General features: G+C 65.6%; 96 protein-coding genes (1 of these 96 running past the window's edge). 54 read left to right on the top strand and 42 right to left on the bottom strand.

Translation table 11 applies throughout. The features are described from left to right. Positions 1 to 168: 168 nt before the first annotated feature. Positions 169 to 3363 (bottom strand): DUF1553 domain-containing protein, encoded by a 3195-nt coding sequence (locus tag G5C50_RS18375; protein ID WP_240907201.1) that lies wholly within the window; start codon positions 3361 to 3363, stop codon positions 169 to 171. Positions 3364 to 3762: 399 nt separating this feature from the next. Between G5C50_RS18375 and G5C50_RS18380 the strand changes: the two genes are divergently transcribed. The 4 genes from G5C50_RS18380 to G5C50_RS18395 all read left to right on the top strand — a co-directional run bounded on the left by G5C50_RS18380 (position 3763) and on the right by G5C50_RS18395 (position 7258). After that, on the top strand, positions 3763 to 4278 hold the full coding sequence (locus G5C50_RS18380) for a hypothetical protein (protein WP_165071705.1): 516 nt from the start codon (positions 3763 to 3765) through the stop codon (positions 4276 to 4278). 80 nt (positions 4279 to 4358) lie between these two features. Beyond that, on the top strand, positions 4359 to 5525 hold the full coding sequence (locus G5C50_RS18385; protein WP_165071707.1) for an Mrp/NBP35 family ATP-binding protein: 1167 nt from the start codon (positions 4359 to 4361) through the stop codon (positions 5523 to 5525). A 37-nt stretch (positions 5526 to 5562) separates the two neighbouring features. Next, positions 5563 to 5940 (top strand): hypothetical protein, encoded by a 378-nt coding sequence (locus G5C50_RS18390; RefSeq protein WP_165071708.1) that lies wholly within the window; start codon positions 5563 to 5565, stop codon positions 5938 to 5940. 52 nt (positions 5941 to 5992) lie between these two features. Next, entirely contained in the window at positions 5993 to 7258 is a 1266-nt protein-coding gene (locus tag G5C50_RS18395) for a serine hydrolase domain-containing protein (RefSeq protein WP_165071710.1), read from the top strand. Positions 7259 to 7261: 3 nt separating this feature from the next. Here the strand turns inward: G5C50_RS18395 and G5C50_RS18400 are convergent, their stop codons facing one another. From G5C50_RS18400 to G5C50_RS18410, 3 genes are all read right to left on the bottom strand, one after another. Beyond that, entirely contained in the window at positions 7262 to 7879 is a 618-nt protein-coding gene (locus G5C50_RS18400) for a DNA-3-methyladenine glycosylase family protein (protein ID WP_165071711.1), read from the bottom strand. Between the two features lie 16 nt (positions 7880 to 7895). Further along, entirely contained in the window at positions 7896 to 8642 is a 747-nt protein-coding gene (locus G5C50_RS18405; protein WP_165071713.1) for a hypothetical protein, read from the bottom strand. 220 nt (positions 8643 to 8862) lie between these two features. After that, positions 8863 to 11994: a J domain-containing protein gene (locus tag G5C50_RS18410; protein WP_165071715.1), complete on the bottom strand. Its 3132-nt coding sequence runs from the start codon at positions 11992 to 11994 to the stop codon at positions 8863 to 8865. A 191-nt stretch (positions 11995 to 12185) separates the two neighbouring features. On the opposite strand from G5C50_RS18410, the gene G5C50_RS18415 reads away from it, so the two are divergent. Beyond that, positions 12186 to 12620, top strand: coding sequence for a RidA family protein (locus G5C50_RS18415; RefSeq protein WP_165071716.1), 435 nt, complete (start codon positions 12186 to 12188; stop codon positions 12618 to 12620). Between the two features lie 28 nt (positions 12621 to 12648). On the opposite strand, the gene G5C50_RS18420 is transcribed toward G5C50_RS18415, so the two are convergent. From G5C50_RS18420 to G5C50_RS18440, 5 genes are all read right to left on the bottom strand, one after another. Next, entirely contained in the window at positions 12649 to 13125 is a 477-nt protein-coding gene (locus G5C50_RS18420; RefSeq protein WP_165071718.1) for a c-type cytochrome, read from the bottom strand. Between the two features lie 108 nt (positions 13126 to 13233). Then, positions 13234 to 14457 carry a hypothetical protein gene (locus tag G5C50_RS18425; protein WP_165071720.1) on the bottom strand — a complete coding sequence of 408 codons (1224 nt, stop codon included), beginning with the start codon at positions 14455 to 14457 and terminating at the stop codon, positions 13234 to 13236. 78 nt (positions 14458 to 14535) lie between these two features. After that, positions 14536 to 15807 carry an MFS transporter gene (locus G5C50_RS18430; RefSeq protein ID WP_165071721.1) on the bottom strand — a complete coding sequence of 424 codons (1272 nt, stop codon included), beginning with the start codon at positions 15805 to 15807 and terminating at the stop codon, positions 14536 to 14538. Positions 15808 to 16129: 322 nt separating this feature from the next. Further along, positions 16130 to 17599: a DUF4832 domain-containing protein gene (locus G5C50_RS18435; protein ID WP_165071723.1), complete on the bottom strand. Its 1470-nt coding sequence runs from the start codon at positions 17597 to 17599 to the stop codon at positions 16130 to 16132. Between the two features lie 18 nt (positions 17600 to 17617). Next, positions 17618 to 18373 (bottom strand): DeoR/GlpR family DNA-binding transcription regulator, encoded by a 756-nt coding sequence (locus tag G5C50_RS18440; protein WP_165071725.1) that lies wholly within the window; start codon positions 18371 to 18373, stop codon positions 17618 to 17620. Between the two features lie 215 nt (positions 18374 to 18588). On the opposite strand from G5C50_RS18440, the gene G5C50_RS18445 reads away from it, so the two are divergent. The 3 genes from G5C50_RS18445 to G5C50_RS18455 are packed head-to-tail and all read left to right on the top strand — an operon-like array spanning position 18589 to position 22054. After that, on the top strand, positions 18589 to 19845 hold the full coding sequence (locus G5C50_RS18445; protein ID WP_165071727.1) for an MFS transporter: 1257 nt from the start codon (positions 18589 to 18591) through the stop codon (positions 19843 to 19845). Next, positions 19820 to 20659 (top strand): Cof-type HAD-IIB family hydrolase, encoded by an 840-nt coding sequence (locus G5C50_RS18450; RefSeq protein ID WP_165071728.1) that lies wholly within the window; start codon positions 19820 to 19822, stop codon positions 20657 to 20659. The genes G5C50_RS18445 and G5C50_RS18450 overlap by 26 nt, the downstream gene beginning before the upstream one ends. A gap of 42 nt (positions 20660 to 20701) precedes the next feature. Then, complete coding sequence (locus G5C50_RS18455) at positions 20702 to 22054, top strand: amidohydrolase family protein (protein ID WP_165071730.1); 1353 nt, start codon at positions 20702 to 20704, stop codon at positions 22052 to 22054. An 8-nt stretch (positions 22055 to 22062) separates the two neighbouring features. Here the strand turns inward: G5C50_RS18455 and hmpA are convergent, their stop codons facing one another. After that, complete coding sequence (gene hmpA / locus G5C50_RS18460; RefSeq protein ID WP_165071731.1) at positions 22063 to 23295, bottom strand: NO-inducible flavohemoprotein; 1233 nt, start codon at positions 23293 to 23295, stop codon at positions 22063 to 22065. A 121-nt stretch (positions 23296 to 23416) separates the two neighbouring features. Between hmpA and G5C50_RS18465 the strand changes: the two genes are divergently transcribed. Beyond that, positions 23417 to 23848 carry an RrF2 family transcriptional regulator gene (locus G5C50_RS18465; protein ID WP_165071732.1) on the top strand — a complete coding sequence of 144 codons (432 nt, stop codon included), beginning with the start codon at positions 23417 to 23419 and terminating at the stop codon, positions 23846 to 23848. On the opposite strand, the gene G5C50_RS18470 is transcribed toward G5C50_RS18465, so the two are convergent. Further along, positions 23832 to 24809 carry a glycosyltransferase family 2 protein gene (locus tag G5C50_RS18470; protein WP_165071734.1) on the bottom strand — a complete coding sequence of 326 codons (978 nt, stop codon included), beginning with the start codon at positions 24807 to 24809 and terminating at the stop codon, positions 23832 to 23834. The two genes, G5C50_RS18465 and G5C50_RS18470, sit on opposite strands and share 17 nt — an antisense overlap. Beyond that, positions 24806 to 25120 carry a gamma-butyrobetaine hydroxylase-like domain-containing protein gene (locus G5C50_RS18475; RefSeq protein ID WP_165071735.1) on the bottom strand — a complete coding sequence of 105 codons (315 nt, stop codon included), beginning with the start codon at positions 25118 to 25120 and terminating at the stop codon, positions 24806 to 24808. Before G5C50_RS18475 ends, G5C50_RS18470 begins: the two co-directional genes overlap by 4 nt. A gap of 34 nt (positions 25121 to 25154) precedes the next feature. Between G5C50_RS18475 and G5C50_RS18480 the strand changes: the two genes are divergently transcribed. After that, a complete protein-coding gene (locus tag G5C50_RS18480) occupies positions 25155 to 25448 on the top strand; it encodes a hypothetical protein (RefSeq protein WP_240907202.1) in 294 nt (97 codons plus the stop codon). A gap of 12 nt (positions 25449 to 25460) precedes the next feature. On the opposite strand, the gene G5C50_RS18485 is transcribed toward G5C50_RS18480, so the two are convergent. Beyond that, positions 25461 to 27785, bottom strand: a complete 2325-nt coding sequence (locus G5C50_RS18485) for a carboxypeptidase-like regulatory domain-containing protein (RefSeq protein ID WP_165071736.1) — start codon at positions 27783 to 27785, stop codon at positions 25461 to 25463. A 483-nt stretch (positions 27786 to 28268) separates the two neighbouring features. On the opposite strand from G5C50_RS18485, the gene G5C50_RS18490 reads away from it, so the two are divergent. Next, positions 28269 to 29240 (top strand): DUF72 domain-containing protein, encoded by a 972-nt coding sequence (locus G5C50_RS18490; protein WP_165071738.1) that lies wholly within the window; start codon positions 28269 to 28271, stop codon positions 29238 to 29240. A gap of 15 nt (positions 29241 to 29255) precedes the next feature. On the opposite strand, the gene G5C50_RS18495 is transcribed toward G5C50_RS18490, so the two are convergent. Both G5C50_RS18495 and G5C50_RS18500 read right to left on the bottom strand, forming a co-directional pair. Beyond that, positions 29256 to 30215 carry a DUF1559 family PulG-like putative transporter gene (locus tag G5C50_RS18495; protein WP_165071739.1) on the bottom strand — a complete coding sequence of 320 codons (960 nt, stop codon included), beginning with the start codon at positions 30213 to 30215 and terminating at the stop codon, positions 29256 to 29258. Positions 30216 to 30429: 214 nt separating this feature from the next. Further along, positions 30430 to 31542: a 3-isopropylmalate dehydrogenase gene (locus G5C50_RS18500; RefSeq protein ID WP_240907210.1), complete on the bottom strand. Its 1113-nt coding sequence runs from the start codon at positions 31540 to 31542 to the stop codon at positions 30430 to 30432. Between the two features lie 349 nt (positions 31543 to 31891). Between G5C50_RS18500 and G5C50_RS18505 the strand changes: the two genes are divergently transcribed. After that, entirely contained in the window at positions 31892 to 33253 is a 1362-nt protein-coding gene (locus G5C50_RS18505) for a serine/threonine-protein kinase (protein ID WP_165071740.1), read from the top strand. 96 nt (positions 33254 to 33349) lie between these two features. On the opposite strand, the gene G5C50_RS18510 is transcribed toward G5C50_RS18505, so the two are convergent. Then, the gene (locus G5C50_RS18510) at positions 33350 to 33664 is read right to left on the bottom strand and encodes a hypothetical protein (protein WP_165071741.1); all 315 of its coding nucleotides are present in this window, start codon (positions 33662 to 33664) and stop codon (positions 33350 to 33352) included. Between the two features lie 71 nt (positions 33665 to 33735). After that, positions 33736 to 36084 (bottom strand): YfhO family protein, encoded by a 2349-nt coding sequence (locus G5C50_RS18515; RefSeq protein WP_165071742.1) that lies wholly within the window; start codon positions 36082 to 36084, stop codon positions 33736 to 33738. 245 nt (positions 36085 to 36329) lie between these two features. Between G5C50_RS18515 and G5C50_RS18520 the strand changes: the two genes are divergently transcribed. Together G5C50_RS18520 and rpmB are read left to right on the top strand one after the other, a co-directional pair. After that, positions 36330 to 37016: a hypothetical protein gene (locus G5C50_RS18520; RefSeq protein ID WP_165071743.1), complete on the top strand. Its 687-nt coding sequence runs from the start codon at positions 36330 to 36332 to the stop codon at positions 37014 to 37016. Positions 37017 to 37306: 290 nt separating this feature from the next. After that, positions 37307 to 37627, top strand: a complete 321-nt coding sequence (rpmB, locus tag G5C50_RS18525) for a 50S ribosomal protein L28 (RefSeq protein ID WP_165071744.1) — start codon at positions 37307 to 37309, stop codon at positions 37625 to 37627. A 405-nt stretch (positions 37628 to 38032) separates the two neighbouring features. Here rpmB and rpmF read toward each other — a convergent pair whose 3' ends face one another. Beyond that, positions 38033 to 38218, bottom strand: a complete 186-nt coding sequence (rpmF, locus tag G5C50_RS18530; RefSeq protein WP_165071745.1) for a 50S ribosomal protein L32 — start codon at positions 38216 to 38218, stop codon at positions 38033 to 38035. A 470-nt stretch (positions 38219 to 38688) separates the two neighbouring features. Between rpmF and G5C50_RS18535 the strand changes: the two genes are divergently transcribed. Together G5C50_RS18535 and G5C50_RS33275 are read left to right on the top strand one after the other, a co-directional pair. Then, positions 38689 to 38973, top strand: coding sequence for a type II toxin-antitoxin system ParD family antitoxin (locus tag G5C50_RS18535; RefSeq protein ID WP_165071746.1), 285 nt, complete (start codon positions 38689 to 38691; stop codon positions 38971 to 38973). After that, positions 38955 to 39251, top strand: coding sequence for a type II toxin-antitoxin system RelE/ParE family toxin (locus G5C50_RS33275; protein WP_407673569.1), 297 nt, complete (start codon positions 38955 to 38957; stop codon positions 39249 to 39251). The genes G5C50_RS18535 and G5C50_RS33275 overlap by 19 nt, the downstream gene beginning before the upstream one ends. A 1199-nt stretch (positions 39252 to 40450) precedes the next feature. Here G5C50_RS33275 and G5C50_RS18545 read toward each other — a convergent pair. The 3 genes from G5C50_RS18545 to G5C50_RS18555 all read right to left on the bottom strand — a co-directional run bounded on the left by G5C50_RS18545 (position 40451) and on the right by G5C50_RS18555 (position 43804). Continuing rightward, the gene (locus G5C50_RS18545; protein ID WP_165071748.1) at positions 40451 to 41428 is read right to left on the bottom strand and encodes a sialidase family protein; all 978 of its coding nucleotides are present in this window, start codon (positions 41426 to 41428) and stop codon (positions 40451 to 40453) included. Positions 41429 to 41769: 341 nt separating this feature from the next. Further along, positions 41770 to 42780: a site-2 protease family protein gene (locus tag G5C50_RS18550; RefSeq protein ID WP_165071750.1), complete on the bottom strand. Its 1011-nt coding sequence runs from the start codon at positions 42778 to 42780 to the stop codon at positions 41770 to 41772. 46 nt (positions 42781 to 42826) lie between these two features. Then, positions 42827 to 43804, bottom strand: a complete 978-nt coding sequence (locus G5C50_RS18555) for an LIM domain-containing protein (protein ID WP_165071751.1) — start codon at positions 43802 to 43804, stop codon at positions 42827 to 42829. Between the two features lie 372 nt (positions 43805 to 44176). On the opposite strand from G5C50_RS18555, the gene G5C50_RS18560 reads away from it, so the two are divergent. Continuing rightward, positions 44177 to 44548: a hypothetical protein gene (locus tag G5C50_RS18560; RefSeq protein WP_165071752.1), complete on the top strand. Its 372-nt coding sequence runs from the start codon at positions 44177 to 44179 to the stop codon at positions 44546 to 44548. 152 nt (positions 44549 to 44700) lie between these two features. Here G5C50_RS18560 and G5C50_RS18565 read toward each other — a convergent pair whose 3' ends face one another. Both G5C50_RS18565 and G5C50_RS18570 read right to left on the bottom strand, forming a co-directional pair. Then, positions 44701 to 45423, bottom strand: a complete 723-nt coding sequence (locus tag G5C50_RS18565) for a hypothetical protein (RefSeq protein ID WP_165071753.1) — start codon at positions 45421 to 45423, stop codon at positions 44701 to 44703. A gap of 114 nt (positions 45424 to 45537) precedes the next feature. Then, on the bottom strand, positions 45538 to 46464 hold the full coding sequence (locus tag G5C50_RS18570; RefSeq protein ID WP_206107769.1) for an HAD-IIA family hydrolase: 927 nt from the start codon (positions 46462 to 46464) through the stop codon (positions 45538 to 45540). 174 nt (positions 46465 to 46638) lie between these two features. On the opposite strand from G5C50_RS18570, the gene G5C50_RS18575 reads away from it, so the two are divergent. Together G5C50_RS18575 and G5C50_RS18580 are read left to right on the top strand one after the other, a co-directional pair. Beyond that, positions 46639 to 47754: a GntR family transcriptional regulator gene (locus G5C50_RS18575; protein ID WP_165071754.1), complete on the top strand. Its 1116-nt coding sequence runs from the start codon at positions 46639 to 46641 to the stop codon at positions 47752 to 47754. A gap of 77 nt (positions 47755 to 47831) precedes the next feature. Next, the gene (locus tag G5C50_RS18580; RefSeq protein ID WP_165071755.1) at positions 47832 to 48599 is read left to right on the top strand and encodes a DUF4058 family protein; all 768 of its coding nucleotides are present in this window, start codon (positions 47832 to 47834) and stop codon (positions 48597 to 48599) included. A gap of 6 nt (positions 48600 to 48605) precedes the next feature. On the opposite strand, the gene G5C50_RS18585 is transcribed toward G5C50_RS18580, so the two are convergent. Continuing rightward, a complete protein-coding gene (locus G5C50_RS18585; protein WP_240907218.1) occupies positions 48606 to 50081 on the bottom strand; it encodes a diadenylate cyclase in 1476 nt (491 codons plus the stop codon). Positions 50082 to 50415: 334 nt separating this feature from the next. On the opposite strand from G5C50_RS18585, the gene G5C50_RS18590 reads away from it, so the two are divergent. The 18 genes from G5C50_RS18590 (at position 50416) to G5C50_RS18675 (ending at position 75176) form a co-directional block, all read left to right on the top strand. After that, positions 50416 to 51045: a protein-tyrosine phosphatase family protein gene (locus G5C50_RS18590; RefSeq protein ID WP_165071756.1), complete on the top strand. Its 630-nt coding sequence runs from the start codon at positions 50416 to 50418 to the stop codon at positions 51043 to 51045. Positions 51046 to 51229: 184 nt separating this feature from the next. Further along, on the top strand, positions 51230 to 51739 hold the full coding sequence (locus G5C50_RS18595; protein ID WP_165071757.1) for an N-acetyltransferase: 510 nt from the start codon (positions 51230 to 51232) through the stop codon (positions 51737 to 51739). Between the two features lie 124 nt (positions 51740 to 51863). After that, positions 51864 to 53531, top strand: coding sequence for an ArnT family glycosyltransferase (locus G5C50_RS18600; protein WP_240907220.1), 1668 nt, complete (start codon positions 51864 to 51866; stop codon positions 53529 to 53531). Beyond that, on the top strand, positions 53528 to 54466 hold the full coding sequence (gene miaA, locus G5C50_RS18605; RefSeq protein WP_165071758.1) for a tRNA (adenosine(37)-N6)-dimethylallyltransferase MiaA: 939 nt from the start codon (positions 53528 to 53530) through the stop codon (positions 54464 to 54466). The genes G5C50_RS18600 and miaA overlap by 4 nt, the downstream gene beginning before the upstream one ends. A 172-nt stretch (positions 54467 to 54638) precedes the next feature. Then, positions 54639 to 56519 (top strand): DUF11 domain-containing protein, encoded by a 1881-nt coding sequence (locus tag G5C50_RS18610; RefSeq protein WP_165071759.1) that lies wholly within the window; start codon positions 54639 to 54641, stop codon positions 56517 to 56519. 186 nt (positions 56520 to 56705) lie between these two features. Continuing rightward, a complete protein-coding gene (locus G5C50_RS18615; RefSeq protein ID WP_165071761.1) occupies positions 56706 to 58406 on the top strand; it encodes a tetratricopeptide repeat protein in 1701 nt (566 codons plus the stop codon). Continuing rightward, positions 58403 to 59302 (top strand): tRNA pseudouridine(55) synthase TruB, encoded by a 900-nt coding sequence (truB, locus tag G5C50_RS18620; protein ID WP_240907227.1) that lies wholly within the window; start codon positions 58403 to 58405, stop codon positions 59300 to 59302. Before G5C50_RS18615 ends, truB begins: the two co-directional genes overlap by 4 nt. A gap of 687 nt (positions 59303 to 59989) precedes the next feature. Continuing rightward, complete coding sequence (locus G5C50_RS18625; RefSeq protein WP_165071762.1) at positions 59990 to 61054, top strand: DUF1559 domain-containing protein; 1065 nt, start codon at positions 59990 to 59992, stop codon at positions 61052 to 61054. 51 nt (positions 61055 to 61105) lie between these two features. Next, entirely contained in the window at positions 61106 to 61318 is a 213-nt protein-coding gene (locus G5C50_RS18630; RefSeq protein WP_165071763.1) for a hypothetical protein, read from the top strand. A 125-nt stretch (positions 61319 to 61443) separates the two neighbouring features. Beyond that, on the top strand, positions 61444 to 62511 hold the full coding sequence (locus G5C50_RS18635; protein WP_165071764.1) for a DUF1559 family PulG-like putative transporter: 1068 nt from the start codon (positions 61444 to 61446) through the stop codon (positions 62509 to 62511). A 58-nt stretch (positions 62512 to 62569) separates the two neighbouring features. Next, entirely contained in the window at positions 62570 to 62788 is a 219-nt protein-coding gene (locus G5C50_RS18640) for a hypothetical protein (RefSeq protein ID WP_165071765.1), read from the top strand. Between the two features lie 684 nt (positions 62789 to 63472). Further along, the gene (locus G5C50_RS18645) at positions 63473 to 64504 is read left to right on the top strand and encodes a DUF1559 domain-containing protein (protein WP_165071946.1); all 1032 of its coding nucleotides are present in this window, start codon (positions 63473 to 63475) and stop codon (positions 64502 to 64504) included. Between the two features lie 90 nt (positions 64505 to 64594). Further along, complete coding sequence (locus tag G5C50_RS18650; protein ID WP_165071766.1) at positions 64595 to 64804, top strand: hypothetical protein; 210 nt, start codon at positions 64595 to 64597, stop codon at positions 64802 to 64804. A 297-nt stretch (positions 64805 to 65101) separates the two neighbouring features. Then, positions 65102 to 66409, top strand: coding sequence for a GTPase HflX (gene hflX, locus G5C50_RS18655; RefSeq protein ID WP_165071767.1), 1308 nt, complete (start codon positions 65102 to 65104; stop codon positions 66407 to 66409). Positions 66410 to 68009: 1600 nt separating this feature from the next. Continuing rightward, on the top strand, positions 68010 to 69557 hold the full coding sequence (locus G5C50_RS32970) for a tetratricopeptide repeat protein (protein WP_206107762.1): 1548 nt from the start codon (positions 68010 to 68012) through the stop codon (positions 69555 to 69557). A 185-nt stretch (positions 69558 to 69742) separates the two neighbouring features. Further along, positions 69743 to 72697: a beta-galactosidase GalB gene (gene galB / locus G5C50_RS18665; RefSeq protein WP_165071769.1), complete on the top strand. Its 2955-nt coding sequence runs from the start codon at positions 69743 to 69745 to the stop codon at positions 72695 to 72697. 179 nt (positions 72698 to 72876) lie between these two features. After that, on the top strand, positions 72877 to 73284 hold the full coding sequence (locus tag G5C50_RS18670; RefSeq protein ID WP_165071771.1) for an STAS domain-containing protein: 408 nt from the start codon (positions 72877 to 72879) through the stop codon (positions 73282 to 73284). A 137-nt stretch (positions 73285 to 73421) separates the two neighbouring features. Beyond that, the gene (locus G5C50_RS18675) at positions 73422 to 75176 is read left to right on the top strand and encodes a DUF2142 domain-containing protein (protein WP_165071773.1); all 1755 of its coding nucleotides are present in this window, start codon (positions 73422 to 73424) and stop codon (positions 75174 to 75176) included. On the opposite strand, the gene G5C50_RS18680 is transcribed toward G5C50_RS18675, so the two are convergent. From G5C50_RS18680 to G5C50_RS18695, 4 genes are read right to left on the bottom strand one after another with little or no spacing between them, the layout of a single operon-like run. After that, entirely contained in the window at positions 75134 to 76888 is a 1755-nt protein-coding gene (locus tag G5C50_RS18680; protein WP_165071775.1) for a glycosyltransferase family 39 protein, read from the bottom strand. The genes G5C50_RS18675 and G5C50_RS18680 overlap by 43 nt on opposite strands. A 12-nt stretch (positions 76889 to 76900) precedes the next feature. Next, complete coding sequence (locus G5C50_RS18685) at positions 76901 to 78511, bottom strand: glycosyltransferase family 39 protein (protein ID WP_165071777.1); 1611 nt, start codon at positions 78509 to 78511, stop codon at positions 76901 to 76903. A gap of 28 nt (positions 78512 to 78539) precedes the next feature. Further along, entirely contained in the window at positions 78540 to 80096 is a 1557-nt protein-coding gene (locus tag G5C50_RS18690; RefSeq protein ID WP_165071779.1) for an ArnT family glycosyltransferase, read from the bottom strand. 51 nt (positions 80097 to 80147) lie between these two features. Continuing rightward, the gene (locus tag G5C50_RS18695) at positions 80148 to 81212 is read right to left on the bottom strand and encodes a glycosyltransferase family 2 protein (protein ID WP_165071781.1); all 1065 of its coding nucleotides are present in this window, start codon (positions 81210 to 81212) and stop codon (positions 80148 to 80150) included. A gap of 226 nt (positions 81213 to 81438) precedes the next feature. Here G5C50_RS18695 and G5C50_RS18700 point away from each other — a divergent pair, with 226 nt between their 5' ends. Together G5C50_RS18700 and G5C50_RS18705 are read left to right on the top strand one after the other, a co-directional pair. Next, positions 81439 to 82554, top strand: a complete 1116-nt coding sequence (locus tag G5C50_RS18700; RefSeq protein WP_165071783.1) for an exopolysaccharide biosynthesis polyprenyl glycosylphosphotransferase — start codon at positions 81439 to 81441, stop codon at positions 82552 to 82554. After that, entirely contained in the window at positions 82515 to 83600 is a 1086-nt protein-coding gene (locus G5C50_RS18705) for a glycosyltransferase family 2 protein (protein ID WP_240907230.1), read from the top strand. The genes G5C50_RS18700 and G5C50_RS18705 overlap by 40 nt, the downstream gene beginning before the upstream one ends. Here the strand turns inward: G5C50_RS18705 and G5C50_RS18710 are convergent. Both G5C50_RS18710 and G5C50_RS18715 read right to left on the bottom strand, forming a co-directional pair. Further along, entirely contained in the window at positions 83566 to 84126 is a 561-nt protein-coding gene (locus G5C50_RS18710) for a Uma2 family endonuclease (protein ID WP_206107763.1), read from the bottom strand. The two genes, G5C50_RS18705 and G5C50_RS18710, sit on opposite strands and share 35 nt — an antisense overlap. 176 nt (positions 84127 to 84302) lie before the next feature. Further along, complete coding sequence (locus G5C50_RS18715; RefSeq protein ID WP_206107764.1) at positions 84303 to 85592, bottom strand: fatty acid desaturase family protein; 1290 nt, start codon at positions 85590 to 85592, stop codon at positions 84303 to 84305. Between the two features lie 751 nt (positions 85593 to 86343). On the opposite strand from G5C50_RS18715, the gene G5C50_RS18720 reads away from it, so the two are divergent. Beyond that, the gene (locus G5C50_RS18720; RefSeq protein WP_165071788.1) at positions 86344 to 86685 is read left to right on the top strand and encodes a hypothetical protein; all 342 of its coding nucleotides are present in this window, start codon (positions 86344 to 86346) and stop codon (positions 86683 to 86685) included. Positions 86686 to 86897: 212 nt separating this feature from the next. Here the strand turns inward: G5C50_RS18720 and G5C50_RS18725 are convergent, their stop codons facing one another. The 4 genes from G5C50_RS18725 to G5C50_RS18740 all read right to left on the bottom strand — a co-directional run bounded on the left by G5C50_RS18725 (position 86898) and on the right by G5C50_RS18740 (position 91480). Then, a complete protein-coding gene (locus tag G5C50_RS18725) occupies positions 86898 to 87959 on the bottom strand; it encodes a glycoside hydrolase family 43 protein (RefSeq protein WP_165071790.1) in 1062 nt (353 codons plus the stop codon). An 8-nt stretch (positions 87960 to 87967) separates the two neighbouring features. Further along, positions 87968 to 89875, bottom strand: a complete 1908-nt coding sequence (ilvD, locus tag G5C50_RS18730) for a dihydroxy-acid dehydratase (RefSeq protein WP_165071791.1) — start codon at positions 89873 to 89875, stop codon at positions 87968 to 87970. Positions 89876 to 89985: 110 nt separating this feature from the next. Beyond that, positions 89986 to 90906 (bottom strand): dioxygenase family protein, encoded by a 921-nt coding sequence (locus G5C50_RS18735; protein ID WP_165071792.1) that lies wholly within the window; start codon positions 90904 to 90906, stop codon positions 89986 to 89988. Positions 90907 to 91069: 163 nt separating this feature from the next. After that, entirely contained in the window at positions 91070 to 91480 is a 411-nt protein-coding gene (locus G5C50_RS18740; protein WP_165071794.1) for a hypothetical protein, read from the bottom strand. A 447-nt stretch (positions 91481 to 91927) separates the two neighbouring features. Here G5C50_RS18740 and G5C50_RS18745 point away from each other — a divergent pair, with 447 nt between their 5' ends. Further along, positions 91928 to 93679: a hypothetical protein gene (locus G5C50_RS18745; RefSeq protein ID WP_165071795.1), complete on the top strand. Its 1752-nt coding sequence runs from the start codon at positions 91928 to 91930 to the stop codon at positions 93677 to 93679. 29 nt (positions 93680 to 93708) lie between these two features. On the opposite strand, the gene purD is transcribed toward G5C50_RS18745, so the two are convergent. After that, positions 93709 to 95220, bottom strand: a complete 1512-nt coding sequence (purD, locus tag G5C50_RS18750; RefSeq protein ID WP_165071796.1) for a phosphoribosylamine--glycine ligase — start codon at positions 95218 to 95220, stop codon at positions 93709 to 93711. A gap of 330 nt (positions 95221 to 95550) precedes the next feature. On the opposite strand from purD, the gene G5C50_RS18755 reads away from it, so the two are divergent. From G5C50_RS18755 to G5C50_RS18765, 3 genes are read left to right on the top strand one after another with little or no spacing between them, the layout of a single operon-like run. After that, positions 95551 to 96567 (top strand): aspartate-semialdehyde dehydrogenase, encoded by a 1017-nt coding sequence (locus G5C50_RS18755; RefSeq protein WP_165071798.1) that lies wholly within the window; start codon positions 95551 to 95553, stop codon positions 96565 to 96567. Between the two features lie 16 nt (positions 96568 to 96583). Next, positions 96584 to 97351 carry a tRNA pseudouridine(38-40) synthase TruA gene (gene truA, locus G5C50_RS18760; protein ID WP_165071799.1) on the top strand — a complete coding sequence of 256 codons (768 nt, stop codon included), beginning with the start codon at positions 96584 to 96586 and terminating at the stop codon, positions 97349 to 97351. Then, on the top strand, positions 97348 to 98517 hold the full coding sequence (locus G5C50_RS18765; RefSeq protein ID WP_165071800.1) for a glycosyltransferase family 4 protein: 1170 nt from the start codon (positions 97348 to 97350) through the stop codon (positions 98515 to 98517). Before truA ends, G5C50_RS18765 begins: the two co-directional genes overlap by 4 nt. Here G5C50_RS18765 and G5C50_RS18770 read toward each other — a convergent pair. Then, complete coding sequence (locus tag G5C50_RS18770; protein WP_165071802.1) at positions 98473 to 100212, bottom strand: ArnT family glycosyltransferase; 1740 nt, start codon at positions 100210 to 100212, stop codon at positions 98473 to 98475. The two genes, G5C50_RS18765 and G5C50_RS18770, sit on opposite strands and share 45 nt — an antisense overlap. Before the next feature lie 206 nt (positions 100213 to 100418). Here G5C50_RS18770 and G5C50_RS18775 point away from each other — a divergent pair, with 206 nt between their 5' ends. Together G5C50_RS18775 and G5C50_RS18780 are read left to right on the top strand one after the other, a co-directional pair. Next, the gene (locus tag G5C50_RS18775) at positions 100419 to 101708 is read left to right on the top strand and encodes a hypothetical protein (protein WP_165071803.1); all 1290 of its coding nucleotides are present in this window, start codon (positions 100419 to 100421) and stop codon (positions 101706 to 101708) included. A 29-nt stretch (positions 101709 to 101737) separates the two neighbouring features. Beyond that, on the top strand, positions 101738 to 102244 hold the full coding sequence (locus tag G5C50_RS18780; protein WP_165071804.1) for a hypothetical protein: 507 nt from the start codon (positions 101738 to 101740) through the stop codon (positions 102242 to 102244). 9 nt (positions 102245 to 102253) lie between these two features. Here the strand turns inward: G5C50_RS18780 and G5C50_RS18785 are convergent, their stop codons facing one another. Both G5C50_RS18785 and G5C50_RS18790 read right to left on the bottom strand, forming a co-directional pair. Continuing rightward, positions 102254 to 103396 carry a VWA domain-containing protein gene (locus tag G5C50_RS18785; protein ID WP_165071806.1) on the bottom strand — a complete coding sequence of 381 codons (1143 nt, stop codon included), beginning with the start codon at positions 103394 to 103396 and terminating at the stop codon, positions 102254 to 102256. 39 nt (positions 103397 to 103435) lie between these two features. Next, on the bottom strand, positions 103436 to 104881 hold the full coding sequence (locus G5C50_RS18790; protein ID WP_165071807.1) for a sigma 54-interacting transcriptional regulator: 1446 nt from the start codon (positions 104879 to 104881) through the stop codon (positions 103436 to 103438). A gap of 220 nt (positions 104882 to 105101) precedes the next feature. Between G5C50_RS18790 and G5C50_RS18795 the strand changes: the two genes are divergently transcribed. Beyond that, entirely contained in the window at positions 105102 to 106082 is a 981-nt protein-coding gene (locus tag G5C50_RS18795; RefSeq protein WP_165071809.1) for a serine O-acetyltransferase, read from the top strand. Between the two features lie 17 nt (positions 106083 to 106099). Then, positions 106100 to 106672, top strand: a complete 573-nt coding sequence (locus G5C50_RS18800; protein ID WP_165071810.1) for a hypothetical protein — start codon at positions 106100 to 106102, stop codon at positions 106670 to 106672. Positions 106673 to 106685: 13 nt separating this feature from the next. Here G5C50_RS18800 and G5C50_RS18805 read toward each other — a convergent pair whose 3' ends face one another. From G5C50_RS18805 to G5C50_RS18820, 4 genes are all read right to left on the bottom strand, one after another. After that, the gene (locus G5C50_RS18805; protein WP_165071812.1) at positions 106686 to 107168 is read right to left on the bottom strand and encodes a hypothetical protein; all 483 of its coding nucleotides are present in this window, start codon (positions 107166 to 107168) and stop codon (positions 106686 to 106688) included. A gap of 123 nt (positions 107169 to 107291) precedes the next feature. Continuing rightward, a complete protein-coding gene (locus G5C50_RS18810) occupies positions 107292 to 108086 on the bottom strand; it encodes a class I SAM-dependent methyltransferase (protein WP_165071813.1) in 795 nt (264 codons plus the stop codon). Continuing rightward, entirely contained in the window at positions 108083 to 109540 is a 1458-nt protein-coding gene (locus tag G5C50_RS18815) for a glycoside hydrolase family 13 protein (protein ID WP_165071948.1), read from the bottom strand. Before G5C50_RS18815 ends, G5C50_RS18810 begins: the two co-directional genes overlap by 4 nt. Before the next feature lie 66 nt (positions 109541 to 109606). Continuing rightward, entirely contained in the window at positions 109607 to 111937 is a 2331-nt protein-coding gene (locus G5C50_RS18820) for a carboxylesterase family protein (RefSeq protein WP_165071815.1), read from the bottom strand. 283 nt (positions 111938 to 112220) lie between these two features. Between G5C50_RS18820 and G5C50_RS18825 the strand changes: the two genes are divergently transcribed. The 6 genes from G5C50_RS18825 to G5C50_RS18850 form a co-directional block, all read left to right on the top strand. Continuing rightward, positions 112221 to 112634, top strand: a complete 414-nt coding sequence (locus tag G5C50_RS18825) for a hypothetical protein (RefSeq protein WP_165071816.1) — start codon at positions 112221 to 112223, stop codon at positions 112632 to 112634. 1014 nt (positions 112635 to 113648) lie between these two features. Next, on the top strand, positions 113649 to 114143 hold the full coding sequence (locus G5C50_RS18830) for a hypothetical protein (RefSeq protein WP_165071818.1): 495 nt from the start codon (positions 113649 to 113651) through the stop codon (positions 114141 to 114143). Positions 114144 to 114321: 178 nt separating this feature from the next. Further along, entirely contained in the window at positions 114322 to 114585 is a 264-nt protein-coding gene (locus G5C50_RS18835) for a hypothetical protein (protein WP_165071819.1), read from the top strand. Position 114586: 1 nt separating this feature from the next. Beyond that, on the top strand, positions 114587 to 115012 hold the full coding sequence (locus G5C50_RS18840) for a hypothetical protein (protein WP_165071821.1): 426 nt from the start codon (positions 114587 to 114589) through the stop codon (positions 115010 to 115012). Next, positions 115009 to 115320, top strand: a complete 312-nt coding sequence (locus G5C50_RS18845; protein ID WP_165071822.1) for a hypothetical protein — start codon at positions 115009 to 115011, stop codon at positions 115318 to 115320. The genes G5C50_RS18840 and G5C50_RS18845 overlap by 4 nt, the downstream gene beginning before the upstream one ends. A 6-nt stretch (positions 115321 to 115326) precedes the next feature. After that, on the top strand, positions 115327 to 115343 hold the beginning of the coding sequence (locus G5C50_RS18850) for a hypothetical protein (RefSeq protein ID WP_165071824.1). The gene runs 1540 nt beyond the window's last position; only the first 17 of its 1557 coding nucleotides appear in the window; its start codon is at positions 115327 to 115329; the stop codon falls past the right edge of the window.

Raw genomic sequence — 115343 nt, forward strand, 5'->3', positions numbered from 1 at the left:
GTGGCCCGAAGGGCCGGATGAGGGGGCGGCCGGCATGGGATCCGTGTCCGATGCGTTGCTCGTCGGTCCACACCGATCGCCCCCTCATCTGACCGCTTCGCGGTCTGTCTTCCCCCGCGAGGGGGGAAGACCGTCGAACTGCAGTCCTTTCCTCGAGGACACAATGAGTCAATGCTTCGTCACGGTCTCATCGTAGTTGAGCAGCGCCTGGGCGACGACGGTCATCGCCGCGGCTTCGGCGGCGGGGATCGAGGCGTCGCGAGGGGCGTCGCCCACGGCCAGGAGCTTGTCGGCCTGGGCGCGGCCGGCGGCGAACTCGTCGTACTGCTCGCGGTACATGGCGTCGAGCAGGTCGGCTTCGGCTGGGGAGGCTCGGCGGCCGGTTAGAACGCGAAAGAGGAAGCCGACGCGATCGCGCGTCGTCTCGCCTCCCTCACGGAAGGCCCGTTCCGCCAGCGCCCGCGCGGCCTCGACGAACTGGGGGTCGTTCAGGAGGACGAGCGCCTGGAGGGGCGTCGCCGTGGGCTGCCGTTTAACGGCGCAGACCTCGCGGTTGGCGGCGTCGAACGTAAGCATGGCCGGCGGCGGCGACGTCCGCTTCCAGTAAGTGTAAAGACTGCGCCGATGGCTCCCCGCGCCGACGTCTCGGGTGTACTTCAGATTCGACTTCTCCTCCCAGAGCCCGTCCGGCTGGAAGGGTTTCACCGGCGGCCCGCCGATCGTTCCGACAAGTAGGCCGGACGCTGCGAGGGCGTTGTCGCGGGCCATCTCGGCGGTGAGGCGTTCGTGCGGACCCCGGGCGAGCAACATGTTGTCCGGGTCGCGCGCGTGCAACTCGGGCGAGGCGTCGGAGGACTGTTTATAGGTGGCGGATTCCACCATCAGCCGCCAGACGTGCTTCACATCCCAGCCGGAGTCGATCAACTCGCGGGCCAGCCAGTCGAGGAGTTCCGGATGCGACGGCGGCCGGCCTTGCGAGCCGAAATCCTCAGGCGTCGCCACCAGGCCGCGGCCGAAAAGCGACTGCCACCAGCGGTTCACCGTCACCCGAGCCGTGAGCGGGTTCTTCGGGTCAGTCGTCCAGCGGGCCAGGCCCAGGCGGTTTCGGGGCTCCCCGTTGGGGAACGGGAGGAGGCTGTGGGGCGTGTCGGCCGTAACGGGATCGCCCGGGGCGTCGTAGGCTCCGCGTCTCAGGACGAACGACTCCCGAGGCTGGGGCATCTCGCGCATGACCATGATCTCGGCGATCGCGTCGGCGATTCGCGCCTGTTTCATGCGAGCGTCGCGAACGGCCGCCAACTCGGCCTTGTTCTTGGCGTCGACGTCGGCGAAGAAGTAGTCGCGGAGGCTGTCTTGGTCGGCCTGGGAGAGCGTACTCGGATCGGCCGCGAGCAGATCGAGGAGCGTCCGGCCGTCGTGAATCTGGGCGGCCTCCACGGGGGCCAGGGCGCGGTCGAATACCTGGAGTTCGTCGACCTCGCCGTCCTTGAAGCCCCGGTCGCGGAACCGATGGCCGACGGCCAGGTCGTCGGCGCCGCCGCCGGTGATCGTCCTGGTCAGACCGTCTCGAACGACCTCAACCTCGGCCGGCCGGCCGTCGATGTACAACTTGAGGCCCGACGCCCGGCTCGACCCGTCGTAGGTCAGGACGACGTGGGTCCATTGGTTGATGGGCACCTGCTCGCGGGCGGCGATCCCGATCGCGTTGCCCGGCCAGAAGTGGACGAGGGACGCCGTCAATCGGCCGTCCTCGATGAGGACCTGATAGCCTCGGCTGCCCGCGTCGGTCCAGGCCATCGACCGTCGCAGGATCACGGCTCGATCCTTTCGATCAGGCGACTTGATCCAGAGAGCCAGAGAGAACGGCTGATAGCGATCGAAGTTCCCCATCGGCAGAGTCGCGCCGTCCTCGCCGTCCAGCTTCAGCGCCTTGCCGACGCGGCCCTCGACGAGCGACGGTCCCTCGACGGCCTTGCCCGGCTTGCCCGCGTCGGCGCGGTTGGCAAGCTTACCGTCGGTCAGGTCGTCGAACGAGAAATCGCCGATCCGTCCTGTCGGGGAGTACACAGGCGGGCGAGAGCGATCGAGTTTGCGGAGCCACTCGTCGAACTCGTCCCGACGGCGAAGCCGCATCTGAATCTGGTTCGCGTCGGTGACTTCCACACCGGCCTTGGCTGCGGCCAGGGCGCTTTCCTGGCCGGCCTCGGCGAGCCAGAGAGTCGGGGTGGGGACGGCGTTGGTGAAGTGCGAGTAAAGGCCCGATTCATCGATGTTGTTGAAGAAGCTGAACAGCGAATAGAAATCGGCCTGCGTGATCGGGTCGTACTTGTGGGTATGGCAGCGGGCGCATTCGAGCGTCAGGCCGAGGAAGGCCGAGCCGTAGGTGATGGTGCGGTCGGCGACGTACTCGGTCCGCCACTCGGCCTCGATCGAGCCCCCCTCGTTGGTCTGGCGGTGCATGCGGTTGAAGGCCGTGGCCAGGATCATGTCGCGCGAGGGGGCCGGCAAAAGGTCGCCGGCGAGCTGCCAGGTGATGAAGCGGTCGTACGGCAGATTTTGGTTGAAGGCGCGGACGACCCAGTCGCGCCACGGCCAGACGGCGCGGTAGACGTCGGCCTGGTAGCCGAAGGTGTCGGCGTAGCGGGCGACGTCCAGCCAGTCGACGGCCATCCGCTCGCCGAAGCGAGGGGAGGCCAGCAGGCGATCGACAAGGCGTTCGTAGGCGTCCGGCGCGCCGTCGGTGAGGAAGGCGTCGATTTCAGCGAGCGTCGGCGGCAGCCCGGTCAGGTCAAAGGTCAGGCGGCGGATCAGGCGTTCGCGCGAGGCTTCGGGAGAGGGGGCCAGGCCCTCGCCCTCAAGCCGGTTGAGGATGAAGCGGTCGATGGGGTTGATCGGCCACGCCTTGCGGGCGACGTTGGGCGTCGCAGGCCGCTCGGGAGGAATGAACGCCCAGTGTTCCTTCCATTCGGCGCCCTGTTCGATCCAGCGCCGGAGGACGTCGACGTCTCCGGGAGCCAACTCGCGGCCCGAGTCTCGAGGAGGCATCCGTTCGGAGTCGTCCTCGGAGGCGATTCGAGCGAGGAGTTCGCTCTCCTCAAGGTTCCCCGGCACGACGGCGCGGATGCCCGACTTGGTTTCGGCGAGGGCTCCTTCGCGAGTGTCGAGCCGGAGGCCGGCCTTGCGGTTCTTCGGGTCGGGACCGTGGCAGTGGAAACATTTGTCCGAGAGGATCGCGCGGACCTGGCGATCGAAATCGACCCGCGCAGCCGGCTGGGGCCCCTCGGCGGCGAGGGCGCTGGAAACAGCCGGGAGGACGCAGCAGACCACCATCCACCCGAGAAGGGGGCGTTCGCCTCTCGACATCACACGAGTCTCCTCGCCGCAAAGGACCTTCGGGCCAGTGTATCAACACGTGCGCGGTCCAGCAAAGTCGCACCATGCTGCCGAGACCATCCTCGTCTCGGTGGTTCAGGTCGGCCCGATGCGAGTCGCCCCCGTTCTAGTCGTGACGTCCTGATCGCTGAGGAATCGCCGCTTTCCTTGTCGCTCGGATCGATCTTCGGACCATATTGTCTGTAGGAAGGTCGTTCGGGTTGCATGATCCGCCCGATGGATGAGCGTTCTTCGAGATCGACGAAACTCGTCAATCAAACCCAATTCGATCAACTCCCCAAATCACCACTGAACCAGCCTGCCGAAGCCTCCGGCGACGGCTTTTCGACCTGATTCATCGGTGTCGATCGAACCCAAAGGAACCCGCTCGTGACGATCGAACCGGATCTCCACAACCAGGCTCGCTCGCAGGTCGTGGTGGTTCTACATGAACGCTCCGGCGTCTGGGCCCGGCAACTCCGAGCCCGATTGGACGGAGCCCCGGTACGATGGGCCGAGACGCGGTCGACGGCCGGTTTGCTGGAGGCGGTCATAGGGGATGCCACTCCGGTCGTTTTAATCGAGGGCGGACCGGATCCCGAAAAGGCCCTTCGCGAAGTCGCGCAGGTCGTCGAACGAGGCTCGTCGCCTCTCATCATGTTCATCGATCCGTTCGACCGTCTGGATGTGATGGATGCTGCAAGAGATCTTGGTGTGACGCGTGCTGTGTCTGGGCGGGTCGCCCCGCCTGAGGTCGCTGAGTTGATCGGCCGTTGGATTGGATTGTCGGCCAAGGCGTACGCCAGTGAGGGGTGGTCTCGGCCACGGCCCGCAGACCCATCGCGCGATCCCTCGGCCTGGATCGAGGAGGTGATCGCCGCGGCCGCCCAGCGGGCGGACTGCTAGTCGTCGGGGACGCTTCCGCGTACTATAGGTGGACGTGACTCGAGCGTCCTGGCGAAGCCGTAACCTGGGGAAATATGGGAATGTCGGGCGAGACGGATATTGTGGTGACCGAGAAGGACGTGCTGGCCGCGCTGAAGGGCGTCAAGGATCCCGACCTGGGTCGTGACCTCGTTGACCTGGGGATGATCCGAGACGTCCGGGTGGGGCCCGGCAAGGTCGCGCTCACCGTCAACCTGACGACCCCGGCGTGCCCTCTCAAGGGGAAGATCGAGGCCGACGTCCGCCAGGCGTTGGAGAGCCGCCTCCCCGCGGGGCTTGAGATCGAGATCCGGATGACGGCCGAGGTCCGCGGCAAGGGCGCCGCCGAGACCGGCGACATCCCAGGCGTGAAAAACGTGATCGCCGTGGGCTCGGGCAAGGGGGGCGTGGGCAAGTCGACGATGGCGGCCTCGATCGCCCTCGGTCTGAAGGCGCACGGGGCGGCGGTCGGCCTGATGGACGCGGACGTCTACGGGCCTTCGATCCCCCATCTTGTCGGCGCGTCGGGTCGGCCGATGGCCCGGGGCGATCAGATCGTGCCGGTCGAGGCCGCCGGCTTGAAGCTGATGTCGATGGGCTTTCTGCTGGAGCCCGACCAGGCCGTCGTCATGCGCGGGCCCATGCTCCACGGGATCATGCAGCAGTTCCTCCGCAAGGTGGAGTGGGGCAACCTCGACTATCTGATCATCGACCTTCCTCCCGGGACCGGCGACATCCCGCTGACCCTGGCCCAGACGTTGCCGCTGACCGGCGCGGTGGTCGTCTGCACGCCTCAGGAAGTCGCCCTGCTGGACGCCGCGCGGGCCGTGGCGATGTTCCGCCAGCTTCGCGTGCCGCTCCTGGGAATGATTGAGAACATGGCGTACTTCGACGTCATGGCCTACCTTCAGGAGCGTGGAGGGCCCCAGGCCCGGCAGCTCGTGGAGGGGAAAGCCTGCTTTGATGAGGAGGGGGACGAACGCGTCTACCTCTTCGGCCGGGGCGGCGCCCGCCGCAAGGCCGAAGCGATGAATGTGCCGTTCCTGGGGGAGGTTCCGCTCAACCTGTTCCTCCGCGAGACGGGGGACATGGGTCGGCTGGACGCCGCGCTCAAGGAGGGCTCGCCCTCGAAGGCTGCTCTCATGGGCGTCGTCGAGAAGCTTGCCGCGCAGGTGAGCATCCGTAACCTGAAGAACCCCAAGATGCCCAAGCTTGAGATCCTCAACTAAGGACGGGGATCGTTCCATCGACAGGAGGGAAGTTCCGATGCGAATCATCAAGACGTGCCTTCTGACCGCGGCTCTGGCTGCTCTTTCGACGGCTTCGGCCCAGGCTCAGTACTGGGGCGGAACGACGGTCGTCACGAGGGGCCCCGGGGTGGTGGTCGGGCCGACTTACGCCCCGGTCGTCGCCAACCCTTATGTTGTGCCCTCGACGGTGGTCGTTCGCCGTCCGGCGGTGTACGCGGCCCCGACCGTGGTCGCCTCGCCGGTCGTGGCATCACCGGTGATCGCCTCGCCGGTCATCGCGGCCCCGATGGTCGCCACGCCGGGCCCGGTCTTGATGTCGCCCGGCGTGACGGTCGTTCGTCCGGGCTGGGGATGGGGGCCGGGGCCGAGGCCCTGGGGCTGGCGTCGCTGGTGAGCTGAGTTCGGATCTGGATCTGGACGAGACGGAAATCAGGGGCGGCATCTCGATGAACTTCTCCCGATTCGCGGCCGCGGCTTCCGTTTGCTTCTGTTGCTGCTGGGCGTCGCTCGTCCGCGCCCAGCAGCCCGTTTCGGTTGCGGTCGACGACCTCTCGAAGGTCGGCGTCGCGGCCGAGCGACTGCCGCGGATCTCGGACGTCGTCCGACGTCGGATCCAGGATCGCGAGATCGCCGGCGCGGTTACGTTGGTGTCGCGCCACGGCAAGGTCGTCCACTACGAGGCTCAGGGAGTCCTGGACGTCGAGAACGGTCGTCCCATGACTCCCGACGCCCTCTTCCACATGGCCTCGACGACCAAGCCGGTGACGGCCGTCGCGGTGGTCATGCTGGTCGAGGAGGGGAAGGTCCGGCTGACTGACCCTGTTTCTCGGTTCATTCCCGAATTCAAGGACAAGAAGGTCGCCGTCGAACGGGACGGCCGGGTCGAGTTGGTCGCCCCGAAGCGGGAGGTTCAGGTCCTCGACCTGCTGACCCACACCTCCGGCCTGCTCAGCGGCGGACTCGGCCAGAAGCAATTCCCAGCCGATTCGACGTTTCCGCGCAAGGGCGATACGCTGGCGGATTACGTCAACCGGATCGCGCCGGCGCCGCTCGATTTCGAGCCCGGGACGAAGTGGTCGTACAGCCCGTTCGGGGGGATCGACACGCTGGCTCGAATCGTGGAGATCGCCTCGGGCGAGTCGTTCGACGCGTTCCTGCGCAGACGGCTCTTCGAGCCGCTTGGGATGAACGACACCTTCTTTCACACTCCGGCCGACAAGGAATCACGGCTGGCCTCCTTCCACTCGCGGAAGGGGAAAGAGCTGAAGAAGGGGGATTACTCGTTCGGGTTCGTCGAGCCATACACCTCGGGCGCGGCGGGCCTGATCTCGACGGCTGCCGACTTTCATCGCTTCGGCCTGATGCTGGCCAACGGCGGCGAATTGGACGGGAAGCGGATCCTCAGCCCGCGCGGCGTGGCCGTATTGTCGGCGAATCACGTCGGCGACAAGTTCCCGGGGAACCTCGGCCGACCCGAGGGGATGGGGTTCGGGTTCGCGATGGAGGTTGTCGTCGATCCGATCCGCGCGGCCACGTTCCGGAGCGCTGGGAGCTATGGGTGGGATGGCGCGTTCGGCACCCAGATCTGGGTCGACCCGAGCCAGGGGATCGTCGCCGTCTTCATGATCCAGGGGTCGAACGCCCGCCAGATGCAGAACGACTTCGGGACGGCCGTGATGCAGGCCGTGGCCGAGTTGGATCGCCCGCGCTGAGCGTCACTTGAGTTCCAGGCTCCGCCAGAGATACCAACTGGCGACCGAGCGATACGGCCGCCAGGCCTCGCCCAGAGCGTGGCACTCGGCGGGGGTCGGAAGCTCGGCGAGCCCGTGCTTGTTCCGAAGCGCCGAGCGGACGCCCAGATCGCCGACTGGAAAGACGTCCGGGCGATTGAGGGCGAAGATCAGGAACATGTGAGCCGTCCAGACGCCGATCCCCTTCACGGCCGTCAAGGAGGCGATGATCGCGTCGTCGTCCCAGCCGTCGTCGATCCGGTCGACGGGGAGCGAGCCGTCGACGACGGCCCCGGCCAGGTTCAGGACGTATCGGGCTTTGGGGCGGGAGAGCCCGCAGGTTCGCAGGGCGTCCTCGCCCAGGGCGATCAGCCGGGTTGGATCGTAGGGGCGGCCGGCCAACTCGTGAAGCCGGCCGCTGATCGACGCCGCGGCCTTGGTCGAGATCTGCTGGGAGACGATCGACCCGACGAGCGCCCCCAGGCGATCCTCCCTGGGGGCGAGCCGACACGGGCCGACGCGCCGGATCACATCCTTGAGGTGTGGGTCGACCTTCCGAAGGTGGCGGAGGGCCTTGGACCACGGGTCGGCGGGTCGGCTCATCGGACGACTCCGGACCTCAGCGTGAGGCGATCACCTGGGCCAGCGGGCGGACGACGCGGGGGATGACCGACCGCTGGAGGATGTCCTCGCCGATCTCGCGCTGGCGGCGGAACGATTCCAGGAACGACAGATCGGGCCCGTTGCCCCAGTATTGGCGGATCGTGAGATACAGGCTGATCTGGTCGTCGCCGAACTCGCCGGTCCGAAGCTGGTAGGCGCTGGTGCGGGTCTCGACTGAGAGCCGGGCCTGGAGCTGACAGGACTCGTCCAGGGCCACCGTCAGGGAGGGCTCGAAGTTCACGACCTTCTTGGAGAGGGGAGTTTCCAGCAGCCCCTCGAAGGCGGAGCCCATGCCAAGAGCCTCGGCGACGACCTCGTCATGATTGCCGTCATACGTGAAGTCGAAGCCGAACGTGACGTCGAGGGCCTCGCAGTCCAGCAGGCTGATCGACAGCAGGTGGGGGGCGATGTCCAGGAGCAGTTCGTGCTGGCGATAGGCGTCCGAGAGCTGCTCGGGATTGGTGCAGCCAGACGCCAGCCGCCGGGCCTCGATGGAGATCGAGCGATGGGTTTCCGCGTCCTTGTCGCTCTCAAGGACGAGGTCCCCGTTCTCGCGGGACTGGAAGTCGCGAAGCTCGGGAAAGCCCTTCCTCATCTGCTCGAAGAAGTGCAGGACGGTGTCGCGGTTGCTGGGCAGCTCCATCTCGGTATTCAGATTGACGTTAACGTAGAAATCGTCGGCGTCTCTGTTGTATCGGTTCATCCGTCGTGCCTCGTCGCGTTCGTCTCGATTCGCCGTGGCGGCCTGGGAACGTCATCGCCGTTCCGTCCGGTCGAGCGGCGGCTTTCAGTGTACATCCAGCTGAACAAAGGATTGTACCAGATCCGGGCCCGAGGGGAAATGAACGGAGAGGCGCTCGAAGCCCTTTCGTGGGTGTAAAATCAGTCGAGATAGCGATTTGCGTCGATCGTGGGAGGTGGCGTCAAACGCGGGTGCGGCCGGTTTCGGGGTGACGAATGCGGATGGGGGGGATGACGTCGGGGTCGCGCCCGGGGTCCAGGAAGGCGCGGACGCCGTCCTCGGTCAATCGTGGGTCGGGCGGGACGGAATGGGAGACGCCGTCGCGACCGGCGGGAAGGCGTGCGACGACCTCGCCGTCCTCGACGGAGACCGGCACGGCTCGGGAGTTCGCCACGACGACCAGCGGCGGAACCTCCGCGCCGGGGGGCTCGGTTCGGACGGTCAGGGTCCAGGGGCGGCCGGGGAACCAGGATCGTTTCCACTGGTAGGACAGGGTGATCTCGGGATGAGGCCCCGGCGCGACGGTCTCGGCCGAGGGCTCCACACCCGGAGAATGAAGCAAGGCTCCGTCGGAGGCGTCCTGGGCGTAGACCCGGACGTGCCAGTGGTTTGCGCCCGGCGAGGCCGTCGGTTCAGCGCCAGCGGGGGTTGGAGCGTTAAGAATCCACGAGCCCGCCCGTTGGTAGTCGTCGCGCCGGACGTCGAAGCGGAGGGCTTCGGAATCGTCGGGGCCGGCGGGAGGGGCCCCGCGACGGGCTGCGACACGGGCCGATCGGGCGTCCGGGGGCCAGGTCCAGCGGAGCTGGATTCGAGCGACGTCCGGCGAGGCGGCGATCGGATCCAGTCGCACAGCGCGGAGGTCGGTCGGATCGACGAGCCGGGCGAGCCAGGCTCCCCGGCCGACGATCAGGTGGCCGTTCAGCGCGGTCAGCGGCGTGTAATAGCGTCCGGTCGGGCCGAGGGGATCGAAGTCCTCGGCGAGTCCGGGTCCCGTTGGTTCGATCCAGTCGCCGCCGAGGGCCTCGATCTCGGCCGGCGCAACGGCCGATCCCGGCGGTTGGGGCAGGGGACTGCTCGTCCGTCGCAGTCGGATCGTCCCTCGCGGCGGGGCGGCCCATTCGATCCGGATCCGACCGGTCGGATCGACGATGGTCCGAGGAGGGCCCGTTGGGGAGGCCGGCGGGGTGGCGGCCACGGAGATCGTCACCCCGGCCGAGGGGAATCGCCGGTCCTCGGGGGTCCGGAAGATGGCGAAGACGGCGTAGTGGTAGACGCGTCCTTCGGCGACGTCGCGGTCGAGGGCCGAGTCGTGAGCGGCTGCGATTCGATCGCCGTGGCGGGGCGTCCGGGGGACGACCTCGGCGTTCCGGACGACGCGTATCTCCGCCGCGCCGGGGGGGGCGTCCCAGGAGAGGGTGATTGCGCCGTCGCCGGCCTCGGCGCGGAGGTTGCGGACGTCCGGCAGGAAGACGATCGGCCCCGCGGCCACGGCGGCGAGCGACTCAGCCTGCCCGCGACGGCTGAGGACGGCATAGCTGACGGTCGAGCCCGGCTCGACGGTCTGGTCGAGGAACTCGGCCCCGGCCGTCTCGGCGATCCGGGTGCCGTCGGCAGGGTGCTGAGGGAGGTCGCCGGGCTTCCGGAGGATCACGAACGACGGTGGCGCGAGGTCGTCGGGCGAGGGGGGGAGCCAGGAGAGCCGGACTCCCTCAGCCGTGACGCGGGCGTCGAGGTTCGTTGGGGCGTCGGGCGGGCAGCGTTCCAGGCCGGTCAGTGCGGCGGGGAGGTCTGCGGCCAGTCCAAGGCTGCGAAGGTACAGCCGACGGGCCTCGGGCGGATCGACCCGTTCCAACTTCTTGGCTCGTGCGGCCAGCACTTCCGCCTTGCGGAGTCGATCGGCGATCCGGCCGTGGGCCGAGGCGATCGCCGGCGAGTCGGGCGCGACGATCTTCCGCCAGGCGGCCAGCGTCCGAGCCGCCGACCAGATCCGGCCGCCGGCCTCGGCCAACTCGAAGGCCATCCGCAGTTGGTCGATTTCCTGTTCACGCTCGGCGACTCGGGCCATGCCGTTGCGGGCGCCGACGTGCTGCGGGGCGTACTTCTGGACCTCCTCCAGGTTTCGCCGCGCCTCGGCCAGGTCGTGCGTTCGATAGGCGTGGAGGGCCGCCGCGAATCGACGGATCAGGGCTTCCCTCAGCGACAGTCGGAACCCGCAGACGCATTTCGGGGTGTCGACCAGGTTGGACCGTTTGCAAACCGGGCAGTCCCACCGCAACGAGGCACCACAATGCTTGCAACGTGCTGTCGCGGCGCGGGCGGTCGGGCTCAACTCGGTCACGCCGGCGCAGCTTCGGCAGCGAAGGAACCTGTAGCCGTCCCCCTTCGAGAGACCGGTCTTCGACGCGGCGGCTTTCGGAGCTGGTCCGCTGTCGGCGGCGACTCCGACCTTGCGAGCGGCTCGGAGGATCAGCCGGTGCGCACGGTCGGGGGGGATCCCGCGTGAGCCTGCCTCGTCCACCAGGGCGACATGCGTTCCCGAGTCGATCCGCGACAGGCCACGGACGGCGAATGCGGCGGTTTGCTCGAAGGCTTCCTCGGCCTCAAGGGCGAGCGTCCGGTCGTATCGGGCGCGAGTCTTCGGGTTGGCGAGGTGGGTCTGGGCGTGGGAGACGATCTCCAGCCAGGCCGTCTTCTCGGCGGTGACCTGGGCTTTTTTCATCCAGCGCTGGCGTTCCTCGTCGGCTCGGCCGGCGATCACGATCAGCGGAGCGTCCCGGAAGAGCCCGAGCGCGTCGTAGAGGTCGCGACGGTCAAGGTGATCCAGAGCCATCCGGATCTGGCGGCGGGTGGAGGCGTCGAGCACGTCGGGAGGCGGGCCGTGGTCCTCGGCGTCGTCGCGGCTACCCTCCTCGTCGATCAGGAAGGGGAACGGTTTGGTCAGGCGGTCGAGCGTCTCGGCCTCGATTCCAACCCGAGCGGCCTCGGCCTTGAGCAGATCGCGGTCGGTGGAGTTCAAGCCCCCCTTCGCGGCCCGTAGTTTGATCAGCCGTTGCAACTCGTCGAGCTTCGCCTCGCGGCGGGCGACGTCGGCGGCGGACAACTCGGCGTCGTAGGCGGCGCGATTGATGGGGCCGCTCAGGAGGGCGGCGCGGAGGGAGGGGATCTCGTCGAGGAAAAGCTGGTTGGTGTGGCGCGTCTTCGGGTTTCGAGTCCCCATCGACCATGCCGGCTGCTTCTTCTTGAGCGCGGCCTCGATCTCGGCGACGGTCGCCCCTGGTTCGACGCCCAGTCGTTCGTAGTAATCTGCGATCATGTCTCGATCGATCGCTCCGCCAAGCCTAGGGCTGGTTCCGCCGATTCTCTATTTTCAGACGTCGGGAGGCGATCGTCCAGCCCCCCGGAAACCCTTGTCGGGCTGGCCGACGCCTACTACGCTGGTTCGCGTCGGCCGCGAAGGGGCCGGCGTCCTGGACACTCCCTGCCAAGAGAAAGCGACTCGCAGCCATGACCTCCAAGGTGAAGATCACGACGACTCACGAGAACGGCCGGACGCTCGCCTCCAGCGGATCGCCGTGGGAAGGGAAGATCGGCTACTCCCGGGCCGTTCGGGTTCGCGACCAGATCCACGTCACCGGCACGGTCGGGATCGAGGCCGACGGCACCTACGCTCCGACCTTGGCGGGTCAGACGCGACGCGCCTTCGATATCATCGTCGCGGCGCTTGAAGCCCTGGGCGGCAAGCCTGCGGACGTCGTGCGTACGCGGATCTACGTCACCGACGTCTCGAAGTGGCAGGAAGTCGGCGAGGTCCACGGCGAACTCTTCGGCGACATCCGCCCGGCCCTGACGATGGTTCAGGTCTCCGCCCTGATCGACAAGGAAGCTGTGGTCGAGATCGAGGTGGAAGCCCTCGTGCAGGACGAGGCGCGACCAGCCTGATTCCTGGATAAAGACGCCGGGCCGCGGCTCAGAGCGGCTCGGCCTTCCGGAGCGATTCCGGCACGGGCTGCCGCGACAGGGCGTAGCAATACCCGGCGACGGCCCGGATCTGGGCCTCGTCCAGCAGTGGCCCCCAGGCGGCCATCCGCGAGCCGGGGACGCCGACGCGGATCACCCGCAAGACGTCCGCCGGCTTGTCGCCGTGCTTCCACTTACCGTCGGTGAGGTCGCCGATCTGCTCCCCGCCGAAGCTCGCCGACAACGGCCCGTTCCCCTTGCCCGACGTCCCATGACAGGGGACGCACCGCGTCAAGAAGACTGATCGGCCCTCCATCAGGAAGTCGTCGTCGCGGATCTCCATCGGCGGCGGCTCGACCTCCGGCGCGAAGCTGAGATAACCAACCGCCCCCGAGACCAGCATCAGGACAAGGCCGAGCAGGATCCAGGGGAGGGGCGAGGAGGTTGTCTGGGAAACGGGCGACGGAGCGGGGTCAGGGTTCGACAAGGTGGGGACCGGGGATCAAGCCATCGGGATCAACGCGAACGACGCCGCACGGGGCTGAGTGTCCAACTTACCCGCCGCGCAGTCTCGCCCACAAGGCGAGCCGATCTCTCACACGTCGGAGACCGGCGCCGGCTTCTTCCTCGATATGAGGAGTCGTCGAATCCAGAGCGGCGCGGTGACCAGCCCGACGAAGCCGACGACGAATCCGATCTGGGACAGCCGAGCGTCTCGCTTGTCTTTCCTCACGGCCTGCTCATAGGCCGCCTTCGGAGATAGCGACGGGAGTTCCGGCGCCGACGTCTCGGTGTAGCCCGTCCAGAAGGCGGGGTCGTCGTCCGGGTGTCGGCCTTGCTGGAGGCGGTCCATCATGAACTTCGTCCGCGCGGCCTGCCAGGCGTCAGCCTCGGCGCGAAGCGACCGGTAGTCTGGTTCCATAACCTGGACGGCTTGAGGAGCAACCTGGGGGCCCGGTAGGGCATCCATGAGTCGCTGACCGCCCGGAGCGTCGGGCAGCATCGAGCCTTTACCGTCCCGGATCAACTCGCGACACCTCAGCCAGGCGAAGAGGGCGAGCGAATTTCGCCCCGAGCCGTCGTCGATCGGGAATCCTTCCGTATCCTGAGCGAGCGCGAGTTGGAGGGCGTAGTAGACGTCCACGCTTTCCCAGGCGTTCCCAAGCACGATCAGACCTGTCAACCCGCGGACGGCCTTGTGGGCCTCCGCAGGCCGGATAGCTCCAGGGCTGCTGTAGGGCTCAAGTCCCAGGAAGTTCGGCAGTTCTTGAAATGGTCCCGAGGGTGGATCGATCAGCCAATCAAGAATCCGAAGCTGGTACGACTCGCGGCCGAAGTGAGCATTGGGATTGATCCGGATCGCCTCCGCGATCTCTTGACGAGCCGCCCTCACCTCGTCGATCTTCTCGCGGTCGGCCCCGCCGCGGATCCAGCGGTGGACCAGGAAGGTGCCGAGGTTCGCGTGGTAACGATACTCGTGGTCGCGGCGTTCCGGAGAATCGGGCGATGCGTCCAACCGCCTCCCTTTCCTCGTCATCCAGCCGATCGCCTCGTCGCCGAGGCCGAGACGGTCGCAGGCGACACCTGCGTCGTCATAGGCTTCCAGGTCTTCCGGGTGCTGCTCGAGACGCTTCGCCACGCGGGTCAGCCGCATCTCATAGTAGAGTGGCGGATTCCGAGGGAATCGACCGGTCAGTACGGCGACCTCTTCAGGCATGCCCCGTGCCTCCTCAGCCGGCGTGTCCCGGTCCCACAGGCAGGCGAAGACGAGCGGCGGAGAGGCGAGCAGTGCGGCCGCAAGGACCCAGGCTTGGCGCATGGGAGAGGCTCCAGGAAGTCCGAGACGTGACAACCCCTTTCTTGAATATGACAACTGTAAGACGATGGCTCGCGTCCGTCAAGCGGCGGGCTCGGGCTTCTCGGCGAGGTCGCGTCGCGGGCGGATGGCGAGGACGACGGCGGCGGAGGCCAACGCGATGAGAGCGAAGCCGCCGAAGATCATCGTGAGGGGGATGTTGCGGTCGCGGAGTGCGCCAAAGCCCCAGTCTGCGAAGCCGCCGGTGCTGATGCTCACCAGGTTCATCAGCCCGTAGCCCAGGGCACGCCTGTCGGCCGGGACGATCTGTGAGAGGATCGGCATGTTGTTGCAGTCGAAGAAGCCCCAGCCGATGCCGTAAAGCACCAGGAACGCCACGGCCAGCCCCAGGTGCTCGGAGAAGCCGACGCCGAACAGGGACGGCAGGAACAGGATCATGCCGGCCGCGCTCACGAGGATCCGGCCCCGGTCGGTGCGGCGCATCCCCATATCGGCCAGCCAACCGCCCAGGACCACCCCGGCCATTGAGGCCAACTGCACGGGGAGCACGGCGTAGACGCCCGCGTTCCCCTGGGTCAGGCTGAACCGCTCCTTGAGGATGTCGGGCATCCAGTCGCGGACGACCCAGCCGGCGATGGCAGGAAGCGTGAAGTAAATGACGAGCAGGCGATAATCGCGGTTCCTCAGCAACTCCCCCAGCGCGGAGAACATCGAGGCCTCTCGATGCTTCTCTTCCGCCGGCTTTGTGGGCCGATCGCGGAGGATCAACAGAAGTGGTAGGGCGTAAATCATTCCGATCACCCCGCACGCCTGGAAGGCGAACCGCCAGCCCAGGGCGGGAGAGTCGGCGACGTGTCCTGCATAGGCGCCGATGATCTGCCCCGCATAGATGCCCGCCTGATGGACGCCGACCGCCCGGGATCGCGTCGACCCGCGGTGGTAGTCGGCGATCAACGCCAGCGCCGCGGGGATGTAAAAGGCCTCGCTGATCCCCATCAATGCCCGGGTGGCGACCAGGCCGTGGTAGTCGGTCACGAAGCCCGTCGCCATCGTCACGGCCGACCAGACCAGCAGGCTGCCGCCGATCACCAGCCGTCGCCCGAAGCGGTCCGCAATGTAGCCTCCAAATGGGCTCAACACCGCGTAGATCCACTTGAACGATCCGAGCATGAATCCCCATTGCGCCCGGTCCTCAAGCCCCGGCACGTCGGCCATGATCGACGTCTTCATCGTCGCGACCATTTGCCGATCGAGGTAGTTCAGCAGCGCGACCGGGATGAGCATCGCCACCACCAACCAGGCGATTCGCGAGGGCGGCTGCGGGTCCTGGGGGAAGTCGGAGTCGAGGGGCATTGGAACACCAGGGGGAGGTGAACGGAATGTGCGCGGAGCGTTCGTCGCCATCCGGAGGAGTCGACCCGCTGACGCCTTCTCCCCTTGAGGGAGAAGGTGCCCCGCAGGGGCGGAGGAGGGGTGGACGTACGGAAGCTATCGACCTCGATATCCTCAATGACCCGACGCCGGTCGCCCCCTCATCCGGCCGCTTCGCGGCCACCTTCCCCCGCGAGGGGAGAAGGCCGTTATGGTCTCGGCTTCGGAGGGTCGAAGGCTTCGGGTCGACGGATGACGAGGCCGCATTATCGCGGCCCGCGCCGATCGGTTCCATCCCCCCGCGTCAGGACTTTCGGCCGGTCAGAGTGATCCGCCCCAGCTTGTAGCGGCGGGCACCGTCGTCGTTGGGCAAGGGAAGGGCGAGGACAGGGGCGCCGTCACGGCGGCCGACGGAGATGAACACGTCGTACGTCCCCGGCGAGGTCGAGACGGTGAAGACCCCCATCGGATCGCGGTGAGGCATCGCCACGACGACCTCCGAGCGAACAGCTTTGACGGGAGCGGCCTCGGGAGGGCCGACCTCCAGCGTGCGGACGTCGAACGATTCGTCGACGTTCACCGAGACGATTCCGCCCTTCTCGTCCTTGAGCGTCAGCGCCGGAAAGCCTGTGGGATAGCAGGGGGCGACGCCCGCGTTCGCCCATGAGGTTTCCAGGGTGAACGGGTCGCCGAGCGCCGTCTCGCGCGGCCACGAAGCCGAGCGGAGTTGAATCCGGTAGCCCATCCGCCGATTGATTCGGTCGATGGTCTCGCGGTTCTCCTCCAGCTCGATCCGCGGCCACCAGTGGATCGACATGTAGCTCGCGTGGTAGTCCTCAACCGACTTCAGCAGCAGGCCGCCGTCCCAGGCATTCCGCTGCTTGGAGCCGCCGTAGTGCTCGTGCTCCAGGACGACGGGGAGTTTCGGCCAGAATGCCTGGGCCATTTCGGCGTGATACCAGGAGCGAGGCGGCGGCTGGACGAGGATGCTGTCGTCGCGGAGCGTGACGCCCTTTGAGAGGGCGTAATCCGTTGCCGGCTGGTGGGCTCCAGGTTTGTCGGGGCCGGCGACGTCGTCGCTGATCGCCAGGAGCGTCCGGGGGAAGTGCTTGCGGTAGAGGTCGACGTGGACCTTTACGGCGGCCAGCGTCTGTGCGTCGTCAAGCTGGGCCCCGAAGCCGGTGTGGCCCTCTCCCCACATGCCGAACGAACCGACGTCGATGAACGCGACGTCGGGGTTGCCGTCGTAACGCTTCGCCATCGCGGCGAGGAACGCGTCGAGCTTCGCGAGGAAAACCGGGTCCAGGTAGTCCGGCTCCCAGAGCGGCCCGTCCTTGGCCGGCCCCTTGCCGAAGGCGAAATTCACCCCCTTCGCCCCGGCCGCCTGGACCCATCGCGGGGTCGCGTCGCGCATCCAGCTTTCGGTGGACGTCACCCGGATCGCGACCTTGATCCCCCGTGCGCCGAACCGGCGGGCGGGGGTGTCGAAGAGCGACCAGTTGAACTTGCCTTCCTCGGGTTCCAGGAACGCCCAGGGGACGCGCAGGTAGACCGTGGACAGACCGGGGAAATCCGCCAGCGTGTCCGAGGGCTCCAGCTTCGAGCCGTAATTCGTGATGATGTTCGAGTAGTAATGGAGCGTCCAGCCCATGTCCGGATTCACCAACGCCCGTCCGTCGTCGACAGGATGGACGACCTCGCGGGGGGGATCCTCGGCGAACGCGGGGTGGAGTGTTAGGGCGAGGATGGTCGCGATCGCCGCGAATCGGTTCATGGGAGGCTCCTCGATCAGTCAGACGGCGACGACTTCGACGCCCATCTCGCGATAGGGGGCGAGCAGGTCGTCGGCTGCGGCCGAATCGGTGATCAGGTGGGTGAGCCGGCCGGCCGGGGTGATGAGATGGGGCGCGACCGTGCCGAGCTTCTCGCTGGCGACGACCACGGCGACCCTCGCGGCATGGGCGATCATCGCACGTTTGACCTCAGCCTCCTCACTGTCGAAGGTCGTCACGCCGGCCTCGGGATGGAGGCCGGCTGCGCCCAGGATGCAGAGGTCGGGACGGAGGAGACGGTAGGCGTCGACCGTGGCCACACCCACTCCGGCCCGCGCCGACTTGAATAGACGGCCGCCGATGACGACGACCTCGATCCTGGGGTGCTCCGCCAGAACGGTCGCCGCCGGCAGGCTGTGAGTGACGATCGTCAGCGAGAGGTCGGGCGCCAGCCGATCCAGAACGGCCAGCGGCGTCGTGCCGGCGTCGAGCGCCACAAGCTGGCCCTGGCGCAGAAGCTGCGCCGCCGCCGCGCCGATTCGCTTCTTGGCGTCGGTCGACTCCTTCTGTCTCGCCTTGTGCTCAACCGACGTCGGCGTCCGGGGCAAGGCTCCACCATGGACGCGTTGGAGGAAGCCCGCGCGGTCCAACTCGCGAAGGTCGCGGCGGACGGTGTCTTCCGAGACCCCGAACCGCCGGCTCAACTCCGAGGCCAGGATCTTCCCCTCGCTCTGGAGGACCTCCAGAAGCTTCCGCTTACGTTCCGCCGTGAGCATCGCAACCCCCGCAGACCACCCGATCACCTCCGTTGGATCGTCGCATTCGCCGGCTCTTGCGTCAATCCTGCACGATATTGCGGCAGTCTGCGTCAAGATTCCATGAAAAACCGACTCCTCGACTTGAGGTTGAGCGTTCCGGACGTAGAATCGACGTGAACTCGGAAACTTCGTGCAGATAACCGCAGGGTCCCGCAAGGGTGAACGACTCCTCCATGGATGCTTCGACGGCTTTGAAGAGGTTCCCCTTTCTCCCCTCGGCGCTGGCCGGACCGGAGCGGCTGGCGACCTTCGGATTGTTCGCGCTCGACGGCGTTGGATTCGGCTCGTGGGCGGCGTATCTGCCGACCTACAAGGCGAGCCTCGGCCTCAGAGACGGCCAACTAAGCATCGCGCTGTTCGCGATGGTCGTTGGAAGCATGGCCTCGATGCCCTTGTCGGGGCGGGTGCTCGCGCAACGAAGTACGCGGGTCGTGGTGCTGGCCGGGGCGTCGTCGTTCTGCCTGACGATTCCGCTCGTGGCCTTCGCCGCCGTGACGTTCGGGAGCATGGCCGGGTTCGTGCTGGCGGCGTTGCTGTTCGGTGCAACCAAGGGGATCATCGACGTCTCCGCGAACGCCCATGCGATCGGCGTTGAGCATGACGGGGCAGGGCCGTTGCTGTCGACCTGCCACGGCGGCTGGAGTTTGGGCGTCCTCTGCGGGGCGACGGCCGTTGCAGGGGCGCTGAAGATCGGGATGCCCCCCTTGCTGGCGACATTCCTGATCGCCGCCGCCTTGCTGGGCCTGACGGCCGCGGCCTCACGCGTGTTGACGGAGACGAAACCTGAGGCCGTCGCCGATCGTCCAGCACGCTCCGTCTGGCCTCGCGGGCGGTTGATTCCGCTGGCCGCGCTGGCGTTCCTCGGCCTCTTCTGCGAAGGGGCGATGGGAGACTGGGCTACGATCTTCCTCTCGGACGTGGCGCGGGCTTCGGCCTCGGCCGCGGCGATGGGGTTCGCGGCCTACTCGCTGGTGATGATGTGCGGCCGGTTCGCCGGCGACCGTTTCGTCGCCAAACTCGGGCCCGTGGGATTGCTGGCGAGCAGCGGATTGAGCGTCGCCCTGGGCCTGGGATTGGCTGTCCTCTTCCGCGGCTACTGGCCGACCGTCGCCGGCTTCGCATTCGTGGGGCTGGGCGTCTCAAACATGGTCCCGATTCTCTTCCGCGCCGCCGGCCGCGACGGCGATTCTGGCGCGGCGATCGCGTCGGTCTCGATCGTCGGCTACCTCGGCTTCCTCGTCGGCCCGCCGCTGATTGGAGCCCTCAGCCAGTACGTCGGCCTTGCGTCCGCCCTCTCCGTGGTGATCCTCTTCGGCCTGACCATCGCCGCCGGCGCGAAGTTCGTCGGCGACTCGACCAAACCCGAAATCGACCTGTCAAAAAACCCTCCAGAAAGAACCACTCATGTCCAGTGCGAACCGACCCTTTGAATATGCCCTCGCCGCCATCGACATCGACGAGACTCTGATCGGACCCGACAAGAAGATCGGATTGGCCAACCGGAAGGCGATCGCCGAATTGCAATCGCGCGGCTGCCGCGTGGTGCTGGCTTCCGGACGTCGGCACGCGAACATGTTGCCGTACTACGCGGAGTTGGGCCTGGACGACTACGTCGTCTCCTGCCAGGGGGCTCGCGTTCAGCACGCGACGACCGGCGAAATCCTCCACCGCGCCGAGGTCGACCCAGCGTCGGCCGCCTCGCTCGTCGCCGAGGGCCTGGCCCGCGGCTTTGGAATCCTCCTCTGGCTCGACGACCAGGTGTTGGGCCAGGGCGATTCCAGGTTGATCGGCAAGTACGAACACCTGGCCGACGATCCCGTGGCGCGCGTCGACCTGGCCGCGGCCGTCCCCCAATCGGCCGAGAAGGTCGTCTGGCTCGGCGAGCCTGATCTCATCAATAAGACCAGGGCCGAGATGCACGATCGGCTCGACAACAAGCTCCTGACCACGATCACCGAGTCCTGGTCGCTCGAATTCACGGCCCTTGAAGCGGACAAGCGCCACGGTCTGGCGGCGTTGGCGCTTCGGCTGGGAATCCCGCGTGAGGCCGTTCTCGCCTTCGGCGACGGCAACAACGACGCCGGGATGCTGGCCTGGGCCGGGATGGGAGTCGCCATGCCCCACGGCCGAGCCTCAGCCCACGCCGCCGCCCGTATCGTCGCCCCGGAAGGAGATCGGGAATCGGCCCTGGCGCGGGGCGTCGAGCACTTGCTTCGCCGGCCCGACGGGGTCATGGTGGCTTGATGAAAGAGGCTCGTTTATCGACCTGACTCGGGAGGGGAACCAATGCGGCTCCTTCGATTCGTGATCGCCTGGCTGCTCCTCGTCACCGGGGAGGCGGTCGCCGATGACGGCCCCATCGCCCTCACTCACGTCCGGTTGATCGACGGAAGCGGTGGACCGGCGATCGACGATACGACGATCGTGATCGCCGGCGGACGGGTCCTCGCTGCTGGACCTGCCGCGACAGTCCCTCCCGGCGCGGCGGTCCGCGAACTTCGAGGCAAGACGGTGACTCCCGGTCTGATTTCGGATCACAGTCACATCGGCCAGGTCCGCGGCGTGAGCGTCGGCGCGCAGAATTACACTCGTGAGACGATTGAGGGCGAGCTTCGGCAGTATCGCAACTACGGCGTGACGACGATCACGGCCCTGGGGAACAACGGCCCGCTGTTCGAGACGATCCGCGCCGAGGCCCACGCCGGCAAGACCGACGGCGCGGACCTGTTCGGCGTCGACCGGGCCATCGGCGTGCCCGACGGCGCGCCGCCGCAGGCGATGATCAAGGTCGGCGCCGACCAGTTGTTTCGACCGCGCAACGCCGACGAAGCCCGCGCGGCGGTCGACGCGATGGCAGACCGCAAGACCGACCTCGTGAAGATCTGGCTCGACGACTTCGGCGGCGGCGTCCCGGCCAAGATGAGCCCGGCCGTTTACCAGGCGGTCATCGACCAGTCCCACAAGCGGGGCGTTCGCGTGGCTGCCCACATCCACGACCTGGCCGACGCCAGGGCGATCGTCGCCGCTGGCGCGGATATCATCGCCCACGGCGTTCGAGACCAACCCGTCGACGCCGAGTTCATCGCGGCTCTGAAGGCGAAGGGCGTCTGGTACATCCCGACGCTCGCCCTCGACGACGCATCCTTCGCCTGGGCCGATCAGGCCGCCTGGACTCAGACCGCGTTCGCAAAGGCCGCGATTTCGCCGGAGTTGGCCCATCAGATCGACGATTCGGAATGGCGAGCGAAGATCCTGGGCGATCCGAAGTTGAAAGGGTCGCGGACGTCGCTCGTCATGAATCAGAAGAACCTGAAGACGCTGTTCGACGCGGGCGTCAAAATCGGCTTCGGCACGGACAGCGGAGCCACTCCCTTGCGAGTCGCCGGCATCGCCGAGCACCGTGAACTGGCCCTGATGGTCGAGGCGGGCCTGACTCCGATGCAGGCCCTGACCATCGCCACGACTCACGCCGCTGAACTGCTCGGTCTGCACGACCGCGGCCGAATTGCTGCGGGCCTTCGCGCCGACCTCATCGTCTTCGACGCCGATCCCTTGCAGGAGATCGGGAACAGCAAGACGATCCGCGAGACCTGGGTTCTCGGCCGCGCGTATCCCCGCGCGGCCGAAGCGAAGCCCTGACCGGGTGCTCAGGCCGACGCCAGCGCCGGGGCGGTCACGTCCTGGCGAGGGCCGAAGAACTCGTAGCGGATTCGATCCTCGTCGACGCCGAGTTCCTTGAGCGCGGTATAGACGCCTCGCATGAATGGTCGGGGACCGCAAAAGTAGAAGACAGCCTTGTCGACCGGAGCCCAGCGCCGGAGGAAGTCGGCGCTCACCACCCCGACGCCGTCGCAAAGCCCGTTGTCGAGATCGTCGGCCAGGGGTTGGTCGAAGAGGACGTGCGTCGTGACGTTCGGCAACTCGTCCAGCTTCTTGATCTCGTCGGCGAAAGCTCGGGCCCGGCTGTTCCTCGCGGCATGCAGGAGATGCAGCGGGGCGCGCCGGCCGGTATGGACGTGGTGCTTGGCCATCGACAGCAGCGGCGTCACGCCGATACCGCCCGCGAGCAGGACGACCGGTCGATCGTCTTCAGAGAGGGTGAATTCGCCGCAGGGGGGGCCGATCTCCAGCCTGTCGCCGACCTGGACGTCGTCGTGCAGGTGGTTGGAGACCAGGCCGTCCGGCGCGTCCACGGCGAGCTTCGACTCACGCTTGACGCTGATCCGATAGTGATCCAGCCCAGGACGATCCGAGAGGCTGTAATTGCGGGGGGACGTCGGCGTCCTGGGGAGGTCGACGCGGATCGTGAGATACTGACCTGGCTCGAATGTCGGCAGCGGTCCGCCGTCGGCCGGCCGGAGGTACAGCGAGGTCACCTCCGCGCTTTCGGGGACCTTGCGATCGACGATGAACTCGCGATAGCCGTTCCAGCCTCCGACCGCCTCGCGCTGGGCCTGATAGATCGTGGCCTCGCGGTTGATGCAGACGTCCGCCAGGAAGCCGTACGCTTCCGCGACAGCCCCGATCACCTCGTCGGTGGCCGCCTCGCCGAAGACGTCGCGGATCGCCGCCAGGAGGTGCTTGCCGACGATCGGATAATGTTCCGGCTTGATCCCCAGGGAACAGTGCTTCTGAGCGATCAATTCGATCGCCGGGGCGAGCACCGCGGGGTTGTCGATGTGCGCGAAATAGGCGCAGATCGACCCCGCCAACGCTCGCTGCTGCCCTCCAGAATGCTGGTGCGCCTGGTTGAAGTACGCCAGGACCTCGGGGTTGCCGGCGAACATCCGGGGGTAGAACCGCCGGGTGATCGCCTCGGCGTTCGCCGCCACGGCGGGCGTGATTCGCTTGATGATCTCGATCGTCTCGGGCCGAAGCATGGTGAGAGGACTCCCTGGAGAGCGGTAGGCGACCTCGTCTTGAAACCTGCACCTGAATATACAGAATAGATTCTGCACGTCAAGGTGCAGGATCTGGTTGGCGACCTGGAGACGGCGATCAATGTTGCCGAAGACGGCGGAATATGCCTTGCGGGCTGCGGTCTGTCTGGCGGGAATGCCAGGACGGCCGGCGTCGGCTGACGTGCTGGCGGAGCGGACGAAGACGCCCCGGTCCTATCTGAACCGGGTCTTGCAGGACATGGCGAAGGCGGGGCTGGTCCATTCGCGATCCGGCCCGGGCGGCGGTTATGAGCTGGCCAGGGCCACGGAGGACGTGACGATTCTCGACGTGGTTGAGGCTGTGGCTCCCATCGAGCGGATTCGCCACTGTCCACTCGGTCTGCCGTCGCATACGACGCTCTGTCCGTTGCATCGCGAGCTGGATCGGGCCTATGCCACGGTCGAGGCTGCGTTCCGAGGGGTGACGCTCAAGGATCTGATCGACTCCACCGACCCGATCGTCCCTCTGTGCGACATCAAACGGGAGGGGTAGGGGGGCGACGGCCGAACCAGCGGCCCGCCAGGCCGGGAGCGATGGCCAGCGATGCCATTTGAGCGGCCAGTTTCGGATCAGCGAGAATCGTTCCCAGGATCGTCGGCGAGATGTGCAGAGCTCGGCCGAGCGCCCGCCGGGCCAGGTCGACGCGGCCGGCGCGGAGGGCGTCGTGAGCGCGGTTGAGGTAGGCGCGGGCGAGGCGCCGGCCGGGGCGAACGCCTCGACGGGTGAGTAGCCCCTGGGTCTCCTCCAGATCGTCGAGACTCGCCTTGAAGCGGTGCGTTTCGCTGGCGCCGTGCCAGCGGACGGAGACTTTGGGCTCGCCGTTGATCCAGGCGACTCCGAAGCGATCGGCGACGCGGAGCCAGAAGTCCCAGTCGACGACGTACCGCAGCTTCGGGTCGAACCCGCCGACCGCCTGGTGAGCCTCCCGGTTCGTCGTCACGGCCGAACACCGCAGGACATTTCCTTCGGCCAGGTGTGCGACGAAAGCGCCGGGAGGGAATTCGACGGCCGGCTCGGTGAAAGTTCCCACAAGACCGCCAGGCTCGACCACGTCCGACGCGAGAGGACGGCCCGCTCCGTCGATCACGTCGGCCGGCTCGGCGATCAGGCCCGGCGGGTTTGTCCAGGGTCTTTCCAGAACCTCGAAACGGCGGGCGAGGTCGCCGGGCCGCATCACGTCGTCCTGGTGGAAGACGGCGACCCAGGGCGTTCGCGCGAGCCTGATGCAGCGGTTCCAGTTGCCGGCGAGGCCCAGACGCTCAGGGTTGACCTCGACTCGGGCCCGGTCGCCGGTCAGGGCGCGAACCATCGCGGCGGTCTCGTCGTCCGATCGGTCGTCGCAGACGAGCAGGTCGAACGGGCGGCATTCCTGGCTCAGGATCCCCGACAGGGCTTCCGCCAGGTGACGCTCGCCGTTGAACGTGGGGATCGCGAGGGTGAGCTTGGGGGTCATCCCGACGTGGGGAGGTTGTGGGCCGCTTCGCGGAGCAACTCCCAGGTGAAGATGCCCGTGGAGTGGCCGTCGCTCCACGAGGGCTGGATCGCGTAGGAGCCGACGGCCTCGATCCCCTCCAGCTTGACGTCTTCGCGAACGTGCTCGATCTGGATGATGCGCTCGCCGGTCCACTCGTCGCGGCAACTCGCGCAGGGGCACTCAGCGCGGAGGTAGCGATAGGGGAGGCGGTGGACCTCGCCGTCGGGCCAGGAGACCTCAAGGATCTGCTCGGCTTGATGGGCTCGGATGTTGGTGGGAGGATCGATCATGGGCCGGTCGTCTATCGGGAGGGGAGGAACTGTCATGGACGTCCAGCGTAACACGACGAGGGCGGGCGACGAAGAGGAGACGTCGGCCGCGATCGCCGAGGCTGCCGCGACCTCGTTGCGTTTCTACGTCGCCGCGCCCAGCGTCAGCGCGGTTCGGAGGGCTCTTCATCGGGCCCCCGGCGGCGCCCGCGTGATGGGTCGGCACGATCGGGAGACGATCGCTTGCTCTCACACGATGGACGCTCACAGCTTCAGCCGCCACTGGCCGGTCATTCTCAGCCGGCTGGAGAAGGCCGGTCTGAGGACGACGCCTCGGCCGTCAGTTTGAGCCGAGGGTGAGTCAGGGGCGGGTCGGCCGCTTCGGTTGAGGAGCGAGTTGATTCAGGTTGGCGACTCGGATCTCGATGGGCTGCCCGGTGCCGGCTTCCGCCACGAGCCAGGACGTCGACGGATTCCTGAGGGCGAAGGCCGGGCCGAGGAGCACCTTGTAGGTCCCTTCGGAGAGCGTGCTGACGCGAAAACGACCGTCCTCGTCGGTGCGAGTCTGGGCGTGGACTCGTCCATCAGACGTGGATTGAACCTCGATGTTCGCCTGCGGGATCGGCCATCCGGTGACGGTCTCCACCACCCTCCCCTCCAGGACCCGCCCTCGCTGGGCTTTCAATTCCAGCGGTGGTCCGCCGAGTTTGAGTGGGACGGTGATTCGCTGATAGTCGTTCGCGAAACGGATGCTCAGGTCGTAGCCTTGCTCATCCACGGCGAGTCCGTCGATGACAGCCTTGCCGTCGATGTCCGTGGAGCCCACCGCCCATTCGTTCCGTTCCGAGTTCCGGGTGAGGCCGACGATCACCGGAGCGCTCGACAGCGGACGGCCGTCAGCGTCGAGGAGATGAATCGTCGCGGTCGTCGTTCGGGGGAGTTCAACCTTCACTTCAGGAGGGAGGCCCGAAGCACGGACATAGACGGGAGCGACGGCCCCTTCAGCGCAGCCGCAGGCGACGGAGATACGGCCGGGGAAATCGATCGGCCAGGCGTCGATCATGAATGTCCCCTCGGCGTCGGTCGTCGCCGAGCCCCGGGGAAGAAACTTGGAGATGCTGGAGACGTTCATGCTCGCGCCCGAGTCTGGAGAGGCCGGCGGTGGGGCTGCAGCCGCCGGTCCCGCCGGCTGGCCAGGGACCTCGAACGACGGAGAGGCCCTGGGAGATTGAACGTCCGGTGGATTCCCATTCCGGTCAGGTTGGGAGACAGGCGCCGTCATGCGAGCTTCGGCGATCGAGACCTTCACTCCGGCGCCGACCGGCGAACCATTGGAATCGACGACGCGGCCGCGGATCGGCCGGGCCGGGACGGTGCGAACGATGCTCGGATGCGGGGAGTCGCTGAGAGTGGGGAATATCGTGCCGGGAATGGTCCAGTAGCCGGGAATGGCTGCGTTGCCGTATTGGAAGACCTCGTTTCGAAGGCAGGTGAAGCTCGCCGCGCCGTTCCGGATTTCGACGAGTCGCGGCACGCTCTGAAGCCTGCGTTCGGGGGGGCCGTTCATGAGTGTGAGGGTCAACGTCCCATCGACGGCCTGACCCGTTTCTTCGACCTCGACCCGAAGGCGGACCTCCCGTTCGGTGGGCTGGGAGATCCTGGGGCCTTCGAATTCGACGGGTGCCGAGGGAGGCGGCCAGGGAATTTCTGCGGGCTGCCCCCCGACCTTGAGCTCGACGTGGGACGGGTCCCAGACGGGGAACTCGAAATGACCGTCGGGAGTGACTGAGACCGTCACCGTCCAGTGAATGACGGAGTCCTCGCCGGTTTCGGAGCGTCGACCCTCAAAGCCGGTGGGGATGGTGTAGACGAGAGTGACCACCGTCCGCCGATCACCGACGAGCACGCCGCGTAGGATTCGGCGGCGAAGCGTCTCGACGCGGATCTCGGAATCGGACGCTCGAACCCCGCCGGCGAAGCCGAGCGAGCCGTCGGCCCCTTCAACGCGAATCAGATACGAAGAGTCACGGTGGAGGTTCGGGAGCCGGAACTTCCCCTGGGAGTCGGTCTTCGCGGCGAAGATCCGCTCAAGGGGATGGGCGCTCTCCTGACGGTTGATTTCGTCGAATTCGCTGGCGATCAAGACGAGCGCGTCGGCGGACGGGCGCCCCTCCTCGTCGACGACGATGCCCGTCGTCGCGGACCGCGGAAGCTTGATCACCGTGTCGATCCCGGGCTCCGGTCGAACGAAGACGGTGTCGTCCGGGAGCATGCAGTTATAGACCGTCACGGCGAACTCGTAGTCCGTCTCGCTGCGCACATGCGGGATGACCGCCCAACCGTCCGCGTCGGTCGAGATCAGCGTTCTCAGGGGGCCGGCGATCGAGTCGAACGCCCCCTGCTGATTCGGGTCGACTGCTGGGTGATCGGACGGTGGCGTGATCGTTAGACCGGCGTGGACCGAGGCCCCCGAGATCGGGGAACCTTCCGCGTCGACGACCCGCACCCGATGCGGGAAGCCCTCCTGGAGCACGACGTCGACCGGCGGGTCGTCCGGCTTGAGATCCTCGGACTTGAGCGGTCCGATCAATCCCGGGGCGTAGTCGGCGGCGTCGATGATGATCCAGGTGAGGTCGTTCTGAGGAGGCAGAGTAAAAGTCGGCCCGCCTCCATTCGATTCATGCATGAGGGGGCCACGGCCGATTCGACCTCGAAACCCCATCCTGTGAATCCTGGAATGGACTGCGCCAAGGGCGTAAAGACCCTCGTAGGGTGATCCGTCCGGCTTCCGAATGAATCCGTGGATCAACGCCGATGGAGCTGGTGGGGTATCGGGCGGGCCGGGCGGCCTCGGCAGGTACTGCCTCGGCGCGGCCGGTTGCGACCAAATGATGTGGGATACGCGATCCGTTAGGCCGATGATCTGCTGGGGCCAGGCTGAGACCGCTCCGGCAACGGCCAGGAGCAACACGGGCGGCATGAGCAAACCTGCCCAGAGGAACCGTGAACCCCATGGTCCGTTCATCGTCCATGCTCCTCGACAGGGGCCGATCCGGCTCCGACCTACTGCTCTCGCCGCCGACATCAGGAGTCCGCTCGCGCGCTCCGGTCGACGGGCCTCGGTTTGATTCTTGCATGAAGCGTGGGAGGACCGTCAAGGGATCGCCCCATGAATCAGTTGTCGCTGTTCGGATCTCAGGACGATTTGCCGCCCCAGGCCGCCTCCCTGGCCGCGAAACTTCGCGCGCTGACGGAGAAGGGCCTCTTCTTCGGGACTTCATCCTGGAAGTACGAGGGATGGCTCGGGACCATCTACGACCCGGTGAAGTATCAGACGCGGGGCAAACTCTCGACCAAGAAGTTCGAGTCGGAATGCCTCCACGAGTACGCACGAATCTTTCCGGTCGTCGGGGGGGACTTCAGCTTCTACCAGTTCCCGTCCGCCGAATACTGGAAGGCCCTGTTTGAAGGTAGCGACGCAGGCCTGCGGTTCGGCCTCAAGGTTCCGGAAGAGGTCACCGTTCCTCGCTGGCCGCAGCACGCTCGGTACGGGAGCCGGGCCGGCAAGCTCAACGAGGGCTTCCTCAATCCAAAACTCTTCAAGGAATTATTCGCACGACCCCTCTGGAGACATCGCGACCGCGTGGCCGTCCTCATGTTCGAGTTCGGTACGATGTCTAAATCGGTCATGTCCGGGGTCGACGAGTTCCGAGAACGCCTGGGGGCGTTTCTCAACGAGATGCCGCCTGGATTTCGCTATGGAGTCGAAATCCGGAACCCGGAATATCTGGCAGAGCCTTACTTCGACGTGCTCCGCGGTCGCAACGTCGCCCACGTTTTCAATTCCTGGACGCGCATGCCCGAACTCATCGAGCAGGTCGAGACGCCCGGGATCCATACGGCCGATTTCACCGTCGTCCGGGCGCTCCTGAGGAGGGGCCAGGCGTACGAGGATGCGGTCGAGAAGTTCAGCCCTTACCGAACCGTTCAGGCGCCGGTCCCTGCCGTCCGCGAAGCGTTGCGTCGGCTGTCCGAGCGGGCCTGGAAAAAAGCCCAGCCGGCGTTCACGTTTGTGAACAACCGGCTGGAGGGAAACGCGCCGGGGACCATTGAGGCGGTCGCCGATATGTTGACGGAGTGAGCTGGGCGATTCGGCTTACTTGGTCTCGTCGGCGGAGATGGTTTCGCCGCCGTTGCGGGTCATCAACTTGTTGAGGACGGCCTTGTTGATCGTCTGGCTGACGGTCCGCACGCTGCCGTCGCAGTTGGCGAAGTTCACCAGGCCGGGGTGCTTGCTCGACCAGTAGGTCCAGAAGTTGGTGGTCCCCGAGACGATCGGCCGGTTGATCGTCCGGTCCGTGTTGGTGCGCACGCAGCAGCTGGTGGCCGGAGCCCAAACGCCGGTCGGCGCGATGGTCTCACCCATCAGGCAGGTATTGGTGGTGCCGTCGGTGATGTCGGCCATCCCCACGCTGGAGTTCTGGTAGGTGATTCCGTTGTCGAAGTTCAGGCAGTAGACGTTCGTCGGGTCCTGCTTGGGGCAGTTGCCGCTCGCGTCTGGGAGGATCATGCCGGCCGCCATGTTGCCGCGGTAGTCCGAGGGGCCCATCTTCTGGGCGGAGCCCGTCTGCGTCGTCGCTTCCGGACGGCGGTTCGACGGGCAGACGAAGTTCGTCAGCGTGCGTCGAACGGCCGTCGTGTTGACGACGCTGTTAGGGGCGTAGTCGAAGTTGATCTCATTGAACAGGTTTCCCTGTTCCATCTTGTTGAAGACGCCCACCAGCCCGCTCCACTGGTACGACTGGTAAGGCGTGCTGACCGTCGCGCACCCGGTGACGTCGCCGCCGATCACCGTGTTGGGATTCGCCGGGTCGTACATCGGCGGCATGCAGTACCAGCCGGCCGGGAACGCGTTGAACGTGTCGTGATACGACTGGGCCGCAAGCCCGAACTGTTTCAGATTGTTCTGGCACTGCGACCGGTTCGCAGCCTCGCGAGCCGCCTGCACCGCCGGCAAGAGCAGGGCCACCAGAACGCCGATGATGGCGATGACGACGAGCAGCTCAATCAGCGTGAAGCCGAAGCGGAGGTCTCGTCCGTGGAGATTGCGGCGCATCGTGAAATCCTTCCTCGGCCAGGGAGAAGGCGTGTACGGTCCAAGCCGTCCATTCAGCCGGACAATCGTCCTATCGTCAACCTACACCATTACCGCCAACCCCGCCACGCGATTCAGCTAAGCATGCCTAATTCGTGCGGGGAATGCATGCACTTATAAATTGTTCGGCTGAGATCGGTTGCTGTCAAGCGTGCAGAAACGGCTGTGCGATGGTTCAGTCCAGGGCTGCCAGGGCGGCCTTGCCGACTTCCGCCGTGGAGGACTTGCCGCCGAGGTCGGGCGTCCGGGGCGATCCCGCGGCGAGGACCGCGGCGACGGCCTTGCGGACGCTGTCGCCCGATTCGGAACGGCCGACATGATCGAGCATCATGGCGACTGAGAGGATCGCGGCCAGCGGGTTGGCGATCCCCTTGCCGGCGATGTCGGGCGCGGAGCCGTGGACGGGCTCGAACATGCTGGGAGCGGTCTTGTCGGGGTTGAGGTTTCCGGAGGCCGCCAGGCCCATCCCCCCCTGAAGGACGGCGCCCAGGTCGGTGATGATGTCGCCGAACATGTTAGTGGTCACGATCACGTCGAACCACTCGGGGTTCGTGACCATCCGCATGCAGCAGGCGTCGACGTGCATGTAGGCCGGCTTGACGTCAGGATACTCGGCGGCGACCTCGTTGAAGGCCCGCATCCAGAGGTCGTGAGCGAAGGTCAGCACGTTCGTTTTGGCGACGAGCGTCACCTGCCGTTTGTAGCCCTTGGCCTTGTCGGCGGCCGAGAGCGAGCCGAAATCGCCCCGCTCGGCACGCTTCCGAGCGGCCTCGAAGGCGTAGCGAATGCAACGCTCGACGCCTGCGCGAGTGTTCATGGAGGTCTGGATGGCGACCTCCTCGGAGGTCCCCTTGTAGGTGAAGCCGCCGGCGCCGACGTACAGGTCCTCGTTGTTCTCACGGACGACGACCATGTCGATGTCGTCAGGTCCCTTGCCGGTGATCGGGCAAGGGGCGCCCGGGAAAAGGCGGACGGGGCGGAGGTTGATGTACTGGTGGAAGTCGAACCGGAGCTTCAGCAAAATCCCTTTTTCCAGCACCCCCGGCGCGACGCCAGGATGGCCGACGGCCCCCAGCAGGATCACGTCGCAGGCCCGGAGCCGGTCCTGTTCGGACTGCGGGAGCACGTCGCCGGTCTTGATATAGCGTTCGCCGCCGATGTCGAAGGGGATCAGTTCGTAGGCGAGACCGTCGCGCTTGGCGACCTTCTCCAGGACCGCCAGGCCGACCTCGGTCACTTCCGGCCCGACGCCGTCGCCGGGGATCACGCCGATCTTCAACAGGGACATCGCTGCTCCAACCACTTCGACAGGGCCTTGGGAATCTGGGGCGGGACGCCTTCGACGTCGGGCGACGACGAGGCGCGGCACACGATTCGCCGATCATATCCAGCGTCCCGGAGACCCACAAGGATTCCGGTCGACTTGCAGGTCATGTAAGCAAGACACAAACGTCGAGAACTCTGGTATCCTTAGGGCAGAGGTCGGTCGGCCGCGACGTCGAGCCGCCTGACCTTCGACGGGGCCTGTTCATTTCTCGGCCTCGTCTCCGACGCAGACTCGTTCAAGATCGATCCGTGGTTTCCAGACGAGGCGCCGCCCGACCGAACTTCGCCGGGCGTCGCTGCGGAGACGTCGCATGGCCGCCCCTGCCGACGCCGAAAAGCCGACTATCAGCACGACCGCGACCACGAGCACCAGCGCGACGAGCGCCTCGCCCGGGTCCTCCACCGCGAAGGACGCCCGCGGGCTCTCGTCGCTCGACGAATCAAACCTGGAACGCTCGATCATACGCCGGGGGCTCGCCACGCCGGGGGAGGTCGAGGCGTGCAAGGCGTATCGCGCCAAGCAGGCGGCCCAGGTGGAAGGGACGCCGAACCAGAGCCTGCTCGACGTCATGGTCGCCGCCAAGGTTTTGACCAAGGGGCAGATGGCTCGCTTGCTCCAGGAGCGCGGCGAGGCGGCGAAGAAGCTGGAGATTCCCGGCTACACGATCATCGAAAAGCTGGGCAAGGGCTCGATGGGCGTCGTCTTCAAGGCCCGTCAGATCAGCGTCAACCGGATCGTCGCGATCAAGATCCTGCTGGACGGCCTGGCGCAGAACAAGGAGTTCATCCGCCGCTTCGAACGTGAGGCTCAGATCGCCGCCAAGCTCTCGCACAACAACATCGTGAACGCGATCGACGCCGGCGAGGCCGGCGGCCGCTACTTCTTCGTCATGGAGTTCGTCGAGGGGCCGACGATCAAGGACTTCCTCGACAAGAACAAGGTCTTCGAGGAGAAGGACGCCGTCCGCATCGCCATGGCCGTCGCCGAGGCCCTCAAGCACGCCAACCAGCGCGGGTTGATCCACCGCGACGTCAAGCCGGAGAACGTCATCCTCACCAAGGACGGCGGCGTGAAACTGGCCGACCTCGGTCTGGCACGACTGACCGGCGACGAAACGTGGGGCCTCTCCGAGGCCGGCATGGCCATCGGCACGCCGTACTACATCAGCCCGGAACAGGTCCGCGGCCAGACCGACGTCGACATACGGGCCGACATCTACAGCCTGGGCGCCACCCTCTATCACATGGTGACCGGCAAGGTCCCGTACAGCGGCGACAATCCCCAGGAGGTCATGAAGAAGCACGTCGACCCGCGCGTCGAGCTGGTCCCTCCGGACCACCTCAACACGGGCATCTCCAGCGGCATGGGCATGGTGATCGAGACCATGCTTTCCAAGAACCGCGAAAACCGGTACACCACGCCCGACGACCTGATTCTCGACCTGCAGTGCCTGCTGCAGGGCGATCCCCCAATGATTGCCGGCCAGAAGCCAGGCAGCCTGGAAGCGCTCTCCGAGGGGGATGCGGACGACTACGCCCCCTCGCTGGTCGACGACGCCCAGATGGCCGAGATGGCCGGCGTCGTCAACGCCCGCAATCAGATCATCGCCGCTCTCGCCGTCGTTCTGGCCGTCTCCATGGTGACGAACGTCATCATGCTCGTGGCGCGGTGACCGAGCGTCGGATCTCAACCGTCCGCTCCCTTCTCGGACGAAGGGAGCGGGGCCGGTGATCCGATCTCGGACGAGGCGGAACGCCGCCCGCTCGGATCAGTTCTTGCTGAAATCGAACACGCTAGCGTTCGACTTGCCGAGCGGGTCGCGCAGGAACTTGCGGTGGCAGTCGGGGCAGAGGTCGAAGCGGAAGCCTTTGCGGCGGCAGGCGTCGTCGGCGTGGTCCTGCGGGCCGAAGGCCTCGTCGCGACGGATCATGTCGGAGACGGCCTCCATCGGGTCGTCTTCGAGGTCCTCTTCCTTGATCTCGTTGGGGTCGAAGCCGGGGAAGGCTTCCATTTTGACCACGAACCGGTCTTCCCCGGCGGAGGTGATGTCCTTGCCGCAGAGATCGCACGTGAAGTGGACCATCAGCGTTTCATCCTCAATGGCGAGCGACGCGCCGGTCTGATGCTCCGGCCAAGATCGATCTTCACTCGATCTTAACCGGCGGGCTCGGTTCCGTCCAAGCCCCCACCTGGCCATTCCATGAACGCCCATCGGCGGCGAACTGTCAAGGCGAGAACCGCCGCGGCGACCGCGCCGATCGACGTCGCCAGACTGATTCGAACCGGACCTGGCTGATATGCAAATTCGACGACGTGCGGATTCGGCATGATCGATAAGGACATAAACACGTTGTCGTGGCAGTCGACGTCGACGGGTTTCCCGTCGACGCGAGCGGTCCATCCCTCGTCCCACGTCTCGCGGAGGATCAGACGGGCGGGACCATCGGCGGAGACGTCGACGCGGATCGCCGAGGCCGTCGAACGCGGGTCGACCGTCGCGCGGCCGGGTCCCTCGAGCGTGACCCGCTCCGGCCCGTCGAGCCAGGCGACCCAGGCCGCGCCGATCTTCTCGACGCGGTTGAAGAGCGACGGATCGGGCGGCGGCGAAGCGGCGACGATGGCCCCAACGGCCGCCTCGCGAAGCTTCGGCAACGCCCTGGCGACAGTCCGCCACGACACCGTGCGACGGCTGCTCCGCGCCTCGTCGGTCTCCTCGTACAGCGGCTCGAAGTAGTCGAGGTTCCGCGCCATCTCCACTGAGTCGTAGTTCCTCGGGTCGGCCAGGCCGAAGCGCATCAGCACGTTCGACGGCAGTTCGCCGCCGAGCCCCAGCGCGCGGCGGCCAGGCCTTAGATCCTCTCGAAGGCGCTTGATCAGCAGCGGCTCGAATTCCTGAACCTCGCGATCAATCGCCGGGTTGAGGCCGACGCCGAACGCGAAGAGATCGACGAGCGTCGCGGCGAGGAGCAGGGCGGGGAGCGAGCGGAGCAGGGTGATACCTCCCCGCGCCCCTTCCGCGATCGTTAGCATCGCGCCGAAGGCCGCCGCGGCGATCCCCAGGTAGCGACGGCTGAAATCGAGCGTCGTCCGGACCTGGAGTTCCACTCGGCGGGCAATCTCCGGAGGCTCCAGGGGCTCGGTCGCGTTCTGATAATGCCGTTCGGCCCGTTGTCTCAGGGCGGATTCCGAGAAGGGAATGAGCAACGCCCCTGCGAAGAATAGACACCCAACTGCGGTCCAGGCGTTCGACCATCGCTGGGAGAGCAACTCGCCCGAGGCCGTCCGGTCCAGCCCGATCCCTCCCAGGAACGTCAGCGCGAAGGCTACCCACAGAGTCAGCCGCCGGTTGTCCATGACGCCCACGACGGGCAAGGCGCGAAGGAGATTGTCGACCGGAGGGATTCGGAACGCGCCCATCGCGCCGATCGTCAGCAGCACGATCAGGAGTCGCGTCTCGGACTTCTTGCGAGCCCCGATCACAGCCAACGGCGCGAGCCACGCGAACGTTGCCAGACCGGCGAAGCCTCCCGCCGATTCGTTGAGGTTGTTCAGCCCGAGCCCGCGTGCCAGGTTGGGATGCCCCTGGCGCTGGCTGCCGTAAAGGTAGGGGAGGGCGGTACAGGCGGCCTCCAGGATTCGCGGTCGGGTCGGTCGCCACCACGGCGGATGCTCGCGATGGCGTTCAGCCCAGACCGGGCTCTTGCCCAGATAGTCGGCCAGCGGGACGATCTGCACGGCCGCGATTCCGATCCCCAGCGCGACCCCCATTCCCCAGGACAGCGCCGGGGCTCTTCGCTCGTGAACGACCGCCAGGCGCCAGATCGCCAGCACCAAGGACGCCAGGAGAACGTGGGCGCTCGTCTGGATGTGCCCCGCGACCAGCACGCCGCCGACGCACAACGCCAGCAAGCCCGCTGATCGAGCCGAGGGCGACGCGATCGCCCGGTCGGAGGCCAGCAGCACCCACGGCAGCCAGACGGCAGCCGGCGTGACGGGGTAGAGCAGCCAAACCACGAGGAAGCCGCAGAACGGAAACGTCAGGCCGACGAACCAGCGTCCCCACGGACCGAAGCCCCACGACCTCGCCAGCAGAAACGCCCCCAGGCCGGCGAACCAGAGACGTGCCGCTGCCGTCCACGCCAGCGCGGTGGGCCAGGGACCGAGGACGATGATCAGGTTGAACGGGTCGAACACCGCGCTCTGGGCGTTCGCCAGGTGAGGGGCCCCGCAACCGGCGTATGGATTCCAAAGCGGGAGCCGACCGGCGCGGATTTCGGAGCGGTTGAAAGCCAGCCACGGCTGAAACTGGAGGACGGGATCCATCAGCAGCCGATTGGCCGGCTCAAACGGGAGCGAGCCCGGTTCGCGGAAACTCGATTCGACGAGCAGCACGTCGGCCGGACTGAGGATCCGTCCGGGCCGAAGGGCGTCGTGGAGGAAGCCTCCGACGAGCGTCGCCAGCACCACGCCGAAGACGATCAACTCGGCGCGTCGTGAAGGCATGCGAGGGCTCCCGAATCCCTGGGGGTCTTCTCAAGACGCGGGCAGGATACGCACGTTCCATCCCGGCAGGCAAGGTGAAGCTCGTTCGATCAGGCTCCAGGACCGTTTCATTTGTCCACCTTGTTCATTGACAGGGCGGTGACGACGTGATCGAAATACAAGAGTGTTTCGATCTCTCCCCGTCGGCTGCGTGGATCGGTTTTCCCGATCCAGGGCCCGTCGCGAATCACCTCTGGAGATCACCCATGCGCAAGTCGCGAGCCCACCTCCGCCCGGAGACCGAATCGCTGGAATCCCGGTGGCTGCCGACCTCCCTGGTCCCGACGCTGACCATGGCGCGGCTCCGGAGCGTGGACGGTGAGGTCCATCGGATCATGGGCACGCTGGCCAAGAACGGCGACTTCAACGCGGCCGAGATCAACCTGGTCGCGCGATCGGCCAGCATCCCGTTCGGTCGTCAGCAGTTGGCGGGCGCGTGGCAGTCCGACCTCGCAACGGTCGATTCGTCGGTCCCTGGGTCGGGACTCTTTGCGCGGCGGCAGATGATCCAGGACCTTTACCAGCACGTTCAGGCCGGCGTCCAAAGCGGAGAGTTTCGAGTCGTCGGCCGCGGCTCCGAGGTGTTCAACGAGCCGAAGCCTCGCATGCCGAGCAGCGTCGTCAGCATCAAGTTCACGAACAAGACCACGAACACCCTCAGCGTGGGCGGCTACAGTCCCCAGGGGGTCTTGATTCCCGGCAGTCTGGTGACGCTCAAGCCCAACGAAACCAGGACCATGACAGCGCAACCTCCCGGCCAGTCGGGAGTTTGGACCGGAATCAAGGTCCCGCCGCAGACGAATTTCGTCTATTTCTCCGCCCTCCTCCAGAACGGTGGTTCGTACAACATCACTCACAATGGAGGTATGTGGCTGGTCTCTCCGGCCAGCTGAGACGGGTGGTGCGGCGGAGCATCGGCACGTTCTGGGGAGGCCCAACCGTCCGGTTGCACTGGGGGCGAGGCGTCTGATGCGCCGATCGGGCTTGAAAACGGCGCGAGGGACGCGATAATGGGACTCTTTCCCGCGATCTGTCGTGCGCCCTTGCGCAGCATGGCGACCGCGGGGCTCGCGGTGAGGGGGCGACGAGTCCGTCCCGGGAATCGCGACGGACGCCTCCAGACGCTTTTGAAACGCACAGAAACCGCGTCCGCCTGGGCGCTGGTAAGGCAGGAGTAGGAACGATGGGCCGCGAGTGCCAAGTCAGCGGGAAGAAGACCTCGTTCGGCAACCACAAGACCGAGCGCGGCAAGGCGAAGTACCTCGGCGGCGTCGGTAAGAAGACGACCGGCATCAGCCGCCGCACCTTCAAGCCGAATTTGCAGTGGATCCGCGTCTGGCTGCCCAACGGCACCACGACCCAGGTCCGCGTCGCCACCTCGGTCATCCGCAGCGGTCAGCTCACCCTGGAAGTCGACGGCAAGGTTCAGACCTTCCCGCTCATCAAGGCCTCCAAGGGAAGCGCCGAAGCTCGCAAGAACCTCAAGAACCTCTACCCGATCTGATCGGCCGAGCGTTCGAGGCTTGAATCACCAAACGGAGTCTTTCGCCATCGGCGGGAGGCTCCGTTTTTTTATCAGCTTGCTGCAACGCCACCGAAGCGAGGTGGGTCTGAGTGCTATGGCCACGCTGGTGTGGCCACGAACCGGCGTGGGCGGTCGCTCGGCCGTTGCTCAGCGCATCGCCACGCTGGTGTGTCCACGGCATCCGATTCCGACCATCAACCCAGAAGGAACTTCCGGCGAGTCTTGGAGGTGTCGAGCAAGTAGGGGCTTTAGTTGCGTCGTCAGGGACTTGGGAGGAGAAACGGGCATCGGTCGGCGCTTGCAGTGCGCGCGAAAACGCCGACCCACCCATCTGTGGCTCGGCGGAATCCGCGTCGAGATCTTTTTGGTGATTCGATCGAAAGGTCAGAAGGCCATGCGGCCCGGAGCGCCGTTCTTGAGGTGCTCGGCCAGGCATTCCTCGTGGACCTTGTGGGTGGGCACGGACTGCTTGCACATGGGGCAGACAGTCAGATTGATCGGGGTGAGGGCGTCGTGACTCCGTCGCTTCCCCTTCGCGGACTTGGATTTACGTCTCTTGGGTACGGCCACGTCAACATCTCCGACTAGCAATTCGATCAGCGCGGACTTCAGACGAAAGGACCATTATCCGGGATTTCCCGCGAATTGCAACGTGATCCGCCGCCCTGAACGCCAGAGGGCGAGAAATCCAGGCCTTTTACGAGGGACTTTGGCGGCCGTTCACCTGGGCCAGGAGCCCGGGAACTCGAACTGACAGCGAAGGCCGCCTTCTTCATGGACGACGTTCCGCGCGATCGTCGCCGTGCATGTCCGCTCGGGCGGTCGGGGGGCCTCCATCAGTCGTTTGGATATCCGAACCAACTCGTCACTCTGGGTAGGGGGGGCGAGACACTCCCGGCGCAGGAGAGCATTAGGCTCGTGGATCCGGCCTCCGCGTCACATCAAGGCGTTCTATCAGAGGCGCAGTAACAAGAACTGCTAGTTTTTGCCATTGGTGCTGGGTTGAGAGGAGATTGCGAATCAGGGTCAGGAGCGCGACGATGAACGTTCCGCTGACACCCGAGCTTGGAAAGGACGTGGAATCCAAGGTCCAAAGCGGCATGGACCACACCGCGAGCGAGGTTGTCTGCGAGGGGCTACGACTCCTTAAAGAACGTGAGGAACCTCATCAGCAGAAGCTCGCCGACCTTCGAGCCGCTCTCCAGGTCGGCCTCGACCAGGCCGACCGGGGCGAAGTCGTGCCGCTGAATCAGAAACTCATCGACGACGTGAAGCGTCGCGGTAGGGGACGTCAGGCGGCCCGCAAATCGGGGCGGAAAGCGTAAGCGACGCCCTCGTCTCGCGCGAGGCGCTCGTCGACTTGGATGAAGTTTGCGAGTACCTGTCGCAGCTAAACGCCACCGCCGCCGACCGGCTTCTAGGCCGGTTCTTCGCCGCTGCTCGCCTGTACGCCCGATTTCCCCGGATGGGCCAGGCACTCGACGATCTTTCGTCCGGCCTGCGATGCTTTACCGCGCATCCCCACGTCGCGTTCTACCGCCTCGAGCGTGGGCCATCATCGTGCTCCGCTTCCTGCACGGCAGTCGAGACTTCAAACGGGTGATGAGTAGCGAATCGGAATGGAGCAGGACCGCTTTCACGGATGCAGCAAGAATTCACCCGCGATTCCCGACTTAACGCCGCGCTCGTCGCTTTATCATGTCCATCGTCGACCGAAGCAAACTTGAAGGGACATCGATTTAGCCTGTACAACCTTTCTTCGACCCGTTTCCCATCCCTCCGGGCTAGGCCGAGCCCGTGGTGGAGGCCCGCGGGACGGCCAGGTGCCGGCCCTAAGCGTGGTAGGCATTTCACGCTGTGATCAATCTTTAGGAGCCAAACCTTTCGGGGCAAATTCCTCGTCATCATCAAATATATACATTCCTGGGATCCGCTCCTGCAACCATTTGTTGTTTGAGAATAATGACCAATGTCTTGTGCCTATATCCGAGCTGTCTAGTCGAATTCTCTTATTGGATAGCCAAGTGAGTTTCCAGCGATGTAGGACCGATGCATGTGTGTCAATGCTCTGTATGACGTCGCCTTTTGTGTCGCATATGTTAAAATGTATTATCGTTTTGTGCGGATCTTTCTCGGTCCCTTCGAGTCTCGTCTTCAGAATTAGTGTGCCGTCCGGAGATGGGATGGTCAGATTGCCCCCGAAGCATCCGCAGCATAAAACAGCGGCAAGCAGGCTGATCCAAAAATTGCTTCCATAACGGATTCGGCGCTTAAGACCTATGAATAGTCGCAGGTGCCGAATCTGATGAATGCTGAACCCAGCCCTGTCTGGCGCGACGGTGAGACCTAAGTTCTGGGCTCGACTGCAATATCTTGGTTGCACGCACGTGGTCTCGTGGGCTTTTTTTGTTGAGCATGGGATTGATTTAGCGGCTTGGGGTATGGGTTTCCTTTGGCTCGGGGCCTCCAGGGCAGGGTCGCTTGTTGTTCCGAGTCGCCGGGTTTTTCGTCGTTCCTGCTCGTTTTGGACCATACTCCCTGTAGTGGGAGATCCTTGGCAATTCAACATTCGGCATCTTCGCTCGGGCATGCCGGGCTTCGTCTGGCCGATGAAAAACGGTCGATCGGACCCACTGAGGGAGCAGGCGAAACGTGTCAACATGATGTCGGAATTGGGATTGCGTCGATCGGGTTCGGTCGCCCTGCTGTGCGGACGAACCCGATCAAACCCAACACCGCGACGGCGGATGACAACCCGGCCGGCGAGTTTCCTCTCCGACCGCCACCCCGAACGCGGCCCGGTTACGATTTCGCGGGCAGCTTGACGCGGGCCAGGTAGATGGATGTCTTGCCTTCGTGGGACGAGTAGTAGCTGACCCAGAGCGTCCCTTCGTGGAGGACGAGGCCCGGGTAGCTGGTGTCGCCGCCGGAGGGGAGGGCGAGGAACTCGGTGAGCTTGCCGGCCTCGGTGTCGAGCCAGCAGAGCGCGGTGTGAACCTTGGGGGCGTGGAGTCGACCGCCGGCGAGGAGTCGACCGTCCGGGAGGCGGAGCAGGGCGGGGCCTCCCAGGTGGACGCCCAGGTCCTTCCAGGTCCATTCGGTGTAGGGCGGCTTCGCCAGGCCAAGCTGGTTCGTGTTCGGCTTGCCGTCGCGACGCATCAGGCAGACGGCCGTCTCGTCGGGCAGCCAGGCGAGGGCGGACTCGTTGGGGAAGCCCTCGCTGAAGAGCGTCGGGACGAGGGTCTGGCCCTCCTCGCCGGGCTTCCGGGAATAGAGCCGGGTGGTTCGGGGCTCGACGGACGAATAGCCGACGGCATAGGCGGTTCCCTCATGCCAGGCCGGCCGCCAGACCCAGAAGTTCGGGTCGCCCACCGGATGCGGCTCCGACCACTCGCGCCCGTCGGAGGAGATCCAGACGTACGACTGATGCTTGATCGCGCTCGGCGGGTTGAGTGCCGAGGCTCCCGCGAGCATCAATCGGCCGTCGGGAGTGATCGAGAGCTTGGGGTCGCGGAGGTCGCCCGCGTCGGACGTCAACCGCGCGACCGACGTCCATTTCTCGCCGTCGTCCGACGTCAGCACACGGATCGCTCCGTCTGACGAGACGTGCTTCTGACCTTCGCGGAAGGTCAGGAACCAGTGGTCCTGGAAGCGGATCAGGTCCGTGAACGCATTGTGGTTCGCCGCGTCCCAGACGCGCCGGACGTCAATGATCTCGGCCTTCGGGGGCTCGGCCTGAAAAGCGACGAGACTCAGAGTCAGGGTGAGGATCGTGGTCATCGGGAGGGCTCCGGACAGGCAGGCAGGTTCAATGGCCGGGGCCGACATCATCGACGATCCGATCTGGCCTTTCCAGGGGCTCGCACATCTGACTGTCAGGCGGCTTTGGGCAAACCAGCCTTCAAGATCGGGAATCGTTCGCCACATTCTCTTACAGAGGGGTCTATGCGCACGGCTTGGCAGCGCAGGCGTGAAGGGCACCTTCAACATTCAGACGAAGTTCGCCGAACGAAGCCGCCTTCGGAGCCGGAACGATGGAGACAAGCTCTTGTAAGACAGGGAGATGTGGAAGACGGGTTGGTTCGTTGGGCCAGGAGAACGAACCCATTCGCGAGGCCGGCTTAGAGGACTGCTCCGACCCTCAAGTAAGGGGCGAATGCCAGGGCGGAGAGGGCGGCGACCAGAAAGGCGTACCACCCAAGTACGCCGGCGTCGGATTGCTCGGCAGGCTTATCGAAGATGGTTGCGGCAACGGCCACGAAGATGAGCAGAAGGACGATTCCATCGTGGGTGACAGACCACGAGGTCGCCAACGCGGCGACCGCCAACCAACGCTGGGGGCGATTCAGCGAGCGAAACGCGCGGCCTCCGTCGAGTTGCCAGAATGGTATGAGGTTGAACAGATTGACGAACGCGCCGACCCTCGCCAGTGCTGCATACAGCGGCTGACCAGTGGCGTAGAAGATCCCGGCGCAAGCGACCGAGGCGGCAAGCCCCCAGATCGGTCCCGCCAAGCCCACGCGCGCATCCTGTCTCGGGTCGTGGAGAGCCTGCCCCAGTCGGACGACGGCGCCCAGGCCGGGGATGAACATCGGAGCGCTGGCTCTCACGCCGTATCGCCGAAGCGCGGCCACGTGCCCCATCTCGTGGACGTAGATCGACAGGACCAGCCCGATCGCGAATGGCAGCCCGAAAGCCGTCCAGTAGACGCCGGTCGCGGCGAGCATCGTCCAGAATGTCGAGCCACCCTTGAGTAGCCCGCCGATCAGGAGCTTCCCCTTCGTGACCAAGGCGAGCAGCACGAACTTAAACTTCAGGGCGACCATGGCCAGCGCCCCGAGCCCTCCAGCCGCCGCACCGGCCGACCATCCGTTGGCGCTTGTAGATGGGTCAGCCTGTGCGGGAACAGGCGACGGCGTCGGCGAGGCGTCCGCCTTTCGGCCCAGGTCTGCGATCCGGGCCACGATTGTGTCGCGCTGGCGAGTCCCGTTGGGGAGGAGATCCACTGCGTCCCGCCAGAAACCCAGGGCGGTCGACCAATCGGCGCGGGTCTCGGCGGCCTGGGCCTCAGCGGCGAGTTCTGTCAATCGCTCGGCGTGGACCAGACGATGGCAGCTGGGGCAAACCAACATGCCGCGCCCCAGTTCAATCCCGCAACCGCGACACGCCCTTTCAGCCTCAGGCTCCATGGCCATCATCCCGATGGGGGTTGTCTTCGATCACGACCTCGGGGGCGACCGCGGCGGGGCGCTCGACCTTGTACGGGCCGTTGAACATCGCCAACGCCGTGGGCCGGTTGATCTTCCAGGCTTCCCAGAGTGCGAATCCGTAGATCAAACCCGAGATCGGGGCGGAAGACCCTACGATAACCGGCAAGGAGAACGCCAGCCCCAGCAGCATGGCGATCATGACCAGCCTCGGCGCCGAGGGAGCGTCGTCCTCCTCATCCTCCTCAACGATCACCTCGGTCGGGCCTTCCGCGGCCGGTGGGGCGGCCTCGGCGACGGGCTTTTCGGTCAGATTCTCCGCCTTGGGCGCCTCGGCCGTTTTCGGTTCCTCGACCTTGGGGGCGTCTGTCGTGCCCGGGGCTTCGTCGCTCTTCGGCGCGTCCTTGGATTCGGCCTCGTGCTTCGCGATAGCGTCGTCGAGCACCTTCTGGATTTGCTCAGTCTGTTGCTTCTCTTCGGCCTCCCGACGTTCCTGCAAACCTTCGAGGACCATCGGGATGAGCATGATGGCGATCGAAGTGTATGTGAGGCCCACCGCAAGCAGTTGATATCCCAGGCCTCCGCGGCCTCCCGATCCCGCCTTAACGGCCATGCCGATCATGACGCCGACGACCACCGAAACCAGGCCGAGGTTGTACCCGGTCATTTTCGTGATCGCGTAATAGCCGATCGCCCCGACGATCGCAGCCAGGAAACCGAGGATCGACGCCTTGACCACCCGGCCGACCTTCGAGCCGCCGGTCCAAGTCTGCTCGATCCGGCCCCGGCACGACTCGCATACGATATGTCCATTCACCTCGTAGTACCTGTCGACGATCAGCGATTTGCAGGTCGCGCAAACGACGCCGGCGGGAGCTTCCTTGGTGAATTCGGCCTGGTCGAACTGAAGGGGGTCGTTCGCGTCAGAGGAGGGGGAGGCGGTGGACATGTTCTTGCCTATCTTAACGTATTGCAGGCGAAGGTGATGAAGCGGTTCGGGTTCGATCCATCCAGCATAACATCCCGGGCCGCGCTCTGATAGGAGGAGTGCAGCCGTACGAATTTGGGCGGAAGTCAAGGCGTTGGGGGATTTCGGTGACTGGGTTGACCTGTTGGATTAATGGAAATATGAGTTTTGACGAGTATGCCGTAGGATTGATGGACTTTTCTAAGAAAGTGGACCTGAGGGGTTGGCATTCTGGGATCCATCTTATACCCTACGTTCCAGGCACACCTTGCGAACCTACCGACGTCCTTCCGGGTGGTTCGACCCACGGTACAGAGATAAGACATCCCCTTGGAATTTGCAGGAGATTGTTCGATGAAGCTGCATCTGCTGGGCCTCGCCCTCGGCGCTCTGGTTGGTTCTTTCGTCCTCGGCGGCGAAGCTTCGGCCTGTCACCTCAAGCTGAAGAAGTGCTCCGCCCCGACCTGCGCCCCGGCTCCCGAGCCGGTTTGCGTCCCCACCCCGCCGCCGTGCCCCCCGCCGGTCGTCGAGACCTGCGCCCCGGCTCCCAAGAAGCACTGCTTCGGCGGTCTCAAGTGCCTGAGCCTGCCCAAGTTCAAGGGCTTCGGCTGCCACAAGTCGGCCCCGGTCGAGACCTGCACCGAGACCGTCTACGCCCCGGCCGCGGTCTACGCCGCTCCGCAGGCCCCGGTCTACGCCGCCCCGCAGGCGTCGGGCCAGAACTGAGAACGCGGCGATCCTCTAGGGTCGCCCGTTTGAACCTCGGCCGGATGCGAGCCCTCGGCTTCGCATCCGGCCGTGTTCGTTTCGAAGGCCCGGAAACACCCCGCCCCCTGGTCGAGGGGTCGTCTCGACCTGGGGCGGGGGCGCGGCCGAGGTCAGACCAGCGGCCGCGGGTGCCAATTCAGGCTGTTGAAGACGAATCCCCCCGGCTTGGGGACCGACCACGATCGCACGGCGTGGACGCCTTGAGGGCGATACTCGGGCCGAGCCGCGACGGCCGCCTCGATCTCCTCGGTCGTCGGCTGGACGCCGTCGGCGATGTAGCCGGCCGCTGCGAATCGCGCAAGCTGCAGGGCGTCGGCGAGCGGAAGCTCGGCCGTGAGCCGCGCGGGGTTTTCGGCCAGGGCCGCGCTGAGGAGACGCGCGGCGAAGACGTCGCCGACGCCGGCAAGATGCCGCGGGTGGGAGACCGCAACGGGATCGGCCTCCAGGCATTCCCAGACGCCGCGGCTCTCCCGGACGAGGGCTATCGGCCGAGAGCCGCCGCCGGTCACAACGCGGATCGCGCCAGCCTGCTTCGCGCGGCGGGAGAGGCCCAGCGCCAATTCGATCGTCGCAGTTTGGGATTCGGCGTCGAGCATCCGGATGGCGTCTTCACGGTTGACGACGACGATGGGGCAGACGGCCTCGAGGTCGTGGGGAAGGTCGCCGCCGCCGCACCAGGCGATCGGCGCGTTGCGGTCGCCGGTGTGCTGGAGGAGGTCGAGAACGCGCTCGGCCGGGATTCGACCGAGAACGGAGGGCGAGACATAGCCGACGCGCGTCCGTCGGGCTGCCGGAGAGGCTTTGGGTTCAGGGATGGTTTTGGATTTCGCCATGAGTCTTCCTTTCATCAGAGAGTGGACCGTCGCGGTCCGGATCGGGCGAAGCGCGGAAGGCCCCGCCGCGCGGGAGAGGTCCCGGGCGCTGCTGTGTCGCGTTCGGGATCAGGGTCAGAGGACTTCCGAGGTGAGGACCACCTCGCGGCGGTGGGAGGAGTGCCGCCGGTCGTGACGTGGGAGAGAAGCAGGGAGAGGATCGGACGGGGTGTCGGCGGCTGCCGCCCCGAATTCGCAGGCGAGCTGCGTCGGGTCGAGGTCGGCGATCGAGTCGACGATCTTGTCGGGGAGGTAGGCGTAGTCGCTCAGGTCCTCGCGGTTCGTGCCCCCGCTGAGGACGAGCACGGTCTTGAAGCCAAGCTGGACGCCGCCGAGGATGTCGGTCTCCATCGTGTCGCCGATGACGACCGTCTGGTCGGTGGTCAGCCCAAGCTCCTTGCGGGCGCCTCGGAGCATCAGCGGGCTGGGCTTGCCAGGGCTGAACGCCTTCACGCCGCTGGCCGACTCGATCATCGCCACGATTGCACCGCAGCCGGGTCGAAGTCCCTGCTCGGTGGGGCAGTTCGGGTCGGGATTGGTGGCGATCAGTTTCGCCCCCTTGAGGATCATCCGGACGGCGGCCTCCACCATCTCAAAACTGATGGTGCGGCCTTCGCCGACGACGACGTAGTCCGGATCCTTGTCCACCACGGCGTAGCCGTTTTCATGCAGAGCATTCAGCAGGCCGCCTTCGCCGATGACGTAGGCCGTCCCTCCCGGACGCTGGCGGGCCAGGTATCGGGCCGTGGCCATCGCACAGGTGTAGACGTGCTCGTCGCGAACAGGGATCCCCATCCGCTGGAGCCTCGTGGCCACGTCGCGGCGCGTTCGCTGGCTGTTGTTGGTCAAGAACCGGAAAGGCGTCCCGGCCTCCAACAGCTTGGCGATGAACTGATCCGCGCCGGGGATCAGTCGGCCGCCGCGATAGATCACGCCGTCCATGTCGATCAGGTAACCCAACCCCGATGGGGCCGGCGGACGTCCTCGAAAGGCGCGGTTCATGGTGTCGCTATCCTGCATTCCTTCAACCTCCTGGGCCAATGAACAAGGTGGGGGAACGCTTCACCCGCCTGTCAGCCGAAGTATAAATTCCCAGGGCGATGATGGCATTGGCGATTCGTATGGAATCTGTAAAATAGTTGTCATGGCTAATCGGGTTGATGGTCAGGTTCAATCATGACGCTCGAACCAAAACACGAACGTGTCTCGCGAGAGCTGACGGCGGAGATCGCCGCGGGGAAGTTCGGGCCGTCCGGCCGATTACCCAGCGAGGCGCAACTTGTGGGACGGTTTGGCGTCTCGCGGCCGACCATCGCGCGGGCGATGCGAGACCTGCAGGATCAGGGTTTGGTGGAGCGCCGAGTTGGGGCGGGGAGTTTCGTCCGGCCTCAGGCTGTGACCGCGACGGCCGGCCATCAGCTTGGCTTCCTCGTCCCCGGATTGGGTACGACTGAGATCTTCGAGGCGATCGGCGGCGAACTGGCGGGGCTGGCCCGAGGTCGAGGCTATGGCCTGATCTGGGGGGCGGGGCGGCGGTCGTCGAGCGAGGATCTGGGCTTCCGCGACGCCGACGAGCTATGCGATCAGTTCGTTCGCAGCCGGGCCGCGGGCGTCTTCTTCGCCCCATTCGAGAACGCGTCGGAGGGCGCATCGGCCAATCGCGACCTTGTCGAGAAGCTGCGGCGGGAAGGGGTGGCGGTTGTCTTGATCGACCGCGATCTTGTCCCATTCCCCATGCGCGAGGGGTTGGACCTGGTGGGGTTGGACAACTTCGCCGCCGGCTTCATGGCGGCCGATCATCTACTGAAGCTGGGCTGTCGCTCGCTGGCCTTCGCTCGTCGACGGTTTTCCGCTCCGACTGTCGACGCCCGGATCGCCGGGGCCCGCGAGGCGATGCTGTCGCGAGGCCTCTCCACACCCGTCGACTTCGTTCGCGAGGGTGAGTTCGACGACCCGGAACAGGTCCGTGACTCGTTCCTCCGCGACCCTCTCGACGCGATCATTTGCGCCAATGATCGGATGGCGGCCGTTTTGATGCGATCGCTCCAACGCTGCGGCCGGCGCGTTCCCCAGGACGTCCGACTCGTCGGCTTCGACGACGTCCGTTATGCGACGCTGCTGTCCGTCCCCCTGACCACGATTCATCAGCCCTGTCGCGAAATCGCGGCCGTCGCTTTCCGCACGATGCTCGACCGAATCGCCGACCCTCAACTTCCTGCTCGCACGATCCGACTCACTCCGCGACTGGTCGTTCGCGAGTCGTGCGGGGCCTACCTGCCAAGGTCCGGCTGAGGGAGACGCGATCCAAACGCCCGTGCTATGCTCGAAATCGACGAGAGTCCAACCGTCGCCGTTGTGGGAGAATCGCCATGCCCTCGCCGTTCCCGGGGATGAATCCGTGGCTTGAGCACCCGCTCGTCTGGCACGGGTTCCATCATCTTTATCTGTCGCGTCTCTGCCGTCAGATTGCGAGTCAGATCTCTCCCCGGTACGTCGTCGATGTCGATGACAACGTCTACATCAACAACGAAGACGAGGAACGCGTGGGCTGGTTCCGCCCCGACCTTGGCGTGAGGCGAACGGACGAGCAGCGCCCGGCTTGCGGCACGGCCGTCGCCCAGATCGAGGCTCCCGTTTACCTGGAGCTTCCTCGGGAGAATGAGGAACGGCTCCCTTATCTCCGGATCACGGATGCCGACGGTCAGTATCTCGTGACCGTCGTCGAACTCTTGAGCCCTACGAACAAGCGGCCGGGCGACAACCGGACGAGCTATCTCAACAAGCGACGAACGATCCTGGCGGCCGACGTCAACCTCGTCGAGATCGACTTCTTGCGGGCACATCCGCCGATGCCGACGAGCGCCCGCCCCCCTTGCGCCTATTCGGTCCTCGTGGTTCGCGCCGAGCGACAGAGTCGGGCTGGGTTCTGGCCGATCGGCCTACGCGATCCGCTGCCGATCATCCCGATCCCACTGAAGTCCGAAGACGTCCCGGCCCGCGTTGATCTCCGGGCGGCTCTCGATGAAGCCTACGAGGACGCAGCCTATCAGTATCGCCTCTACAAGCGCGACCCCGAACCGCCGCTCTCGCCCGAGGACGACGTCTGGGCTCGCGGGCTCTTGCCAACGACCAGTTGATGGTCGTCAGAATTCCCAGACGCGGCGACCCTTGAGGAACATCGACACGTAACCGTCCTCGCTCACTTTCAGCACGGGGCCGAATTGCGAGGCCGCCAGCGCGGCGAGAGTCCGGGCGCCCTGAACGGAACGGCCCATGTCGAGGACTTCGGGGTTGATCCGGAGGATCGCGCCGAAGGTCAGCAGGTTGCCGTCGGGGTCGGCGACGACAGCGCCGTCGAGGCTGGCGATCGATTCCAGCACGGTCGGTTCCAACTGGCCGACGGTCATCCCGCGGACCGCGTGGTGTAGTGCCCTCTTCGCCAGGCGCGGCGAGAGGTTCTCCGGGTCCTGAGGGTCGTCGAAGGCGATCTCCTCAGCCATCCTGTCGACCGGGGCGATGAGCTGGGGGACGGACTTCTCGGGGTCTCGGGCGACCACCAGCAAGGCTCCGACGCGGGCCTCGCTGAGATTCAGCGCCGCCTGGAAGAGACGGCGGGCGAGGTCGCCGTCGCTCGATCGTTTCACGGCCTCGCGCCAGACGGCGAACTTGTTGGGGATGTCCAGCAGGCGCCAGCGGCCGTCACTGAAGCTGAAGGCCAATTCCCCCTCGGCGAAGACCTTGATCTCTTGCTGAGGTGTGAGAACCAGGCAGACGTGGCCGCCGGTGATCGTCGCTCGGGCGTGGCTCTGGTAAGGCCGGGGGCAGAGATGCGCGAGCGGACGCTGGAGCTGCGTCCGTTCAGCCCACTCGGCGATGTCGGCGATTCGGACCAACTCCCCTTGAGGGTCGACCACGAAGACCGTTCGGGTTCCATCGCAAAGGCGGTGGAACCCCTTGATGGCCGTCAGACGGGCGTTGAACTGCGGAGCGCCCTGCATGTTCTCCCGACCGGGCGTCGTCGGATCGTGAGGCGTCCCCAGGAGCAGGGCCCCGGTGGTGACTCGTTTGTTCTCATAGGTGGACAACGCGGCGACCCGCAGGGCTTCGAGCGCCGCCGGGATCCGAAAGGGACCGACCGTCGACAGGAAGTCGGCGATGATCAGGTCTTCGGTCAGGTAACTGAACCGCTCGACGCGGTCGGCGACCTCGTGATCGAAGAGGGCGCGGAAGCGGAAGTCGAGAGCCCGCACGATGACGTCGATCATCCGACGCTCGGCCGGGAAGAGCGGGACGGGGCTTCCGGGCTGGAAGGTCAGTCGGGTCCCGCGCCATTCGATATCGATGGCGAGTCGGTCCGGGTCGTCGATGAGGCGGTAGGGGGCTTCCTGCATGACGACGTCGCCGTCGATGATCGTACGGTCCCCCTGGATCTCCAGGATGGAGTCCGGGAAGAAGTGCTCCAGGGTGCGCCGCATCACCGATTGGTAGAGTCCGACGACCTTGGAGACGGGTCCGAGATGCCGGTCGGATCGAGCCTGCAAGGTGTACTCCGCCATCGTCATCGTCGCGATCGAGGCCGGGTCGAACCGGACCGCCCGCCTGACTGCATGATCCATCATCGCCGACGGTCCTCCGGCGGTTTTCGCCCAGGTTAACCCAATCCTAGGAGACGGGGGGAAGAATACCAAGGGGGCGGAATTTGACGACGTGAAAAACCGCTTCCTGCGCGTCGGCGCTGAATTTTCTCAACCAGGCCGCACCTGGGGACCGATGTCCAGGGGATGTCGCCGCCGTCGAGGTTCGAGGGGCCTGCGCGTCCCCCTTGTCGAGGTCTGCGTCTCCTGCTAGGATTCGCCGCCCCCGTCCGGCCGTCGGTCGCGAGGGAGCCCCAGGGAAGGGGAGCGTCAAGGCGGGTCGAGCCCGTCGGTCGGCTGATGAGGGAGTATTCGCCCGATGACCAATCGTCGTAAGTGGCTGCGTGGCGGGCTGGCGATCGGATTGACCGGCCTGGCCGGCCACCAGCTCTGGCGTCACGGCCACGATTACGTCTTCGCCGAGCAGTTCGCGGAGGTCGTCCCCGGCAAGATCTACCGCGGCGCCTGGCAGAAGGAATGGCCCATGCGGCGGATCGCCCGCGACTACAAGATCAAGTCGATCCTCGCGCTCGCCCACCCATATGACAGCGCCATCGCCGTCAAGGAACGGGCCCTCGCCAAGGAACTGGGGATCAACTGGATCCACAAGCCGATCATCGACCAGCGCAACGAGGCGGTGCCGAAGACGATCTTCGACATCCTCGACGAGGCCGCTTCGGTCCTGAACGACCCGGCCAACTACCCGATCTTCTTCCACTGCCACCACGGGCTGAACCGGGTCTCGATGGCCCAGATCGCCTACCGGACCAAATACTGCGGGTGGACGCTGGACCGGGCGACTGACGAGGTGGCGTCGAGCTTCGGGCTGGTGAAGGTCAACCACGGGCCCGACTATCGGACGATGATCCAGTACTACGACAAGAACGTCCTTCCGTACCGCGAGAACACGCAGGCCATCGCCGCCAAGGACGCCCCCGCGACCCGCTAAAGATCACGGCGTCGCCCGGTTCCAGGATATCGACGGAACAACGCTTGATTCCCCGGCCGTGCGCGCTAAAATGAGTGTTCCAGGCCGATCCATGCGCCGAGGCGTCGTCTCGGCTTTTTTCTGGGCCTGTGATTTGCAAGTTCCCCTGCAAACGGCTGCTAAGCCGATTCGGGAGGTTCCTCGATTGAACATCCGCACCGCACGCGTCGGCGACGTTCCCGCCATCTATGAGCTGATTCGCAAGTTCGCGGACCGCAAGGTCATGATCCGCAGGTCCATGGGCGAACTGTACGAGTCGATTCGAGAATTCCTCGTCGCGGTGGACGAGGAAGGGAGAGTTGTGGGCTGTGTGGCGTTGCATGTGTTCTGGGAGGACCTTGCCGAGTTGAAGTGTCTGGCCGTCGCCGAGGAAGCTCAGGGCATGGGGGTCGGCCGCAAGCTGGTCGACGCCTGCTGGGAGCAAGCGAGCGACCTGGAGATCAACTCGGTCTTTGCGCTGACCTACGCCGTCGGGTTTTTCGAGCGTTGCGGCTACGCCCAGATCGATAAGGCGGAACTGCCGCACAAGATCTGGAACGAGTGCGTCCGCTGCCCGCTCTTCCCGAACTGCACGGAAGTCGCCCTGATCCGCTCGCATGAGCCGATCGTGAAGACCGCCGAGCCCGCCAACGGCCTGGTGCTCGCGCCCGTCTGACGATCCATCGATCGGAGCGGCGTCCGTGAGCGGTCCTGAAGCGAAACGAAACGGCCCGGGAAGTCCGACGATCCCCGTCGATTCTCCCGGGCCTTCCTCTGCGCCGAGCCTTCCAGGAAGGCGCTTGTTCATCGCCTCGCTGCTCGTCGGCGCGGCGACGCTCGTCCTGATGCTGGCGACCGAGCCTCGGTTGGCGATCGCCTGGGATGAGAGTTACAGCCTTGGCCGCGAGGCTCGATTACGGCTCTGGTTCCAGGCTCTCCGCGATCCGACCGCATTCGCGGCGAGTTGGAAGCCGCCGGTCGAGGAGTTGGTCCAGCAGGAGGGGGCTCCACCCCCGCCGGCTTCGAGGGTCGACTCTCGGTGGAAACTGCTCACCGACCCGGACGTCCTCGCCTGGTTCTGGCCGTTCGCCCGCGAGGAACCCCACGGCCATCCCCCGTTCTACGCCTTGCTGGGGCTGATCGGCGACGTGCTGACGCCTGGCCGATCCGACCTCGCGCGGGGACGCCTGGGGCCGATTCTCCTGTTCAGCTTCTGTGCGGGGGCCTTGTTCCACTTCGTCGGTCGACGCTGGGGATGGTGGGCGGCGGCGGCTTCGGCCGGAGCGTGGGTTTTGCACCCCCAGATGTTCGGCTACGGCCACTACGCCACGTATGACGGTCCTCTCACGTGCGTCTGGCTGTTGGCCGTCATGGCTTTCGCCAAGGCCGTCGAACAGGAACCAGCGGCAGGTGGGAGGCGAGCCGAATTGCTCTGGGCCGTCGTCCTCGGGGCGGTGCTCGGTTGTGCGATGGCGAACAAGCTGACGGGCTGGTTCCTCCCCTTGCCGTTTCTCGTCTGGGCGGTGATCTATCGGAGCGGGCAGGCGTTTCGCACGCTTGCGTTCGGAGTGTGCATCGGTCTGGCCGTCGCCTATCTGCTTCAGCCGCCATGGTGGTCCGAGCCGATCGCTGGGCCGCTGCGGTTCTTCCGATCGAACCTGACTCGGGACCAGACGATTCGGATCGAGGTCCAGTTCCTGGGGACCATTTACCAGACGCCGAAAGAATCGCTCCCCTGGTTCAACACGATCGTACTGACGGCGTTCACCACGCCCGTCGGCTTTCTTCTGCTAGCCCTGGCGGGGGCGTGGCGGGCGGTCGCGAGGTGGAAGGTCGAGCCGATTCTTCTGCTCTTTCTTGGACACTGGCTCTTTCTGCTCGCCCTCCGAGCGATGCCTCACGTGCCGGGCCACGACGGAGTCCGGCTGTTTCTGCCGGCCTTCGGAATGCTCGCGCTGCTGGCAGGGCCTGGGGCGGAGCAAATCCGGGCGTGGTTCGGGCGGTTTTCGCGCTGGATCGTCGGGGCGAGCTTGCTGGAAGGGGCTTTGAGCGTCGCTGTCATGCTGCCTGTTCCGCTCTCGTACTACAGCCCGCTCGTCGGCGGTCTACCGGGGGCCTCGAAGCTGGGCATGGAGCCCACATACTACTGGGACGCCCTCGACGCCGACGCCCTCGCCTGGCTCCGGGAGAAGACCGACCAGGGGCGGACGATCCGGTTTTCCACATTCCCCACTTCCTGGTTGTACCTCCGGCGCACAGGCGACTTGCCGCAGAAGCTCGCCCCGATCGATCCGGGACAGCCGCAGTGGTACGTCTTTCAGAACCGGCCCGGGGCGATGCACCCCTGGGATCGCATCTTGATCTCCAGAACCCAGCCAGCCTACGTCGTGACCAAGCTCGGGGTGCCGCTCGTTTGGGTCTATCCCTATGAGGCCGTCGAGCAAGCGATGCGCGAGGTCGGCCGGTGACTCTCGCTCCCGAGCATCGCGCCATCTATCTGACCGGACCGACGGCCTCCGGCAAGTCAGCGGTCGGCGTTCATCTGGCCCGTCTCCTCGACGCCGAGATCCTCGCGCTCGACTCGATGACGCTTTACCGCGGCATGGACGTCGGCACGGCCAAACCGACGAGGGAAGAGCAGGGGGGCGTCCCTCACCATCTGATCGACGTCCTCGATCCCTGGGAGTCGGCGAGCGTCGCGCAGTATCGCGGCTGGGCCCTGGAGATGATCCAAGCCGTTGAGTCGCGGGGGCGACGAGTTCTGTTCGTCGGCGGCACCGCTCTCTATTTGAAGGCGATGCTCCGGGGGCTGTTCGACGGGCCCGGGGCCGTGCCCGAGGTTCGCGGCCGGCTCGAAGCCGAGGCGGAAAGCCTGGGCGACGCCGTCATGCACGCCCGGCTCGCAACCCTTGACCCGGCGACGGCCGCGCGATTGCATCCCAACGACCGCCGTCGGATCGTCCGGGCGCTTGAGGTGATCGAGACGACCGGCTCTCCCTTCAGCACCCTTCAGTGCGAACACGACCGCGCCGCGCCGGCCAGCGTTCGAGTCTTCGCACTGACGCCTCCCCGACCCTGGTTGTACGACCGCATCAACCGTCGTGTTCTGGGAATGTTCGATGCTGGGCTCATCGACGAGGTCCAACGCCTTCAGGCTGGTCCAAGGCCGATGGGGTCGGTCGCCGCGCAGGGGGTTGGATACAAGGAAGTGATCGCCCACCTGGCGGGGGGGGCTGATCTGCGTCAGACCATCGACCTGATCCAGACCCGAACGCGGCAGTTCGCCAAGCGGCAGGGGACTTGGTTCCGGGGGCTCTCCGAGGTCTCGCCGATTTCGATCGAGCCGGTCGAGTCGGCGGAGGTCGTGGCGCAGAGGCTGGCGGCGGAGATCGTCGGCGATTGACCTTCCGGCCTGGGCGGGGTTGTGCTATCAAACCGGCGGAGGATCGGCCGAGGTCCCGACACGCGCCGACGCGCGCCGGTCGCCGGGGCCGTTCCCGACCGGATCGCACTCGAACCCGTCGCGACGCACGGCGTCGCATTGGGCGGGCGTCCCAAGGAGGGGATGGTAAACCATGGGCCGGCGACTCTTCTTTCTGCTCGGCATGGTGTTGTTGATCGCCTGCGGCCCCGCACGCATTCTGGGCGCGCAGGAGGCGTTCCCCGTCGACGCCCCCGCTCCCGCTCCGGCATCGCCCGGAACGGCCGGCCTGGAACAGTTTCCGGCCGAGGCCGCGCCGGCGCCGACCGCTCCCGCCCCCTCCACCCGCGAGCCCCTCCCCGGCATGGAAGACGCCCCGCTGGCCCCCCGCGCCGGGACCGGCGTCGCCCCGCGCGATGAAGAAGTCGAGCAGGTTCAGGCCGGCGGAAAGGGGCCGGCAGCAGCCCCAGCGCCGGCCGCTGCGGCCTCGGCTTCTGGAATCGTCCCCGACGGCGGTTACCTTGCGCCCATCGAGCGGCTCCCGCTAGGGAAACACGAGGTCCTCGTCAACGTCGAGGTTCAGGCCCCGGCCGAGATGAACGTGAACAAGGAATCGACGGTCAAAATCATCGTCGTCAACAGCGGTTCGACGGACGCGCTCGGCGTTTGCGTCCGCGATGAACTGCCCCAGGGCCTGAAGTTCATCTCCAGCTCGCCCCCGCCCGAGACCGACGCCCAGGGCCTCCTGACCTGGCGGCTGGGGACGCTTCCCGCCGGTTCCCCCAAGACGATCCTGTTGCGCGTCGTTCCGACTTCGGTGACCCATATGGATCATGCGGCGACCGTCTCGTTCCAGGCCGGCAGCAAGGCGAGGACTCGGGTTCTGGAGCCGAAGTTGAAGGTTGAGGTCGTCCAGCGGCCGAGTCTGTCCAAGCAGCTCAAAGGGAAGCCGGTGGAGTTCCAGATCTCGGTCTTCAACACGGGCGACGGCCCGGTGCGGAACATCATGGTGCTGGCGAAGCTCAGCCCGGGGCTTTCGTACGAGACCAAGGATCGCGGCGGCGACCCGAGCAGCCTTGAACACCCGATTGAGGGGCTTGAGCCGGGCGGACGCATCGACCTGCCGGCTCTCAGCGTCGACGCCAGACAGGGGGGGCGACAAACCTGCACGGTGAAGGTCACCAGCCCCGACGTCGTCTTCAACGCCGCCGACGCCGAGGTCGAACGCGCCGTGGACGTCATCGAGCCCAAGCTTAAGCTCCAACTGGCTGCTCCTGATAAGCGTTACACCGATACGGTCGCCCAGTACGAACTGACCATCGAGAACCCCGGCACGGCGACCGCGAAGAACGTTCGAGTGTCGATCGCCCTGCCGGTCAGCGGCAAGTTGATCTCCGTCCCCTCGGGCGTCGACTACGACCGCACGTCCAAGCGATTGATCTGGTCTGTTCCCGAACTTCCTCCGACCGATCCGGCCAACGCCGCCGCCAAGCCTCGCGTGCTGCCGTTCGAGGTCCGGATGCTTGACGTCGGCTTCTACGAGGTGACCGCCGAGGCGAAGGCCGACGGCGTGGCCGTCGTGCGGGACAAACAATCAACGGACGTGCAGGGGATGGCCGACCTCGACATCTACGTCACCGAAAAACGACGGGTCGTCGACGAGGGCAACGAAACGACGTTCTTCATCCGCCTTGAAAATCGAGGCACCAAGGAAGCGTCGAACGTCGCCGTGGTCGCCGAGGTCTCCAAGAACCTCCAGCCGACGGAGACCTCCGGCGGGCCCGAAGGGGAGAGCCAAAGGTCCCCCGATGGATCCCAGGTCCAATTCCCGGTCATCGATCGGATCGGACCCGGCGCCTACGTGCTGCTGGGCGTTAAGGTGAAGGTCAAGGGAGTCGCCGACGGGATCGGGACCTGCACGGTCAACGTGAAGCACGACGACCTGGGAGCCAGCGCGGTCCTGAAGGGGATGGCCAACGTCAAGGTCGCGGCGGGCCGTCGCACGGCCGACGCCTCCGACCCCGGCGCCAGATGACGACGGTCGCGCCGGCGGGTTGGCTCGCCGGCCTGATCCAAGTACAATCGAGGCGGCTCGTTCGCGCGTTGCGGGCGGGTTGAAAGCGGCCTTATCCCCTGACGACGAGCCGATGTGACCTCCGCTGCGTCGTTGCTTTCCGCCCGCGAACCCCCGACCATCGCCTAACACGGCCCACTTGCGACCTTGGACCTCTCCGATCCCCATCTGTCTCGAAGCCTCCACCGGCGGACCGTCTTAAAATGGCTGGCCCTCTTCGTGCTGGCGCTGGTTGCGGCGTTGGGGGTGAGTCTGGCGCTGGCTCTTCCTGACCTATTGCCGATCCTCTCGCGGGACGTCCGGCGTGGGTTGGCCGAGGCCTTGCTCTCGGGGGCCATCATCCTCCGCACGGCTCTGGTCGTGGCTAGCGTCTTCGGTCTGCCGATCGCCGCCTGGAACGCCCTGAGCGCCCGGCGGCGGGGTCAGCCCGCGGGACGGGCGGGGCAGGCCTTCCTCATGGCGCTTTCGTGCCTGTCTTCGCTGGTCGCCCTGGAACTGGGAGCGGCCGTCGTCCTGGCCTGGGTTCACCGGTTCCCGGTCCTCCCCACGACGTTTCCGGCTGAGGAGCCCGGCGTCTACCGCCTCCTGGTCCTTGGCGGATCGAGCGCGTTGGGCGAGCCCTACCGGGCCTGTGTTTCGGTGGGGCAGATCGTGGCGTGGAAGCTGGCCGAGGCCGCGCCGGAGCGTCGCTTCGAGGTGGAGACGCTCGCCTGGCTGGGCGACTCGCTGGAGCTTCAGCACCAGAAGCTCGCCCGGATCGTCCGGAAGCCGGACGCCGTGATCGTCTACTCGGGCCACAACGAATTCGCCGCACGGTTCGAGTCGGATCGGGTCTATGAAGTGGGCATGGAATCGACCTCGGCCTTCGTCGCCGGGGTCCACCGTCTCGACGGCGGCTCGCCGTTCGGGCGCCTCGTCCGCGAACTCCTCAGCAAGATCCGGCTGGATTCGCCGCCGTCGTTGAAAAACCGCCATCAGGTCGTCGACCCCCCCCTCTGCGGACCGGCCGAAACCGCCGCCGTGCTCGCCGACTTCACGGCGCGGCTGGAGGAGATCGTCGCCTACTGCGAGCGGATCGGGGCCCAACCCATCCTGATCATCCCCCCCGCCAACGAGGCCGACTACGAACCGAGCCGTTCGACCGTCGAGCCGGGCGTCGGCGGGGAAGAGCGGCGTCGAATTGCGGATACGTTGCTGGAGGCTCGATCGCGGGAAGCCTCCGAACCCCTCCACGCCGAGGGCGTCTATCGATCGATCATCGACCGTCACCCGGAGTTCGCCGAGGCGCACTACCGACTCGGAGGGCGGCTTCGAGCCGCGGGAAAGTCGGACGAGGCTCGCGAGGAGTTCATGAAGGCCCTCGATCTCGACGGCCTGCCGATCCGCTGCCCATCGCCGTTCCGCGACGTTTACCGCCGCGTGGCGGAGAGGCATGCCAACTGCATTCTCATCGATGGTCGTCGCGAACTGATGGAGACCAGCCCGGCGGGGATGCTGGACGACTCGGTCGTCGAGGACACGCACCACCCGAACCTGAGGGGATACGTCGCGCTGGCCGCCGCGGTGCTCCGAGAGTTGGCGGGGCGATCCGCTTTCGGGGCGGCGGCCGTCTCCAGGCCCGACGTTTCCTCGTGCGCCGCCCATTTCGGTCTCGACTCCACTCGGCTGGCTGAGGCCTGTGATCGAACGAGCGTCCATTACCGTCGGGTCGCTGGCTATCGCTACGACCCGACCGAACGATTGGCCAAGTCCGAGCGATTCGCCGAAGCCGCTCGCAGACTACGTGCGGGGGAACCGATCGATGCGGTCGGCCTCCCCGCCTTTCCACCTGAGGGCCGTTCCCAGTGAGTCTTGCAGACGTGGGCGTGGGCCCGGAGCTTTCCGGGATCCTGAACCTCGACAAGCCCCCCGGCGTGACCTCGCGCGACGTCGTCAACCGCGTCGTTCGCCTGCTGCCGCGCAAGGTGAAGGCCGGACACGCCGGCACGCTCGATCCGTTGGCGACCGGCGTTCTGGTCGTCTGCGTCGGCTCGGCCACCCGACTGATCGAGTTCGTCCAGCGGATGGGGAAGACCTACCGATCGACGTTCCGCCTCGGCGCCCGAAGCGACACGCACGACGTCGACGGCACCGTGGTCGCCACGGCTGATCCGCGCGTGCCGAGCCTTGACGAGATCGAGGCGGTCCTGGCTTCCCAGGTCGGTGAGATCCTGCAGCACCCCCCCTCGTTTTCGGCCCTGAAAGTCGAGGGCCGGCGGGCTTATGAACTGGCCCGCGCCGGTGAGGCCGTCGAACTGGCTCCGCGCCCGGTTCGCATCGATGCGATCCGGATTCTGGATTACACCTGGCCCCGGCTCGATCTGGAGATCGACTGTGGGAGCGGGACCTACATCCGATCGATCGCACGCGACCTGGGAGAGACGCTCGGCTGCGGGGCCGTCATGGAGACGCTGGCGCGAACGCGGATCGGCGTCTTCGCCCAGGCCGACGCCGTCGCTCCCGCCGATCTCGACCGGGGCACCCTTTTTGAGACCATCCGCCCGGCGCTCGACGCCGTCCCCGACCTTCCTCGCCTTCCCCTCGACGAGGAGAACCTGGCCGACGTGCTGCTCGGCCGGAAGCTGAACCTGGACGCCCCACCCGCGTGCGATGTCGCACTCATCGCCCCGGATGGTCGGCTGGTGGCCATCGGCGAAGTCGCGCCAGATGGCCACATCATCCAACCGAGGAAGGTGCTGGGATAGGACCGGACCGGCCTTCAATCGGCACAAGATTTGACGTGAACCGCCCGGAATGTCTTCATGATAGATAGCGCTGCGCTCTGAGCCACCCTGGTTCGGAGCAGCAACCGGCCCAGTGTCGGGGAAGCATCGAGCAGGGGCCGAGGCTGGACGCATGTTTCCACGTATCGGCATGTCTGGTTTTCTCGTCAGGACCTCCGAGGAAATTAAGAAAGCCTCCACGCGTCTGCAAACAGGGTTTAACAGCTCGTTAATCGAGGTTGGAAGTTGACTAATCGCGGCTTGAGCTATAACATCTTAATGATCGTGGGAACAAGTAATCGTTGCTGGACCCTTCCTCTCTCTCCAGCCAGCGATTAATTCGATTCGGGGTCGGTCTCGTGCCGAGTCTTGAAGCTCTCCGCCTTGCTTCCCTCCTCTATCAACGTCTGCCTAGCTCATAACATCCTAATCCCCCTGCTGATCGCTGGGCCGTTCTCGTTTATGGAGAACCGGCTTATCGCGTGATTTCATGGGTGATCAGGGTCGATTCTTGAATTCATGCAGCCCTGATTTCGCTCCGCCGCCACGAATCAGCGATCGTCATCGATCGCTGTTCCGTCATGTGCATTGATTCAGCCGTTTGGTTGAGTTTGTGCATTCATGTATTTTGATAAGTAATTCGGTTCGTCTTCTCTTTCGAGGAAGCCCATGTCGTTGAGCTCGGTTCCGCGTCGCGGATTCACGCTGATCGAACTGCTGGTCGTCATTGCCATTATCGCTGTGTTGATCGCCCTGCTGCTCCCGGCCGTACAGGCTGCGCGCGAGGCCGCCCGCCGCGCCCAGTGCGTGAACAACCTCAAGCAGGTTGGGCTGGCTCTCGCCAATTACGAGAGCTCCAACGGCACGTTTCCGCCCGGTTCCATCGGCAACGGCAGCAAGCCGACTTCCGACTGCAGCGTTCGTCGACGGCATACGTTCTTCACCATGATCCTGCCGATGATGGAGCAGACCCAGATCTATAATTCGGTGAACTTCCTGGTTCCCGCCATCGACACGGGGAATCCGTTCGGGACGGTCGCGGTCAACGGCGGCGCCTGCAACCTGACGGCCCTGAACACGACGATCGGCTCGCTGATCTGCCCTTCGGACAACGTCCTGCCGCCCGCCGCCACGACCACCCGTGGTCGAGCCCAGTCTTCCTACTCGGGATCGACGGGTCACAAGGACGTCCGTCACTGGTGGTACGGCTGCCCTGCCAGCCCCTCGATCATCCAGTCGGACGGCATGTTCAACGCCGACTACAACTACGCGGTGAGCGACGTCTCCGACGGCCTGAGCAACACGCTGTTCGTCGGCGAGGTTTCGGCCTACCGTACCGACCCGGATGCGGCGACCTACACCAACCAGTGGGGCAACGACGCCTACACCTCGTCCTCGGTGACGGGCGTCACCCGGCCCAACGCCCTGGCTTTCACGCTCTCCAAGCCTAACGCCAGCATGCTCGTCCCGGACGTTCCCTCGGACAGCTCCTACACCACCAACTGGGAGCGGAATCCCAGCACGCGATTCCAGGACTTCGGCCAGTGGGGTTTCCGTAGCCGTCACTCCGGCGGCGTGAACTTCCTCTTCGGCGACGGCAGCGTCCACTTCATCAAGGACTCCATCGAGGTCGTCTCGGGGACCAATCCGACCAACGGATGGGCTCAGAACGGCGTCTATCGCAAGCTGGCCACCCGCGGCTCCAACGAGACCGTCAGCGCGGACGCCTATTGAGCGAAGTCCGGTTGAAACCGACCCTCTCGACCACCTAGCAGGATTTGTTTCATGCGGCATCGAAGATTGGTCCTGGCGGCGTTTCTGGGTTCGTGCCTGGTCGGCCTGACCGGCTGCGGCGAGGAAGGCGGGGGAGGCGCGTCGGCGACCTCGGGCGGTGAAGAGGCGGGTGTGGCGAAGGCGTCCCGCGCACCGGCTGCTCCGCCCCCGCCGCCTACCGGCAACTCCAAGGCCCAGCAGGCCCCGCTCGAGACCTACAACTGATCCACGGTGTACGCCGGGCCTCGCCTGCCAAAGCCGAGGCTGCGGCCGCCGGGACTTGAATCATTAAGCTTCGACATAAATGCGAATTCCGACTCGTCCCCATCAGTCATGAGGTTTTTCCGAGAATGAGTCTTCCTGAACAGAACCGCGTTCGAGGCTTCACGCTGATCGAGCTGCTGGTCGTCATCGCCATCATCGCCGTGCTCATCGCCTTGCTGCTTCCGGCCGTGCAGTCGGCCCGCGAGGCGGCCCGTCGCGCCCAGTGCGTCAACAACCTCAAGCAGATCGGCCTGGGCCTGGCGAACTACGAGAGCGCCCAGGGCACCTATCCCCTGGGCTCGCTCCGCTACGGCGGAGGGGCCGGCAAGGATACCAGCTTCCCCCGCCGTCACACCTTCTTCGCCTTCATTCTGCCGCAGATCGAGCAGTCGGCGATCTACAACTCCATCAACTTCATGGTGGGATCGCTCGACAACGGCAGTGTCATGGGGGTGGTTCCCTCCTTCGGTAAGGAGATGAACAGCACGGCTTACAACTCGATGATCGCCACGTACATCTGCCCCTCCGACCTCAAGTCGAGGTCTTATCCGACCAACGTCGCGGGACGGTCGCAGAGCTCTTACGGCGGCTCTATGGGCAACAAGGACATCACCCACTGGTGGAACGGCGCAAGCGCGAACGTGCCTTCGGCCCAGAGCGACGGCATGTTCATGCCCGACTATAACTACGGCGTCTCGGCCGTCACCGATGGCTTGAGCAACACCCTCTTCGTCGGCGAGACCTCCAAGTTCCGCAACGACGCCGACGGCGACTGGTTCTATCAGTGGAACATGGACGCCTGGTACGGCTCGAACATCGCCAGCGGCGTGAGCCGAATCTTCGCCTTCGCGACCACCGTGGCCAAGCCCAACGCCAGCGTCCTGATTCCTGAGCCGGGCGGCGATGGCACTTACTACACCGACTGGGATCTCAACCCGACGTCCCAGCTCCAGAACATGGGCCAATGGGGCTTCCGCAGCATGCACTCGGGCGGGGTGAACTTCCTCTTCGGCGACGGCAGCGTCCACTTCATCAAGGACTCCATCGAGGTCGCGGGCGGCATCAATCCGGCCAACGGTCAGCGCCTTGCGGGCGTCTATCGCAAGCTGGCCACTCGCTCCGGCGGCGAACTGATCAGCTCGGACGCGTATTGATCTTCGACGATCGCCCGGCCGAAGGCGGCCGGGTTTCGAACAGGAGCCACGAAAGAGTATGAAGATTCGATCGCTCGTCCTGACGGCCGTCGCCTCCGCCTTCTGCCTCTGCATGAGCGGCTGCGATTCGGGCGGTGTGGATGCCATCTCGGCGAGCAGCAAGACCGGCCCGGCCGACGCCGCCGCCACGACCCCTGCCACCGCTCCCAAGGCACTCCCTGTGCACAAGCATCGGTCCAATGAGGCCCCCGGCCCCCTCCCACCGCCCGAAGTCTGATCAAGCCGAAGTCTGATCAAGCCGAAGTCGGAACTGCGATTTCCAAGTAAGGCCCGGACGGTTGATTCCGTCCGGGCCTTTTCGCGCGCCGGCCTTCGGCTTTCGGGCGATTCAATGGAGAGCAATTGACGCGGCTCCGGTGAGTTCAGCGTGCCGCTCTCAAGGATTATAAAGTCTTTGTTCATATCGACTTCAGATATCCTTTTGCAGGGCCGTGTCCCGAGAGTAGCCATCCCGCGCATCTCCATGAGGGCACAATCGAGCTATTCCGCATGAGGCGGCCTCTCCTATGCGCCATCGAGCTTGGGACTGGACACCGCGGCTTTCAGATGCCATAACATTGGCTTGGGCGTGCCTCCATGCTAGTGGAGATCCTGAAGCATCAAAAGCTTGTCGGGCTTCGCTTCCGACGGGTTTTGTCTTCCGATGAATCTGGCCTTCTGAAGTTGTTTTATTTGGAAGGAGAGCTTCTCCTCCTGCGGCTTGCCGTGGGTTGGAGGGCTGGTCCGGTCGTAAACTTCATGGGGTTTTCTCGTTTTTTGGTGAAATCAAGACACTCTGTTTCCGTAGCAGATTGAAAAGGGCCATCGCTGAAACTCGCCTCGTTCAGGATTCCGGTTCAGAGTGATGCGGCTCATGACGTGAACGTGATTCGGATCGCTCCTATAGCCTAGAGAAACAGCCATGTCGCCTAGGTTTGACCGCTCTCGCGGCTTCACCTTGATCGAGTTGCTGGTCGTGATTGCGATCATCGCGGTCCTCATCGCTTTGCTGCTCCCCGCAGTCCAGGCTGCGCGCGAAGCCGCTCGACGCGCTCAGTGCGTCAACAACCTGAAGCAGATGGGGCTTGGGTTGGCGAATTACGAGAGCGCAATGGGCAAGTACCCGATGGGGACGATCAAGTACGACTCGACGAGCTGCTCGCGCTCCTATCTGGTGTATTACAATGTATTTGAAATGATTTTGCCATTTATTGAGCAGAAGGTTGTCTTTGACGCGGCCAACTTCATGAGCGCGTCTGGGTATGCCTCGAGCTTTAACACGACCGCGTTCAACACCAAGATCCCCAGCTATATCTGCCCGTCCGACTTGCCGATCAACCCTCTGGATCCAAGCCAGGGGCAGATCCCCACGCCGCAGGTGAGTTATGCGTTCTGCATCGGTCTGACCGATTGCATGTACTACACCGTCGCCGCGACCAGTCCCAATTGCGGCGCGATCGAGCCGAATGGGATGTTCGGCCTCAATTACACCTTCAACGTCAGCAGCGTGGTCGATGGGCTCAGCAACACCATCTTTCTGGGAGAGGCTTCTCGATTCCGAGGAGAGCCTTCGGCCTCCAGCGCGGGGACCCCGAACTACGTACCCAACTGGAACATGGCGGGGAGGTTCTTTCAGCCCGGTTTCATGAACGACACCCGTCCCGTGGGGTGGGCGACGACGGCCGCCAAGATCAACGCCAAGGGGCAGCAGTTCACGCTTTATAGCTCGTCGTTCTACAGTCCCGCCGTGGTCTCCGACCTGGAGAATTGGTACAAGATCCCTCAGGTCCAGGACTATGGTCAGCTCAGCTTCCACAGCCAGCATCCCGGTGGGGCCAACGTCCTCTTCGGCGATGGTTCGGTTCGATTCCTGAAGGAACAGACCAGCCTCCCCGTGCTCAACGCCCTGGGGACGCGGGCCCGCGGCGAGGTGATCTCGGCCGACGCTTACTAGGCCTTCGTTGTTGATTCGACGTTGTCGTGCTCCAGGACCGAGGCTGGTCTTCTCCACCTTCGACCTCTTGCCTGCCTGCCGGGGACTGCCATGACCCTTTTCCGCATGTGCTCGACCGCCGTCGCGACCATCGCCCTGCTCGTAGGCGGATGCAGCTTTGATAGCGGCGAGGGCGCCAGCGTCGCGCCTCCGCCGGCGGATCAGAAATCGGAGACGCACGCGTTCAAGTCCAAGAAGCTGCGAGCGGCGACGACCTCGGACGCCGCGACCAATTCGGGCGTGCAAATCAAGGGCGAATGAGTCATGACCGGCCGTCGAGGTCGCTTGAGGTCGGAGCATAACCTGCTTGAGATGCCAGGCCCGGGTGCAAGCCGTTCGGGCCTTGTCGTGCGCCAGTTGATGAGTTGGACGCCGGGACGCGGATGATGGAATTCTGTGAACCTTGATGGTTTCTGAGGCGTCTGAATGAGAGAGCCTCAACGAGGACGGCCCAGCCCGATCGTCGTTGACCGCATCTGTACAGATACCTACAATTCGTCCTGCGTTCGACGTCGTTTCGAACCGGTCTCCGAAACCTGAAGCGAGGTACCAGCCCACTTGATCGACACGAGCCGTAACGAGCGTTTGGGGAGCAAGGAACGAGCGATCCTGGCCGGAGTCATCCTGCCCGGCGCGGTTTACAACACCGACGATCCCCTGGACGAGATCCGGGGCCTGGCCAAGACGGCCGGTCTGGAGACGGTCGGCACCCTGTTGCAGAAGCGGCAGCAGGTGGACGTCGCGACCTACATCGGCTCGGGCAAGGTCGAGGAACTCAGGGAACTGGTGAAGGCCTACGAGGCCGACGTCGTCGTCTTCGACGCCGATCTCGGGCCGGCGCAGACTCGCAACCTGGAAAAGGTCCTTGAGGTCAAGGTCGTCGACCGCACCGAGGTCATCCTCGACATCTTCGCGGTCCACGCTCGGACCCATGAGGCCCACCTTCAGGTGGAACTGGCGCAGCTTGAATACGCCATGCCCCGCCTGAAGCGGATGTGGACGCACCTTTCCCGCTACAAGGGGGGGATCGGCGTCCGCGGTCCTGGCGAAAAGCAGCTTGAAGAAGACAAGCGGCTGGTCGTCCACCGGATCCAGGAGCTGAAGGCGAAGCTCGGCAAGATCCAGGCTCGGAAGGAGCGCGAGGTTGCCGGTCGAGGGGACTTCCCGACCGTCTCGCTCGTCGGCTACACCAACGCCGGCAAGAGCACGCTCATGAACGCCCTGACCGACGCCGGCGTCCTGGTCGAGGATAAGCTCTTCGCCACTCTCGACACGCGGACACGCAAATGGCGGTTCCGGGGCGGAGGCGCGGCACTGCTGTCGGACACGGTCGGCTTCATCCGCGATCTGCCGCACTCGTTGGTCGCTTCGTTCAAGGCGACCCTGGAGGAAGCCCGTCAGGCCGATTTGCTGCTGCACGTCGTCGACTCGTCGAGTCCCGACGCCGAGATGCAAGTCCAGGCTGTCACCGCTGTTCTGGAAGAGCTGGGCCTGAAGGATCATCCGACCCTCCTCGTCCTGAACAAGGCCGACAAGGTCCCCGACCGTTCTTTCCTCGACGTTCTTCGCGCACATCACACCGGCTCGGTCACGATCAGCGCGGCGACCAGGGACGGACTGGACGCCCTGGAGAACGCCGTGCGGCTGGCCCTGCTCGAATCGGCTCTGGACGCCGAGGTCGAGACGAGCGTCGCCGATGGCCGTGTCCTCTCCTACCTGGCTCAGTACGCTCAGATCTACGACCGCACCTATGACGAGGACCGCGATCGCGTCGTCCTCCAATGTCGTCTCCCGCGCCGTTGCCTTGATTTCCTGCTGGAGCACGGGGCCGAGGTCCGCGAGAAGCAGCATCGGGTTTACGCCTGAACTGAGACTCTCGAGATCGAAACAGGGGAGGGGGCGGATGATCGCCTCCTCCTTTTTTTATGCGCATGGCTCGAACCGCCGAACTCCCCCCCCCATTGGGTTCGTTTGCGAGTCCTGAGAATCAGATCCGTCGGTTGTAAACAGTCTGTACAATTCAGGTTGTGCTCCATAACCAGGGGCCGAGATTGGCTTCCCTCGTCCATTTTTCGTGGCAGGCTGTGATTTCGCCCGTCGTCGGCGAGTCGATTTACGAACGCCCGCCGCTTCCAGTTCAGCCGGGCTTCTGGCGATCGTCCCAGGGGAGCCGACACCCTGTCGAAGCCTGACGAATTTGGGTCCGTTCGCCCTTCTGATCGGGGGAGCGTTTGCTAAAAGTGTATTAAGGGTATTGGGTTTACGTTCCTGAACCGGGGGCTGGGATTGGGTTCGGTCGTCCACTTTATTGATCGATTTCATCGGGTGTTCGGTCGGCATATGAAGGGCGATATCCCAGCGCTCTCCGATAGATATGTTACGACCGAATCGCCTTTTCTGGCTCTTGGTCTGAATGCTCACGCTGGCGCTGCGGGAGAAGAATCGATCCCCCGGCTGGCACGTTCGGTACGGATTTCGCCATGCATCTACTGGAAGAACATGGACGTCTTCAGCACACGCGCGCCTGGAACGGCGTAGAATGAGACATCGACAGGGTTCGATGGGCCTCGCGGGTGGAAGGGGGCGGATCATGAGACGGCGACAACCAAGTTTGGCACTCACGGCGGGTCTGGCCGCGGTCCTCGTTTTCCTGTCGAGTACGGACGTCTGGGCCCAGCGCGGCGGCATGCGCGGGGGCGGCGGTGGAATGCGTGGCGGCGGTGGCATGGGGGGCATGCGCGGCGGGATGGGAGGCATGCGGGCCCCGAGCATGGGTGGCATGCGTGGTGGTGGTATGGGAGCGATGCGAGCCCCGAGCATGGGAGCCATGCGGTCTCCAAGTATGGGAGCCATGCGGTCTCCGAACATGGGCGCGATGCGGTCCCCTAACATGGGTGGAATGGGGGCGATGCGGTCCCCCAACATGGGTGGCATGGGCGCGATGCGGTCCCCGAATATGGGTGGAATGGGTGCGATGCGTTCCCCGAGTGCGGGGGGATTGGGCGCGATGCGATCGCCCAGTATGGGCGGCGTGAGGTCGCCGGGTGGCGCGCTGGGCGGTATGCGCGGAGGAATGCCGGGCGGCGGCATGGTGAATCGCGGTGGTCCTTCGCTGGGGAGTCGGCCAGGGATCTCCAACCCCGGTTCGATGAACTGGGCCAATCGAGGCTCGATCGGCGGGGTGGGGGTTGGCGGTCGACCGAACGCCTGGGGCGGTGCAGGCGGCATGAGGCCTGGCGTGGGGAGTGGCCCCGCTTTGGGATCGAATCGGCCTGGCCTGGGTGGTGGTCCCGCTCTGGGAGCGAATCGGCCCGGGTCGATTAACTGGGGCAACCGGGGGCCTGGAGTGGGTGGCTCAGGCGTGGGCGGCCGTCCGGGCGCGTGGGCGGGTGCCGGTGGGGGGATGAGACCTGGCGGCAGCGGCCCAGGAATTGGTGGAGGACCAGGGCTGGGTGGTCGTCCCGGCATGGGAGGCGGCGGTCCGGGCGTCGGCAATGGACGTTCCTCCTTCGCCAACATGCGCGGACCCGGTGGAAACTTCACCAACACGAGCTTCAATCGCAACATCAACGTCAACAACAACTTCAACTCGCGCGGACTCGGCTGGCAGAACAACTACGCTGGGATGCACGGCAACTGGAACCGTGGTTGGAACAACGGCTGGGGAGGACGTGGTTGGGGAGGCGGCGGATGGGGCCGCGGCGGCTGGAATAACGGCTGGGGAGGCGGCTGGAATAACGGCTGGGGCTGGGGAGGCGGTGGATTCGGCAACGGCCTGGGCTGGGGACTGGGTCTCGGACTGGGGAGTAGCCTGGGTTGGGGCCTGGGGATGGGCGGCATGGGCTGGGGCTGGCCCGGAATGTGGGGCATGGGCTGGGGCTGGCCCGGCATGGGATGGGGGATGGGCGGTCTCGGTTGGGGGATGGGCGGCCTCGGTTGGGGTTGGGGAAGCGGCCTTGGATGGGGGCTGGGAAGCGGCCTCGGCTGGGGACTCTCGTCGTGGGCCTATGGACCGATGCTCTATGACTGGGGCTACTCGTCGTACATGAACCCCTACTACGTCGTCCCTCAGACCGTGATCGTCGAGCAGCAGCCCGCGTACGACTACAGCCAGCCGATCAACCCGGCGACGGCTCCACCCGACGAAACCGTCGTCAACAGCGCTGACGGTCTGTTCGACAAGGGACGCCAGGCGTTCAAGGACGGGATGTACGGGGCGGCTCTGGATTTGACCGATCAGGCGCTGCGGCAACTCCCCAACGACCCGACGCTGCACGAGTTCCGGGCCCTGTCGCTGTTCGCCATGAATCGCTACGACGACGCGGCGGCGGCTCTCTACCCGGTGCTGACGCTCGGTCCCGGCTGGGATTGGGCGACGCTGATCGGCTTCTATAACGACGACGCGGCCGTTTATACGAGCCAGCTTCGTACCCTGGAAGCGAAGGTGAAGATCGACCCGAACTCGGCCGCGGCCCACTTCCTCCTGGGCTACCACTACCTCAGCCAGGGGCACGGCGAAGAGGCCCTCGCGCAGCTGCGGGCGGCTTCCCAGCTTCAGCCCAAGGATTCGCTCTCGGCGAAAATCGTTCAGGAACTGGAGAAGGCTCGCAGCCAGGCCCTCGGCCAGGCGGGCGGCGCCGCACCCGGTGCGGTTGGCGCCGCCCCGGCCCCGGCGCTTGCTCCTCCGGCGGCCGAGCCCCTGCCGACCGTCGCGGTACGCGACGACGCGATCGTCGGCCGTTGGATCGCGACCCCCGATGGCGAAACCAAGATTACGCTCGACCTGACCCAGGCCGGGAAGTTCTCCTGGGCCGTTGAGCACGGCGGTTCCGTGAAGCGGTTCCAGGGCGAGCGCACGTCCGGCGGGGGACTGCTGACGCTCGTCCAGGATGCGGATCAGTCCCAGCCTCCCATGGTCGGCCGACTCTCGTGGAAGGACGAAGACCACTTCGTCTTCCATCTGATGGGGACCGGCTCCGGCGATCCGGGGCTGTCGTTCAGCCGCTCGCGGTAATCATTGAGGCGCGGGGCGGGGTTCATGTCGCCGCCCCGCGCTTCCGAATACGTCGGCTTGTCCCGCAGCGAGGGGTCGCCTTCGGTTTTTCCAGGACGACCGCGATCCTCTGATGACTGCACCGCGCGATGGGTATCATGGGGGAGTTGGATCGAAACTCTCCCATCCATTCCCGGAAGGTCATCATGTCGGCCAGATCTACAGCCGTGTGCGGCGTGGGCCTGCTCACGGCCGCGCTGGGCTTCACCTCCTTCACGAATGCGGCCGGTCCTCCGCGCAGCCGCGAGTCGTTCAACGCCGGTTGGAAGTTCGCGCGGTTCGGTCCCATGCCCGACGGCTCGCGCAAGGCCGAGCCAGGGGGGACGCACTGGAAGTTCCCATCGCGTGCATCCAGCGAGGAGATCGACAAGAACAATACCGCCGTCGCCGCGCTCGACGGCGATCCGAACACCCGATGGTGCGCCAACGGCGGCGGCAAGGGGGAGTGGCTGGCCGTCGATCTTGCCGATGCTCCAGACGCTGCGGCCCTGGAGGTCGACTGGGAATTCCCCGACCTCCGATACGTCTACGTCATCCAGACAAGCGGCGACGGCCAGAGTTGGAAGGACGTGAAGCAGGCCGCGACCGACCGCGACCCGCGTCGGATCGCCTTCGAGCCGGGATCGAAGCACATTCGGGTCCGGGTTGACGGATTGCCCGATTCCAAGTGGGCGAGCATCGCCGAGCTTCGGTTCTTCGATCGCGAGGGGAAGCCCGTCGCCAACGAGCGCCGATCGCTGGGCGAACCGCCGTCGTCGGCAGCTTTCGACGACACGGGCTGGCGTAAGCTCGACGTCCCACACGACTGGGGCGTTGAAGGGCCCTTCCGAGACGACCTGCCGAATGATACCGGCAAGCTTCCGTGGAAGGCGATCGGCTGGTATCGCAAGGCCCTTCACATCCCGAATTCCGATCGCGGCCGTCGTGTCTTCATCGACTTCGACGGCGCGATGGCGAACTCGCAGGTGTACCTCAACGGCAAGCTCGTCGGCGGTTGGCCTTACGGGTATCAATCGTTCCGACTCGACCTGACTCCCTTCCTGAAGTACGACGCCGACAACCTCCTGGCCGTTCGGCTCGATACCGAGAAGTGGGGCTCGCGCTGGTACCCGGGTGCGGGAATCTATCGCAACGTCTGGTTGGTGAAGACCTCGCCGCTGCACGTCGGCCACTGGGGCGTCTTTGCGACCACGCCCGCGATCTCCGGGGCGTCGGGGACCGTCAAGCTGGCCGTGACGCTCGACAACCAGCACGACGTCGACGTCCGGGCCGGGCTCAAGGCCGAAGTCTTTGAACTGGACTCCCACGGCGTCGCCGGCGCGAAGGTCGCCGAGACGAAGTCCGTCGAGAAGATCCTGCTGGCCGAGAACCCGCGGACGGTGGACCTGTCGGCCGTCGTCCCGAATCCGAAGCTCTGGAATCCGAAAACGCCCCAGCGCTATCTCGCCCGCGTAACCGTGGAGCGTTCGGGGGACGTTGTCGACGTCTACGGCCAGCCCTTCGGCTTCCGCACGTTGGAATACTCGGGGAAGGGTTTCGCCCTCGACGGCGAGCCGACGTTCCTCAAGGGGACGTGCAACCACCACGACCTGGGCTCGCTCGGTGCCGCGCTCAACGTTCGGGCGTTGGAGCGGCAACTCGAGATCCTGAAGGAAATGGGCTGCAACGCGCTACGGACGTCGCACAACCCGCCGGCCCCTGAACTGCTGGACCTGGCCGACCGGATGGGGTTCCTGGTCCAGGTGGAGGCGTTCGACTGCTGGCGGACCGGCAAGACTCCGGGCGACTACAGCACGCTCTTCGACGAATGGTATCCGCTCGACCTTCAGGCGATGGTTCACCGCGATCGGAATCATCCGAGCGTGATCATGTGGAGCATTGGCAATGAGATCGTCGAGCAGGACGGTCCCTGGCTGGCGAAGCCGATGGCCGACGTCGTCCGCGCCGAGGACCCCACGCGACCCGTCAGTGCAGGCTGCCACCATCCCCAGGCCGGCGTGAACGGCTTCCAGACGGCCGTGGACGCGTTCGGGCTGAACTACCATCTGGAGGCGTACTCCCGGATCCTCAACCACCCGGGGAATGAGAACAAGCCGATCTATACGAGCGAGTCGTCGTCATGCGTCAGCTCGCGCGGGGAGTACTTCTTCCCGATCAAGCGCGGCCGGGATTCGCAGGCGAACTTCCAGGTGTCGTCCTACGACGTCGACGCTCCTGCCTGGGCGCAGACTCCCGACGAGGTCTTCGAGGCGCTCGACAAACACCCGCGGTTCTTCGGCGAGTTCGTCTGGACGGGATTCGACTACATCGGCGAGCCGACCCCCTACAACAGCGACTCCACCAACCTGCTGAACTTCTCCGACCCCGCCCAGCGCGAGGCGATGAAGGCCGACCTGGAGCGGTTGGGGCGACTCAAGGTTCCGTCGGCCTCCAGCTACTTCGGGATCCTCGACCTCTGCGGGTTCAAGAAGGATCGCTTCTACATGTACCAGGCTCGCTGGCGGCCCGACCTGCCGATGGCCCACATCCTGCCGCACTGGAACTGGCCGGAACGGTTAGGGCAGGTCACGCCGGTCCACCTCTATACCTCGGGCGATGAGGCCGAGCTGTTTCTCAACGGCCGATCCCTCGGGCGCAAGAAGAGGGGCGAATATGAATATCGAATCCGCTGGGACGACGTGAAGTACGAGCCCGGCGAGTTGAAGGCCGTGGCTTACAAGAACGGCCGGGAATGGGCGACCGACGTCGTGAAAACCACGGGAGCCCCCGCCGGCCTCGTCCTGTCGGTCGACCGGTCGGAGGTGGCCGCCGATGGTCTCGATCTGAGTTTCGCCACGGTCACGGTCGTCGACGCGGCGGGTCTTCCGGTTCCTCGCAGTGGTAACCTCGTGAAGTTCACGATCGAGGGCCCCTCCGAGATCGCGGCCGTCGGCAACGGCGACGCCGCCAGCCATGAGCCGTTCCAGGCAAGCAGCCGCAAGGCGTATAACGGCCTCTGCCAGGCGATCCTCCGCGCTCGGTCTGGTCAGCCGGGCTCCATCACCCTGCGGGCTGAGTCCGACGGGTTGACCTCCGCCCAGGTCACCCTCAGGAGCCGCTGATCCGAACAAACGATCGGCGTTCCAGACCGGCGATCCGCTCGGCCGCACCTGTGGCCCGGGCGGGTCGCCATATCATGCGCACTGCCTCGGACGCATCCGATCGTTCTTGATTCAAGGTGCGGCCCGGTTAGAATCTCGGCTGGCCTCACTCGGCCCTCAAGCACCTCGACGACCGAGGGATGCCAGCGCGACAGCCATTCCGCATCGTACTCTCCCCTCTCGATCAGGGGCTGGGCATGCTGAACTTCACGACGAGTGACTCGGGCGGCGTCATGATCGTCGCCTTCGACACCGTGGAGGAAGAGAACCTCGACTGGCAGTTCTCTCAGCGGGACTGGCTGTACAAGACGATCGAGTCGCGAGAGGACGGTCGATTCGCCCTCGACCTCACCGATGTCTCCTACCTCGCCAGTTCGGAGATCGGCTTTCTGGTCACCGTGAAGCGGCGGGTCGATCGCCGTAACGGACAACTCGTTCTCTTCGGGGTCGCCCCCTACGTCCTGGATATTTTCAGGACGATGAATCTTCAGAAGGTCCTGGAGATCGCCGACACCCGCGGCGCGGCCTTGTCGAGGCTGAAACGCTGAACGATCCCACCGGTCGAATTGGTGGATTTGCATTCCTGCGACGTCGATAGAAAGCAAGAACGCCCCGGTACGCCAGTCGGCAGGACGCCCTGGCCGCGCGCCGGTCGCTACGAATCGACGTTGCAGGATGTGAGACCATGCTTTATGCACACGCGGGCGAGTCGTCGGCCGATCCGGTCGACGGCGAGTCCAGGGCCTCGTTCCAGTGCCGTTTCGCGGCCGCACTCGTCGTTCTGGTCCTGGCCCGGGGCGTAGTCCTTATGTGCGCCATGCCTCCGTTCGAAGGCTGGGACGAGTATCAGCACGTCGCCTACGTCGAGCACCTGAGCGAAGGGGGGCGCACCCCCGTCGTCGGCGAGACGCCGACGCCCCAGGCCCTCCTGAGGGTGGCCGTGAAGTCGCCTCAGCCATACTCGGCCGTTCACGACGGGCTCAATTCGGCGGGAGGCGTAGGCTACCCCCAATTCTGGGCTGATCGCCAGTCCGGCGCGAGCCCGACTTTCCGGGACGGCGGACCGATTCCGCTTTACCAGTCGCAACACGGACCGCTCGCCTATCAGGTTCTGAGGCCGGTCTACGCGGCGTTCGGCGGCCTGGGGTCGATCCGGTCGTCTGTTTCGGGAATGCGGTTGGCGAACCTGCTTTTGACCGCGGCGGCGGTGGGGGCGGCGTTCTGGTGTCTGTCGGGACTGCTGAGAGAACGTCGATCGGCGGCCTGGGTGGGGGTCGTGCTGGCGACGTATCCGCTGTTCCTGATCAACGGCGTCCGCGTGGCGAACGACGCACTGGCTGTTTTCCTGGCGACGCTCCTGATCTGGTTGATGCTCACGATCGCGACCAAACCGTGGAATGAGATTCGCCGCCCGGAACTGAGTTTCCTCGGCGTCGGTCTGCTCACCGGCCTCGCGGCTCTGGCCAAGGCGACCAACTACGCGCTCGTCCCCTTCGTCGGGTTTTGCGTCCTGGCGTTGGCGGCTCGGCGCGAGGTGCCTTTCCGTCGCGCGGCGGCCTGCGGCCTGGCGTCGGCGCTAGGCTTTCTGGTGATGACTCAGGCCGAGATGCGGTTCAACCTCGCGCATTACGGGTCGATCAGCTCGATGCAGGAAGCGGCGCTCAACCATCAGCGCGGTCACGGCCCGGCGGACCTCTTCCGAACGGCTCAGCAGATTCCCTGGCTCGGCTGGTTCGTGGACCTCTGGGATCGCCGGATGTTCTTCGCGGGCGGATGGAGCTTCCTGGAGACTCACCCGAAGGCGATTCGCTGGCACGAGAAGCTCGTGTTCTACGGAATCCTTGGTTGGGTCTGGGCCTTGGGAGTCGGAGCCGTGCTTCGCCGCCGAGGTGAAACGACCAGGGGAGCGTTCGCGAGTCCAATCGTCCCGGCTGCTTGCGTGATGATCGTCCTCTCGTACACGGCGGCTTTGGCGTATCACGTGGTGCAGTCGCACCTGGCCTGGGGACGCTCGTCGACGGGCTCCTGGTATGCGAGCGCGGCGATGCCCTGGTTCCTGACGCTCGTGGTCGTCGGTCTGATGCGGTGGCCCTTGCCCGGCCGATTGCGAGCGCTTCCGCCCCTGGCCATGGCCGCTGTTTCCATCACGGCCGAGGCGATCGCCGTCCACGGCCGGATGATCCCGTTCTACACGGCCTTCCCGGATTGGCGGACGAGCATGGACCGGTTGGCCTCGCTTCAGCCGGGATGGCTGGGAAGTTCAACGCTGCTCGCCGCCACGGCCGTCGAGGTCGTCGCGTTGGGTGCCGTCTTCCTGATTCTCGTCGACGACGTCCGGAAAGAACGCGAGGAATCCGCACGGCTGACGCCGGCCAAGGCTCACATCGGGCGTGAAGCTCAGCGTCGGACCGGCGCTGAATCCACGCGGACGGCGGTCTGAACGGCCGGGTTGCGAATTCCGTCCACGGCTGTCGCCACGACCTCGCGTAGGCTGTCGTGGCGTAGGCGGTCGGGGCGTAGGTCGTAGACGAAGATCGATCCTCCCACGCGGAACGTGGGAGCGACTCTCCTCAGCCTTCGGTAGACGTCCGGGGTCGTCGGATGCTTCTGACCAGGCCGGAGGTAGACCGACTGCAGTTGCGTGACAGACACCGCGAGGGCGTCGTATTCCTCGATCGGCCGCCGCAAGCCGTCGATCGGGTCGGAATTGATCCCGTAATCGCTCGGCGCGGCGGTTCCGAAGTAGTCTAGCGCCACGGTTTTGAAGCCCTCGCGATCGAGCACCGTCTTGAGCGCGGGAAGATCCTGGCCCCAGTCGAGGTTCGAATCCGACAGCCGCTTCCACGCCGTGGCCCCTCCGCCGAAGAGGGGGTTGAAGTAAGAGAGATACTGTGGGGCGGCGAACAGGCAGGTGACGATCTGACCGCCGAGCAGAAGCCCCGCCAGCGCGTGGGCGCGCCGGATGTTGCGCGCCACGCCCGCGAGGGCGTCCACCGAGAGCAGGACGATCATGGGATACATCGCCAGAGTGTAACGGTGGCCTATGCAGATCGGCGAGGCGATCAAGGCGGCGCCCGTAATGGCGACGAACCAGAGGAGAGTTGCACGCGAGCCGTCGATTCCCAGGCCGCCGCGACGGATGCCTGAGAGCCCCCGAAGACCGACCACAAGGCCCGCCGCGGCCAGGGCGAGTTCCGGGAGCGTGCTCTTCACGAGCAAGGTGTAAGGGTAGTACGACCACCACCCGGAGAGCGACCGCGCTCCCTGGTAGAACGCCGGATGGCCCAGCCGATTGTGTTCGAGTTGATACTGGAACGAGATCGCGAACGTCGGCAGCGAGATTCCCCGCCACTTTCGGTCCGGGTCGACCTGGAAGCCGTGGCATGCCCAGACCGTCAGCAGGCCGATCGCCAGGAAGCCCAGAACGTCCGTCCCGAAGCGAAAGACTCGACGTCTAAGCGACTTGTCAGAAGTTCGCCAGGCGTGTAGGAAATCGAAGGAACGGCCGACGAGGAAGCAAGGGAACAGCAAAGCCCCGGTGTACTTGGTCGAAAAGGCTAGACCGGCCGCGGCGCCCGCGAGGATCAGGTGCATCCAGGTCGGAACCTGACGATGCAGGCCGATCGCCAGGACCGCCAGCGTGGCGAAGCAGGCGAAAGCCGCGTCCGTTCCGGCGATCGAGGCGTGGGTCAGCAGGCTCGGCGAGGTCGCCATCATTCCCGCGCCCAGGATCGCCGCCGTCAGGCCTCTCCTTCCGAGCAGCCATCCGAACGACAGCAACACCAGCGGCACAAGAGTCGTGCAGGTGGTGATCAAGCGGGGAAGGGTGATCAGTCGGTTGTTTCCCGGGTGCGTTGCGTAGACGTCGTGAGAGGCGTCGGAGCCGGCGAGCCAGACCCCGGGGACCATGTTCAGAGCGATCGGCAGGGGAGCCACGCCGAACTTCACCAGATCTCGATCCAACCTGCCGCCGTGAAGCGTCTTGATCCCCTCGCGGAGATAAAACGTTTCGTCGTAAGTCAGACTCATCGACGCCCGCGGCGAGATGGTCAACGCGAGGGCTGTCAGAGCGATCAGGATCGGAGCGGCTACGCGGCCGATGCGTAAAGCCTGGTCCGCTCCCCGGCGGCTCATCTCGTCACGAATGTCCATGGCGATCGGCTCTCAGCGAAGGGTCGGTCCATCCACCGCGCCGACGCGGTTGTCGGCGCGCTCGAAGATCTGGATCTGCACTCGGTTCTCGCCCTCGCCGCCGGCCAGGACGGCGATCGGCGGCCGGTCGCCAATCAACTCACGGAGAGTCGAGGCGTAGGTCGAGGCGCTCTCGATCTGGCTCCGCGTTGCGACGACCCAGCGGATCGTCGGGTCGGCGGCGGCCTCGCGGACCTGGGCGAAGGTCGTCCCGGGGCGTCGGCTGAAGTAGAGCGACCAGTCGGTAAGGTCGAGGATCTTGCCGTCCTTGGCGGAGCCCGCCAGCCAACGACCGGCGTCCCAGTAGACGTTGAACGGACCAGGCGTCGGCGTTGAGGGCTCGCGAAAGCGCGGCAGGATCACGATGGCAGCCAGGGCCGCAGCCCAGAGCACTGGACCCGGCCGGAGTCGCTCCTGCGGCAGGCCGAAAAATCGACCTGGGATCGCGACCGCCGTCATCAGACGGTCCAGGCCGGCGGCGGCCGTCAGGATCAGAATCATCGCGGGAGCCAGGGCGTTGCGTGGAGAGCAGTAGCCGGCCGTGGCGTGAAGTCGGACCAGCGCCAGGGCCGACGCAGCCAGAACGACGACCAAAAACGCCCATGTCCGCGACGGCGGGCCATGCCGGTGGGCGGTCGCTGCGGCAAGGAACGCCGTCGCCAGAAGGAGGATCGGGACGTCGGCGCGGACGACCTCGATCAGACGCAGGGCCGCCAGTCGATAGGTCTCGCTCGTCGATTGCCCCTCGACCATCGGGGCCTCCCGCTCCAGAGCCATCGGGGCCGATGCGGCCTCAAGACCCAGCACTCGGGCCGGCCCTGGTCGGACGGTGACCGAACCCGTGGCGGCCACGTAGGGAGCGGCCAGCGCGATCGCGCCAAGCCCGAGCAGGCCCGTCGCCCGCCGCCATCGCGGCCAGTTGATGCGAGTGGCATGGTGCAGCGGGATTACCAGCAGCGTCGCGAGGAGGCTCGCCGGCAGCAAGAGGCCCTCGGGCCGCGTCAGATAGGCCAGGACGCCGAAGCCCGCCGCCGCCGGGAGCCAGCGGGTGTGACCCTCTCGGAGGAACCGCACCGAGGCCCAGAGTCCCCACGCCCACATCAGCAGGAAGGTCGATTCGCTCAGGACGTTCACGACCAGCGATGAGACGATCGGACTGAACACGAAGAGGACGCAGCCGAGCCACGCAGCGCGGTCGCCGAACAGGTCGCGGCCTGCGAGATAGAGCGGAATTATCATGAGCACGACGGCGCCGAAGCTGGCCGAGACGGCGGCTCGCTGCCACCATTCCGGCCCCTCGCCGCCGATGAGCCGGTGCGCCGCGGCGATCGCCAGCGGGTGGAGCGGGTGTTCGACTTCGCGGAGGCCCTCACGCCATTCGCCGGCGTTCAGACTCTGGGCCGCCCGGATCGAGCGCAGGCCGTCGCGGAGCGTCGCCTCGGAATGCCGGAGCGACCAGCCGAGGAAAACGGCCGCCGCCAGCATCAACAGAACGATGCGGACCGGGTGTCGGAAAGGGCCGGTGAGGCCGGCGTCGACGTCGGAGTCGTTTCCGAGAGCCAGGTCGAGTGCTTCCGTGTTCATTTCGACGCTCCTTCGTCTGTCCATGGCGTCACTGCGTCGAGGTCGATGGTGAGGGTGTCGAACCGGCCACGGCCGGAGCCAACTCGAAAACGTGGACCTGGGCGACTCCCTTGCGGCGAGTCGGTGGGAACGAGACGACCGGCGACCGGCCGGCGACGTGGTCGCGCACGGCCTGGCAATACGGCCACTCGCCGATCAGGAAGGCGTCGTGGGCCACGACGTAACCCAACTTCGGGTCGCCGTACGCTGACGGGTAGTCGGGGAACGAGTAGCCGGGTCGGTCGCCGTAATAGAGCGCCCAGCCCTTGAGATCGAAAACCCGGGAGTCGGGGGCGGCGTGCGCCGCCAGCCATTCCCCGGCCTCGCGGTAGCCGTTGTAATCGGCGTTCAACGGCTCCAGGGTTTGAGGCCCCCAACCGACCATCATCACCGCCGCGAAGGCTGCGGAGACGAGCCCCGGAATTCGTCCGCCGGCGTTTTGAGCGAATCGGCCCGCAAGCCGCTCGCCCAACGCCGAAACCCCCTGAGCCGCCGCGGCGATCAAGGGGAGTGCCAAAATCAACGCATGCCTGGGCGTGCAGTAGCCGCCGGTGGCGAAGAGTCGGACCAACGCCAGCATCCAGAGCCCGCCGTAGATCGCGACGAACAGTCTGCCTCGCGACTGGCCCGCGTCCCGCGCCGGTCCCCGGCGGAGGATTCCAAAGGCCGCCAGCGCCAGCAGCGGCGTGGTGACGGCCCCTTGCACGGCGCGGAACATTTCGCGCCAGGAGACGGCGAACGCCTTCAACGCGGTCTGATCGGGGTCGAGCGGACGGGCTCGTTCGACGGCCGTCGCCTCAGACTTCGGGGCGGTGCCCAGCAGCCGGGCGACCGCCGGCTTGGTGCCAATCCCCCCCTTGATCGCGATGTATGGCCCGATGATCAGCGTCGGCCCAACAACCATCAGACCGGCCGCCCGGAGCCACACGGTTCGAGGCAGGCGCATCGAGGCCGCGAGAGGGGTCAGCATGAGCGTCCCCGCCAGCGCGACGGGGAGGAGCAAACCCTCGGGGCGAGTCAAATAGGCCAGTCCGGCGAGGGCGATCGTCGGCAGGAGCCAGCCTATGGAACCCTGGCGAAAGAAGCGGAGGGCCGACCAGACGCCCCAGGTCCAGAAGAGGAGGAAGGTTCCTTCCGAGAGCACGTCGGCCAGGACGTGACCTGTGGTTGGGACCAGGAACGTCAGCAGGCAGGCGAGCCAGGCGGATGTCGCCCCAAACAATTCCAGAGCCACCAGATACAGGGGCGTCACGAGCGCTGCGCCGGCGATCATGGAGACCGTCTGGGCAGCCGTCTGCCACCCTTGCGGGCCGTCGTCCAGTCCCAGAACGCGATGAGCGGCGGCGACGGCGATCGGGTAGACGGGGTGGTCGACGGATCGGACGACCGAGGTCCGCCAGTCGCCGCGGTCGACGGCGCGGGCGGCGGCGACGTATCGGAGGCCGTCGGCGTACATGACCTCGGTGGTCGCAGCCAGTCGGCCGAGGAGCACGGCGGCGAAGGCCGTCAACAGGGCGATTCGGGTTGCGTGTCGTGCGGGCGTCACGTCGGATCCGTCCTTTCGGCCATCCCTGCCGGGCGGATCCTCCGCCCGTCGTCAGCCGCCGGGGGGCCTGGACGCCCGCGCGGGGCGTCGCGACCTGTTAGGTCGGATGGGGCCGTCTCCTAGCCTCGTCGAAGCGACGGCGACGGCTCGTTCGGCCGTCTCGATCACCTCCCGACCGAGCGGACCCCCGCCGCGGCGAAGGCTGCGGACGATCCCGGCGACGGCCCGCCAGGCCCGTCGCTCGTCTTCCCGTCGCCTCAGAGCCGCCCAGGCCCCTCGGACGGCCGCCTCCAGTGCGACGATCCCCGTCAGGACGAGGAACTCGGGCCGCGAGGCGTGCTTGCGGAAGTAGAGCAGCTTGCTATGGCGGATGACGACGCGCATCTTGGGCGAAATCGGCCGATCCTGCAAGGGCGTTCGATGGACCACGCGCACCGTCGGGTCGTACTCCACGCTCCATCCTCGGTCGCGAGCCACCCGGCAGAAGGCGACCTCCTCGTGGTAGAGAAAGAAGTCCTCGTCCATCCCGCCGAGTTCAGCCATCATCCGGCCGTCGATCAGCATGCAGGCGCCCGTGACCCAGTCAACGGGCCCCGGACGGAGCCGCCGCTCGGGGACGTACTTGCGACGCCGACGCTCGATGAACTGCTCGCGAAAGGTCCGGAGCAGGCCGGGGAAGACCCCCACGGAGCCCTGGGGCGTTCCGTCGGCGTTGTCGATGCCGAAACCCAGGACGCCGGTCTGATCGTCTGCGCGGGCCTCCAGGTCGTCGATCCGCGCAAGGATGCGGCCGAGCGTTCCGGGCTCCACGGCGACGTCCGGATTGAGCAGGAGGAGCCAGGGGGCTGGGATGGTCCGCCAACCTGCGTTGACACCAACGGCGAATCCGCCATTATCGGGCCGTTGCACGAGCCGAACGCCGGCGAGGCGGAGGGATTCCGCCCGGGGCGCAGGCGAGGGAGAGGCGTTGTCGACGACGACGATCCGGCACGCGCCCGAGAGGAACTCGGGTTCGCGCACGAGACGTTCCACCAGTCCTAGAACGTCGGGCCAGCCGTCGTAATTGACGACGACGACCGTCAGGCGGGGCTGGGGATGTCGGGGGGATTGGTCCACTCGGGTCGACCTCGCCTGGTTCACCGCTTCGCCCAGATTCGGCGGACTTTCGGTTTCACTGGACGTTTCCGTCGGCTGGACCGATGGAAGAGCTTGAAGCAAAGCCCGCCAAGGGCGGCGTTCGCCAAGGATGGTACGGGGAACGGTGGATGTCCGCAAAGGCCAATCGGGCGACCGAGCGGCCCGGCGGCTCCCGGAGTCCGAGCCGAGGGATCGGTGGCGCCTCATGAATGATTCCCTGGAAATCGTGGGTCGCGAGCGGGTGGGAGAACTGGCCGGTCGATCGCGAAAGCGAATCGTGATCGTCGGCGCCCCTCGCGACGCCCGAAAGCTGCTGCGAGACCTGCACTCGCGCCCGGTGCCGATCGTCGGCTTCATCGACGCGGGACACCATCGCACGACCGGTCCGCGATCCCGGGGCCGTCACCTGGCTGTCAACCCCCGGACCAGCCCGCTCCCGGTCCTGGGCGACATCGATCGGCTCGACGAGATCGTCGATCTCGCCGGCGCGACCCACGTTCTGGTGGCTCATTCCAAGCCCCGCAAGCATTTGCGGCGGCGGTTGGCTCGGATTTCGAGCGTCCGGGCGAGCGTCCACTGGATCGCCGTCGGCGACCACACTCCCGACCTCGCCGGGCTTGACCTGGACTCCTCGACTCCCTTCGAGCCCTCTGCCCTTGATCTGCGCGCGGCCTGGGCGGGCGTCCGCAAATGGGCGGGGACCGACGGCGCTCGGCTGGCCAAGCGCGCTTCCGACGTCATCGTCTCGCTGACGCTTCTGCTGCTTTTCGCCCCGTTGTTCCTGGTCGTCGCCGCGGCCATCCTGGTGACCTCCGGCCGGCCGATCTTCTACACGCAGGAGCGGATCGGGCAGGGGGGGCGGCTGTTCCGGATCATCAAGTTCCGGAGCATGAAAAGCAACGCCGAGGACGAGACCGGGCCGATCTGGGCCTCCGACCACGACGCCCGCTGCACCCGCATCGGCGACTGGCTCCGCCATACGAACGTCGACGAGCTTCCCCAACTCTTCAACGTGTTGAAGGGTGACATGAGCCTCGTCGGCCCTCGTCCCGAGCGACCGATCTTCGTCGAGCAGTTTTCCGCCGGGATGCCCGACTACAACCTCCGCCACGCCGTTCCGTGTGGCATGACCGGCTGGGCGCAGGTCCACGGCTGGCGAGGGCGGACCTCGTTGCGGAAGAGGATTCAGTACGACCTGGACTACATCAATCGCTGGTCGTTCTGGATCGACTTCCGCATCCTGTTCATGACCTTCCAGCACGTCGCTTGGGGAAAGATCTCGTGGAACATCTCGCGGACCCCGAAGCGGCCCCAGGCCTGAATCCGACCTGCTCGATCGTCATTCCCACCTATCACGGCCGGCGGCTGCTGGAGCCCTGTCTGGCCGCGATCTTCCGGAACCTCCCAGGCGATCCCGCGCTGACCTGCGAGGTGGTCGTTTCCGACAACGGCCCCGACGATTGCACGAGCGAATGGCTCTCGCGAGCCTATCCCCAGGTTCGTGTGGTTCGGCTCGCTCCGGGTCAGGGGTTCTGCCGCGCCGCCAACGCTGGGATCGAGGCCGCACATGGCCGTTTCATCCAGGTCCTCAACGACGACACGGAGCCGTCGCCCGGCTGGATCGAGGCCGGACTGGAGCCGTTCGGCGACCCTTCCGTCGCTGCGGTGACACCTTTGGTTCTCGTTCGCTCGACGCCCGACCGCGTCGACTCCGCCGGCGACGACTACAGCCTCGCCGGCTGGCCCTCCAAGCGCGGCCACGGCCAGCCCGTATCGCGCTGGGAGTCGCGGCCCGTCGAGGAGGTCATGAGCGCCAGCGGATCGGCCTCGTTCTACCGGGCCGACGTCCTCCGGCGAGTGGGTGGGTTCGACGCCTCTCTGGTTTCGTACTACGAGGATGTGGATCTCGGCTTCAAGCTTCGCTGGGCGGGGTATCGCGTGGTCTTTACGCCTCGCTGCCGCATTCTGCACGACATCTCCGCCACGGCTGACCACCGCAATCCGAATCTCCAGCGCTTGATGGCTCGCAACGCCGAGCTGGTCTTCTGGTCGAACCTCCCGGCTCGCCGATTGGCCGGGGCTCTCCTGCCTCACCTCGCCCTGTTGACGGCTCAGGCCGCCTGGCGACTGGCCCGGCTGCGGTTCATCCCGTTCTTCCTGGGCAAGGTCGACGCCGTGCGCGAGGTCGGCTCGCTCCGAGCCCGTCGCCGCGCTCGCGCCGACCTGCGGCGGCGAGCGGTTCGCCCTCCTCACTTCCCGATGGGAGTGGGCTCGATCGAGAATGTCGTCAACCATCTGCGACGGCCGCGGGAGGCCTCGGCGGCTGGCGAGTTCAGTCGGCGAGAATCTCGGCAAGGTCGAGGATGAAGTCGGGTAGGACGTCCTCTCCCGAGATCTTTTCGGGAGATGCGAGGATCTCGGCTTCGCGATCAGGTCGGTAGATTTCGACGGTCCGCGTCTCAGGATCGATCAGCCAGCCGAGCCGCACCCCCTGCGCGATGTATTCAGACATCTTGGCGCGGACGTCGTTGATCCCATCGCTCGGCGAGCGGACCTCGGCGACGAAGTCGGGGACGATGTGGGTAAACCTGCGGCGCTCGGCTCGGTCGACGGCGGCCCATCGATCGGATCGAATCCACGAGGCGTCCGGTGATCGAATCGAGCCGTCGGGCAAGGTGTAGCCGCTGGAGGAATCGAAGACCTTTCCCAACCGCTTGGCTTTGTTCCAGATGCCAAGCTGAATCGTCAACTCCGCGTTACGACCGCTGCCGTCGGGCGACGCCGGCGCCATCACGATCAAGCCTCCATCGGCTGTTAGTTCCAGCCTTGCGTCCTTGTTCGCGGCGCAGAGGTTGACGAAATCATCGGCGTCGACCGCCAGGTGCACATCCATGGGAACCCTCAGGACTCGTCGATCTTCCTGGGTCGTTGCACTCGTCTGTCCGATTGAGGCTGTCGCCATCCCCGAGGTCCTTCCACCTCGACGCCAAGAGGCTTTGACGCTCCCGCATCTACTATCTGGTCAATATCCACGGGAGGCGTCAAGCCGTTGATCCACCTCTGGAGGGCTCACGCGCCAGGATGACCGGCCATCAGCGGCGGGTGGTTCTTGGTCATCTCGTCGAGGATGGTCGGGTGTTGGTGGTCGCCTCGGAAAGTGCCGTGACATTCGACGACCAGGCGGTTGTACGCCTCGTGCCGCTCTTTCAGCAGATCGTGCAACTCGGCGAGCCGATAGTGCGGTACGGTGGGGAAGAGGTGGTGGGGGATATGCATGTCCTGGCCGTAGATGAACACGGCCCACCTCGTAAACGGATCGACGAAGAAGACCCGTGAGTTCGTCAGCCGTCCGGAATCGGCGTTCGAGTGCTGGTAAACGTCGCGCAGGAGCATGAAGAACGGGAACGACGAGGCGAGCGGCACAAGCCAGAGCAGGAAAACGTAGACCGGGGAGCGGCCGTCGCTCGCCCAGCGGAGCGAGGCAAGCGTCGCCAGGACGATCGTGAAGAACCAAAGCCGCGCGGAGCCCGCGAACCGCGTGGAATAGGCCTGGCGGAACGGCGATTGGAAGACGAACCGATCGGGAAGCGTGTAGGCGACGACCGTCCCAAGGGTGCCGGCGATCAAGGCCGATGGGAAGATCCAGGTGGGGTGATCCGTCCGCGTGAGGTACAGGAAGACGGCGTTGATCCCCAGGATATAAGCCAGCCCCAGACAGGTGGACAGTCTCGGCAGGTAGATGTCGAACCCTTTCCCTCGCGCCGTGCCGTTGTAGATGCTGCGGCCTTTGCCGAACGTGTTCACGGTCACATACGCCAGTTGGTACTCGAGGAACCGGATTGGCGCGACGAACATGCAGAAATAGACCAGCGCGATGAACTGCTTCCGCGTCATCGGGAACTCGAACGCCCGCTTCCCGCGGCCCAGATTGAGCAGGTCGGGATCTTTCTCTGGGTCGTTCGTATGCTGGTGGTGGGCCATGTGGAAGACGCGGTAGAAGTGCACCGACGTCAGGATCGGGAACATGCAGAAGAGGTCTGGGATCAGGTCGTTGAGGAATCGGTTCTTCACGAACGTATAGTGCGACGACTCATGCCCGAGCCCCGCCAGCCGGTGCTGCAATGCGCCGATCAGCACGATCGCCGCCGCAAAGACCGGCAAGTTCCACCACCAGGACAGGCCCCAGCCCGCTCGAGATTCGGCGAACACCACCGCTGTCGCGATGATCACCGCCAGGCAGACGTACTCACGAGCCAGGTAGAGCAGGTTCGTGACGTGGTCAGGACTCCGCAACTGCATGATCCGTCGTTGTAGGACAGCATCGTCGAACGACGGCCGCGCAGACTCTGAGACGCTCATTCTCGCCAACCTCCAGGCCACTGGGCCAAGCCTCGGCGCTGAATACCCGCCCAGCCACTGGGATCTACTCCTTTGGATCGGGATTCTGGTTTTGCTATATCATATATTTTGCCGAGTTCGCCCAATTTCCGTAAAGGCGACTCTTTCCGCAAAACCTGCCGAGGTCGCCGTCCGTGGCCCTCACCGCGATTCGGACGGTCCGAGAATGGTAGATCCGATCGCCCCGTCGTCCACCCGTCGAGATTTCAAAAACGAAACGCGGGGAGTTCAGGGCGTCTGGGAATCTTCTCGCCAAATACTTTCGGCGCTCCTATCGGCCTCACGCGAATCTGTGAAATGAAGAGACAGTGAGCCCGGAACGTGCGTTTCATACAAGTTCTATAGAAATGGTGTAATTAGCCTTGCTCAGAAGTCGATAAGCAGATAGGCTTGGATCGTCGCGAGTCGGCGGCGGCGTCGAAACCTCTTCCGTTCGAGCCTAGCCGACCTACACAGGAGTTTCGCTCATGCCGACGCGGTCGAGTCGATGCTGTTGTTGACGCCCAACACGAGAAGGCGTCCGGACTGAGCCTCCGCCCCCCAGGCGTTGAAGGCCGCCGTCGACGTGAAAGTCCGAGGCCAATCGGCTTTCGCGGAAAATCACCGAACACAAAGCATCCGAGACCGCCGCCGTTTCGAGGCCGCAAGTGCGCGACCTGCAGGCCCCGGTCTCTTCCGCCCACCGAATACCAAGGCAGAATCGAGACGAGTCATGAGCAAGAGATTTTTGTCAGTCGGCGATATCCTGATCAATCCAGAGCTGCTAGCGTACGCCGTCGTCGAGAGCGACGGCGCGGACGGACCTCAACTCCGATTGGGCTTCTCGGCCCAGGCGGGGGGCCGCAGCGACCTCGTCGTCGCGGGGGAGGCCGCTTCGGAGATCCTCCGTTGGCTGCGGCTCAATTCGGATTTCCTGAGCAAGCAGGGCACCTTCGCCCCGAACGGGTCGAACCGCCACGCTCACCGTGAATTCCAGCGAGCCGTGCCGACGGGCTCGCTCCACGAACTCCCGCCGGCCCTGGGTCGCTCACCGGAGCTGGTCGGCCGGCATTGAGGACGCGAACTCGTCGGTCCTGACTGAGTCCATCCCTTCGATTCGAGGCTTCCCCTTCGCACAGGGGGAAGGGCGATAACACGACCTCGCCCCGCCTCAAACACGCCGGAGTCCTCCTTTAGCAAGGGGGGAGGACTTCGGATCACTTCCCAGCATCCCACCTCTGAGGGCGGACCTTCTCAAGCAAGGGGAGAAGGTCCGCCCATCTCTTTTCAGGGCGTCGGGGTCGGTTCACCAGAGGGTGCCGGAACGTCGACGTCCACGCCCAGAGGGGCTCCCAAGTTGGGCGTACCGTCCTGGTTCCAGGTGAACTTCTGGGCTCGCGTCGAACGATCGGAGTAGGTGACGGCCGTTCCGGACTTGGCGTGGTAGGCGATCCAGTCCTCTCGGCCGTCCGGCGATTTGAAGAACGAATTGTGGCCCGGCCCGAAGACGCCGGCCGCGTCGTTCCTCTCGAAGACCGGCCGAAGGTGTTGCTCCCAGGAGGCGCTCTTCATCGGGTCGGCATCGGGGGCGATCGAGATCATCCCGAGCTTGTAGTCGGGGGTGTCGGCGGGGCAGGTCGAGTAGATCAGGAAGATGCGGCCCTGGTCTCCCTGGCGAAGGGCGACGGGGCCTTCGCGGACGAAGTCACAGCCGAAACCGTCGACGATCAGGTAGACCCGGGGGCCGAACAGCGTCCACGGGTTGGCCATCCGGCTGATGTAGAGCCCCTGACCGGTCGGGCTGGGCCGGCCGCACCAGACGAAGTAGCTCGCGCCGTTGGGCATCTTCATGACGGTGCCGTCGATCGCGTAGTACTCATCCTTGGGATCGGTCTGGAGCCTGGCCTTGAAGGTGTACGGCCCCATCGGGTCGTCGCCGGCGGACTCCACGACGTACATCCGGTGGTTAGGCTCCTTGCCGTCGCTCGCCGTGAAGTAGAGGTACCACCGAGGGCCCGAACCGCCGTCGAGCCGATGGAATTCCGGGGCCCAGACGTCGCGGTTGCGCGTTGGGTCGGAATCCTTCCAGACGACCTGATCGGGGGCCTGCTTGAGGTCGCCCAACCGACGAGCCTTCCGGAGCTGGACGTCACGGCCAGTGGTCGTCGCCAGGTAATACCAGCCGTCGTGATACATCAGCCAGGGATCGGCGCCGTGAACCTTCAGCGGGTTGCGGAAGGTCGTCGTGGTTGAAGCTGCTTTTTCCTGGGCGCAGACGGGATCGCTCGTGATCGCGAGCAGCAGGGCTGGCAGCGCGATCACGGCGAGTCGTGATCGGAGAGTCTTCATGGTTTCGGTCAGTCCCACTTCAAGATCGCGCCGGTGTCGGCGCTGGTGGCGAGCTTCTGGTAGCGGGCGAGCCACCCGGACTTGAAAGCCGAGGGGCGGGGCTTCCAGGCCTCGCGACGGGTCTTCAATTCCTCGTCGGAGAGCTGGACGGCCAGTTTGCCTGCGGGGATGTCGATTTCGACGATGTCCCCATCGCGGATCAGGCCGATCGGCCCGCCGACGGCGGCCTCGGGGCTGATGTGCCCGATCGACGCGCCGGCGGTCCCGCCCGAGAAGCGGCCGTCGGTGATCAGGGCGCACTTGTCGTCCAGGCCCACACCCTTGACGGCCGTGGTCGGCGCGAGCATCTCCTGCATGCCGGGGCCGCCGCGCGGGCCTTCGTAGCGAATGACGATGACGTCGCCGGCCTTCACCTTGCCGAAGACGATGCCGTTGTAGGCGTCGATCTCGCTCTCGAAGATGACGGCGGGGCCGCTGTGCTTCATCATCTTCGGATTCACGCCGGCCGTCTTCACCACCGCGCCGTCGGGGGCGAGGTTCCCCTTGAGCATGGTCAGGCCGCCGGTCTTCGAATAGGCGTTCTCGACCGTCCGGATGACGTCGAAGGCGTTGTAGCCGTCGTCCGACGGGCCGTGACCGCCGCCGTCGCCGTTCGACGTCGGCGCTTCGGACTCGCCCTCGGATTCGAGGACGGCGAGGCCGGCCGCCTGCGAACGAGGATCACCAGCGACGCTGGGGACGGTCCAGGCTTGCGACGATCGCTCGCCGCCGGGACGGACGCGGGTCATCGTGCGAGCGGCCTGGGTGGCCGTGGCGCCGCGCACGTCGTACTCCTCGATGTTCTCGCCCAGCGTCTTGCCTGTCACGGTGCGGGCCGACAGGTCGAGCAGGCCGGGGAGACCGCGGGCGATCTCGCCGAGGATCGTATGGATGCCGCCGGCTCGGGCGACGTCCTCGATGTGGTAGCTGCTCGACGGGCTGACCTTGCAAATGTTCGGCGTTTTCTTGCTCAACTCGTCGATGCGATCGAGCGTGAACGGCACGCCGGCCTCGTGGGCGATGGCCAGGATGTGGAGCACGGTATTGGTGCTGCCTCCCATCGCCATGTCGAGGATCATCGAGTTGTCGAACGCCGCCGCGGTGGCGATCTCGCGAGGGAGGAGGCCGTGGCCTTCGCCGACGCGATTGAACTCAAGCGCCATCTCGACGATCCGCTTCGCGGCCTTCTCGAAGAGCGACCGACGGTCGGCGGCGGTGGCGAGGAGGGTGCCGTTGCCGGGAAGGGCCATGCCCAGGGCCTCAGCCAGGCAGTTCATGCTGTTGGCGGTGAACATGCCGGAGCAGGAGCCGCAGGTGGGGCAGGCGGCCTTCTCGATCTCGTCCAGCTCCTCGGCCGTCATCTTCCCCTGGGCTTTCTGCACGCCGCCGACGAACGCGTCGATCAGGTCGACCGTCTTGCCGGAGGCCGTCTTGCCGGCCTCCATCGGCCCGCCCGAAGCGAAGATCGTCGGGACGTTGACCCGCATCGCCCCCATGAACATGCCGGGGACGATCTTGTCGCAGTTCGGGATGCAGATCATCCCGTCGAACATGTGCGCGTTGATCATCGTCTCGACCGAGTCGGCGATCAACTCGCGCGAGGGGAGCGAATACTTCATCCCGCCGTGGCCCATCGCGATACCGTCGTCGACGCCGATCGTGTTGAACAGGAACGGGACACCGCCCGCGGCCCGGACGCACTCCTTGACGAAGTTGCCGACCTCCTGGAGGTGGACGTGGCCCGGGATGATGTCGACGTGGCTGTTGCAGATCGCGATGAACGGCTTCTTCCAGTCGTCCTCGCGAACGCCGGTGGCCCGCAGAAGGCTCCGGTGCGCCGCGCGCGCGTCACCTTGTTTGATCGTATCCGAACGCATGGCATCGTCCTCGGTCCGCGGGACCGTCTGAGGGCAAGGGGGCCTCGCTGTGACTCATGATCGTATCAGAAGGCCCCCCTGGCCTCCAAGTCGGCCGAGCGAGTCGAGCGTCAGCCGCGAGAGGAGCTTGAGCGTTTCTTGATGGGCTTGCTCCCACCAGGCCTCGTTCCGCCGCCGGTCGTGGTTCCACCGCCGGTGGTGGCGCCACCGCCGGTCGTGGTTCCGCCGGAGGAGCCGTTGGTGGGGTCGGCGTTCTCGGAGTCGAGAAGATCGAGGACGATGTTGAAGTGGCCGACGGCCGAGTCGCCGTTGTCGGCGAGGGTGAGGAGCATGTAGTCGCCGGCTTCCGTGGTGGGGCTGCCGTTCTCGGAGGGGCCCATATAGATGTTGTCGTTGGCGTTGTAAGTGTCGCGCGACCGCGCCCGAGTGTAGGCCGAATTGCTCGCGTAGACGGTGTCCGTGATCGTGTCGTCGAAGAAGAGCTGCGACGTCCAGTTGTAGGCGGTCGTCCCGGACGAGTTGAAAGTCCTGACGCGCATGTGGATGTGAGGCGTTCGGCCGGAGTACCAGCCGGGATAGATCGTCCGGAAGTTGGCGACGCCGTTGGCGTCGGAGATCTGGTATCCGCGAAGAAAATTCGAGCTCGTCGTGTTCTGAGCCGAGACCCCCGAATAGACCCCCTGGGCGTTGCAGGCCCAGATGTCGACACGGGCCTTGGGGAGTGGGGTGATGGTGTAGGGGGCCGTGTCCGAAAGCTGATACACCCGGAGATACAGGACCAGAGGGACGCCCAAGGCATAGAGGCCGGTCAGAGTGTCAGACCGGACGTCGATCCGTTGGGGCTGTCCGTCGACCCAGTATGGTCCTTCAGTGAGGCCGGGAGTCTCGCCGTGAGTCACTCCCGGAACCGCTGCATAGACCGTCCCCGTGTGGGACCAGAAGCCCGAGACCGCCATCGCCCCGGCAATCCCCTTGATGAGGACCTCGCGACGGTTCGGCGAGTAGACAATGTCTCCCTCTTGATGCGACATCATGATGCTCCTGCAACGTGGATGTGGGAGGACGGCCGCGCCGGTGGGACCGGATTCGCCCGGAACGGGCTCGCGTGCGACGTGTATGGAACTCATCCACGTAGGCAGGGGGGAAGCGCGCGCTCTGTCGGCAAAAACCGAAGGCGATTTCAGGGAGACGCCCTCATCGCTTTCGGGAGCGCGACTGCCGACCCGTCGTCGGATGGGCGGACTGCTCCGTGACCGAGGCGAGCAGGGCGGCAAGGCGTCGACCGGCCTCGCATTCGCAGCGGGCCAGTTCGGACATCTCGGCGAAACTGAGTTGGGGGTCTGGGAAAGGGAGGCGGCCTTCGGCGCCGCCGGGGGTCGGGGCAAGCGTGTAGAGCTTGTCCTTATGGAGGACCTTCACGCCGCATCGCTTGAGGAGGTCGAGCTCGCGATAGAAGGTTCGGAGGCCGATCCGCTGGGTCTTGAGGATCTCGTCGCGGGTGCGGGGGCGGTCCTCCAGGAGACGGACCAGCGTGTAAAGCCGGGAGGCCCTCTGTCGGGTGATATGGATGGAGGTTCGCTTTCGCCCGCCCGGAGAATCGATCATCGCGAGACTGTCCTTCCCGTCGGCTTACGCCTTGACGAGGGTGACTTCGGACGACGTAACCCCTTTGGGCGAGACGACGTCCTTGACTTCATAGCGGCGAGTACCGCGGTTCCGCACGATTCCCGCGAGTCTCGGCTCAGGAAACTTGAGGCGAACGCCGATAGAAAGGGTGGCCTTGTTCGTCCTGTACCGGTTGCGCGGATTTTGGGGAATCTCTCAAGTGCGCCGCCGGCGAGACCGATTATCGAACAAGGTGTGCCGAATCTCCAGGGTCATCTCCCCCCGCGAGGGATGACCGCAGACATCCAGCCGCCCCCCCGGGGATGCACGTCTTCCGCCCCGATCGGACTGGGAGGCTGGATGGAGTCGACGCCTTGGGCGACCGTTCGGGGGGCCGCCGCCAATCCGAACCCCGGGCGAGCCTCCTGAGCTAAGGGGAATTGATCCATGTCGACGCGAAAGCGAACCCTCTCGAAACGATCCTTCCGGCCGCTGGCCGAGGGTCTGGAAATCCGCCAAGTGCTTTCCTCGTACTCCGGGATCAAGTCGGCCCAGGTCTCGGGCACCGACGCGGACGGCGACAAGTGGACGCTGACCCTTTACGGGCCGGGCACGCTCAACGTCGTCGATCAGCAGGGGAACGCGTTCACCAAGGACAACGCCAACACCCCGGACCTGATCAACACGATCACCGTCGCGGGTACCGTCACCCACTCCAGCCGGCTCGTCGGCACGGTCACCAAGGGTGCAAACGGCGACGGCAAGGTCTTCTTCCAGAACCTGAACATCCAGAACAACGGCGCGTACGGCATGATCGATTCGACCTGGATCGATCGAAAGTCGACCCAGGCGCAGAACGGCATCGCGCTGGTCGACATGCCGGACTTCTGGCTGGGCCACACCAGCACCGCGACGCCGACGACTACTTCACAGGTCCATTCCGGCTTCGACCTCGCCGGCGGCATCACGGCGCCCGAAGGGATCAACGTCCTGCGGTTCGGCGGCGTGGACGTCGACTACACTCCCGCCGGCGGAACCATTCTGGCCGCCACCGGCCAGAGCAATGAGTTCGTCGTCAACCTCGGCCTGCCGGCGACGACTGGCACCTCGATCATCGTGGATTCGGTCAATACGAACGCCTCCTCGACGACGACCTCCAGCGGGACCACGGTCAACCAGCAGAGCGTGACGTTCCTGGTGACTGGCCGCGTCAACCTTTTCCAGGCCAACGAGATCAACGGCAACACGTCGAGTGGTCTGGCTCCGACCCAGTTCGACTCGTCGGCGACGACGACCAAGGCCGGCGGCACCTATCTGGTCTCCCAGGGGGGGGACGTGACTGGCCAGATCGGCTACGTCCGAGTCGGCGGCAACGCCACCAACTTCACCACGATGGCTCTGGCGTCGAGCATCTTCTCCGCCTCCGCCGGCGATACGCTCGACCCCAAGATCACGAACTTCATGATCGGCGGCGAGACGAACAACGTCATGCTGCTGGCGCCTGGCGGCTCTCGCGACGTGTCGTTCGGCCGGGGCATGGACAACGTCGTCATCAATTCCGCCTGGATCAGCCACCTCCACGCCAACCGTGGGGCCGTGAATTCAAAGGTCACCGTCTCCCGCACGATCGACAACATGAAGCTGGGGAGCGACCTGGTGAACTCGTTCATCCAGTCGGGCTACTCCCAGGGGATCACCGCCGACGCGAACACCTTCTCGTCGCTTTCCGGCGGCGGCGGCGCCTTCAACGGCCAGGCGCCGGCGAACATCGACAACCGGACGTTCAACGACTTCGTCGGCCAGTCGATCCCCTCCGCGCACGGCGGCGGCGGGATCAACGCCCAGATCGCCGGCAGCGTGGTCAACTCGGTGGTCTCGGTGTCGGTCGACCCCGATCCCTCGGGCATCAACGATCCGGGTTCCTTCCAGGACGTCACGAGCAAGCGGTTCCCCTTCGGCGCGCCGCAGAACATCGTCCTGCCTCGAGGCTACATCAACGCCAAGATCGAGGGCGAAGTCGACAACTCGGCGATCGCAGGCTCGATCGTCACCACCTCGGACCAGGCCTTCTACGCCAAGCACGTCAAGATCGTGAAGGGAGCGGTTCTCCCGCCGAAGGTCGACACCGCTCCGTTCAACCGCAAGCTCCAGTACGGCAAGGCGCAGAACGCCTTGCAGGGGCTCTATCACGTCAAGTGACGGAGTCAGTCGGCGAGGGGCGGCGCGGATCAGGCGCCGTCCGCCTCGACGATCCCTTCGGCGATGTCGCGACGGTAGACGCTCCCCGGGAATCGGATGGTCCGCACGGCTTCATAAGCCCGCTCACGAGCCTGGGCCAGGTCGTCGCCGAGGGCGGTGACGTTCAGGACCCGTCCGCCGTCGCTGAGGATTCGCGGATCGCGTCCCACCTCAGGGTCGGGACGGAGCTTCGTGCCGGCGTGGAAGACTTTCACGTCGGGGAGTCGGTCGGCCGCGGCGATGTTCTGAATCCCGCGGTTCCGCTCGTAGTGGCCGGGATACCCCTCGGCGGCCATCACGACCGTCACGGCAGGGCGAGCGTCCCATTGCAGGTCGATCGTGTCGAGCCGCTCGTCGACCACCGCCTCCAGAGCGTCGAGGATGTCGGACTTCAGACGCATCAGAATGACCTGCGTCTCGGGGTCGCCGAACCGGACGTTGAACTCAAGGACCTTTGGCCCCTGGTTCGTGAGCATCAGGCCGGCGTAGAGGACCCCGCGGAAGGGCCTTCGCGAGCGCTTCAGGGCGTGGACGATCGGCACGAGAATCTCGCGCTCGACGTTCTGCATCAGGTCGGCGGTGACCATCGGGGTCGGGGAGAAGGCGCCCATGCCGCCGGTGTTCGGCCCCTCGTCGCCGTCGAGGGCCCGCTTGTAGTCCTGGCTGGAGGCCAGGGGGATGATCGTCCGGCCGTCGGTCAGGGCCAGAACGCTCGTCTCGCGGCCGTCGAGTTTCTCTTCGATGAGAACCCGGTCGCCTGCCTGGCCGTAGATTCGACGGACCATGATCTGGTCGATCGCGTCGAGCGCCTGCCGCAGCGTGCTGCAAACATACACGCCCTTGCCCGCCGCCAGGCCGTCGGCCTTGACCACGAGCCCAAGCGGGCAGCTTAGCACGAACTCGCGAGCCTCGGCGATCGTCGAGAAGACCTTCCGAGCGCCCCGATCCTCGATCTCGACCTGAACGCCCGGGCTGAGCATCTCACGGGGGTCGAGAATCCGCTCGACGGCCTCGAGCGTCTCGGCCGCGGTCCGGCAGTGGATCGTGTTGCGGATCGTCGACCGGCCGCGGGAGCGGACGATCAGGGCGACCTCGCGCGAGAGGATGTAGTGCTCGGCGTCGGGGGCGCCTCGGAAAATTCGATAATCGGCCGTGGGGATGCCGGCCTGGCGCATCAGGTCTTTGGCGAAGACCTTGCTTCCTTCGAGTTCGGCGGCGTCCTGGCGGGGGCCGAAGATTCGCAGGCCCTCGCGGATGAACAGGTCGACGACGCCCTTGGTCAGCGGTTCTTCCGGCCCGACCACCGTCAGACCGATGCCTTCCCGCTTGGCGAACTGCACGAGGCCGCGATGGTCGCCCGGCTCAATGGGGACGTTCTGAACGTCCAGGGCGGTTCCCGCGTTCCCCGGGGCGCAGTACACCGCCGTAACACGCGGCGACTGTTTCAACTTCCAGCACAGGGCGTGCTCGCGGCCCCCTCTGCCGATGACCAGGACTTTCACGACGTCGACTCTCCGGGGAAAATCACGAACCTCTCAGGCGACGATGGCGTCGAAACATTTCAGGCTCGTCGCACGCCTCGGGCCGGGCGGCCCCGCCCAAGGTCTATGGCCGCGCGTCGGACTGGCCGACGACGCGATGGATTCAGAATAACCATTCTAGGAACTGCCTCGCTTCGCGCACAGCACCGTCCTCCTCAGGATCCCTTCCGGACGATGCTTCGCGTGGCGTGACGGGCGGCGAAATCGTAAGATGGGGAAGCCGCATCCGATCCGAGTCGTGTGAAGCCTTGCAGCCGAATCCCGCCTTTTGGACGTCCGGAGATCCCGATCGTGAAGAACGTAGCCGTCGTCGGCGCCAGCGGCGCCGTGGGCGAGAGGATGATTCGCCTCCTGGAAGAGCGTGAGTTCCCCCTCGCTTCCATTAAATTCCTGGCCTCCGAACGGAGCGCTGGTAAGACGGTGACGTTCCGAGGCGAGAAACATACGGTCCGGCCGATCTCCCGCGACGAATTCCGCGACGTCGACATCGTCCTCTCGAGCACCCCGGCCGGCGTCTCCCGCGAGTGGAGCCCAATCGCCGCCGAGGCTGGCGCGGTCGTCGTCGACAACTCGAGCGCTTACCGGATGGATCCCGAGGTCCCCCTGGTCGTTCCCGAGGTCAACCCCCAGGACGTGGCCAAGAACAAGGGGATCATCGCCAATCCCAACTGTTCAACCATCCAGATGGTCGTGGCTCTCAAGCCGCTGCACGACGCCGCCCGGATCCGCCGCGTGGTCGTCAGCACGTACCAGTCGGCCTCTGGGGCCGGTCAGAAGGGGGTCGACGAATACGAGGCCCAGACCCGCGCCTGGGGCCGCGGCGAGCCCGTTCCCGCGCCGGCCAAGTTCGCCCACCCGATCCTCAACAATTGCCTCCCGCAGATCGACGATTTCCTCCCGAACGGATTCACCAAGGAGGAGATGAAGATGGTCGACGAAACGCGGAAGATCATGGGCGACGACTCGATCGACGTCGTCCCTACCTGCGTCCGTGTGCCGGTGGCCTACTCGCACAGCGAGTCGATCCTCGTCGAGACCGAACGGCCGCTCTCGGCCGATGAAGCGCGTACGCTCTGGCGGAACGCCCCCGGACTGACGATCGTCGACGATCCTTCGACGAAGCAGTATCCGCTGGCCGCCTCGGCCGAGGGACGCGACGACGTCTTCGTCGGCCGGATCCGCAACGACCTGAAGAATCCCAATGCGCTGCTGTTCTGGTGCGTCAGCGACAACCTCCGCAAGGGGGCCGCGACCAACGCCGTGCAGATCGCCGAGCTTTTGCTGAAGCTCGAACCGGCCCGCGCTTGATCGAACCCGGCGGGCCATGCGGAACATCAAGCTGACGATCGCCTACGACGGCACGGACTTCCACGGCTGGCAGCGCCAGCCTGGCCTGCGCACCGTGCAATCCGTGCTCGACGAGGCGATCGAGCGGCTCACGGGCACCCGGCCTAACACGAACGCCAGCGGTCGAACCGACGCCGGCGTCCACGCGTTGGGCCAGGTGGTCCATTTCCTGACCGCCTCTCGCCATGGGCCCGAAGTGTACCTCAAGGCGCTCAACGCCACCCTCCCGCGGGACGTCCGAATTCTGGATGTCGCCGAGGTCCCGCAAGCCTTCCACGCCACGCTCGACGCCAGATCCAAGCGGTATCGATACCGGATCGACAACGCCCAGTACGCCAGCCCGTTCGAGCTGCGATACGCCTGGCACGTCTTCCATCGACTCGACGTCGACGCCATGAACCGGGCCGGGGCCGCGCTCGTCGGGCGGCACGACTTCCGGAGTTTCGAGACCGACTGGCCCAACCGCCTCAGCTCCGTCAGGACGATCTACGACGTGGATGTTCAGCGACTGGGCGACGTCGTCCACATCGAGGTCGAGGCCGACGGCTTCCTGTACAATATGGTTCGGGCGATCGCCGGCACGCTCTCGCTGGTTGGGACTCGCAAGCGGCCCGAGAGCTGGGTGGCCGACGTCCTGAAGGCCGAGAATCGCGTCGAGGCCGGCCCGACCGCTCCCGCCCGCGGGCTGTTCATGCTCCGCGTCAACTACGATCGAACGCCCGAGGGCCGAGCGACCGCGCCATGAAGATCGTCCACGTCATCACCCGCCTGATTCTCGGCGGCGCCCAGGAAAATACGCTGCTGACCGTCGAGGGGCTCCACCACCGCTATCACGACGACGTCACTCTGATCACCGGGCCGGCCGAGGGGCCGGAAGGGGATCTCTTTCAACGCGCCGAGGCTCAAGGGCTCAAAGTCGAGGTGACGCCGAACCTGATCCGCGCGGTGCATCCGACGACCGACTGGAAGGCGTATCGCGAACTAAGACGGGCGTTTCGACGGCTCAAGCCGGACGTCGTGCATACTCACAGCTCAAAGGCGGGCATCGTCGGCCGGGCCGCGGCATGGAACGAGAACGTTCCGGCCGTGGTTCATACGATCCACGGACTGCCGTTCGGCCCGTTCGAGTCGGCTCGGCGGAACCGCCTTTATATCGCGTTGGAGCGTTGGGCCGCACGTCGTTGCCACGCCATCGTCAGCGTTTGCGACGCCATGACCGAGCAAGCGTTGGCGGCCGGCGTGGGCCGTCCCGAGCAGTTCTCGACGGTCTACAGCGGCATGGACGCCGACGCCTTCCTGAACCCGAGGCGCTCGCGCGAGGAGGTCCGCCGGGAACTCGGGCTGGCGCCGGAACATGTGGCTTTCGCGACGGTCGCCCGGCTGTTCGAGTTGAAAGGCCACGACGACATCATCGCCGTCGCGCCGGCGGTGCTGAAGGCGAACCCGAACGTCCGGTTCGTCTGGATCGGCGACGGCATCCTACGGGAAAAGCTCATCGCGGAACTGGAAGCGAAGGGGATCCGCGATGCGTTCATCCTCACGGGCCTCGTTCCGCCCGACCGCATTCCCGAGCTGCTCAACGGCGTCGACGCCGTGATTCATCCCAGCCTCCGCGAAGGGCTGGCGCGGGTCCTGCCGCAGTCGTTGCTCGTCGGTCGACCCGCCATCAGCTACGACGTCGACGGCGCGCGCGAGGTCATCACGCCGGAAACCGGCGTCCTGCTGCGTCCTCGCGACCTGGAGGGGCTGCGCGAGGCTGTGCTCCGCCTGGCCGCCGATCCGACGCTCCGGGAACGATTGGGGCAGGAGGGGCGGCGACGCTTTGCCGACCAGTTCCGCCATGAGACGATGACGGCGCAGCTTCGCTCACTCTATGAGCGACTCCTCGCCGACCGTCCCCGAGGCCGTTGAAGGCGCATTGGCCGCCTTGCGAATTACGGCGAGATGCAGGGTGGTCGGTTTCGCCTTGGCCGGGTTGAAGCCGAGGACGTCCTCGATCCTCGTGATGGTTACGCCGAACTTCTTCTCGAAGATCGGCAACTCGTTCGGCGTCACGGCGGTGATCATCGCACCGCGTCGATCGAGTTCTTGCTGAAGAACGCCGCCCTCGCGAGTGAGGGTGATCGGACGGCCGTAGGCGTAGATGACCCCCGGCTCCTGGTAGTTCATCAGCAAGGGGTCGAGCCCGGTCTGCGCTTTGAGGGCGATCATCCGTTCGCCGACGATTCGGGAAACGCGCAGGGGCTCTGCATTCGGCAGCAGCCAGCCGCCGACGAACAACATCATCAAGCCGACGGCCGCGGCAAGGGCGTAGGCTCCGCGCCAGGTATCGCCGCGATGCAGATGCAGCAGCCCCACGGCTGTGCCGAGACCCAGAGTCAGCCCGCAGGCGACCAGTGGTAGGCCTATCCCCAGGCCCGGCGGGGCCGATATCGAAGCCGCCGCCAATCCGACGCCCGCCGTCACGCCGACCGCCCCGATCATCCCCTGCGCCAGCTTGCCGAGCGGCCAACGCCGGAGCGTCACCTCCTGGCGGGAGATTGACTTCACCACCCAGGCCGAGAGCAAGGCGCAGGCGGGGAACGACGGCAGGTAGTAATGGATCAGTTTCGTCTGGACGCACTCCAGCAAGACGAGCGGGCCGACGATCCAGGCCAGCAGATAGGCAAGCGTCGGGTCGGCCTTGCGCCGTTGCCAGGCGGCGACGATCCCCATCGGGACCAGGCACGCCCAGGGGAAGAAGAGGATGATCGAAGTCAGCGGGTAGTAACCCGGGATCGAGCCGTGCTGTTCCATGTCGGTCGCGATCCGATTGAGGAACTGCTGCTTCACGGCAACCTCGACGAATCCGCCGTCGCTGGAGAAGAGCATCATGACGTACCACGGAGCACTCAGCAGCGTGAACAGTAGCAGCCCCCTGCGCCATTTCAGCCGCTTCCAAACAGTCGGCACGGGGCATCCCCACCACCAGGCGAGAAGGGCCGTCGTCGCCAGCAGGATCGGGCCGACGGGCCCCTTGGTCAGCATCGCCAGCGCAAGGAGCACCCAGAACGAGTACGCGATCCGCGGCGACTCGCGGTGAGCCAGCTCCCAGAGGCAGAGTTGACAGCCCATGAGCCAGAAAGTGAGGGTCGCGTCCGTCGTCGCCAGCTTGGACTCGGCCACCATGATCGGCGAGACCGCCAGCATCAGCGCGGCGAGAAATCCGGCACGCTCTCCCAGCATCCGACGCCCCAGCAACCAGACCAGCAGAACGGTCCCCGATCCAGCCAGCGCGGAGTGCAGCCGCATCCCGGCGGGGCCCTCGCCGATGACGGCCGTGGCCAGTCCCATCAGCCAGTAGTTGAGGATCGGCTTGTGGTGGCGAGGTTCGCCGTTGAACGTCGGGCGGAGCCAGTCGCCTCGCGCGCGCATTTCATGGACGGCCACCGCGTTTCGCGGTTCGTCTCGATCCCACAATCCCGTCCGCGCGTTACCGGCCAGGAACAACGCCAGGCTGATCGCGGCGAGCGCCAACGCTTGCTGCCAGGTCTTTCGGAAAGCGGCTTGCTGGTTGATCTTCGGCGCGAGAAGGCCGTCGCCGACTGGAGCGTCCTGCCGCGCCATCGTCGTCATCCTCCATGATGGCGAGGGGTCGTGGAGACTTTTGTCCGATGCTCGAACGAGTCCTCCACCCCTTGCCTGCGCCTAGTATAATCGGACCGTCTTTTCCGACGAGAGCGTTTCCGAAGCCCAAGACGCGGGTCGTTTTTCGACGCCTGCGTCATGCGGTTTTGTTTTCGAACGGCCGTCGGGTCGAGGGAGAACGACGCATGATGACTTCGCCGACGAACGAGGCCGCGTGCCTGCTGGAGAAGGGGGCGCTTTATTCGCGTCGTGAGGGACTCCAGTGGGAGGGCCGCGATCTGGTGTTCGCCGGGTTCAAGCAGGGAGCCTTCTCCCTCTACTTCGGCGACGCCCCCATCTATCACTTCGATCTTGAAGGACGGTGGCAGCGCGCCTACATGCTCGATCGCCACTTCATCAAGCGTCTTGACGGAGCCGTCCACGAGGTCGACCGCGTTCGGGAGAACGGGGCGCTGGTGATGAAGCGGCGCGTTCTGGGCGCCGCCGAGGCGCGTCGGATCGACGAGGAACTGCGAACCGTCGCCGTCAGCCTCCTCACCGATCTGAGCCAGGATTCTGGTTGTCGAATTGATCCTCCCGATGACAAGGCTCGCCCGATCGGCGAGGCTGATCTGCGCGAGTTCCTGGGCCGGATCGCTCGCTGGGACGCCGCCGCGTGGGATAATTTCAAGCAACGCCACACCCAGGCCTACGGACCGCTGCCCCTGGTCCCGCCTGACTGTCCCAACGCGGTCGTCGTGCAGGCGACCGTCGGCGATCGCGACGGACGGAGTTTTGCGGCTGGCCCTGTGAACGAGCACATCGTGCGCACGCCCGAGCAGTTCGAGGAGCACGTTCGTGGGGTCGCGGGCCTTCTCGGCCGGCGGTTGCTCCAGAGTCGGAGCGCTTATCTCGCCGGCGTCGACGTCCTTCGACTTCCGGGCCCCGACGTTCTCGCCTACCTGGACATCCTCCAGCGGAACCTTCAGTCCGAGGGCGAGCATGTCGTCGACGACGTGCATGCGTTCCTCGACGACTTCCAGTCGCCCGTGGCCGACGCGGCGACTCTCCGGTCGGCCTTCAGACGCCGTTTGACGCGCATTGCGCTCGGGATCGAGTCGGGGGCCCCGGAACTCCGCCGACTCTACGGCAAGGATTGGTCGGACGCCGACCTCCAGGCGTTTGCGGCCGAGGCCAAGGCGGCGGGGATCGAATTGAGCGTCATGGTGCTCGTCGGCGTCGGCGGCCGCACCCGGAGCGCCGAGCACGTCGAACGCACCGGCCGATTGATCGAATCGCTGTTGCTGACTCGCGGCGACATCGTCTTCCTGATGGACGAACGAGAGATCGCCGCTCCGGGCGCGCCCAACGCCTGGGAGCCTCTCGATGCGGAGGAGTGGCGACGGCAGCTTGAGCAACTGCGACAAGGGCTCTCCAGCCTGCGCGACCGCGGGGTGAAGGTCGTCCCTTACAGCATGGTCAAGCAGTCCTCATAAGCCCGAAAGCCGTCTGGAGCAGGCCTGCTATGTCCTGGCATACGAGCGCCGTCCTGATCGGAGTCGATCGATCGGGAGACGTCCCGGCGTTTCTCGAAGAACTGGGATTCCCCGGAGCGGTCTATCTGAGGTCCGTCGACTTCGAGGAGGCGACCGGTCTGGGGGATTTCGGCTCTGCGCTGACCGTTGCTGTCGCGACGGTCGACGGCTGGACCGCTCTGTGGGGGCCGATCCTCGTCGCCGATCAGGAAGCGCTCTTGCGAGCGTCCGAACTTGGCCCGGCCTTGACGCTCATCATGGAGGGAGCCTCAGACACTTACGGGTTTGAGCTGTTCCGGGACGGTGCCAAGGTCAGGGGGAGGCTCGAACAGGCAGGGCAGATCATCTACGACGAGGGCGAACCGCTCTCTGAGGAGTTGGAGGTCGTTGACGACCCCGCAGACTGGGAGACTCGCCTCTTCGACCTGATGGGGCGAGTGGCCGTACCGATCGAGCGGCTCTCGGAAGTCGAGTACGATCTCTACGAGCTTCCCTGAGACCGCCCGTCATGCTCGATGCCGGCGCGTATGCCGGCCGCCGACGAAGCTCTCGAAGACGAACTTGCCCAGGTCCTCAGCCGAGCAGTAGGCCGCGACGCCGTTCGTAACGCGGGCCATCTCCTGCACGAAGTTGACCAGGGAGTGGTAGAAGTAGTCCTCGATCAGAGCGTAGCTGGAGATCCGGATTCCGGCCGAAGCGCAGCGACGGGCTTCAGCCAACGTGTGCGCTGCGGACTTCTCCGCCGGCGGGTAAATGAGGACGACCTCGCGGCCCTCAATGTGGGCCGTGGGCTCGCCGTCGGTAATGACGATGATCTGCTTGTTCCCGGCCGCCTGTCGGAGCAGGTGGCTCCGAGCCAGGCGTAGCCCGGCGTGGATGTTCGTGAAGTGCTGGGGGACGCGTCCAGCGGGTTGGTCCAGGTCGAACCGCAGGTGGACGCGACTGTTATAGATGCTCACCGGCTTGGGGGCCGAGTTCAACAACTCGCGTTCGGTCATCTTGTTGGCGTACGTGTAGAACCCGATCATCTGGATCGAGTCCTGCGGATACTGCGCCCTGACCATCGCCTGGAGCGCCAGGGCGACCTTCTTCGTCGTGTAATACTTGCCGTAGCGTCCCATCGACCCGCTCATGTCGATGAGCACGACGGTGGCGCAGCGCGTCTGGTACTCGGTCTCGTGCACGACGTAGTCGTCCGGCGTGAGCCGGATGGGAACGCCGCCCCCCTGGCGGATGTAGGCGTTCTTGAGGGTCTCGTGCATGTCGATGTTGGCGAGGGGGTCGCCGAAGACGTATGGGCGCGTGTCCTCGAGCGAGACCGTCCCCTCGCCTTTCTGCTGGGTCTCGTGCCGACCGAGGGCGTCGCGGTTGAAGGTCAGGAAGAGTTCATGCAGCGACTTGTCCTGGATTCGCCGCATGCCCCGCGGCGTGACGGCCCATCGGCCCTCCTCGTCGCGCTCGATGAGCCCTTCCTTCTGGATCATCTCGACGACCTCGGGCAGGTCGTCGTCGTCCACATCGTCGAGATTGCGCAGAACGTCCTCGCCATACTGGAGGAGGTATTCCGCAATCTGGTCGAACATCTTGTCGGCCGATTGCGGTTGGAACTCCTGCGAGCCGTCCCACTTCGAGTATTCGTAGTTCGACATGCGTGGATCGAGCCTCGTCGGCGGACGTACGGAAATCGCCTAACGTTGGTAAGACGTTCCGCGACCCTTGGCCGTCTTGTTGAGCTTGTTATTGACGTGCAGACCTTCGAGGATGAACTCGGCGACGCTGGCGGCGGCGGCGGTCCGGGCACCGGACGACTTCGCGGCGGGGGCCAACTCGGCGGCGGCCTCTTCGGCTCGCTTGACAAGGCCGGGGACCTTGGCGACGCGGTCGAGGATCGCCTTCGAGGAGAGCATGTCTCCCGTCTCGATCGTCTGGCCGGACTCAAAGTACTGGACGATCGGCCGGAACTCGCGAGCGTCGAAATGATGGACGAAGACGTTCTTGACGGCCTCGTCGATGATTCGCTGGATCAGCTTGTCTTCATGGCCGTCTTCCTCGTTCATCGTCAGTTCGAGCTTCCCGCGCGAGCTGGAGAGCGCCGAGGCCAGGTCGCCGATCCGGGGGACGACGCCCGACTCGCCCGTGAGCAGGGCTCGGCGTTCGGCGTTGGAGACGACGTTCTCCAGATTGGCGATCGACATCCGAACCGACACGCCCGACTGCTGGTTGACGTGTGGCGACGTCCGGGCGAGTCGCGAAACCTCCTCGACGACCTCCTTGATGTAGACCGGCACGGCGACTTCAATCCCGGCCAGCTCGTCTTCCTCGCCGCGGTCGAGCCAGGCGTTCTGGTCGTTGACCGCCATGCCGATCTCGCGGGTCAGCGGGTAGTGCGTCCGCACTACCGACCCGATCCGGTCCTTCAGCGGCGTGACGATCCGGCCTCGGTTGGTGTAGTCCTCGGGATTGGCGGAGAAAACGAGGCAGAGGTCCAATTCCAACCGGATCGGGTAGCCTCGGATCTGGACGTCGCGTTCTTCGAGCACGTTGAAGAGGCCGACCTGGATCTTGGGGGCGAGGTCGGGGAGTTCGTTGATGCAGAAGATCCCGCGATTGGTGCGCGGGATCAGGCCGTAGTGCATCGTCGCCTCGCTCGACAGATAGCGGCCCTCGGCGTGCTTGATCATGTCGATCTCGCCGATGAGGTCGGCGATGGTCACGTCGGGCGTGGCGAGCTTCTCGTTGTACCTCTGCTCGCGGCCGATCCAGGCGACGGGCGTGTCGTCCCCCTTCTCGGCGACGAGCTGTCGGGCGAAGTTGGAGATCGGCTGGTACGGGTGGTCGTGGATTTCCGACCCCTCGACGATCGGCGTTTCGTCGTCGAGCAGATGAACGAGTTGGCGGAGCATTCGCGTCTTGGCCTGGCCGCGCAGGCCGAGGAAAAGCATGTCGTGACGCGACAGGATCGCGTTCTGGATCTGGGGGACGACGGTGTCCTCATAACCAAGGATATCCGGGAAGAGGGGCTCGCCGGTCCGCAGCTTGCGGACGAGGTTGCGCCTCATTTCGTCCTTGACCGATTCCAGCCGATGCCCGCTCCGTCGCAGCTCGCCGAGCGTCCGGGGCCGATCCGTCGCCATCAATGCCTTCCTCTCAGTGGTCGCGCCTGGGTGTCGATGTCACGAGGGGAGCCGTGCGAGATGTCCCGGATCATGCTAGGGTCGACCCCGGAACAAGTCAACGAACGCGTTGATGAGTCGTTGCGTGGGCGGGCTCCCCGCGTTGATCGCCCGGGAGCCTTGCCGTAAGATGCAGAGAAGGAACGGGGGCTGCGACGATACGTCGGCGGAAGGGCGGGACATGGCGACGGATGTGAACACCAACGGGAAGCTCTCGCGCGACGCGCTCCCCGACCTGACGGCCCGGATCGTGGCGAACTACCAGGGCTGCGGATCGATCGACCACCTTGGCAACTCGCCGCTCCCCAGCTATCGCGAGATCGTCGAGATCCTCGGAGATCTGCGCGAGATTCTCTTCCCCGGCTACGGCCGTCGCCAAAACCTGCACATGGGGAACGTCGCCTATCATGTCGGCGACCTCATTGACAGCCTCTACGATCGCCTTCGCCAGCAACTCACCCGGGCCTACCAGCACGATTGCAACGCACGCGAGCCCAAGGCCGATTCCGAGTCCCGCGCTGAGGTCTTCACGCTCCAGTTCCTGGAAAAGATCCCCGAACTCCGCGAACTGGTGGCCAGCGACGTCAAGGCGGCCTACGAGGGCGATCCGGCCGCGTCCAGCCTCGACGAGATCATCTTCTGCTATCCGGGGCTCTCTGCGATCACCGTCTACCGCCTGGCGCACGAGCTTTACAACCTGGGCGTGCCCCTGATCCCCAGGATGATGACGGAGTACGCGCACGGCAAGACGGGCATCGATATCCACCCGGGCGCGACGATCGGTCGTGGATTCTTCATCGACCACGGCACGGGAGTCGTCGTCGGCCAGACGACCGAGATCGGCGAGGGCGTGAAGATCTACCAGGGCGTCACGCTGGGCGCCCTGAGCTTCCCTCGCGACGAGACTACTGGCGCCATCGTCCGCGGTCGCAAACGGCATCCGACCATCGAGGACGGCGTCGTCATCTACGCCAACGCCACGATCCTCGGCGGCGAGACCGTGATCGGTCGCCAGGCCGTCATCGGCTCGTCGGCCTGGATTACCCGGAGCGTTGCGCCGGGAACGACGGTCACCATCGAGACCCCGAACCTCCGCTACCGCGAAGGGCTGGACGTCCGCCCCGACGACGCCTATCCCCAACGGCTCAACTACCAGATCTGAAGCGGGTCCCCCGCGTCATGTCCGATCCCGCCGTCTTCTGGGAATACTTCCAGCGGAATGCATCACCCCTGGCGGCGACGTTTCGCAAGGGCGTGGAGGAGCGGGCGTTCGCCTTGATCGGTCGCGCCCTTCACGCGAGCGGCTTTGACGTTGGTTTCGATCTCGAACTCGATCACGACGGCACCTGCATCCTCGTCTTCTCGCCCGAGGGCGATCATGAGGCAGGTCGGAGGATCGATGCTCTGATCGCGGCTGCCCCGGGTCTCGTCCCCGGCTGGATCGTTCATGCGAGAAAGCCGCGAAAGGGGCTGTCAGCCGCTCGCAGCCTGATCCGACGCCAGTACTGCATCGATCCTGGGGAGATGCGGTACACCCTGGCCAATGCGGTTGGTCGGCCCTTCGTTCGGATGTTCATCCCCCCCGGGACCGACCTTACGGATCAGGAGCGGGCCGGCCTCGTCAGGCTCTTCTTGTGGAACGCGGTCGGCGAGTCCGTCGTGATGGACCTCGACCTTCAGGCCGAGGCGGTTCTCGCCGATCCGCCCGACTCAGGGACGATCTCCGCCGCTGAACTGGTGGATCGCCTCTGAATCGTTCAGCCGGTCAATGCGCGACAGGGTAATAGAAGTAGGTCCCGGTCGCCGGGTCGTAGTACAGAGGGTAGCGGTAGCCGTCGCCGGGCTCGTAGGTCTGGTTCGTCAGGTACGGGGCGGACGCTGGCTGCGAGGAGTACACGGGCGCCGACGAATAGCCGCTGGAGTAATAGGTCGGCGAATACCCCGAACCGTATCCGTACCCGTAACCGTTGCCATAGAGCCCATATCCCAGGAAGCCCAGTCCACCGAAGCCTCCGTAATATCCGCCCCCATAATAGCCGCCGTGATGGACGTAACCGCCGCCGCCGTGATGGACGTAACCGCCCCCTCCCATGTGCCCGCCACTCATATGGCCGCCGCCGCCATGGCCGCCGCCGCCATGGCCGCCCCCGCCGCCGCCATGACCGGCGAAGGCTGGTGTGATTGAGCATGCAAGAGCCAGGATCGTCGCCGCTGCCGCCTTGGTTGTGAGTCGAGTCGGGAATTGCATCGCTGTTCTCCCATCTCGTGGAAGGTACGTGTCGAGGGGGTCGACGCGAGGTCGACCAGCCCTTCTCACAACCATCACTACGCATGTCGAGTTCGGTGAGGTCGCGACGAGATGAGAGTTTTTTCAGAAATTGGCGCGGGTCGCAAAGACGAGCCAGCCGCCGGCGCGGAGGCTGGGAAATCGGCGGGGGTTGGGGATGGGGGCGGCGGTGACCTCGTCGAGCGGGATCACCTCGTCGATGCGGAAGCCTGCGCGGGTGAGTTCCCGCTTCAGCTCGCGCCAGCGGTAGAGGTGCACCTCCATTCCAGGGATGCCGCGATAGGTCATTCGGCGATCGCCGAACTCCTCCGAACCTCGGAACAGCCGGGGAAGCTGGCGAAAGAGCCAGCGACGCCCCTGGGGGTCTCTCAGGTTGAGCCAGATGTTGTGGGCGTGCAGCGCCAGTCGGCCGCCGGGTTTGAGGACCCTCGCCGTTTCCGCGAGCGCCTGCCGCCGGGCGTCGCGGCCTCGGATCATCCCCAGCGTGCTGAACATTGATGTCGCGTAGTCGAAGGTTTCCGAGGGGAGGCAGCCTAGATTGCAGAGGTTGGCCTGCACGGTCAGCAATCGCGTTCCGGCGTCCTCCGCCTTGCGACTCACGACGTCCAGCATCGGCCGTGCCAGGTCGATCGCCACGACGTCGAAGCCGCGGCTTGCGGAGCGGATCGCGTGCCGACCCGCTCCACAGCCCAGATCCACAAGCCGCCCAGGAGGACGGAACCGGTCGTCGAGGGCCTCCGCGTCGGCCTCGAAAAGAGGATGCCCGGCGAAGTAGGCGTCCTCCTCGGCGGCGAGTCGGGGGGTGTTGAAGTACTCCCACAAGGACGTGTTGACGCCTTGAGGGAGCCGCCAGGCGGGCGGAGGCCGTCTTCCACTCATGAGGATGCCAGCACCTTGCCGGAGCGTGGCGGTAGTTCCAGGCCGCGGATGCAACCCGCGTCGACGCGGACTTTCTGATGCGACCACGGATCGGCCAACTCGGCGCCGTCGGCGGCCTGGTCGTGAACGGGGAGGTCGAGCCGCTGAGTCGAGTCACCCGCGTTGAACGCAACCAGAACGACCTCGTCGCCCAACTTGCGGGCGTGAGCGAAGACGTCGCCGATCGCGTGGAGGACTCGGAACGAACCCCGTCGCAGGGCAGGGCGGGCGTGCCGGAGCGCGGTTAGACGCTGGATCTCGTGGAGCAGGTCGAGATCCCAGGCGGAACGATCGTGCCAGGGGAAGGCCCCTCGGTTGGCTGGGTCGTGAGCGCCTTGCATCCCGATCTCGTCGCCGTAGTAGATCGACGGGGCACCGGGGTAGGTCATCTGGAACAGGGTCGCCAGACGGAGGGCGGAAAAATCACCCTTCGCCAGACTGACGAACCGCGCGGTGTCGTGGCTCCCTAGCAGGTTGAGCATCACGGCGTTGGTTTCGGGAGCGTAGAGGCTCAGGAGGCGCTCGATCGACCTCGCAAACGACTCGGCGCCGGGTTCCGGAGTTGGGTGAAGGCTCGTTTTTTGAAGCTCCGCCATTTCGACCTCTCCCCGGGAGAAGAAGGCGAGGCAGGCGCGGGTGAAGTGGTAGTTCATCACGGCGTCCCACATGTCGCCGCGGAGCCAGTGCTGAGAGTCGGTCCAGACCTCGCCGACGATGTAAGCCTCGGGGTTCGCCGCGCGGACTCGGCGGCGGAACTCTCGCCAGAACTCGTCGTCGTCGATCTCGTTAGCGACGTCCAGCCGCCAGCCGTCGATGCCGAAATCGATCCAGCGGACGGCCACGTTCAACAGGTATTCACGGACTTCCGGGTTGCGAATGTTGAACTTGGGAAGGGCCGGCAGATTCCACCAGGCCTCGTAGTTCGGGGCGACGTCAAGGTGATAGGCGTTGACTGGAAAGCCGCTGACCTTGAACCAGTCGAGGTAAGCCGAGTCCGGGCCGTTTTCCAGGATGTCGTGAAACTGAAAGAACCCACGGCTGGCGTGGTTGAAGACTCCGTCGAGGACCACGCGCATACCTCGAGCGTGGGCGGCGTCCAGCAGCCGCCGGAGCGCGGCGTCGCCCCCGAGCATGGGGTCGACCTTCTCGTAGTCGTGCGTGTGATAGCGGTGGTTTGAGGCCGACTGGAAGACGGGCGTGAAGTAGACGGCGTTGGCGCCGAGCTCCTGGATGTAATCGAGATGCTCGGCCACGCCGGCGAGATCGCCCCCCTGGTATCCATTGTAGGTCGGCGCGGTTCCCCACTCGTCGAGGTTTTGCGGTTTGGGGACGCTCAGGCTGCGCGCAAAACGGTCGGGGAAGATCTGGTAGAAGACGGCGTCTCGCACCCACTCCGGCGTGTCAGGTCTCTCAATCGTCACAAGGCTCTCCAGGGTCTTCGATTCCGGCGGACGACATTTCGAGACCCCGATTTTACCAGATCAGCCGGCCGGGATCTTCACCCAGTACATCTGGCCGCGGTCGCCTCGGATTCGCAGGTCTTCAAGCATCGGTTTGAGTTCGAGTTTCGGCTGGCCCTTGTAGATGGGCTTCCGATTGATCCGAACGTCAAGCTTCCGCTTGAAGTCGACCGTCTTGGGGGAGAGCCAGAGATCCAGCTTGTCGATGCCGCTGACAGTGACGTCGACGAGGTTGCCGAGATTGCTGGTCTTCACCTTGATTGAGGCAGGATTGAGGTTTCGACCCAGTGGTTCGACGGCCTCCGGGGCGGTGGTGCGGCCTTCCGTGAAGCTCTTGATCACAACCCCGTGACGACGGTCGTCGCACGTTCGGGACATGTACGCGTCGAAAGACATCGGGAAGGGCTCGCGACGACGAGGGGCCATCCAGTCGAAGAAGGCGGGGATCTCCTCGGGGAACTCCTCGAGCCCACGGCGGCTCATCTCCATATACGTTACGTCCCAAACCTTCAAGATCATCGGCTTGACGTAGCCTTCGTAGATCACTTCCTCCGAGGCCGGGGCCAGGCTGCCGATGACGAACAGCAGGGGGAGCCTCTCGTGCTGGGCCAGGCTGCGGGGGACGTACTTGGCGGGGAAGCCGGAGACCGCGACGACGCCCGCGAACAGGTCTGGATGCCCGAGGCCCAGATCCCAGGCCATGTTGCCGCCGGCAAGCTGACCTGCGAGAAAGACCCGGTCGGCGTCGATCGCGTATCGTCGGCGGGCGTCTCGGAGAGCCAACTCGACAGCCGCGTGTTCGCTGGCGGTGTAATGGTATTCCGTGTCGCTGTTCCCGGCGCGATACTCGGGGGCGATGAGAACGTAGCCGCGTTTGGCGGCTTCGTCCTTCCACTCGTCGACGACCGCCTGGGGGCCGTTCCCGGAGTGCAGCACCACGACCGCCGGATAGCTTCGCAGCGGGTGGTATTCCGGCGGCAGGTTGATCAGGTAGGTCGTGGGGACGGGATCGTCGGAGTCGACGACGTTCTTGAGCGTCCCCCGTTCGGATTCGTCGGAAGCCTTTCGTTGAGGGGGCGGCATGAGACGGCAGAGCCGTTCCGCCGCTTCGAGCTTCCCGAAGCCCGGGGCCTCGGGCGTTTGCCCGGCCCACTCGAACTCGTCGAGCTTGGCCAGAATATCCTCGCGAACCGCGTCGGAATCGGAATTCAGGTATGAAGCGATGAGGTCTCGCGCCTTCCAGAGCGAGTCGGCCTGGGAGAGGTCGGACACGGCTCCTTCGAGGCCCGCGACGTACCCCGACATGGCCAGCGCGAACTGGGCCTCGTCGCCGGCCGATGATTCGGCCCTGGCCTTGCGCCAGGCGGCGAGGCGGTCGCGGACAGCGTCGGGAGCTTCGGCGAGACCTTTCTGAACCTCGGCCAGGCGCGACTTCCAGGCGGCGTGCACGGTGGGCGAGAGCTTCAACTCCAGTCGCCGAAGGTCGCTGCTGGCGGCGTCGTCGGCCTGCTGCTGGTCGGAATCTCGGCGCATGAGATCGCGAACTTCGACCTGGATCTCGGTCGGGACCCCCGGCTCGTCGAACGTCTTCATCAACTCGGCTGCGGCCTTGAACTGCTGCGCGCGACGGAGAGCGTCGACGTCCGACCGCCGCTGAGTGGCCTCGGCCTGAAGGATGAAATCGCGGGCGCTCCCGGCTCGTTCGCTGAGGTCGCTGTTGGGGAAGTCCTTGATCAACTCGTCGAGTTCCGACTTGGCCTCGGCGTACCATCCGGCGCCGATCAGGTAGCGGACGACCCGTTCACGCTCGTTCTGGTTCTCCTGCTGGACCTTGTGGAGCAGGCTCATGATCACCGAGCGCGGGATGGCCCGCAGCGACGCCTGCCCCTGCCAGAACTCATCGACTCCGCGGAAGCGGACGATGTGTGGCCCGATCTCGTTGATCGCCTGCTGCATGACGATCGGCTTGCTGGAGCGTCCGTAATACTGGAATCGTCGTCGTCCTTTTTCGTCCCAGGGCTCGGCTGCGACGCTGACGACCTCCTTGGGCATCAGGCCGCCGTGCTTCTCCAGCGGCTGAACCAGTGAGAACTTCTCGCCCGTTCGCAGGACGTTGTCGGGGATGATCCGCTCGACCTTCGAGTCCCGCACGACGATTTTACGGGTGCCGTCCCAGAGATAGAGCAGCGTGTTGTCTTTCTCGGGCGTCGTCACCGTCCGGTAGGACATGCCGTTCTTCATGATGACGGTGTCGCCGCGGCTGGCGACTGTGTTGGTCAAGGCGGCGGCCAGGAAGGACGCGCCGGCGAGGACCGCGCGGAGGCGTCCTCTGTTCGTCGAGTCGTACAGCAAGGGCCGCAGCCTCCCTGAGTCGAGCCTTTGGGACCGAAATCATCCGCCGCTCGGCGCGCTCCATCGCCCCAATCCTATCCCCCGGACCGCGAATGCGCCGGGAACGCGGTCGGCGCGGAGGGAGGGTTGCGCGCGAATCCCCGTTCGCGACGATTATACAGACGTCGTCGACGAGCCGGTTATTCTTCCGGGGATTGGCGACCCGTGGACCGTCCGCGTAGGCTGGACGGAGAACCTCTCCCCGACGACGACCTTTCGACCGACGCGACGAGGCGTGCGATTCATGTCCGACCAGCCGATCAAGTTCCGCTGCTATCGATGCGGCAAGCTCCTCGGAGCGCCCTCCCGCCGCGCAGGATCAACGACAGCCTGCCCCCAGTGCCGGGCGGAGATCCAGGTCCCTGAACCAACGCAGGGCGAACCCGAACCGCCGGAGCAGCCGTTCCTGGTTCCCGATGAACCGGGCGTCGTTCCCGAGTTCGCCGCGATCGTTGGCGCCGCGACTCCCGACGTCTCGGCTATCCCTCCAATCCGCTACGATGTGCCCTCCATCCGCCCGACCGAAACCGCCGCGCCACGCGCTCAGGACGTCGTCCTTCCGCCGGCCGTCGTCCTCGCCTGGTCGATGCTCGTCCTCGCCGCGATCCCCCTGGCGTTCATCGCGGGCCTTCTCGTGGGACACTTCCTCTGGAAGTGAAGAAGCGTGTGCTCGAGCGCACGACCGACGGGCGGCCACATTGGGTCGTCGGGGCAGCCGATCGGTTTCGTTGGACGTCCGGAGCGGACGCCGGGAATGGTAATAACGCCGAAAGCCGCCCGGAGGCGGCTTTCAGCGGAAGTGACCGGGCTGGGACTCGAACCCAGGACCAACGGATTAACTTACCTCATGGCGATCGCCCTAACGTTCTGAAAAGACGTAGGTTGTGGATAAAGCAGGGGCCGGTTGCCGCGCATTTGCCGCACGGCGACGACTCTAGGCTTTCCAGGTTGATGAACGCGTGGCCCCAACTACCAGAAGCCGTCAAGACTGGGATCTTGGCGATGGTGGAAGCATGCAAGTTGTCAGCTTAGGGGATTTCTTGTTGTCTATGGAAATATAGGAATTGAAATCACATTTCTGTCTCTCGCCATCACCTCCCTGGCCCTATACACGCTGACGGGGCCTCAAAACCTTCAAAACCCTCGAAACCTCGGGTTCTAAGACTCAAATGGCTTTCGTGTAAAGACTTGCGTTGACCCATAAGCGGTCGTCGATTCTCCTCAAAACTCCTTCAAAACCCCTGGGCGTCCCCTCAAAACCCCCTCGAAGCTCCGAGCGGTCGACTCGGATCCCGTCCCAGCGAGCGTTAAATCAGCACGCCAAACCCGCACTCTGACGCAATTCGTCAGGACGTCGACCGTCGCTTGGTTTCGTGGTGTCCTCTACGCCGCGTCGTCTGATTCCCATCCGCCCACGATCCCGTCGGCCGTTTGCAAATCAGCATGCGAAAGCCGCCGGCACGGTTCGCCTAGCAGGACGCATCAGCCGCCAGCTAGGCGGCGGCCCGGCCCAACCGGCGTTCATTTTTCCGCCGCACGGAAAATGACACGGTCTGGCATCTCATGTCACATATAGTCATTTTGACGCGTTTTTGTATCGCGGGTATCATCGATCCAGTACGCGGCGTGCGTCGCTGATAAACGCCAGTACGAGGTTGTCGAGGCCCTGCCCATGGCGACGACGTCGAGCCGACCCCCGATGCCCGCGACTTGCTGCATGGTCCTGGAGATCAAGCGGTTGGTGACGCTCGGCGTGCTCGACGGCGGCGTGGGGACCATCTCGAATGTCCTGGCGTTTACTGACGGCGGCGCGGCCACGAAGTGCATCGAGGCGCCGTTCCGGCTCGTGAAGTCGCGCGAAACGGCGATCCTGACTATCGCGGGGCGACACGTCCCGCTGTCCTCGTGGCCGATGAAGTCGGGCCGCCGCTTCTGGCAGGCCGCATGCCCGGAATGCGGCCGCTCCGTCCGCAAGCTCTGGACGCCCAAGGGCCGTTCGGAATGGGCGTGCCGCTGGTGCCATCGGATCATCCGCCCGGGGCGTTCCAGGGCGCTCGACAGGAAGGTCGACGCGTGGGACGACTGGGCCATCCGCGACTGGGCCGAGCGGCGGCTCGCCGAGTTGGAGAAGGATCGCGAGGCCGACTTCGCCGGAGACCTCCCGTGAGCCGCCCCGCAGCCGCCTCCGCCGCCGACCGGAGGCCGTGCCCTCTGTGTTCAGCGACCTCCCCTCGGCTCCGCGACGGCGGCCGGACGCCGGCGTGGGAATGCCCGCGCTGCGGCGTCGTCTTCGGGTCGGTCAAGGCAGTGGCCCTGAGACGCACAACGGCCGCGGAGGCGATGCGATGATCCCGCCCATCCCGAAGACCCCGGAGCAAGCCTGGGCGTTCCACGGGCAGCTCGGCGGCGTTCTGCCCACAAACACGCGCAAGCCCTGGCCGGGGCTGTACGTCGTCTGCGGCCATGACGTCGAGCCGGAGACGTACCGCGTGAGCCTGCTGTGGGTCCATCCCTACGGCAGGCCGGACGACGCGAGGCCGATCCTGCCCGGTTGGTTCTACGTGACGAAGCCCGAGGCCCTGCGGTTCGTCGATCCTCGGAGGAATTGACATGGCCGGCGAGCTGCTGAGGAAGTACCAGGGCATCCAGGACCGGCTCGACGACCTCTCGCCGCTCGAGCCCCGGCTGCGGCAGATCTACACCGACGGCAAGCGCGAGCAGTTGCTCCAGGGGAAGGACGCCCAGGGCGGCGACTTCGTCCCGGTCAAGCCGTCGACGGTGAAGACCCGGGGCGGCGCCGGCCCGCCGCTCGCGCCGCACGGCGAGGCGTCATGGATCGTCTCGGGCTACCGGGTCTGGTTCGAGCGGATCCCGGCGACGCTCCGAATCATCGCCGGCTGGTCGCTCGACTGGGTCAAGTACCACGAGGCCGGAACCCGCCACATGCCGAAACGCGACCCCGGCGGGTTCCGCGAACAGGACCGGCGAGCGGCGTTCGACGCCCTCCGGAAGTGGATCTACAGGGGGGAGAGATGAGCGACGCGAAGCCCGACGACGGACCGCAGGCCGAACCATCGGACGTCCCCAGCCCCGAAGAGCTGGCCGCCATCATGGCCAGCGTCGACGAGACGCTGGAGGAGGCGAGGAAGGCCGTCGACGTTCGGCCTGATGCGTCGGCCGTCGGGACGGGCATCAACGCGAGGATGGCGGCCTATCACGCCGCCGGAGCGCTGCTGAACCTGGGGGTTCCTCCTTCGTTCGTGGCGAGGCTGGAGCACGTCGCGCTCGAGGTCGCTGGCGGCATATCCGACATGATCGACGACCGTCGCGACACCACGGAGTGATCGACGATGAGCTTCTTCGGCAA

The sequence above is a fragment of the Paludisphaera rhizosphaerae genome (assembly GCF_011065895.1).
Classification (GTDB): Bacteria; Planctomycetota; Planctomycetia; order Isosphaerales; family Isosphaeraceae; genus Paludisphaera; species Paludisphaera rhizosphaerae.

Coding starts and splice junctions, on each gene's coding strand:
- G5C50_RS18405 (WP_165071713.1), bottom strand. CDS start 8,642: ATGAACCGATACAACAGAGACGCCGACGATTTCTACGTTAACGTCAAT.
- truA (WP_165071799.1), top strand. CDS start 96,584: ATGCGGAACATCAAGCTGACGATCGCCTACGACGGCACGGACTTCCAC.
- G5C50_RS18390 (WP_165071708.1), top strand. CDS start 5,563: ATGCGAATCATCAAGACGTGCCTTCTGACCGCGGCTCTGGCTGCTCTT.
- G5C50_RS18425 (WP_165071720.1), bottom strand. CDS start 14,457: ATGCGCCAAGCCTGGGTCCTTGCGGCCGCACTGCTCGCCTCTCCGCCG.
- G5C50_RS18500 (WP_240907210.1), bottom strand. CDS start 31,542: ATGTCCCTGTTGAAGATCGGCGTGATCCCCGGCGACGGCGTCGGGCCG.
- G5C50_RS18495 (WP_165071739.1), bottom strand. CDS start 30,215: ATGCGCCGCAATCTCCACGGACGAGACCTCCGCTTCGGCTTCACGCTG.
- G5C50_RS18765 (WP_165071800.1), top strand. CDS start 97,348: ATGAAGATCGTCCACGTCATCACCCGCCTGATTCTCGGCGGCGCCCAG.
- G5C50_RS18410 (WP_165071715.1), bottom strand. CDS start 11,994: ATGATCGCAGATTACTACGAACGACTGGGCGTCGAACCAGGGGCGACC.
- G5C50_RS18415 (WP_165071716.1), top strand. CDS start 12,186: ATGACCTCCAAGGTGAAGATCACGACGACTCACGAGAACGGCCGGACG.
- G5C50_RS18565 (WP_165071753.1), bottom strand. CDS start 45,423: ATGGCGAAATCCAAAACCATCCCTGAACCCAAAGCCTCTCCGGCAGCC.
- G5C50_RS18400 (WP_165071711.1), bottom strand. CDS start 7,879: ATGAGCCGACCCGCCGACCCGTGGTCCAAGGCCCTCCGCCACCTTCGG.
- G5C50_RS18785 (WP_165071806.1), bottom strand. CDS start 103,396: ATGTCGAACTACGAATACTCGAAGTGGGACGGCTCGCAGGAGTTCCAA.
- G5C50_RS18465 (WP_165071732.1), top strand. CDS start 23,417: ATGTTGCCGAAGACGGCGGAATATGCCTTGCGGGCTGCGGTCTGTCTG.
- G5C50_RS18470 (WP_165071734.1), bottom strand. CDS start 24,809: ATGACCCCCAAGCTCACCCTCGCGATCCCCACGTTCAACGGCGAGCGT.
- G5C50_RS18480 (WP_240907202.1), top strand. CDS start 25,155: ATGGACGTCCAGCGTAACACGACGAGGGCGGGCGACGAAGAGGAGACG.
- G5C50_RS18700 (WP_165071783.1), top strand. CDS start 81,439: ATGAATGATTCCCTGGAAATCGTGGGTCGCGAGCGGGTGGGAGAACTG.
- G5C50_RS18835 (WP_165071819.1), top strand. CDS start 114,322: ATGATCCCGCCCATCCCGAAGACCCCGGAGCAAGCCTGGGCGTTCCAC.
- G5C50_RS18395 (WP_165071710.1), top strand. CDS start 5,993: ATGAACTTCTCCCGATTCGCGGCCGCGGCTTCCGTTTGCTTCTGTTGC.
- G5C50_RS18775 (WP_165071803.1), top strand. CDS start 100,419: ATGATGACTTCGCCGACGAACGAGGCCGCGTGCCTGCTGGAGAAGGGG.
- G5C50_RS18375 (WP_240907201.1), bottom strand. CDS start 3,363: ATGTCGAGAGGCGAACGCCCCCTTCTCGGGTGGATGGTGGTCTGCTGC.
- galB (WP_165071769.1), top strand. CDS start 69,743: ATGTCGGCCAGATCTACAGCCGTGTGCGGCGTGGGCCTGCTCACGGCC.
- G5C50_RS18520 (WP_165071743.1), top strand. CDS start 36,330: ATGCGCAAGTCGCGAGCCCACCTCCGCCCGGAGACCGAATCGCTGGAA.
- G5C50_RS18385 (WP_165071707.1), top strand. CDS start 4,359: ATGTCGGGCGAGACGGATATTGTGGTGACCGAGAAGGACGTGCTGGCC.
- G5C50_RS18630 (WP_165071763.1), top strand. CDS start 61,106: ATGCGGCATCGAAGATTGGTCCTGGCGGCGTTTCTGGGTTCGTGCCTG.
- G5C50_RS18795 (WP_165071809.1), top strand. CDS start 105,102: ATGGCGACGGATGTGAACACCAACGGGAAGCTCTCGCGCGACGCGCTC.
- G5C50_RS18715 (WP_206107764.1), bottom strand. CDS start 85,592: ATGAGCGTCTCAGAGTCTGCGCGGCCGTCGTTCGACGATGCTGTCCTA.
- G5C50_RS18550 (WP_165071750.1), bottom strand. CDS start 42,780: ATGTTGGTTTGCCCCAGCTGCCATCGTCTGGTCCACGCCGAGCGATTG.
- G5C50_RS18805 (WP_165071812.1), bottom strand. CDS start 107,168: ATGCAATTCCCGACTCGACTCACAACCAAGGCGGCAGCGGCGACGATC.
- rpmB (WP_165071744.1), top strand. CDS start 37,307: ATGGGCCGCGAGTGCCAAGTCAGCGGGAAGAAGACCTCGTTCGGCAAC.
- G5C50_RS18625 (WP_165071762.1), top strand. CDS start 59,990: ATGTCGTTGAGCTCGGTTCCGCGTCGCGGATTCACGCTGATCGAACTG.
- G5C50_RS18610 (WP_165071759.1), top strand. CDS start 54,639: ATGGGCCGGCGACTCTTCTTTCTGCTCGGCATGGTGTTGTTGATCGCC.
- G5C50_RS18830 (WP_165071818.1), top strand. CDS start 113,649: ATGGCGACGACGTCGAGCCGACCCCCGATGCCCGCGACTTGCTGCATG.
- G5C50_RS18645 (WP_165071946.1), top strand. CDS start 63,473: ATGTCGCCTAGGTTTGACCGCTCTCGCGGCTTCACCTTGATCGAGTTG.
- G5C50_RS18560 (WP_165071752.1), top strand. CDS start 44,177: ATGAAGCTGCATCTGCTGGGCCTCGCCCTCGGCGCTCTGGTTGGTTCT.
- G5C50_RS18490 (WP_165071738.1), top strand. CDS start 28,269: ATGAATCAGTTGTCGCTGTTCGGATCTCAGGACGATTTGCCGCCCCAG.
- G5C50_RS18580 (WP_165071755.1), top strand. CDS start 47,832: ATGCCCTCGCCGTTCCCGGGGATGAATCCGTGGCTTGAGCACCCGCTC.
- G5C50_RS18575 (WP_165071754.1), top strand. CDS start 46,639: ATGACGCTCGAACCAAAACACGAACGTGTCTCGCGAGAGCTGACGGCG.
- G5C50_RS18770 (WP_165071802.1), bottom strand. CDS start 100,212: ATGGCGCGGCAGGACGCTCCAGTCGGCGACGGCCTTCTCGCGCCGAAG.
- G5C50_RS18440 (WP_165071725.1), bottom strand. CDS start 18,373: ATGCTCACGGCGGAACGTAAGCGGAAGCTTCTGGAGGTCCTCCAGAGC.
- G5C50_RS18535 (WP_165071746.1), top strand. CDS start 38,689: ATGAACGTTCCGCTGACACCCGAGCTTGGAAAGGACGTGGAATCCAAG.
- G5C50_RS18725 (WP_165071790.1), bottom strand. CDS start 87,959: ATGAAGACTCTCCGATCACGACTCGCCGTGATCGCGCTGCCAGCCCTG.
- G5C50_RS18845 (WP_165071822.1), top strand. CDS start 115,009: ATGAGCGACGCGAAGCCCGACGACGGACCGCAGGCCGAACCATCGGAC.
- G5C50_RS18800 (WP_165071810.1), top strand. CDS start 106,100: ATGTCCGATCCCGCCGTCTTCTGGGAATACTTCCAGCGGAATGCATCA.
- G5C50_RS18455 (WP_165071730.1), top strand. CDS start 20,702: ATGCGGCTCCTTCGATTCGTGATCGCCTGGCTGCTCCTCGTCACCGGG.
- G5C50_RS18585 (WP_240907218.1), bottom strand. CDS start 50,081: ATGATGGATCATGCAGTCAGGCGGGCGGTCCGGTTCGACCCGGCCTCG.
- G5C50_RS18515 (WP_165071742.1), bottom strand. CDS start 36,084: ATGCCTTCACGACGCGCCGAGTTGATCGTCTTCGGCGTGGTGCTGGCG.
- G5C50_RS18475 (WP_165071735.1), bottom strand. CDS start 25,120: ATGATCGATCCTCCCACCAACATCCGAGCCCATCAAGCCGAGCAGATC.
- G5C50_RS18810 (WP_165071813.1), bottom strand. CDS start 108,086: ATGAGTGGAAGACGGCCTCCGCCCGCCTGGCGGCTCCCTCAAGGCGTC.
- G5C50_RS18745 (WP_165071795.1), top strand. CDS start 91,928: ATGTCGACGCGAAAGCGAACCCTCTCGAAACGATCCTTCCGGCCGCTG.
- G5C50_RS18685 (WP_165071777.1), bottom strand. CDS start 78,511: ATGAACACGGAAGCACTCGACCTGGCTCTCGGAAACGACTCCGACGTC.
- G5C50_RS18780 (WP_165071804.1), top strand. CDS start 101,738: ATGTCCTGGCATACGAGCGCCGTCCTGATCGGAGTCGATCGATCGGGA.
- G5C50_RS18430 (WP_165071721.1), bottom strand. CDS start 15,807: ATGCCCCTCGACTCCGACTTCCCCCAGGACCCGCAGCCGCCCTCGCGA.
- G5C50_RS18445 (WP_165071727.1), top strand. CDS start 18,589: ATGGATGCTTCGACGGCTTTGAAGAGGTTCCCCTTTCTCCCCTCGGCG.
- ilvD (WP_165071791.1), bottom strand. CDS start 89,875: ATGCGTTCGGATACGATCAAACAAGGTGACGCGCGCGCGGCGCACCGG.
- G5C50_RS18485 (WP_165071736.1), bottom strand. CDS start 27,785: ATGCATGAATCGAATGGAGGCGGGCCGACTTTTACTCTGCCTCCTCAG.
- G5C50_RS18640 (WP_165071765.1), top strand. CDS start 62,570: ATGAAGATTCGATCGCTCGTCCTGACGGCCGTCGCCTCCGCCTTCTGC.
- G5C50_RS18505 (WP_165071740.1), top strand. CDS start 31,892: ATGGCCGCCCCTGCCGACGCCGAAAAGCCGACTATCAGCACGACCGCG.
- G5C50_RS18545 (WP_165071748.1), bottom strand. CDS start 41,428: ATGACCACGATCCTCACCCTGACTCTGAGTCTCGTCGCTTTTCAGGCC.
- G5C50_RS32970 (WP_206107762.1), top strand. CDS start 68,010: ATGGGAGGCGGCGGTCCGGGCGTCGGCAATGGACGTTCCTCCTTCGCC.
- G5C50_RS18735 (WP_165071792.1), bottom strand. CDS start 90,906: ATGTCGCATCAAGAGGGAGACATTGTCTACTCGCCGAACCGTCGCGAG.
- G5C50_RS18650 (WP_165071766.1), top strand. CDS start 64,595: ATGACCCTTTTCCGCATGTGCTCGACCGCCGTCGCGACCATCGCCCTG.
- G5C50_RS18740 (WP_165071794.1), bottom strand. CDS start 91,480: ATGATCGATTCTCCGGGCGGGCGAAAGCGAACCTCCATCCATATCACC.
- G5C50_RS18790 (WP_165071807.1), bottom strand. CDS start 104,881: ATGGCGACGGATCGGCCCCGGACGCTCGGCGAGCTGCGACGGAGCGGG.
- hmpA (WP_165071731.1), bottom strand. CDS start 23,295: ATGCTTCGGCCCGAGACGATCGAGATCATCAAGCGAATCACGCCCGCC.
- G5C50_RS18570 (WP_206107769.1), bottom strand. CDS start 46,464: ATGAACCGCGCCTTTCGAGGACGTCCGCCGGCCCCATCGGGGTTGGGT.
- G5C50_RS18435 (WP_165071723.1), bottom strand. CDS start 17,599: ATGAACCGATTCGCGGCGATCGCGACCATCCTCGCCCTAACACTCCAC.
- G5C50_RS18590 (WP_165071756.1), top strand. CDS start 50,416: ATGACCAATCGTCGTAAGTGGCTGCGTGGCGGGCTGGCGATCGGATTG.
- G5C50_RS18840 (WP_165071821.1), top strand. CDS start 114,587: ATGGCCGGCGAGCTGCTGAGGAAGTACCAGGGCATCCAGGACCGGCTC.
- G5C50_RS18710 (WP_206107763.1), bottom strand. CDS start 84,126: ATGGATGTGCACCTGGCGGTCGACGCCGATGATTTCGTCAACCTCTGC.
- G5C50_RS18555 (WP_165071751.1), bottom strand. CDS start 43,804: ATGTCCACCGCCTCCCCCTCCTCTGACGCGAACGACCCCCTTCAGTTC.
- G5C50_RS18670 (WP_165071771.1), top strand. CDS start 72,877: ATGCCAGCGCGACAGCCATTCCGCATCGTACTCTCCCCTCTCGATCAG.
- G5C50_RS18720 (WP_165071788.1), top strand. CDS start 86,344: ATGAGCAAGAGATTTTTGTCAGTCGGCGATATCCTGATCAATCCAGAG.
- G5C50_RS18675 (WP_165071773.1), top strand. CDS start 73,422: ATGCTTTATGCACACGCGGGCGAGTCGTCGGCCGATCCGGTCGACGGC.
- G5C50_RS18825 (WP_165071816.1), top strand. CDS start 112,221: ATGTCCGACCAGCCGATCAAGTTCCGCTGCTATCGATGCGGCAAGCTC.
- G5C50_RS18635 (WP_165071764.1), top strand. CDS start 61,444: ATGAGTCTTCCTGAACAGAACCGCGTTCGAGGCTTCACGCTGATCGAG.
- G5C50_RS18510 (WP_165071741.1), bottom strand. CDS start 33,664: ATGGTCCACTTCACGTGCGATCTCTGCGGCAAGGACATCACCTCCGCC.
- G5C50_RS18680 (WP_165071775.1), bottom strand. CDS start 76,888: ATGGACATTCGTGACGAGATGAGCCGCCGGGGAGCGGACCAGGCTTTA.
- G5C50_RS18450 (WP_165071728.1), top strand. CDS start 19,820: ATGTCCAGTGCGAACCGACCCTTTGAATATGCCCTCGCCGCCATCGAC.